This is a genomic window from Algibacter sp. Ld11, from assembly GCF_045066735.1.
Taxonomy (GTDB): Bacteria; Bacteroidota; Bacteroidia; order Flavobacteriales; family Flavobacteriaceae; genus Algibacter.
On the sequence record NZ_JBISHH010000025.1, the window covers coordinates 57,672 to 173,014 of the forward strand.

Consider the following 115,343-nt stretch of genomic DNA (forward strand, 5'->3'; position numbering starts at 1 on the left):
TTAAAGATGGTTGTACTTTTAAATTCTTCGCCTGCTTTAGTTATCGATTTTGGTGAATTTTCAATGTTTGGTCCGTTTTGGTAACGATGTGTTTCACAGCAAAAACCGCGATATTTTCCATATTGTTCGCCATTTTCTCTCTTTATTTCGTCGGATGTATATTTACCTGTGTATAAAAGCATGCAGGGTTCTGTTGATAGAACTGTTAAGGAACGACCAGATTCTTCAGAAGTAATTTTGGCCACTTCTTGTAGTTTAAAATTAGGATTATCAAACACATAAAAATGCTCGAAACCATCATTCATTGCGGTGTGTACATCTCCAATTGTTTTTCCTTTTGATAAATCGTCAACTTCACCTTCAATTGTTGCAATTTCTCCTGTGGCAGCACCAGTTTCATCCATTTTATGCCTTTTTGTTGTGTTTACTCTGGCATTATGGTTTTCAACATTAGAAGAAAAAGCATTTAAATTAAAATAGGTGTGATTTGTTAAAGCGAGTGGTGTATCCTGATCTGGAGTGGCACTGTAATCAATTTTTAATTCGTTATCTGAAGTTAATGTGAATGTCACGGAAACGGCTATATTTCCTGGGAATCCTTCTTCTAAATCTTTACTGTAAAGCGACATTTTAACTGTGTTGTCAACAGTTTCGGCTTTCCAAATTCGTTTATCGAATCCAACCACGCCTCCATGAAGGTTATTTTCTCCACAATTTTTTGATAACTGATATTTTTTACCGTTTAAAGTAAATTTAGCATCTTTTATTTGCGAGCAATATCTGCCAATAGTTCCACCAAAATAAGGAGAGTTTTCTACATATTCTTTTCCGAAATAACCATCTAAAGTATCAAATCCGCAGGCAATATTTTGGATGTTTCCATTACTGTTTGGTACTTTTATTGAAGTAATAGTTGCTCCATAGTTCGTTATTTTTATTTCGATGCCATTTTCATTTTTTAATGAAAACTGTTTAATATCTTCTCCCAGATAATTTCCGAAAATTGAAATTGTTGCACTCATATGGTTGTATTTAGTTTTAGTTTGTGGTTTAGTATCTATTTAGCTTCGTATGGCGCTAATTTTTCCCAATCGAAAATAACGCCAACACCAGGGTAATCTGGAGCTACCGCTCTGTAATTCTCAACAACCAAAGGTCTTGTTGTATATTCATCAATAGGGAAACTATGTACTTCTAACCAACCAGAATTTGGTTGTGCGGATACTAAGCTTACATGTAATTCTTGCATGCCGTGAGAACATGCAGGAATACCATGTTTGTCTGCTAATCTTGCCGCTGCTAGCCAACCTGTAACGCCACCACAATTGGAAGCATCGGGTTGAACAAACGATAGTTTTGCTTGATCGAAGGCGTATTGAAATTCATGAATGGTATGTAAATTTTCTCCCATAGCTAACGGGAAACCTGTTTTATCAACAATCTCTCCAAAACCTTTATAGTTATCTGGAATAATTGGTTCTTCAAACCAAGTAATATTATAGGGTTTAAAGCCTTCAATAGCTTTAATTGCTTTTTCAACAGTCATGGAGTAGTTGGCGTCTACCATAAAAGTCACATCAGGACCAATATATTCTCTAACAGCTTTAATACGATCTAAATCTTCTTGAAGGTTTTCGCGACCTATTTTTATTTTAACAGCATTAAAACCTTTGGCTAAGTAGCCTTCCATATTCTTTAAAAGCTTTTCTATAGGGAACATTAAATCTATACCTCCACAATAAGCTTTACATGTATTACTTGTGCCTCCAGCCATTTTCCATAGCGGTTGTCCTGCTTTTTTACATTTAATATCCCACAAGGCAATATCTACTGTAGAAATAGCAAAGGATGCAATACCACCACGGCCTACATAGTGAACGTGCCACTCTAAAAAATCGTAAATACCATCAATATCGGTACCTTCTTTACCAACTAAAACATTGGCAAAATCGTGCTCAATCATGGCTTTTATAGCATACCCCCCTTTTCCTCCGGTATAGGTGTATCCTGTGCCTTCACTACCATCTTCCAAGGTAATTGTTGTAGTTATCAGTTCAAAATGATAATGGTCGCCATGTTTAGCATCCGACATTACTTCGGGTAATGGTACCGTAAATAGGCGAACATCTACTTTTGATATTTTTGTACTCATACTATAATTTTTATTTTAATTTAATTATGGTTTCAATAGGTTTTGCAGAACCTAATTCAATACTTCTTTTACTCGGCAAGGCGTTTGAAATTATTATTTTATAAGTGCCTTTCATCCAAACTTTTTCACCTTCTAAATTAATTTGGTTTAGTTGTTCTGTATTAAACCTAAAGTCTACTTTTTTTGTTTCTCCGGCTTTCAGGGATATTCTTTCAAATCCTTTTAATGAATACATCGGCAGATAGCCAGGTCCATCTATTGGGACTAAATAGGCTTGTACAACCTCCTCAAAATCCTTTTTTCCGTTGTTTTTTACATCTACTGAAATGTTTAATTCATTACCTTCTTTTACACTTTTAGTGTTTGAAGTGATATTACTAAACTCTGATGACGTGTATGATAGCCCAAAACCAAAAGGATACATGGGCTCTTTTGTCATGTATTTGTATGTTCTGCCTTTCATATTATAATCATCAAAAGCAGGTAGTTGCTCAACATTTTTCGGAAAAGTAATTGGTAAGTGTCCAGAAGGAGCAACGTCACCAAATAGCACATCGGCAACAGCATTACCACCTTGTTCTCCAGGATACCACATGCAAACAACGGCATCAACAAGCGGCTCAACTTCTTCTAAAGAAACAGGGCTTCCAGTGCCTAAAACCAAAATAATAGGCCCTTTTTTGTGCTCACAAAGTTCTTTTATGTAGTCTATTTGGCTTTGTGGAAGTTTTAAATCTTTTCGATCGCCTTTGTGTTCCGATGCTATGGCATCGACCTCTTCTCCTTCAATTTCATTTGAAATACCTACAACCACAATAGTCGCTTCTACTTGCCCAGCTACTTTAGGAGCCCAGTTTAAAGGATTTAAATTTTTGTTAAAAGGCAAAACGCCTTGTCTATAATTTAATGAAGTTCCTAATGAAACTTTATCGGTTACACCTTCTAAAACAGTTACTAAATTGGCAGACATACCGTAGTAATTCGCCATTAAAATATTGCTTGAAGAAGAAAACGGACCTGTGATATATAAAGTTTTTATATTTTTATCTAGAGGTAATATATTGTCTTTGTTTTTTAAAAGCACAATAGATTGTTGGGCCACTTTTCGTGCTAAATCTTTATGCTCATCAGAGTTTATAACTTCTGATGTTACATTGTTAAACGGATTGCTTTCTGCTTTATCAAAGAAGCCTAGTTTAAAACGAATTAAGAAAAGTTGTTTTAAACGCTCATTTACAAGTTCTTCAGTTATTAAATTTTGGTCAATAGCAGATTGAATATTTTGATATACCCAACCGCAATTTAAATTTACGCCCGCATTCATGGCTAAAGCCACAGCTTCTTCAACTGTTTTAGCTTTTTTGTGTCCTTTTAAAATATCACCTAAAGCACCACAATCTGAAACAATATAGCCGTTAAAACCCCATTGTTTTTTTAATAATTCATCTAGTAAAAACTCACTACTACACGATGGATCTCCATAAACAGCGTTGTACGCACCCATTACACCTTGTACATTACCTTCTTTTACTAGGGCTTCAAAAGCGGGCAAGTATGTTTCGTATAAGTCTAATTTTGATGGGGATGCATTAAAAGAATGTCTTAATTCTTCGGGTCCAGAATGTACTGCAAAATGTTTTGCACACGCCGTAGCTTTAAAATATTTTGAATCGTTGCCTTGTAAACCTTTTACATAGGCTACTCCAATTTTAGATGTTAAAAAAGGATCTTCGCCATAAGTTTCTTGGCCACGTCCCCAACGCGGATCTCTAAAGATGTTTACGTTTGGCGACCAAAACGTTAATCCTGCATACAAGCCTTTATTATTCATGGCCTGAGCAATTTTGAATTTAGCTCTTCCTTCGTCTGAAATAGCTGTAGTCATTTCTTGAATTAAATCAGGATTAAAGGTTGCTCCCATGGCAATACCTTGCGGAAAAATAGTTGCTTTTCCGTTACGCGCTATACCATGAAGTGACTCGTTCCACCAGTTGTATTCTGGAACGCCTAGTCTTGGGACGGCCGGTGTTTCATTTAAAAATTGAGCTACTTTTTCTTTTAAAGTCATAGCCTCAATTAACAAATCGGCTCTTTCTTCAAAAGGTAAAGTTTCATCAAACCATTTATAGTTATTCTGAGCATAGCTTTGCAAGGCTATACTAAATATCATAAAAAGATTTAATATGGATATCTTCATGTGTTGTATATTAAAAATAAACATGAGTTGACTTTGGATTGCTTAAAATCAACTCATGTTACTTATTAGGCTTTATGTTTGATATAAAATGTTTTCTTTTCCATGTATTGTTCAAAACCATATTTACCATCTTCACCACCAGAACCAGATAATTTGTAACCGTTATGGAAACCTTGGTGTTGCTCACCATGACCTCTATTTACATAAATTTCACCGTATTCTAACTCATCATTGCATTTCATGATGGTATTCATGTCATTTGTGAAAACCATAGCAGCTAAACCATATTCGCAATCGTTAGCATACCCAATAACTTCTTCAAAAGTTTTGAATTTCAAAACAGGTAATATTGGGCCGAATGACTCTTCGTGAACAATAGTCATATTTTGAGTTACATTTGTTAGTACCGTTGGCTCAAACCAATAGCCTTTTTCAAATCCAGAACCCGTTGGTCTTTTTCCTCCCGTTGCAATAGTTGCACCTTCTTTGACACTTACTTCTACTAAATGTTCCATATGCTTTAACTCTGCAGCATTTACTTTTGGTCCCATATCTGTTTCTTCTAACATTGGGTCGCCAACTTTAATGTTTTTAGTAGCAGCTATAAATTTTTCCATAAAGGTGTCATAGATATCTTCATGCACATACATACGTTCATTACAAGTACAAACTTGTCCGCAATTATCGAAACGAGAATGTAATGCAGATGCTACTGCAGCATCAATATCGGCATCTTCAAATACGATAAAAGGTGCTTTTCCACCTAGCTCTAGTTGCACATGTGTTAAGTTTTGCGCCGCGTTTCTAGCAATTTGTTGTCCAACAGGGGTAGAGCCCGTCATGGTTACCATTTTACAAATAGGACTCTCGACTAAAGCATTACCCATAGCGCGACCCGGACCTGTTAAAATATTTATTACACCTGCAGGAATACCTACTTTTTGTGCTAAATAGCCAAGTTCTAAAGTCGCTAAAGGAGTTTCGGAAGTTGGTTTTATTACAATACTATTTCCTGCTACTAAAGCAGGACCTAATTTACGTCCTGCCAAGGCCAATGGAAAGTTCCATGCTGTAATGGCTACTACAACTCCGCGAGGTACTTTTTGAATCCAAATTTGCTCGTTCGGGTTATCTGAAGGAATAATATCACCCTCAATTCTTCTTGCTCCTTCGCAGGCATATTCGATAAAAGAGGCAGTAACAGCAACTTCAAAACGAGCTACTTTTAATAGTTTACCTTGTTCTTTTACTAATAGTTGAGCTAAATGCTCTGTGTTAGCTTTAATTTCATCAGCTAATTTATATAGCAATTCTGCTCTTGATCGAGCTGGTAATTTTTTCCATTCTTTTTGTGCTTTGTCAGCAGCTTCAAGTGCTTCTAGAGCTTCTGCTGCAGTACCGTTTTGAACACGTGCTACTATTTCTTCCGTAGAAGGGTTTACAATATCAATGGTATCACCAGAAGTTGAAGTTCTCCATTCTCCATTAATAAATAATTGGTATTCTTTAATTTCTGCCATTTTAGTTTGATTTTTATTGTTTTTTAGTTTTAAATCCTCGTGCTATAATTGTATCCGTTTTACTTTGATATTCTTCACCGTTTTCTCCAGTTAGTTTATCAAAAAACTGATTGTAATTTGAATATTTGTACAATGCATTTCTTTTTCTAATTTCATTACCCATAGCTTTAAACTCTTTTGCAGCCTGATTATGATCGCCTATTAAAAGCATATATTTATTAATAGAAATGATTTGTCCTTTTTTATCTTTTAATTCTAAATTTATGTAGAAGTTGTTTTTGACTTTCTTTAAAACATCGGTATTTAAATCGAACCATTTTTTAGAACTGTTTTCTTCTATTTTATCTATTTTAAATGACCCTTTATCTAATACTGCCTCATTATCATTGGTTATGGTGTAATTTGCAGATAGGTTGTCATAGGCTTTGTGAAAATCGTTCACAATCCAAATTTTACCTTTAAACGTCTCGTTGTTTAACCATCTGCGTTTATCAAATTGAAGGTTAATTAAAACGGGTTGATATGCCGTTTTTACATAATTGTATGAACGTTTTGTTTTTTGATAATTATCAACAATACCCCATTTCATGTCGGGCCAATAGGTAATAAAATGACAAAGCGCAATACCACTTGTTTTTGGTTTATTTCTTCTGAAATGCTCTATGGAAAGTTGAAAAATTATCCCTTGTGCGTCTTGTGTTGCATCAACAAATTCTTGAAGTGATTCTGTTTTTTCGCTTCCGAAGGTGTCAAAATTTTGTGCTCTCAATCGATCTAAATCGGCCCAATGATGTCCCCAGCTTGGTCCAGGAGGCCACATTTCATTTTCAGGAATAAATTTCTTTAAGCTTTCTACATTTGGAACCGAGGTAATAGCTAATTCTGGAACTATAGGGAAATCTAATTTTGCATACCAGTCTTCCATAGGCGCATGGCCCATGTTATAAAAATAGGCGAGTGCATGTACGGCTTCTTTAGTTTTATAACCAGCCTCTTGAGAGGCTTCGCATGTTAATGGAGAGTCTGGAACATAAGGTAAATCTACCTGCTCTTGCAATGTACTGCCTAAACGTTCTAGAAATGAACGTGTGAATTTTGGATCTCCAGAGCGCAAAAACATTTCTTCTCCGCCCTCCATCATAATAAGAGACGGATTGTTTCTACGTTCTTTAATAACAGCTACACCTTCTGCAATGGTTGTTTCAATAAAATTTTCGTCATGTGCCAAATTTCCAGTACCTAAAGGAATAATATCATTCCAAACGGTTATACCGGCTTCATTACATAATTCATAAAACAAAGGTATTTCTGAGGGATGCCATCCGAAAATTCGAATATTATTCATGTTTGCTTCTTTAGCTAACTGAATTAATTTTCTGTATTTGGCTTTCGAAGTACGACCCTTAAATATATCTGGTGGGCCACCCCAACAGGCAGAACGGATGAATATTTTTTTGCCATTAATAAGAGTTGTTCTCGGGAAACTTACTTCATCTCTAGTAAAACCTGGGTTCCATTCCATTTTAACTTCACGAATTCCAAAAGTGGTTTCTTTAAAATCATGATTGATTTTATTTTGTGATAACGAGAGTTTTGAGGTGTATAAATTAGGTTTTCCTAAATCCCAAGGCCACCATAATTTCGCGTTTTTAATTAAAATATCTTTTTTTACAGTATGTTTACCAGGTGCTATTTTTTCTGTAAACACTGTAGTAATCTCTTCTGAGTCGAAGTTTTTGCCCTGAATGGAAGACGTAAAAGTTATTTCTTTTGCTACCGTTTCTGTGTTTTCTACTTCTACTTCGAGTGTTACTTTAGCATTGTTATTTGCTCCTATTTTCGGACGTAAATACACATCTTTAATTCTCGCTTTTCCAGTATATACCATTTTTATAGGTCTATAAATTCCAAAAGGAATTAAATCGCGCCAATAATCTCCAAACCAAGGTGTTTTTCTTCCTGCTACTTTTGCGTTTACCTGCGGGGGAGGAGCTAGCCTAATCATTAAAATATTGGAACTGGCTAAGTTTTTTTTGCTACTACGAATAGCATGATTAATATCGAATGAAAAACCAGAAAAGGCACCTTCGTGACTGCCTAAATAATGACCATTTAACCAAATATCACATGCATAATCCACACCATCAAAATCTAATCGAACTAATTGGTCTGTTAAATCTTGAGTTACGTTAAATTGTAATGAATACCACCACTCATAATGCATTACCCATTGTGCTTTTACACTGTTCCGTCCAAAATAAGGGTCTTCAATAGCTCCTATTTTCCACAAATCAGTATAAACATCTCCAGGTACTTGTGCTGCATTCCAAACTAAGGTTTCAATATCTTCGGGAGGAAGCTCATGTAAACCTGCCTTAACACCTTCACCAGGAAGCATCATTTTCATCTTCCATTTAAAGCCACTTAAATCTTGCGATAACTGGCTATTATCTTTATGCGAGATTTCAGACCCGGGTTGAGCCAGGACTGAAATCGACATAAAGCATATTATGATTAAGGTTATAAGTTTCATCTTTGTTATAAAATTAGCGTCCCATCCATCCGCCGTCTACTAGCGTGATTGATCCATGCATATAATCTGATGCTTTAGAGCATAAGAATACTATAGGACCTGCAAAATCTTGAGGTTCTCCCCAACGACCTGCTGGTATACGTGCCAAAATGGAATCTGCACGTTCTGGATTGTTTCGCAAAGCTTCGGTATTATCTGTTGCAATGTAACCTGGCGCAATACCATTAACGTTTACGCCTTTACTTGCCCATTCGTTTGCAAATGCCATAATCATTTGTCCGATAGCGCCTTTACTTGCCGCATAACCTGGTACAGTAATTCCGCCTTGGTATGTTAATAAGGATGCTGTAAATACAATTTTACCAGATCCGCGAGCAATCATATCTTTTCCAAATTCACGCGTTAAAATAAATTGTGAGTTTTGGTTTACTTCAATCACTTTATCCCACATATCATCTGGATGTTCGGCAGCAGGTGTTCTTAAAATGGTTCCTGCGTTATTTACCAAAATGTCTATTTGAGCATGGTTTGCTTTTACATCATTAATAAATGTGTACAATGCCTTTCTATCGCTAAAATCACATTGGTATGCTGTAAATTTTTTACCTAAAGCAGTGACTTCTTTCTCAATAGCGCTACCTTCTAATTCTAACGAAGCCGATACACCAATTATATCTGCACCAGCTTCTGCTAATGCAATAGCCATACCTTTTCCAATGCCTCTTTTACAACCTGTTACTATGGCTGTTTTTCCTTCTAAACTGAAACTATTTAAAATACTCATTATGTATATTATTTATGTGTTTTTATATATTATAAAGAACAATCCATTAAAACTTTCATGCCATCAGGGTTGTTGTCGATATTTTCAAAAACTTGTTGAATATTAGTTAGTGGTTGAACATCTGTTATCATCTCTTCAAAAGGCAACTTGTTTTCTGTAATTAAAGTAATTGCTTTTTCGTAATCTTCTTTTTCGTAAACACGAGCGCCTATTAATGTTAATTCTTTCCAGAAAAATTTAAATAAATCCACTTCTTTTTTAACACCGTGAATGGCAACCATTACAATTCTACCGCGAATTCCTGCTACTTCACACATTATGTCTAATGCAGGTTGCACTCCTGCAACTTCAAAAACAACATCGGCTTTTCTGCCTTCAGTTTTACTACTTACATAATCAACTAAGTCTACATCTATAGGACTCACAGCATCAAAACCAAGGGCTTTAGCTTTTTCAATACGCTTAGGGTTTACTTCCGAAATAATGACTTGAGCACCAACTTCTTTAGCTACCATAGCCACCAATAATCCAATTGGACCACCGCCCAAAACAACGGCAGTTTCACCTTTTACTAAGCCACTTCTTCGAACATCGTGTGTAGCAACCGATAATGGCTCAATTAATGCAGCCAATTTTAAGTCGGTACTTTCTTTAAGTTTATGTAATGTAAAAGCCGGCACATTCCAGTACTGTTGCATGGCTCCAGGACTATCTATTCCAATAAATTTTAACTCTTCACATATGTGATTAAACCCTTTATCAGATGGTTTTACTTTTCTATCATCTAAAGGACGAACTACTACTTTTTCGCCAACAGAAAAATCCATAACACCTTCGCCTACAGCTTCAATAACACCAGACATTTCATGACCGATAGTTACAGGAATACTAACACGTTTATCCATCATGCCATGATAGATATGGACATCTGTTCCGCAAACGCCAACGTAGGCTACTTTAATTTGAACTTCACCCGTTTTAGGTTGTTCTATTTCTTTGTCGATTACTTTGAAGGTTTTGTTGCCTTCGTAGAGTGTTGCTTTCATTTTATGTTTTATTTGTTTCAGTTGAAGATTTTATTCTGCTCAAAATATGCTTGCCAGAACTTACGTTACAATTTTAGTTACTTTATCTTTTATGTTGTAACAGATATGGTTTTAGATATATCTCATATCGGTTTTGAGTAAAAAAAATGTGTTTTTCGATTCAGAATACAGCCATGTGTAGTGAGATTTTAAATGTTTAGTTTACTACATTAAAAAAAATAACACAGGCGTTTTTAATTTCAAAATTTTGGCTTAAATAATAAGGAGAGCATACCTAGTAGTAGCCTGCTCATTAAAAGAACAAAAATCTTTAAACCTGTCTAGTTTATTTAAAGAAGTAGCACTTAATCAATGAGAGCTAAATTACTTGAAAGCACGAGGGATTTGGTCTAAATCAACTTGATTTAAACTTTACACAAACAGTAAATACGCATTTTAGTATGGATAAAAACTATACTATAAAGAATTTATATAGTCTTCGAGGTTAACATTTCTAGAAAGGTTCATTTTTTTTCTTATCCGGTGCCTGGATGTATGCACAGACTCCACAGAGATACCAAGTAATCTTGACATTTCTTTACTAGACATGTTCAGCTTAATTAAGGCACATATTTTTTGATCGCCTTGACTAAGTTTTGGGTATTTTTCAAATATTTTATCGTAAAATTCTTTGTTCACTTCTATAAAACGCATTTTAAATTCATCCCATGAACTCGTGTTGTTTACAGATGCCGATCTTAGAATTTTGTTTAATTCACTTTTTTTAATAGTAGGTTCACCTTCTCTAATTTTGGTTTTAAGGTTTTTCATGAACTCGTCCTTTTCTATTAATTGAAGCGCAGAAGCCGCAAGTTCTTTGTTTTTAAGTTCCAAGAGTTCTTTAGCTTTTTTAATTTCTAGCTCTTTATTTCTGCGAATAAGTTGCTTTTCGGCCTTGTGTTTGTTTCTTAAGTTCTTAATGTAGAAATAGCCTATAATAAGGATAAAAATTACCGATACTAACAATATGAATCTTTGAAGGTTTTTTATCTCATCCTCTTGTTCCAATTGTTTTAAATAATGCGCTTGAATAAGCTTTTTCTGCCGTTCTTTTTCTAGTCTATAATCATCTTTTATTTCTAAAAGAAGTTGGTTGTTAGGGCTACGGCTATCAAAGAATTTGGCATCTAGATTTTTTGCTATTTCTAAGTTTTTAAAAGCGTTCTCGTAGTCGTTCTGTTTTAAATATAACTCGGTAAGTTTTTCGTAAATTAAAGGTGTAAAGTCAATATGACTTTTATATTCTCGAGATATGTTAAGCGCTTTTTTATACAGAGCTTCACTTTTATCAAGTTGCATTAAGTTAAGATAAACATCGCCCCAGAATTTGTAAAACAAAACCAAATAAGAGGGTTGTTTTTCTTGAAACCATGGATGTATTCGTTTAAAAATGTCCAAAGCTTCATCGTTTCTGTTCTGGAGTGCAAAAATGTTGGCTTTCTCAAATTCTAAAAAAGGTTTAGAAAGGGATGTTTTACTTTCGGAGAAGTATAAATAGCTGCTGTCCAAATACGTTTTTGCTAATTCTGTCTTTCCTAATTCTCTATAACTTGTGGTTATAGAATAGTAATAACGTACAAGTTCTGAACTTAAAATTTTCTTTTCTCTTACTAAGTCTTTATTAATTTTTAAAGCCCTTTTTAAGTATTCTAAAGCTTTATCTTCTCGTTTAAAATAATTGTAAATACTACCTAATTGATTGTAAACATTAGATTTGGTTACCTTTAAGTTTGTGCTGTCTATTAGTATTAATGCACTCCATAACACATTGTATGAGTTTGCATATTGCGCTCTATTTGCATAGACTAAAGATTTTTCGGTTAAGCTGCGTACAGCTCTGATTGTGTCTTTTTTTTCTAAGAATAATTCGTGGCTTTTTTGAAATAGGATAAGAGAACTGTCTTGATTTTTAAAACGTAAATCAATAGCCTTATCAAATATTTTTTCTATGTTTTCTTGTGATAAATTTGAATTTTGTGAAAAGATATTGCTAGAGATAAAGAAACTACAAAACAATAAAATTTCAACAAATCTAATTGTATTTTGTGTCTTTAAATTTCCGTTAAGTAGTTTAGTTTTTGCTTCTGACATTAATTGAATGAATAATTTCAGTGGTTATTAAAAATATAAATTTAGTATATCAATTTTAAAATTACTATAAAATAAATCTTGTTTTTAAAGAATCTGTCAATAAAACTATTAAAAACATGTAAAATATTGGTTTTTAGTTTAATGTAAATACTAATATAAAACCTATAATAGTCTATAAGATATCATGTCAAGTTTTTGTCAAGTTTCAAAAAAGAAATAATAAGTGATATTTATTTCTTTTTTGAAATATTATTAGTAATGCTGAAATTTAAAAAAAAATTACAAAAACAAAACAGGTTGTGCTAACATCATCTTTTATAATGATATAAGATTTTTAAAATTTCTATATCAGAAGTTACCATTATTTTATTAGTTGTCTCGAGTATTTTTTTTTTAGTATTAAAAGGCTTTTTTTTATAAAAGCAGAAGGAGAATTATAGCTTAATTATAATTATAGTTTAATTTTTAAGAGTTGTCAAGTTTTTATCAAGTCTTTATTTATGGAGTCCATTTCTTAAAGAGTTAAATTCCTTTTCAATTAAACTAAAACCATAAATTATGAAAAAAATCACCTTTTTACTATTTGCTCTTTTAGGAGTAATCACTTTTACGTTTTCGCAACCTTCTTTAACGTTTAATAAATTGAATAATGAAGATTTTGATACTTACACGACAACAAAGATGGATTGTGCCACAACATTGAAAACTAATGTAGCATGTCATAATTAGTGCGGTAGCTCAATCTTGGAGAGAAAATCAATGTGTTCTTTCTTAGAAATCTAACTGTAACCAATGAGGCTAAAATAGTTATGCGTTTCGACTAGATTCGTGTTTATAAGCCAGAATAATTCACTTATATTGAATAATCAACTCATCAAATTAGTTAAAAAAATAAAGTATGAGTTCATTCTTTAGAAAACTTGCGGGATTAATAATTCTTTAACCCCTAAATAAATATTAAAAAATATGAAAAAAGTAATATTGTTATTAATGTTCTTAATAATAGCGTCTTGTTCAAAAGACGACAAGCCTACTTTGTTTTCTCTTAAAACAGTTGTTTTACCAGAGTTGGCGGGTGTAATATCACCTGCTTCAGGTAACTACGAAGAAGGGGACGTTGTAGAAGTTCAGGCAAATGCAAAAAGTGGTTTTGCGTTTACTGGTTGGTCCGGTAGTGCCAGTGGTGTTATTAACCCATTGAATGTAACCATGAATTCAAACAAAAATATAACGGCAAATTTTGAACTAGTAAAAATTAAGTATACAGTAACGACAGCAATACTTCCAATAGGTTCAGGTAATATTTCGCCCGCTTCTGGTGAATATGAGGAAGGAACAGATTTAATACTTGAGGCACAACCAAGTAGTGGTTTTACATTTATAGGTTGGTCTGGTGATGCTAATAGTAGTGAAAATCCTTTAACGGTATCCGTAAATTCAAATAAAAATATAACAGCTAATTTTGTTGACTCGAGTACTATAAAAGATTGGGATACTTATCTAGTTCCTGCAGATGCGGGAGAAAATAAAATGTGGGAGTTACAATCTGTTTCTGATGATTTTAATTATGTAGCACCTGCAGAAAATAAGGGTACCGATTTTTTTGCTAAATGGACAGACGGGTATCATAATGCATGGACTGGACCAGGATTAACAGTTTGGGACAAAGCTCATTCTTATGTTGAAGATGGAGAGTTGAAGTTAATAGCTTCAAGGCTTAGTCCTAATAAGGTAAGTGCTGGTGCGGTGAGTTCTAAAGTGAGGATTAAATATCCTGTTTTTATAGAAACGCGAGCAAAAATAATGAATTCCGTTTTAGCAAATGGAGCATGGTTGTTAAGTCCAGATGATACACAAGAAATAGACTTTATGGAAGCTTACGGTTCTAGTTATTCTGAAAAAGCGGATAAAGATCAAAGTTGGTATGCCCAACGTATGCATATTAGTCATCATGTTTTTATTCGTAATCCTTTTCAAGATTATCAACCAACCGATGCAGGAAGCTGGTTTACAGACGGAACAACTTTATGGCGCAACGATTACCATCGCTATGGTGTACATTGGATAGATCCTTGGAATTTAAAATATTATATCGACGGAAAGTTGGTTAGAACCGTTTCAGGTAAGGATATTATTGATCCGAACGATTTTACTAACGGAACAGGTTTAAGTAAAGAGATGGATATTCTTTTTACTGTTGAAGATCAAGATTGGCGTTCCAATCAAGATATTACTCCAACAGATAGTGAACTTAGTAGTTTAGAAGATAATACCTTGTCCATTGATTGGGTTAGGGTTTATAAACCTGTATGATATATTACGTTATACTTAAAAAGACCTTGTTTATTTCAAGCTTAATGGAAAACTAAACAGGATAAAAGTACTTTAAATAGAAACCCTTGCATTTTTGAGAGGGTTATTTTTTTCAATTATTTTAAATGTCTTATTCTTAGGTGTTTAGGTTGTTTCTTTCTTTTAATAAAATATATCATTGCTTTAAATAAGCAGACTATAAATTAACATACGGGTGGGGTTTAATTAGTTTTTTTTGTTGTATGTAATTGTTTTACAGGTGATTGTGGAGGGTTGTGTAGTCGGTTGTCAAGTTTTTGTCAAGTAGGTAAATGTTAAATTATTGTTACGTAAAGTTCAAGTCAAGTCAAAATTTCTATGTCACTTTATCAAATTTACAATATTTGGGTATCAATTTTATAAACTAAATAAACTTATGAGTGTAAAACTAACAATTATGAAATATGGGTTAGCGTTTATGCTGTTTTTGAGTTATGGACTCATGCACAGCCAAAACCTAACCATTAAAGGAATGGTTTCCGCCGACGGACAACCTTTACCTGGTGTAAATGTTTTAGTAAAAGGAACAGCACAAGGGACTGTTACAGATTTTGACGGATTATATGAAATTAAAGCTGGTGCCAAGCAGGTATTGGAATTTAGTTTTATTGGGTTTAAAGCAAAAGACATTGCTATTAATGGCAAAACAAGAATTGATGTTGTTTTAGAAGAGAACTTATCAGAACTTGATGAGGTTGTTGTTGTTGGGTACGGAACTCAAAAAAAGAAAGAAGTTACAGGTGCAGTTGTTAATGTAAGTTCTAAGGACATTGTTAGTATAGCAACCTCCGATTTGGGATCTGCTATTCAAGGAAAAGTAGCTGGGGTTAATATTCAAGCTTCTAGTGGACGGCCAGGAGAATCTGCCAACGTACAAATTAGAGGATTGGGTTCAATTAGCTCAGGCGCATTAGGTCCACTTTATGTGGTCGATGGTATTCCTTATGAAGGAAACCCAAACATTGCTCCAGAGCAAATTGAAAATATTGACATCCTTAAGGATGGTGCTGCTGCCTCTGTATACGGTACTAGAGCATCCAATGGTGTTATTTTGATTACAACCAAGAAGGGTAAAGTGGGTAAAATGAAAATTGACATTAATACCTATGCTGGTGTACAAAATATTACATCAGGAACGCCCTTAATGAATACGGTAGAACAACTGTATAACTTAGAGGTAACTACAGAGTTGTTAGGGACAGAGCCCTTAACGTTTTTTTTCAACGCAGATCCTTTAGATTATGATACGGATTTTGTGAGCGATGTTCAAAATAACAATGCCACTATCCAAAACTTAAATTTAAACATTGCTGGAGGAGTTGAAAATTTAACTTTAAATTTTGCGACAAACTATTTTAAACAAGATGGGGTTTTAATAAATTCAGGATTTGATAGAATATCAAATAGGTTAACTGGGCAGTTTACAAAAGGGAAATTTAAAGCTTTTGCTACTGTCGGGTATACGGTAGAGAATCGTACGCAAGAACCGTGGTCTCTTTACGAGTACGGTGTTGGTCAACAACCATGGTCGCGACCATTAGGAGATATTCCTTCCGTTGGAGAGAATAGTGTTGAATTAGATGTGGGTAACGAAATTTTTTATAGCTATTTATCTCGACAATTGGATAACATCGATGAAAGAGAAACAAAATCGAATAACATAGCTCTTAATTTAGAATACGAAGTGGCTAAAGGTTTAAAATATAAAGTAAATCTTGGTCGAAATGAATTTAACTATTATAGAAAGTTTTTTAGACCACAGTATTTAGCCTTTACTCGCACGGGGGACTACAGCGCTACGGCATCTACACCAAACGCTTTGTTAAATGAAGATTATATATTTTCTACAAGAGAGTCGATGGAGAATATTGTGAATTATTCAACTAATTTTGGAAAGCATAACGTGTCTTTGCTAGGTGTGCTTTCTTATGAACGATTTGAAAGAAGAAATTTAGGAGTTGGAGTTATTTACAGCGATGATGCTAGTAATGATTTACAAACATTAGGAAGCGGATCAGAAGGTATTAAACCAACGAGTTATAATGAAACCACAACACTTAGTGGTAAACTAGCTAGAATACAATATAACTTCGACGAAAAATATTTGTTATCTGCAAGTTATAGACGTGATGGTTCTTCTAAATTTTCCGAAGCTAACAGGTACGGGAATTTCTTTGGTTTTTCTGCTGGGTGGAATATTCACGAAGAAAACTGGTTCAATATTGATGCTATAAATAACTTTAAGCTAAGAGGAAGTTGGGCAGAAGTAGGAAACCAAGGTATTGCACCTTATTTATTTTCACCCACAATCGAGTCTGGAATAAACTACCCTTTTGGTCCAAATGAAGAAATTAGTTTTGGAGCCATACAAAGACGTTATGTAGATCCTAATATAAAGTGGGAAACTACTGTGTCTAAAAACATAGGTATAGATTTAGCGATGTTTAAAAATAAATTAACACTTACAGCAGATCTTTATCAAAATGATAAAAAAGATATGTTACTTCAAGAACGTCTTACGGCATCATCGGGTACTTATCAAACAGGAGCTTCTGGAGTTTACGATGTAAAAGTGGTTAATGCAGGTAACATGGTTAATAAAGGGATGGAAATTGCGATTACTTACAAAGATAAAATAGGCAGTGATTTAAATTATAGTGTTTCTGGTACGTTTACTAAAAACATAAACGAAATCACCGATTTAAACGGTATCGATAGAGGTTATGCTAATGGTAGACCAATAACATCAATGGGGGAAAATGTGGAGTATACCACATTTCTAGCCAAAGGTTACGAAGCTGGAGCATTTTTTCTTCTTGAGAATGAAGGCGTTATCAAAACACAAGAACAGTTAGATGAATATAATCAATTAGATTTAAGTAGTTTAAGTACACCTCAATTAGGAGATATCATGTACAGAGATGCCAATGAAGACGGTAAGGTTGATGATAGTGATAGAGTATATTCAGGTTCTGGACAAGCTGATTTTGAAGCAGGTTTAGTGTTAAACTTAGATTACAAAGGGTTTGATTTTAGTGTTCAAAGTTTTTATTCCTCTGGTGCTGAAATTTATAATGGTGCTAAGCTTTATGCTTATAAAAATGGACGCCATAGAGATTTATTATATATGTGGTCTCCACAAAATCCAACTGCAGATGTACCTACATTTAGACAAAATGGGTTTCATAGTAATGTAAAAGCAGGATCAGATTATTTCTTAGAAGATGGAACTTATTTAAGAATTAGATCTTTAACTCTAGGATACACGATACCAGGTATTGAAATTACAGGTATTGAAAAAGCAAGAGTGTATATAACATCAACCAACCCATTTACATTTACCAACTATAGTGGTTACGATCCAGAAGTAGGTGGCGACGGTATTTTTACACGTGGTGTAGATCGTGGTAACTACCCGGTTACTCGTCAGTTCATGTTAGGTTTTCAATTAAGTTTTTAAAAAATATATAAATTAATAACTATGAAATTATTAAAAAACATATCTCTTACATTAATTTTTCTTGTGTCGTTTGCATTCGTTGCTTGTGATGAAGATAGATTTTTGGAAGAAATTAATCCAAACGCGATTACGTCAGATACCTTTTGGGAGTCTGAAAGACAATTCAATAGCGCATTAACTACAGTTTATGGAGCGCTTCAGTTTCAAAGTATTAGTGGCGGTAATCTACAATATGAATTTGTATTGGGAGATATAGCAGGAACAGAATCTTGGTATAGACCACAAGCATTTAGAAACTTAACTTTTAATTCAGGTATTTATCATGTTACAGATAAATGGAATGAATTATATGTTGGTATTTTTAGAGCCAATCAGGTTATTCAGTATATTCAAGAAACAGATGATAGCGTTTTTACAGGCGATTCTAAAGTTCAAATAGAAGCACAAGCACGGTTTTTAAGAGCCTTCTTTTATTTTCAATTGGCACACACCTATGGAGGTGGTGTAATTCATGATAAAGTTGCCCAAACAAAAGAGGAACTTGCTAAGCCATTCTCTACTATTGAAGAGATTAATAATACCATAATTATTCCAGATTTAGAATTTGCTCAAGCAAATTTACCGCAAGTTTGGGAAGGTAATGATAACGGTCGTGCTACTTGGGGAGCAGCAACTACCTTGTTAGGTAAAGTGTATTTGTATAAAAAAGAATGGCCTACTGCAGCTACAATATTTAAAACTATTATTGATTCAGACGTGTATTCATTAACTACAGATATTACTGATAATTTCTGGCATGAAAACGAGTTTAACGACGAGTCTATTTTTGAGGTAAATTATTCTTCAGTTTTATCAGCTGGTGCGCCAGGAGGAAATGTAGATGATACGCCAACTCAAACAGGAGCAGAGTCAACAACCATGTCTACCGCTGTGGGGCAGTTAAACTATGGTGCTTTTAACACGGTATTGCCAACTTATAATTTGCATGAAATGCTGGTTAATGATGAGGTGGATGTTAATAACCCAATTAACGATGGTAATGTTGAATCTAGAAGAATGAATGCCACAATAGCAGTTCAAAACATGGAAGGCCCGTATTATGGTTTTGAATCTTCGGAGGTCAATGGTTTTGGTTTCGGACAAAGCGCTTACGTTAAAAAGCATTCCAATTGGTATCATTTAGATGCAGAACCTGCACTATCAAGATCAGGCATTAATTTCAGACATATGAGATATGCAGATGTTTTATTAATGTATGCAGAAGCCGTACTTATGGCAAACTCAGATTATGAAACAGCAATAGATTATATAGACATGGTTAGAAGTAGAGCTGGCGTTGTTACACTACAACAATATATGGATGATAATGGCGGTATGTTTCCTCAATTGCATGTTAGTAAGCAAGTTCATGGCGAACAACCAATGGTAGCAGCAAATGCTCAAACTGTATTAACACATTTACAACGTGTAGAACGTGTTGTGGAGTTATGTTTTGAAGGTCATAGATGGAAAGATTTAGTGCGTTGGGGTATTGTTCAAGAAGTATTTGATGAACTTAGAGCTGATGAAGTATGGCGAGAAGAGAATAAAAACACGATACTAAATGTAGGTACGGGTGGTGTTCCTCCTTTAAATATAAATGAAAGAATTAGACCAGATTTTGTAAAATGTGCTGCTAATTACAACACGACGCAACACAACTATTTCCCAATACCAAATCAAGAAGTGCAAACGAATGATAATTTATTTAATTAAAAAACGAATTATGAAAAATATAGGAATTTTTAAACTTATTCTCTTCATGGCACTTTTTATGGTGGCTTGTTCCGAAGATGAATCGGTTAATTTAGTCGAGCCAAGCCATAGAGCTATTGTAACCTCAGAGATGGATTTTGATAATACCATTAATATTGGAGGACATATTGATTTTGGTGATATTTCACGCGGTGTAGAATCTAGAATATGGACCTTTCCTGAAAACGTTTCAAGTATATCTGGTACGGATATAAACACCTCTTCCAAAGATGTTGTTAAAGGAATTTTCTATGAACCTGGTACTCATAATGTCACCTTAAGTCAGGTGTTTAAAGGCAATGTGTATCCAAATGAAGATAGCACCATGCCTGATGTTGGTAAAGAGTTAGATACTACAATTGTAGTAACGGTTCTTGGTCCAGTACAAGCATTTGTTAAAGCACATTATATAAACGATGATGGTTCTACTGGCGCAGAATTAAATTTATCAGATAATGCGGAAAACGAAATTACAGCGAGTAAATATGTGAGATTGTCTTACACCGTTGAAGGAGCGCCTGTTAATTTTGTTTGGAATTTACCAGGAGCTAAACCAACACAAGTATTGAATGCTTCCCCAGAAGTAGATATAAGATATAGTAAATTGGGTTCTTGGGATTTGCAATTTATTGCATCAAGAAATAGACCAGGAGGATCAGATACTATAAATTTAAAAAAGTTCATAAAAGTTATACCTTCTACTGACCCTGTAACTCTAGATAGAGTTTTTGAAAAAGAATCTCAAACCAAAATTGGGTTAGAGTTTAGTAGAGAAATGGATCCAGCTACTGTTAATAAAAATGATTTTTCTGTAACAATTGAAACAGCAGGTGGTGCAGTAATTACACCAATTATAAAAAGTGTACTTGTTGACTCTGAAGAAGGAAATATTTTAGTTGTAGAGTTGGATAATGAAATTATGTATAATGATGATATAGTTAAAGTATCTTATATTCCAGGAAGTCTGGGAACACTTGATGCAGTGGCATCGGATGCATTTACAGATCAAATTTTAACAGATTTTATTAAGGTTAACCTTTTTGACGATCCAAATTCAAACGTTGATAATTCATTCGAAACTTCAGATGTTAGTAACTGGCCATACCTTTGGTGGGGAGCACCATGGGATGGGTATAAAATGAGTTTTTCTTTTGACCAAGCACATTCTGGATCAAAAAGTATGTACTTAGAGTTTGAGCCTAATGGAGGAATGATTATCGGAAATACAGATGCGGATGGTAACAACGTAACCTTCCCAACGGAAAAAGGATTTAAATATGAAATGGGAGCATGGATCTATGTTCTAGATGTAGGGGCGCCGGTGGCATCAAATATTAGAATGTATTGGAGACCTTCTACAGATTGGAGTGTCTCAGATAATCCTAATTTTAATGCTACAACCCCAATAGGTGAGTGGTTTTATACCTCCGTAACGGTTTCTTTTTCATCTAGTGGAAACGAGAGTTTTATGATAAGAGGAGAGAATATTAATTCTGAAGCGGTTAAGTTTTATATGGATGATTTATCACTATATAAACTAACAAGTAGACCTTAAAAAAAATAGTTTAGTTTAGTAATGATAAGGAGGTTGTGCAATGTATTGCACAGCCTCTTTATACTTGCTGATTTTTTTTAAGCTTATCAAAAAAACACAAACATTTTATAGTTTTTAGAACTTAATTTATTAATTAAAAAGAAATGAAATTAAAGAGAAATTTTATACATACTAATACGGGTGCAATACTAGTGTTTTGCTTAGCATTATGTGTTGGAAGTTGTAGCGGAAGTACTGACAATAACACAAATGATGTAGAAACAGATTATAAACCAACAGCCAACGACGATACTTTAACAATTCTTGAGAACAGTGAAGCAGGAATTGCAAACCAAGTCAATGCTTCGTCTAACGATAGTATTGGCCAAGATGGAGGTGATAGTGATAATTATAGTTTACTGTCAAATGCAACTAACGGTGTTGTTACAGAAGTTAGTGATGGTGTTTTTCAATATGTACCAAATATAGACTATAACGGTGAAGATAGCTTTACATACACGCTAACGGATAAAGACGGAGATAAAGATACTGCTACCGTAGCTATTAGTATAACGCCTGTTGATGATGGTCCTGCTATAGAAGATTTTAATAATATAGATCCAACGCAACCATCGTTTACATCTATAGAAAACACAACGCCCGATGGAAAAAAATGGGTGAAATTAGAGAGTATGTCCGATGAATTTGAAAGTTGGGATAGCAATAAATGGTTCAAATCAACTTGGCATTACGGCGTTCCTGTTTTTATGACCTCGGCATCGAGCAACTCAGGAGTAACAGATGGTAATTTATGGATAAAAGCCACGTTAAATGAGACTAATCCTGAAGAACGATGGTTTCAAACAGCTAGAATTCATTCTAAAGCAGAAACAAGTTATCCAATGTACACAGAGGCCAGAATTAAAGCAGCTCATATTTCGGCTTATAATACATATTGGTTAAATAATGGTGATATAAACAACAGAGATGAAATTGATATCATCGAAAATAATTCTAAACCATCATGTGGTAGTTGTTCTGAAGCCACAGATTATCCCAACCAAATGAACTCACAATATTTCCATGCAGATTCTAATAAATCACCAGTAACTATTAGAAATAAAGATAATTTCAATCGTTCTGGCTTATCGGATACCAACCCGCTTAAAAATGTAAAATGGAATGAAGATTACCATACGTTTGGTGTGTGGTGGAAAGATTCTACACATATTCAGTTTTACTTAAATGGAGAGCCAGCTGGTAATGTGGTGGTTGGAGAAGATAGATCTGGTACAACATATACAGGCAGAGAGTTTACGAGAGATTTACAAATAATTTTCGATTTATGGACCAATGAAGCAACATGGTTGGGAGGTCTTCCTCCTAAAGTGGATTTAACAAACGATGCTATAAACACTATGAGAATTGATTGGGTTCGAACTTGGAAATTAGAAAATGAGTAGTGGCTTTATTAAATATATCTTCTGTTTTTAGCTTTATACATTTTGTTTCAATAAAATCATTTGTGGTAGTTTATTATACATATGAAAAACAGTCTAGTTAAGATGTATGCTAGGTTTGTATAAAAATAAATGATGCTAAATACAATTAAAGAAAAAGGTTTTTTTACTATGTTGTTGCTATTAATTATTGCTTGTAGTAGCAGTGGTGAAGATGAAAAAGAAGAAGAGCAGCAGCCGGATATAATACATCCAACAATAACCTGTACGGAATCTATCACTGTATTTATTGATGCAGGAAAAAATGGGGCTTCGGTAGCATATTCAACACCTATTGGAACAGATGATTTGCCAGGAGCTGTAACAACTCAAACATCAGGTTTGGCCTCTGAATCATTATTTCCAATAGGAACTACAACAAATACCTTTATTGTAGAAGATAAAGCAGGAAACACGGCTACATGTAGTTTTGATGTTATTGTTTTGGAGCCTTCTAATGATAAACCATATGCTGTTAAAGAAGGAGCAGAAGCTCCGGTAGGTAAAAAATGGGTTAAAGTTGATACTATGTCGGATGAATTTGAAGGTAATACCTTTGATGACACTAAATGGCATAGATATCCTTCATCAGATGGATTTAGTTGGATAGGAAGACCACCTGCATTATTTGAAGCAGATAACGTAACAGTAGCTAATGGTAATTTAAATATTACTGTTGAAAAATTTGATGCTCCAAAACGTGTTAATGGTATAGATTGGACGCATGGAGGAGCAATTGTACGATCTAAAATTACAGCAAAACCGGGGTATTACTACGAGTGTAGAATGCAAGCAAATAAAACCATTATGTCTTCGACCTTTTGGATTGCTTTTAAACAAAACTGCAATACTGGTCCGGTTAGAAAATTAGAATTAGATATACAAGAATGTGTAGGCCGATTAACAAACACAGCAGCTTGGGCAGATAATTTTGATCAAATATATGCTTCTAATACATGGAGGCATGAAAGAGAATGTGATACCGAAGTAACGGGTTCTAAGCAGAGTCCTGCAAAAACGGTTTTATCAGAAAAAAATAACTCGAGATATTTTGTGTACGGTTGTTGGTGGAAATCTCCAACAGAGATCTTGTTTTATTTAGATGGGAAGTTAAGCCACTCAATTACCAACCCTCCAGCAGATTTTGATTTAGAAGGCCATATTACAATGGCTATTGAAACTTATGATTGGAATCCAATAGATGCAAATACTATTTTTGGAACGGGATCTTTTGATGATTTAACCACTAAATACGACTGGGTACGAACCTGGAAGTTAGAAAATGAATAATACATAGTAAAATTTAGAAATGATAGGTTTATAGTCCCTGTTGTTAATATAAATGAGTTTAGTTATAGTTAATTTCCTTTTATTGCAAAAATCGTCTGGTTTATTTCAGGCGATTTTTTTTTGCTTTATTATGAGCTTATCAGTCTAGCCTTTAACACGATATAAATAAACATTCGTTATGTTTTAAAAAACATTTGTACCATTCGAACCTGTTCTAAATCATGATTTTCGGGAATATATTAACTTAAACAATTTTATTATGATTAAAAATTTACTTTTAACTGCTTGTTTAACAATGGGTGGCTTAGTTTACGGACAGTACTCAATGGACTTTGAAGCAGGAACACTTACACCAATCATTAGAGGAGGTGCTGCTGCACAAGCCACAGCTATGAATGCAACTAACCCTGTAACTACTGGTATTAACTCAAGTGCAACAGCATTTGAAATTAATTTAACTGATACTGCTCCTAGTTGGAGATGGTTAGCTATTAGTAATCCTGGTGGAACTTATGATGCTACAAATGGAACTTGGTATAAATTCAAGTTTTTATCAGCTAATGAAACTAGTGTAGATATTCAATTAGAGCCTTGGTTTGGTGGGGTTAGATATGTGACGAATACTGTTTCTTTTTCAGGTTTAACTTTGAATACATGGTATGAAGTCGAATTTAACTTTTCTGAGGCTGTTTTAGAATCGGATGGTGCTACCACTGCAGGTGCAGAACCAGGGTATTTATCTAGATTAGATTTTAAAATTAATGCTACTGGTACCTATGATGGGGACGTATTTTACATTGATGATATTCAGCAAAACAATGCCGTTACTTTAAGTGCTTCAAAAATTAATGCAATAAATGAGCTTGCAGTATACCCTAATCCAACTAGAGGTGAAGTTAATATTGTTAGTCCGGGTGTTACTATTAACAGTGTAGAAATTTATAATGTTGCTGGTTCTTTGGTGAATTCTTCTGCAGATTTAACAAATTTGGTAAATGGTGTTTACTTTATGAAGTTAAATACAGATGCGGGTAGTGTTACAAAACGAATAGTTAAGAATTAAGGACTTATTTGTTTATAAAAAAAAGGCGAAAATCAATTTGATTTTCGCCTTTTTTATGAATTAGTGATTACAATTGTAGTAACTACAAACTTAATTTATACTTATAATGTGAGACACATCATAGTTGTTAGCGTCTATCGATTTTTCTTCTGAAGCTAAATGTAGTTTGAGTTGCTTTTCTAGCCGTAATTATTTCCGAAGTTATTTCTTTTCCATCTTTAAGGCCTTTTGCAACCAAGTTACCATCGGTAAAAGGAACGCCTCATTTATAAATATGGTCTTCAAAATCTGATAATTTCTTTTTACCTAGAGATTTTTCATTTAAAAAAAATTCTATTTCATCACAGTTTGAATAGATCTCTACGGAAATCATGTCGTCAGTTTTATAGTTCCAATGTTCATTTACATCTTGCCATTCCCATAAAGCATGTTTCCATTTTTCAGGTTTTTTGGCTACAATATTTCCATTAGCGTCTATTTTGTTTAAAGATTTTTCAATGTTTTGTGTCGCTATATGAATATGTGGTTCATTATTCCATAGTGTTTTCATCATATGATAAGACCCTTTTTTCGAACCAGCAGTATTTAATATTCCAGACGGTTGCACACGTACAGGCCATGGATCTTCAAACAGCACTTCATAGTTATCAAAACCTTTAGACCATATAGATTATTATCTGGATACCAAGTAGCTTCACTTTTTGGTTGATAATATTGAAAAGGTTCTCGAATAAATACATGATGACTTGAATGTAAACGCTTAGAAAAGTAAGTGCTCGATTTTTCTCTAAAAAAACATATGTGATAGAGAATAATATATTTTATTATCCTTCATTTATGCATGTTTTGGTTAATTGTACTTAATTATAAATTTTTTTAAAACCATATATTATGAAAAAAATTACTTTATTATTATTAGCATGTTTGTCAACAATTTATGGCTTTGCACAATTTACAAATGTAGTATTACCAGCCCAAGTTAAAACAAGCGCAAATGGGGGAGGAGGTGTCAATACTTATACACTTACATTTGATTACACTTTTGCTGATGAGGCTGATTTGAACACAATGCAATATACTGCTGTTAGAATAAGGCCTATTACAGCCCCAGAAGTAAAAGATCCAGCTGTTGCGAATACAGATTTGACTGTGCCTCTACCTGCTTTTAAAGATTATGTTATAGCTAATGGTTTTACTGGAAGCTATTCTGTAGATTTAAATATGCCAGAAGATGCTGCATTACCGACATCAGCGAGTAGAGATGCTGCAAATCCAGGTTCTGGATATGATACTAGGTTTCAATGGGGTTATGGGGCAGCAAATTTACAATCTACATTTGTAGCAATTGAAGTATTAGATTCTTCTGGAACTTTATCTACAAAAGATTTTAGTAAAGCTAAATTAGAAACAACTTTTTATAGTTCAAATAGCGATGCACTTATTGTAAACGATAAAATTTCTGGGGAATTTACAATCTATAATTTAACAGGTCAATCTGTTTTAAAAGGGGAAATCTCAAATAGAATTGGTGTTGAAACTCTAAATTCAGGTTTGTATATATTATCTACTAAAGATGGAGTATTAAAATTTGTTAAATAAAATTACTTTACTTTACTTTATTTGAAAACCGCTTTTAAAGCGGTTTTTTTGTGTGAAATTTGTTCTACTAATTTTGGTTGGTTGTAGAAATTAATTAGAATACAATGCTGTTTTTGGAAGTTCTCTAAAGTTTGATAGATTTCAAAATCTTCTTTTTTTAACTTTAGTACCTCAAGTATGTATCTTCTATAAGTTTTTTACTTCTTTATCTCTAGTATTAGGGGCTTACTTAGATTAAGTTTTTAACTGATTTAAAGTGATAAAATCTTTATTTTTTTGAGTTTTCATCATATGAAAACCAAATCAAGGTATAGTATTCAAAGTAGCAGAAGCTAAACTTGTTTTTTTATAAAATTTCTTTTGATGACATAAATTTTGTTATAAGTTAACAAGTCCATACACATCTGTTAATCTAAAATATTTTCCTTAATGTTTAAAAGTTAAAAAATAAAAACAATAAAATTAATATTAGAAATGCAGTAACACTTAATATTTTTAAGTAGCCGAAATAAGCAAGAACATATAAGAATTTTGGTTAGTTTTGTTTTAGTTAATATTCAATGCAAAAAAAAATCGTCTAATTAATTTCAGACGATTTTTTAGTTCAATGTATAATCACAATTTTGTCCAATAACGCACTAATATTAGCGATAGATTAGGTCAATCATGTTTTTATAGTTCCACAAATTCAAGAATAAGAATATTTAATTTACTACTATTTTAATTGAGCTTGATGGTAGGCCTTCAGAATGTGCGAAAACTTCAACTTCTCCAGCTTTATCCATTGCTTGTATTATTAATAGAGTTTTGCCATTGTGTGTAGTATTCACATTAGTTTGAAATTTTTCAACACTTTTTTTCCAACCATTATCTACGCCTAATAATTTTGCATTGCCTTTTATTTCATAAGTAATTTTGCGGTTGTCCGTTTTAGTTGGGTTTCCGTTATCATCAGTTAATTGTACAATAATGTGAGACACATCATAGTTGTTAGCATCTATCGATTTTTCTTCTGAAGCTAAATGTATTTGAGTTGCTTTTCTAGCCGTAATTATTTCCGAAGTTATTTCTTTTCCATCTTTAAGGCCTTTTGCAACCAAGTTACCATCGGTAAAACGAACGCCCCATTTATAAATATGGTCTTCAAAATCTGATAATTTCTTTTTGCCTAGAGATTTTTCATTTAAAAACAATTCTATTTCATCACAGTTCGAATAGATTTCTACGGAAATCATGTCGTCAGTTTTATAGTTCCAATGTTCATTTACATCTTGCCATTCCCATAAAGCATGTTTCCATTTTTCAGGGTTTTTGGCTACAATATTTCCATTAGCGTCTATTTTGTTTAAAGATTTTTCAATGTTTTGTGTTGCTATATGAATATGTGGTTCATTATTCCATAGTGTTTTCATCATATGATAAGACCCTTTTTTAAAACCAGCAGTATTTAATATTCCAGACGGTTGCACACGTACAGGCCATGGATCTCTAATCTCTCCCATATAATCAATACCCGTCCATAAAAACGTACCGGAGATATGAGGGCGTTCCATAATAGCTTTCCACTCGTGGTATTGCGCTAAATTTTCGGTTCCCATGATGGGTTTGTCTGGGTAGTTTTTATGACCATAATCGTATAAAACACGTCTGTAGCTATAGCCAATAACATCTAAAGCATCGGCATAACCAGATAAATGGCTGGCAGAGGGTAAAATACAGTTGGCTGTTACGGGGCGAGTTGTGTCTAGTGCTTTGGTCCATTTAGATAGTTTTTGAGCTGTTTCTCCAATATCATATTTTCCTCTCGGTAAGGTTTCTAATTGGTGCTTAATCTCTTCTACAGAATAAGGCGATTCATCCCAAAAATAATTTCCATTCCAGTTCATGTTATTGAAAAATCCTGTTGCAGCGGCGTTTCTTGGGTAAGTCCATTCTATTTCGTTACCAATACTCCATTGAAAAATAGAAGGATGATTTCTGTGACTTAACATAACAGCCTCTAAATCTTTATGAGCCCATTCTTGAAAATGCTCGCCGTAACCACGTGTAATATAATCGGTACTTTTCGATTCGTTTTGGTTAAAACGTTTGTCTTTAGGATTATCCCATTCATCAAAAAATTCATCTTGAACTAAAAAGCCCATTTCATCACAAAGTTCTAAAAATTCTGTTGATGCTGGATTGTGAGAAATTCTAATAGCATTGCATCCACCGTCTTTTAAAATTTGTAGTCTACGTTTCCAAACACCTTTTGGAACGGCTGTACCAACTAGACCAGCATCATGGTGTAAGCAAACACCTTTAATTTTCATGTTCTTTCCATTTAAAAAGAAGCCTTTATTTGTGTCGAATTTTATAGTTCTAATACCGAAGTCGGTTTCGTAAGTATTAATATTTTGATCTTCTTTTACAATAGTAGTAATGGCTTTGTAAAGGTTTGGAGTTTCGATATCCCATAAATCAGGATTGGTTATTTCAATACTTTGGGTCACTTCTTTTAAGCTGTTTCCTTTAAGGCTTAAATTACTTGTTGTAGAGGCTACTTCTGTATTGTTTTGATCAATAATACTAGTTTTTACTACGATGCTTTCTTCAGAAGTAAAGTCGTTTTTTACTGAAATTATAATTTGCGCTATTGCTTTTTCAGTTGATACTTCTGGAGTTGTAATAAAGGTGCCCCAAACCGGAACATGTATTTTATTAGCGGTAATAAGTTGTACATTTCTATAGATACCTGCGCCTGTGTACCAGCGACTATCGGCATATCTTGTGTGATCGATTTTTACCGTTAGCACGTTGTCTTTGCCGTTTTTATTTAAATACGAACTTAAATTAAAATAAAAGGGAGAATATCCATAAGGATGAAAGCCTAGTTTTTTTCCGTTAATCCAAACTTCCGAATTATTGTAAACACCATCGAAAAGTACATAGGTTACTTCGTTTTCATTAAAAGCTTTATCAAAAGTTTTTCTGTAATATCCATAACCTTTACTTGCTAAATATCCGGTTGCTTTAGCATCGTAAGTTAGTATAGAATCGAATTCGCTTTCTACAGCCCAATCGTGAGGTAAATTTAAGGTTCTCCAATTTTTATCATCAAATTCTATATTGCTAACCTGAGAAAGACTGTCATTAGCTAGTTTAAACTTCCAATTTAAATTAAAATTGGTATCGCTCACGGTGCTAATTTTAGTGTTGGCTGGCTTGCAATTAAATACAGCTATACTTATTATTAAATATAAAATGCTTTTTAAATTTTTTGTATTCATTGTTTAGTTTTATTTGGATTTAGTGATTTTTATTTGAATTCTAACAAACCAAACATAGTTGGTTGATGGACATCCTTTTCTGCGAAATTTTCAATTTTAAAATTAGTTGAGGTCGTTCTATCTTCGGTGTCGAGTTTGTTTCGGTCTTGACGAACAACTAAATAGGACCAATTTGTTCCTTCGGCAATCGGATGAAATTCATTCATTCTGTTAAAGCTTTTTAATGGAATTGAAAACTCCATAGACCATCCTTTATCGATATCCGAATTATTATTAACCGTTCCGTTAATATCAACTTCAATCTCTATTTCTGGATTGAATGATTTTATGGCAGTATCCTTACCGTTATAAATATTATTCAGAAACACAATATCATTTATCGCTTTATTAGCATTTACTTCAAAGCAAAAATGCATGTTTAAAGGCTCGGGAGCAGGAATCAAGAAGAACTCAACGCAATCATCGAGAAACGGAAGGCCATCTCTTTTTGTCTCTTTAGCATTTATGTATTGGTCTTCACATTGAAAAAACAGGTACAAATTTTTATCATCCCAAAGCATTCTAAACGCCGTTTTTTGTGTCTCACTTGCTTTTTTGTAATTATAGAAATTTGGTAGGCTACAAATAGCGCTTTTTTTCCAAATGGCTTCATTCATTTTGCCATCAATAATTATTTTTTCTGTTGTTTTTAAAACAGAAAAACTTACAGGTTTTGAGGTTTTGGTTGTTGCTTTTTTACAACTAAACAGGAGTAAACCTAATAACACAAATACTAAGCTAGTCTTAAAATTTTTCATGTGTTAAAAGTATAGTTGTTAAATAGATTGATGCGCAATAAATGGGTTGTTTTATAGCACATTTGATTAATAGAATAAAATAGTATAGTTTATATCGTGACTTGTTCTTTTCTAAAAGCTGCAGGTGTTTTTTTTGTGTGTTTTTTAAATGTTCTAGAAAAGTATGCTAAATTTTCAAAACCTACTTTTTGAGCAATTTCTTTAAGGGAGCTAGAGGTTGTTAATAGTAATAATTGAGCACGCTCTATTCTTTTTATCTGTATGTATTTATTTGGCCGAATACCATGTGTTTTGTAGAAAAGTTTAGAAAAGTAATCGTTGCTATAATGGCATTTATTGGCCAGCTCGTCTATAGTTATGGGAGCATGTAGATTTTCGTTAATATAGTTTTGTATATTATGTATGGCTTTATTTGGCGAACCAAGCCCTTTATTTAGTTTGTGGTTTGTTATAAATTTTGATAATAATGTGGTTAATATACCTTGGGTTTCCAGCAGTTCTTTGGTGTTTAAAGTATTATTTTGCTTGATAAAGTCTTGCAGGGTAGGGCGGTTATCGTAAGTTTTAGGATTGCTGTTTTTTATTTTTCTGTTTTTATTTAACTCTAATAGTCTTTCAAAATAATATAAGCAATGTTGATCTGCTTCAATTTCATACACAAAATCTTTGATACTATAAATAGATAGTCCGTTGTTAATATCTTCTAAAAAACTAATATAGTATTGTTCGTGGTAGTCGTCACAGGTATATCGAGCATAGGTGTAGCTTGGTACGATATATATGTGATTTGGTTTTAAGTCGAAAACTTGATTGTTGTGATAAACTTTTGCAGCGCCTTTTGTGATATAATACATTCTAGTAAACGGACTTATTACATTATCAAAATCCCATAAAGCATTTAGTTTGGCGTAACCCGTATTAAGCAGTGTTAATCTTAACGATTGTAAAATTTCTAACATTTAGTATCAATTTAATTACGGATTTTTTAACAAACCACACTTTATCAAAATTACGTCAATTCATTGATAAAACAGCAAGTGGGAACAAGGTTTTACACTTGATAAAAACTCGACATAACGGAAATGTGTATTTTTAAGGCTGATTTATGCAGTTTTATGGCTGTCTAAAAATATATCTTTGAGAAATCAACTAACTATAATTTTATGTTCAGAGGTATGAGTTTTTACACCCTAATTCTAGGGGTGTTGTTTGTGTTTTCATGTGGTGGACCCGATTTGCCAGAAGCTGTTTATGTAGCTTATAAAGAGCTGCCTAAAAATATAGATTTTAATCAACATGTAAAACCAATTTTGTCGGATAAATGTTATTTATGCCATGGACCAGATGCAGGAAATATTAAAGGCGGATTACAATTACATACTGCAGAAGTTGCTTATGCCGATTTACCAGAATCACCAGGTAAAGTTGCTATTAAACCGGGAAACTTAGAAAAAAGTGAATTTTTTCAGCGTATTATTACAGAGGATCCAGATTTAATTATGCCAGAGCCAGGATCTCATCTTACCTTAACAAATTATGAAAAAGCCATCCTTATTAAATGGATTGAAGATGGTGCTGAATATAAAGATCATTGGGCATTTTTAAAACCAGAAAAACCTGAAATTCCACAGGTAAAGCAAACTAGTTTTATCTCAAACACCATAGATAATTTTATTGTTAAGCAATTGGAGAATTTGAATTTATCACCATCTGAAAAAGCTGATAAAGAAATTTTATTACGTCGTGCTTCGTTTGATTTAACAGGTTTACCTCCAACTTTAGCAGAATTAGATGCCTTTGTTAAAGATACGTCGCCAAATGCTTTTGAAAAACAAGTAGACCGTCTTTTAGCATCTCCTCATTATGGAGAGCACATGACTTTGGATTGGATGGATCTTTCTCGTTATGCCGATACGCATGGCTATAGTAATGATAGATATCGCGATACGTCGCCTTGGAGAGATTGGGTTATTGAAGCCTTTAATAAAAACATGCCTTATAATGAGTTTGTAACTTGGCAGCTAGCAGGAGATATGTTCGAAAATGCTACCCGAGAGCAAAAATTGGCAACTACCTTTAATAGGTTACATCCTCAAAATTTAGAAGGTGGTATTATTGATGAAGAGTTTAGGTCGGAATATGTAGCCGATAGAACCGCAACAGTAAGTCAAGGTTTATTAGGCTTATCGTATGCATGTGCAAAATGCCATGACCATAAATACGACCCGATTTCCCAGAAAAACTATTACGAAATGTACAGTTTTTTTAATAATGTAGATGAGACTGGATTAATTCCGTGGGATTTAGCAACACCAGTTCCCGCCATGATGCTTCCCACTAAGGAACAAGAAGAAGTCTTGGCGTATTTAGAAACGTTGGTAAGCGATTCTGAAGAAAAGGTAAAAGCAACAACAAATAACGAAAAGCTTAAGGCAGATAAATGGATTGCTAGTAATCAATTCAAAAAGTTGCATTCACAAGCCAAACCAGATGGATTGGTTGCAGCCTTCAATTTTGAGAATGAAAAGCTAATTAATTTAGCCGGAGGTAATGGGAAAAATAAAATAAGAATGCGTCAACAATTTGTTGATAATGAAAAAGTGATTCTTAAAGAAGGTGCTCATGGAAAAGGCCTTTTTATGAATGGAGATACTTGGTTAGATTTAGATAACATTGGTATTTTCCAAAGAAGTCAACCTTTTAGTATTGGTATACAAGTTTTTATTCCGAAAGATTTAGAAACGGGTGTTATTTTTCATAAAATGAATAGTCCGGAGTTACATAGTTTTAGAGGCTATCATTTAAAAATAAAAGATAATAAAATAGAAGCTTTATTAGCGCATGTATATCCTGATAATGCTATTGTGGTAGAGAGTTTAATTGATGTTCCAAAAGAAAAATGGGTACAACTAACCATGACTTATGATGGGTCTAGTAAAGCAAATGGTGTATCCATATATATGGAAGGCGAAAAAATACAAACTAAAACACATTTTGATAACCTATATAAAGATATTGTTTTTCATGGTTTAAGATTATATGGTAAAAGTAGTCCGCGTCTAGAGCCTGGGTTGAGAATAGGAGCTGTTTGGAGAGGTAAAGGTATTAAAGATGCCACTGTTGATGATTTAATGGTTTTCAATAAAGAACTAACTGAAATTGAAGTGTTGCAAATAGCAAATCCTGATGGTTTAGATAAAATTAAGAAGAAGCAATTTTCCGATTTAGATGAAACGGAAAAAGAAAAATTAGAAAAATATTATTTAGCTACCAATTCAGAAGCTTATAAAACGGCTCTTAAAAAATTAGAAAATAACAGATTAGTTTTAGCGGATAGTATAGATCCCATAAAGCAAATTATGGTGATGAAAGAAAGTAAGCATAATAGGCAAGCTTATATTCTCGATAGAGGAAATTACGATTCTCCTACAGATAGTGTTTTTCCAAATGCACCAGAAGATATTTTTCCAATGACGGAAGATATGCCGAAGAATAGATTGGGGCTTGCTAAATGGATTACCCATAAAGATAACCCGTTAACAGCAAGAGTAACGGTAAACAGATATTGGCAAAATATTTTTGGCAGAGGACTTGTAAAAACATCTGAAGATTTTGGTAATCAAGGCGAGTTGCCTAGCCATCCAGCATTGTTAGATTGGTTAGCAATTCAATTTGTAGAATCTGGTTGGGATGTTAAAGCTTTGCATAAAACCATAATGATGTCTAGCACTTATCAACAAAGCTCTGTTATTAGTGAAGAGCTTTTAGCTCTAGATGGAGAGAATAAATGGTTGGCGCGAGGTCCTTCGACACGATTGTCTGGAGAAATGTTAAGAGATAATGCCTTGTACGCATCTGGGTTGTTAAATACTACAATTGGAGGTGAAAGTGTAAGGCCATATCAGCCAGCGGGCTTATGGAAGGTTAATGGAGATACTTATGTGCAAGATGGGGAAGAGGGTTTATACCGCAGAAGTATGTACACCATATGGAAACGTACAGTTCCAAACCCAACAATATCAATTTTTGATGCACCTACAAGAGATTTGTGCTCAACACGCAGGCAAAAAACAAATACACCGCTTCAAGCTTTGGTTATTTTAAACGATCCCACATATATTGAAGCTTCTAGAGTTTTAGGAAAACAAATTACAGAGGCGGAAGATTTAAAAGTAGGAATATCTAATACTTTTAAGAAACTAACAGGGCGTAAAATTACTATTGAAGAATTAGACTTATTGGCTAATTTACAGAAAGAAGAATTTAAAAAATTTGATAGAAATCTAGAAAAAGCCAAAGGATGGCTTCAAACAGGTGCTTTTAAAATTTCTGAAACAGACAACAAAGCACTTATTGCTGCAAATGCGGTTGTAGCAAGTACCATTATGAATGCTGATGCTAGTATAACTAAACGATAAACTGCCAAACTCTAAATAAAGAAAAGACATTATGTGTAACGATCACCACAATAAACTAACATCTAACAATAGAGATTTACAAAAAATTGAACGGCAAATAGACCGAAGACATTTTTTAAAGAAAACCTCTTTGGGGTTAGGGGCTTTAGCTCTTAGTAGCTTACTTGGTGCCGAAAAAATGTTCGGTGCTACGGGAAACAAAACAACCGAAGATATTATTCTCGATAATTATAATAAAAATAGACTTGGGTTACCGCACCACTTACCAAAAGCAAAGCGCATTATTTACTTATTCCAAAGTGGCGGGCCATCTCAAATGGACTTATTCGATTACAAGCCAAAACTGGTAGATATGTTTGGTAAAGAATTGCCCGATTCTATTATTGGTGGACAACGATTAACTGGTATGAGTGGGAGTCAAAGCACCTTACCAATTGCGCCGTCTACTTTCAATTTTAAACAATATGGAGAATCTAAAGCGTGGGTGAGTGATGCCATGCCTTATTTATCTGAAGTTGTAGACGATTTATGTTTTATGAAGGGTATGCAAACCGATCAAATTAATCATACCCCAGCCATAACTTTTATGCAAACCGGAAATCAATTACCTGGTAGACCTTCTATAGGTTCTTGGTTAAGCTATGGTTTAGGTTCCGATAATGAAAACCTTCCAACGTTTATAACACTTGTCTCTAAAAATGGAAAAGGACAACCGCTTAAGGCAAGTTTATGGGGCAATGGTTTTTTACCAACAGAGCATCAAGGTGTTCAGTTTAGATCGGGTAAAGATCCTGTATTGTATTTAAGTGATCCTGAAAATTATGATGGTAACGATAGAAGGCATATGTTGGATTATTTAGGAGGTTTAAATGATATTCAAAATGATGCTTATGGCGATCCTGAAATTCAAGCCAGAATGTCTCAGTACGAAATGGCTTTTAAAATGCAAACCTCGGTACCGGAAGTTGCAGATTTGTCTGATGAGCCAGATCATATTTTTGAAATGTATGGTAAAGATAGTCGAGATCCAGGAACCTATGCCGCTAATTGTTTAATGGCTAGAAAATTACTTGAAAAAGGAGTGAAATTTGTTCAACTATATCATCAAGGATGGGATCAACATAACAATTGTCCCGGAGGATTAAAAAATCAATGTAAAAAAACAGATCAAGGTACAGCAGCTTTAATAAAAGATTTAAAACAACGCGGTATGCTAGATGATACGCTTGTTATTTGGGGAGGGGAATTTGGTAGAACGGTTTACTCACAAGGTCAATTAACAAAGAAAAACCACGGAAGAGATCATCACCCAAAAGCATTTACCATGTGGATGGCTGGTGCTGGTGTGAAACCTGGTTTTACTTATGGCGAAACAGATGATTTTAGTTACAATGTAATAAAAGATCCTTTACATGTGCACGATTTTCATGCCACATTAATGCATTTAGTTGGTGTAGATCATGAGCGTTTAACATTTAAACATCAAGGACGTCGATATCGATTAACAGATGTTCATGGTCATGTTGTAAAAGATTTATTAACCTAATCCTAAAAGTTATGTCATCAAGAAGAAATTTTATAAAAAAAACAGGATTAGCTGGAGCAGCTTTAACGGCTATGCCTTCATTTGGATTTCATATTATGAGAAAACCAAAAGGTAAAGAAGTTATTTTAGGTCATGGCGATTATCAATATAAATTAATAAAAGATTGGGCTAAAATGAGTTCGATTGAAACGCCTTTGCTTAACTGTCATGAAATGCAAATGGATAGTAAAGGGCGATTGGTAATGATTGGCGATCATCCTAAAAATAATGTTATCATTTTCGATAAATCCGGGAATGTTATCGATTCATGGGGAACGGCTTATCCGGGCGGACACGGTTTAACTATTTCAGATGAAGGCGGAGAAGAGTTTTTGTTTCTCGCCGATTCAGGATGGTTTCTAAACAAACAAGGCGGCTGGACAAAACACAACGGTCGTATTACAAAAACGACTATGGATGGACGTGTTGTTTTCGATATTGGACACCCAATTACTATAGGTATTTATAAGCCAGGTGAGTCTTTTTGTCCTACAGAAACAGCTATTGGACCTAATGGCGATATTTATGTAGCCGATGGTTATGGTATGAGTAGAATTATTCAATACGATTATAATGGTCGTTATATAAGGCATTGGGGCGGAAGTGATAATCCTGATAAAAATTATCAGATAATGAGCGCTCATGGCGTTGCAATAGATTACAGAGAAAAGGGAAACCCTATGGTGGTGGTAACTTCTAGAAATCAGGCTAGCTTTAAATGGTTTACGCTAGATGGTAAATACATTAAAACATTGCACCTGCCAAACATGCAAGTATGCAGACCGGTGTTTGATGATACTAATTTATACGCTGGTGTTTGTTGGTCTCAGCCAGAAGTAGGAAAAACAGACTGGACACAACCCACAGGGTTTGTTACTATTTTAGAAGGTGATAAGGTGGTGTCAAATCCAGGGGCAACAGCACCGATTTATGTAAACGGTGAACTTCAAAAATCGTATCAATTAACCGATAGACCTATTTCTCATGGTCATGATGTTTGTGTTGATAATGATAAAAATTTATATATCTGTCAGTGGAGAGCAGATAAAACACCTCCTTTAAAATTAGAACGCATTTAGAAAATATAAAGAAAAAAATATATGGATAATAGTGTTCCAGATTTTGTGTTGTTTTTAGGTAGATTTCATCCGCTTGTAGTGCATTTGCCCATCGGTTTTTTATTTTTTGCCTTTGTACTGGAAGTTTTCAGCCGATGGAAAAAAAATCCAGTATTAACTTCAGGTATTCCATTAGCATTGCTTTTAGGTGGAATAAGTGGTGCAGTCGCTTGTGTTTTGGGTTATATGCTATCTTTAAGTGGTGATTATGAAGCAGACGCTTTAGATACGCACTTTTGGTTTGGTATAGCAACTACAGCTATTGCTTTTTTAGCATGGTTAATTCGAATAGAAAAAATAAAAATAGCCCCAATAAATAGATTGCAACCTAATATTTCGGCGCTTACTTTATTAGTTATTTTATTGAGTGTTACGGGACATTATGGTGGTAACCTCACACATGGTAGTGATTATTTAGTAAAATATTTACCTTTTGGAAAAGACGATAAAACAGAACTTGTAGCCGTAACAAAAATAGAAGAAGCTCAGGTTTTTAGTCATTTAGTAGACCCCATTTTGGATAACAAATGTGCTAGCTGTCATAATGAAAGTAAGAAAAAAGGAAGTTTATCTTTTCACGATTCTACAGCGATTTTAAAAGGTGGAAAAAATGGAAAAATACTAGTTTCTGGTAATGCTTTGGAATCGGAAATGATTAAGCGCGTGCTTTTAGAACCACATCATGATGATTTTATGCCTCCTGAAGGCAAAACGCCTTTAACGGAAGAGGAGATTGCCATATTAACCTATTGGATTGATAATGCTAAAGGGAATTTTGAAACTAAAGTTGCTAATGTAGAAACACCTGAAGATATTTCGAATATTGCAAGCGGTATGTTAGGGCTTTCTGGTTCAGAGGCTAAAGCTTCCAGTATAGCGTTGCCAACCGTAACCAAATTAACAAATGAACAAATTATAGAAATAGAAAAAGAAGGTTTTACTTTAAAAGAACTTGTTTTCGATTCCGGCTTGTATGAAGTTGTGTTGCCGCCTAATACTATCTCTAAAAGTAATGAAAAAGCTATTTTAAGTAAACTTGAAAAGCTGCTAATTATAAAAGAAAATATTATTTGGTTATCTTTAGAAGCAAATCAATTAACAGATGAAAGTTTGAACTTAGTTGGTCAGTTCTCCAATATTCAAAAACTAAAATTAAATAATAATCCGTTGTCAGATACTGCTATGGCTTCATTAGTTAATTTAAAAAGCATGACGAGTCTTAATTTGTATGGTACTAAAATTACCTCTAAAAGTTTAGAGATTTTATCTCCATTGGATAATTTAAAGCATCTATATGTTTGGCAAACAAAAATTAATCAAGAGGATATAGATAATTATACATCAAACGATTATACCGAAGTTATTTTAGGATTATAATAAGTAAAAGCAACATATATGTTTAAAAATATTTTAATAAAAGCGACTGTTTTTTTATTGATACTATCATGTTCTTCTAATAAAAAATCAAAAGAAATAAATGTAGAAACTTCAAAATATACGGCAGATTGGGAGTCGTTGCAACAATATGAGGTTCCTGAATGGTACAAAGATTTAAAATTTGGTATTTATTTCCATTGGGGCCCATATTCTGTACCTGCATATAAAAATGAGTGGTATTCTATGTGGATGTACAAAGAAGGGCACGATATAAATAAGCATCATAAGGAAACCTATGGGAACTTGGATACTTTTGGATACAAGGATTTTATACCTATGTTTAAAGCTGAAAAATTTGATGCTAATGTTTGGGCCGATTTATTTGTAAAAGCGGGAGCGCAATTTGCAGGGCCAATAGCAGAACATGCCGATGGTTTTGCCATGTGGGATAGTGATTTGACGCAATGGAATGCTAAAGAAATGGGGCCAAAAATTGATGTTGTTGGCGAAATGGAAAAAGCAATAAAGGCTAGAGGTTTAAAATTTATAACCACTTACCATCGCCATTGGTTATATTCATGGTATCCTACTTGGGATGAAAATACGGATGCATCTAATCCGCTTTACGAAGGACTTTATGGACCAAAAGTTCCGGAGGGCACTTTTGTTATGGCAAACAAACCAACAAATCCTTTACCGGATGATAAATTTAATCAAGAATGGTTGGATAGATTAACAGAATTAACAATTAAATATGATCCGGATATTGTTTGGTTTGATAATAAAATGGATATTATAGGTGAAGACTATAGAAAACAGTTTCTAGCTAATTTTTATAACCAAGGTCTTGCGAAAGGTAAAGATGTTGTGGTTACTTATAAGTTTACAGATTTAGCAGTGGGATCTGCTGTTTTAGATTTAGAACGCTCTAGAATGAGTGAAAAGAAAGACTTCACTTGGTTAACAGATGATTCTATAGATTGGAATGCTTGGTGTAATATTCAAAATCCTGCATATAAATCGACCAATAGGCTTATCGATTTTTTAGTAGATGTTGTTAGTAAAAACGGAGCAGTTCTATTAAATATCACACCTACAGCAGAAGGTGTGATTCCTGAAGAAGTGGAAAAGCGATTGCTACAAATGGGTGAATGGCTAAACGTTAATGGCGAGGCTATCTACGGAACTCGACCATGGAAAATATATGGTGAAGGACCTGCGGAAGTAATTGAAGGTCATTTAAGCGAGCATAAAAATAAAGACAATACAGCAAAAGATATTCGGTTTACAACAAAAGAACAAACTTTATATGCAACTGTTTTAGACTGGTCTACGGAACCTATTCACATTAAATCATTATCTAATAAAGATCAAACTATTAAGAGTATTGAACTTTTAGGTAGTGATGAAACCATCAATTGGGAACAAACTAATACAGAATTGATCATCCAGCCATCAAAAGTTAGAAATGGTGATTATGCTTTTGTATACAAAATAGAATTCTAAATCTATTTATTGATTAACAAAAACTCTTAGTTTTTCGTTGTTAATAGCACTCAGAATACCTGTTTTATTGCCTAATTTTATTTTCTGAATATCTTTTACATTTGAAGGAAGGAAAAAGCCGCTTTTTAAATAGTTAACTGCTTTAAAATCTCCTTTGTCATTTCCTAAAAACAATTGTCCAATTGATGCATCTGCTCTTGTTGTTTCTACTTCAACTTCAAACTTATTTCCTGCAATTAAAATATCAAGAATATTATCATCATTAAAATCATCAACGACAATGCCGTTTATAACCGAAAATTGAGCTTCTACCGGCAGTCTTTTAATATTTAATGTACCATTGTTGTTTTCAAGAATAATACTCTCAAAAAGTTGCACTTCGTGTTTTAAAGCCTCATTAACATTAGGTAAAATATCTTGTATATCTGCTTTTGCAAATTCTTGATAGGTTTTAAATTTTTTACTTATTTGTGGTAATTGTTGAGACGAACATTGTTTACCACGAACAGGTACTTGTCTGTTTTTATAATGTTGTGTTAGAAAAATATCATTGGTGCCGTTACTGTCAAAATCATTGGCATATACAATAAAGGGTTTTTCGGCACTTGCCTTAAATTTATAGTTTAAACCTAGGTTACCTAATATAAAATCTGTGTCTCCATCTTTATCAATATCGGTAGCAACAATTTTGTTCCACCAACCATTGGTGTCATTTAATTTAAAAGATTCTGTTGCGTTTATAAACTGTTGGCCTTTCTTTTTTAAAATAGTAATTGGCATCCATTCGCCAACAAGTATTAGTTCTTTAGTGGAGTCTCCATCAATATCATTCCAAGTGGCCGAAGTTACCATGCCGATATTTGATAGGGTAGGAGCTATTTTTTGAGTAACATCTTCAAACGTTCCATTATTGTTTTCTAATAAAAAGCTCTTAGGAGCACTTGGGTATTTATTAGGAATTAATCTTCCGCCAATAAACAAATCAAAATCGCCATCTTCATCAAAATCTATAGGTAATACACAAGAGCCACTTTCAGTTAGGTCGGGTAATTTATTTGAGTTTTTAAAATTCCCTTTACCATCATTTAAGTATAACCTATCTTGGTAATTGGAGGAGTTATAATTAAATTCATTACCTCCACTTACTACGTACAAATCTAAGTTAGAATCTCCGTCGGAATCAAAAAATAAAGCGCCAACATCTTCATGTTTAGCATCTGATAAAAAGGAAGTTTGGTTTTTTTGATAAAATTTACCGTTAGCATTCTGAATATATATTTGGCCTGCTTGATTTCCAGCACCACCTACGAAAAAATCTTCTAAGCCATCATTATTTATATCTGAAACAGCAATGCAAGGACCATTTTGTGATAGTTTATGTGGTAATAATATTTGGTTTTCAAAATCGTCATAACTATTTTCCTTGTGCTTAAATGGTGTTTTAAATTTTGTACTGGTTACATCTTCAAAAATGGTTTTAATAGGTGTTTTAATAGCGCTATTTTTTTGAGCGTTTTTATAATTAATTTGTAATAACTGATTAGTTTTTACATTTTGTAAAATTGTCTCTTTGCCATCTGGCCAAGCAATTTTTATTTCATCTATAGTGGCTGTTTTACCTAACCCAAAATGATTTATTGGTTCTACGGATGAAAGATAGCCTCTAACAGTTTTAAAGTCATGATATTGAATTTTATCATCATATTTTAATGTGATTTTCGCTCCTAGCCCAGTTGGATTCTTAGCTGGTCCAATCAATTTAATTTTTAAATAATTATTATCTTTTTTTTCTGAAGTGTTTTTGTAAATAAAAGCAGTTCCATCGATATTATTTACAATAATATCCAAATCGCCATCATTATCTAAATCTCCAACAGCGGCACCATTAGAAAAACTATCTTGTTCTAAACCCCAAGCTTTGGTTTTTTTAGTAAAGGTTAAGTCGCCATTGTTTTTATAGATATAATTTGGTCTTTTGTTTTCTTGAAACATGTTTACAATATATGCGGCATTTTCTTGGTTGGATTTTTTACGTGCCTCCATACTTTGCATATATGTACTGATTTTCTTGTTGGTGTCTTTATCCCAAATGTCTCTTTTAAAACCATTGGTAATGAAAAGGTCGTTATAGCCATCGTTATCAAAATCGCTTCCAAGGCATGACCAGCTCCAATCTGTTTTGTCAACCCCAGCGTAAGCACTAATATCGCTAAACATACCATTTCCTCTATTTAAATGAAGCATATTATGCATGTATTGATAATGAAAACCATTTGAAGTCATGTCTGAAAACAACTTGGTATTCATGGATGCCATTGTGGTTTTGGAGCGTTCGTAATCTTCAGGTAGCATTTCTAATTGCATTATATCTTCAAAGCCATCGTTGTTAAAATCTACAACATCAACTCCCATAGCATAGAAAGCTATGTGATTAAATCTATTGGTTAAATCATCTTTAAACGTGTTATTACCTTGATTGATGTATGCATAATCTCGTTCTACATAATCATTGGAAACGTAAATGTCTGTTTTTCCATCATTATTTAAGTCTGTTGTTGCTAAACCTAAGCCATAACCAAAATTATTTTTTATTCCTGCCTTAATCCCTATTTCTTCATATTTACCATTTGTATTGATATAAAGTTTGTCTCTAAATAAATCATTTTTTTTCTTTTTACCTTTTAAAACCTGCTCGTAATTTAAGAAAAACCGATCTGGCCTATTGGTAAGGTACATGTCTAAATCGTTATCGTTGTCTGCATCAAAAAAAGATGCCATTAAAGAGTAACCTTCATCATTTAACCCATAAGCTTCGGCTTCTTCTTTAAACGTTAAATCGCCTTTATTTATATAAAGTAAATTACTTCTATCTTCGTTTTTATCACGAAAACCACCTCGGCAAACATAAATATCTTGTAACCCATCACCATTTACATCGACCATAACCACACCATTATGCCAACCTTTATCTTTACCAACATTTGCATTTTCTGTAATATCCTCAAACTGGAAATTACCCTTGTTTAAATACAATTTGTTTTCTACTTCGTTACCAACAAAATAAATATCAGATAATCCATCATTATTAATATCGCCAACGGCAACACCGGCTCCGTTGTATACATAATTGAAAAACTCATAAAAATGCTCGAAATTCTCTTCAATGTCATTACTAAAAGTTATTCCGCTATTTTGTGCAGCTACTAACTCAAACAATGTTGAGTCATTTTCTTCTTTTAGTACATCTTCTTTGGTAACATCTTTTTTACATGTAAAGAATGATAGACAACCAAATATTAAAGTTACAAACTTGTATTTCATAATTTAAATGGTGTTTAATTTAGATGAAAGATAAATAAAAAAAACTGCCTGAAAAATTACTTTTTCAGACAGTTTTTTATCTATGCTTATATGAAAATTTTATTAAGGTCGTGCTTCATCAGACTCAATTACTATATCGTCAACATAGAAATCTGCATAGGCAGCCCAAGCTGATGCTATGTTAAATTTCCCAGCGTGTGCTGCTAGTGCTGTAAATTTAAGTTCTGATTCAATCCATCTGTCCACACTATTTGGGTCTGCTGACATAGAATTAAAGGCAAGTTGATTTGCTCCTCCTTGGTTATTAAAACGGAATAAAATATTAGGAGTACCTGCTGTCATATAACGTTTAAATTTTATAACATAATTTCTGCCTGCTACTAAATTAACTTCAGTAGCTGCCGTTTCGGCAATAGCATTACCTTGTGTGGTACCTCCATTTCTATTTAAAGCTAAGTTGATTACTTTACCTGAAGGAACTACACCAGTTGGTGTACCTGTTGGAGGGTCTGCTATAAGAACCTCTGAAATCCCATCTATAGTGGCGTTTTGAAGTAATTTAATCCAATCAGTATCTAATGCTTCATCAAATCCCCCTTCAGAAAGTAAATATTGTTCTACAAACGGTTCTACAGCTAAGTCTGTAAAAGTTTCTGGAGATCTCGTATCTATCGCTACAATGTTACTTCCTGGTAATAAGGATACAGTAATAACATCGTCTTGATAAATTGGATCTTGCAACTTAATGTTTAACTTACTTGTAACATTTGCATCAACAGATAAGCTTTCAACAGCAAAATCAACACCATTTACTTTAACCTCAACGAAAGCTTCTTGACCTATTACCGGTTCAAAATCTCCATTAAAGGAGATACTTATTGTTTCGTCTTCTAATTCTACAGCAGAACTCGGTACAAAAGGAACAGGCTCTACTACGGTAATATATCCTTCAACGGTTTTCGTAGATTCACTTAACGGCGATTGTCTGTGTGCAGATAAAGTTACTTTGTAAGTTCCTAGTGTATTGTATGTTACCGTAGGGTTTTCGGCTGTTGATGTTGCTGGAGTACCTCCTTCAAATGTCCATTCGATAACATCTTGATCTCTTGCATCTTCCCAAGCCGATTTTAAATCTTTTACTCCACTTGCAAATGTAGCTCTTCCACCAACTACAATTTCTTGGTTGTTAACAGTGAAGTCAGCACTAACTTCCTTGTAAACACCTACTAGAAACTTGCCTCTTTCAACGGTTCCATCATCATGTGTAACTTCCAATGTGGTAAGGTATGATGGCAATTGGTTTTCAGCATTTAATGACTGTCCGCTTCCTATTGGATAAGTCACATCCACAGTTTCTAAATCTGAAGTAGCAATACTACCTTCTTCAAAAGTCCATAATCTGCTCATTACATTTAGAGATGAATCAACATATGTAATGGCATCTCCTTCAGTAATAGTTCTTGTTACTGCAGTTGCTTTAAAAGAAACAGGTCTAATACCATCTCTGACGTCTCCATCTTCTTCACAGCTTGTAAAAAATCCGCAAATGGATATAAAAAATATCCAAAATGTATAATATATTTTATTTTTCATATTTAATAGAATTATTAGTTAGTAACCTGGATTCTGTTCTAATTCAGGATTTAATTGAATTTGCGCCTCTGGTATTGGCCATCTAATTTCAAAATCTTCATATTGTGTACCTGGATCTCCAGCGTTTGGGCCGTCTTGAGTAATTCCAGAAATAGCTTCTTTGTATACCCCAAAACGAATTAAATCGTTACGTCTCCAACCTTCAAAACACAATTCTTTTCTTCTTTCGCTTAATAATTCAGTAGCATTATCTTCTTTAGAACCTAGTACCATCATATCATCAGCTGGAAGTTCAGCTCTACCTCTTAATCTATTTACAGTATTATCAATAACTGTTTGTGTAAGTTTATTTTGGCCATTTAAGGCTTCAGCATACATTAACAAAACATCTGCATATCTTATGTATGGATAATCAAATGGCGTATCATTGGCGTAAGCATTTGGTTTTTCTGCATGCCATTTCCAACCTCTCCAAGAATTTTTACCTACTGTCCATGCATCTGGGTCTGAATAACCTTCTTCTGGAGTTGAGTTGTTTGCATTATGTCTTGCAATATTATTTATCATGCGCACATCATTATCAATATCATAACTATCTGCAAAACCAAAGTTTATATGGCAAGTTCCCCAGCCTCCGCCATTTTGAACGCTTCCTTGTGGGCCAAAAAATGTACTTAATAGACCGCCTTCATTTAATGCAGGCCCGTCAATACCTACAGCAAAAACCATTTCTTGGCTTTGTTCATTATCTAAGGTGAAAACATCTCGATATACTGGTAAAAGATCATAAACACCACTATCCATTACATTTTTTAAAGCAGCTTCTGCCAATACAAACTTATCTGTTTGATTTAAAGGGAAACCAGTCATTTGAAGGTAAATTTTACCTAGTAAAGCATTCACAGCACCTGCAGTTACACGTCCTCCTCCTTGTTCATTAGGTAAGTAAGGTAATGCCGATTTTAAATCTTCTACCATATAGTTATAAACCTCTTCTGGCGTGGCTTGTGTTACATTAATATTATCAAGAGAAGTAACCTCATTTTTAATTAGAGGTACATTTTCCCAAGAGCTTACTAATGCAAAGTTAATAGTAGATCTAAGAAATTTAGCTTCTGCAACAAATTGGTTTTTTACATCTGTATCAATTTGTTCTTCAGTCATGGCACCAACTCTGTCAACTACACTATTAATCCTATTTAAGGATTGGTATAATTTAACCCACAGGTTGTTTATTGCCGGTGTTGTTGGCGTAACTTGGTGTAAGTAAATTAATTTACGTTCACCGCCCCAGTTAGGGAAAACTACTTCATCAGCACCAGTTGTACCCCAAAATATTGACCAAGGTGCAGGGTTACCACCACCAGTAGGTGCAACAGATTTTTGTACGGCATCATATGCACCGGTAAGATACGTTTGCGCTCCAGCTTCATTAACTAAAAGTAATGGAGGCGATACAAAAGTATCTGGGGTCTCTGCTAAAAAACTTTCGCTACAAGATGTTATTGAAACAACAGCTCCAAATAGCATAAATAATTTTAGGTAATCTTTAATAATTTTTTTCATAATTTTTTTTTTAAAATCCAACATTAAGTCCAATTCTGAAAGTTCTAGCTCTTGGGTAAGAATCTGAATCTAAACCAGGAGTTAATTGGTTGTTTCCAACACTTACTTCTGGATCGTAGCCAGAGTAATCGGACCATAACCATACATTATCTGCAGCTGCGTAAAGTCTAAAAGATTTTACACCCAAAGTTTTAACTAATTTTTGAGGTAATTTATATCCTAAAGTAATATTACTTAATCTTATAAAAGAACCATCTTCTACAAAAATTGAGTATGCATTACCACTTACTCCTGCATCTCCAAAACCATTAATTGCTGAAACAGTAGAATTAGGGTTTTCAGGAGTCCATCTATCTCTAACAATTCCATATTTATTAAAGAATGGAATGTTTTGCCCCGTTCCTCTAACTAAGTTTTTATTATAAACATCGTTACCATAAGACCATGAGGTTAATACAGATAAATCAAAGTTTTTATATGTAAAGTTATTAGTAAATCCACCAAAGTGTTTTGGTACCGTGCGACCTATAATATTTCTATCGTCAGAATTCACAATGCCATCTCCACTATCAGGAATACCATCACCATCAGTATCTACAGTTAGTTGATCTTTTAATTTAGGAAGACCTGGTCTATAAGAAGCAGTATCAGTTCTACCAGCAGAAACCACTACACCATCTTTTAACTGATAAGTTAGAAGTTGAATTGGTAAACCTTGGTCTACGGCATCTTGATTAATTTTCGCATAAGCTTCTGCATCAGATAAGCCATCAAAATCGACAAAATCCGAATAAGTGTATACTCCATCTACTTGAAGTCCATAGATATTACCAACAGGCTCGCCAACTCGTGTTACATAATCTAGACCTATTTGGTTATCACCTATTGCTCTTGTAAAAAACTCTTTTGCTCCCCCTAAATCGGTAACTTCGTTGTCATTAAAACTTATGTTAAAGCTAGAAGTCCATGTAAAGTTGTCATTTTTAACGTTTGTGGTATTAAGCACAAACTCAAGACCTTCATTAACAAGGGTTCCAACGTTTGTGAATACGGTATCAAAACCAGTGGTAGCGGGTACTGGTTGATCTAATAATAAATTTGTAGTTTTCTTTTTGTAGTAATCTGCTTCAATAGAAATTCTATCTTGAAATAAGCCTAAGGAAATCCCTGTATCAAATTGAGAAGTTGTTTCCCAAGTTAATCCATCAACAACAAGATTTTGAACAGCTACACCAATACCTAAATCGTTTCCATTTAGAATATAAGAAGCTGTTTCTGTTTGTGGTAGTGAACGGTAAGAACCTATAGCAGTGTTACCAGTTTCACCATAACTCGCTTTTAATCTTAAGTCACTGATAGTATTACTGCTTTTTAGGAAGTCTTCGTTAGTTACTTTCCAGGCTAAACCTGCAGATGGGAAGAATCCCCATTTATAACCTTCAGCAAATCTCGAAGAACCATCATAACGGGCACTCAAATTTAACACAAAACGATCATCAAAATCATATTGAACACGCGCTAATGCAGATCTTAATGCATTATCTGTTAAACCAGAACTTGTAGGTAGCGTTTCTTGTGCTGAACCTAAATTGTTTAAATTTACTCCAGGTAAATCAAAACCTATAGCTGCAGAGCTTGTAAACTCAAAAGAAGATTGCTGTTGCTCGTATACGGCTGTTATGTTTAATCTGTGTTTGCCGAAAGTATTTCTATATGTTAAGTTTTGTTCAGTTGTTAGTCCTATACTATTATTATTGTTTGTATAAGCTCGACCTCCAGTTGATTGTCCCCATCCAAATTTTTCTGAAAAATAACGTTGACCTTTATTTGCCCCAAAATTACCCCTTATTGATGATTTGAATGTTAAACCTTCAGCAATTTTGTATTGAAGATATATATTACCAAAAGAGTTAAACCTAATAGATCGACTTATGTCTTCTTCTAATATTCTATTAGGGTTTACAACATCCCCATCCCTTAGTGATATAATTCTACCATCTTCATCATATTCGGCATCGTTATATTGAGTTATACCTTGAACAGGGCTAAAAAGCACTGCATTTGTTACAATACCAGATTGTCCATTAGCATTTGAACTTGCTGCAGTCACCACTCCAGATGATTGTGTATATCCAATATTCATGTTCATACCAGCTGTAAGCCTTTTAGAAAGGTTTTGATTTAGCCTTAAACTAGTGTTGTATCTTTCAAAATCACTAGTTTTAAGAATACCCTCACTTTTTAAGTAAGAGAAAGAAGCGGAGTAATTACTATTATCTGAACCACCAGACATAGACAAATTATAATTATTTGTTATGGCAGTTCTAGAAATTTCATCTTGCCAATCTGTAAGGATAATGCGTGGGTCGTTTAAATCTATGTTGTTACCAAATTCATCTCTAAAAGCGGTCATTATAAAATCGCTAGTATTAGCTGGATCCCATGGAGAATATTCATTTCTCCAATCAACAAATTCTTGGGCTTTTAATAAATCTATTTTTCTGGCTAAAGTTCCAACAGACGTATAAGTTTCAAAATTTAAACTAGTTCTACCTTTTTTTCCGCCTTTTGTAGTAATAATAATAACACCATTGGCTCCTCTAGAACCATAAATTGCAGTTGCTGAGGCATCTTTTAATACTTCAATAGATTCTATCGTGCTTGGGTCGATAGCAGATAATGGACTCGTTGTTGAATTTCCTAATCCTACACCAGTACTTACGTTATTACCTTGAAGAGCAAAACCATCAATTACATATAATGGATCACTACTCGCATTAATTGATGTTCCACCACGAACTCTTACTTTAAATCCGGCTTCCGGGCCACCCTCCGAAGCAACAACTTGCACACCGGCGGCTTTAGCGGCTAAACCACCTTCAAATGAAATAGGCTTAACTTTGTTTAGCTCCTCTGCTTTTATGGATACGATAGAACCTGTAAGATCTTTTCTTTTTACAGAACCATAACCTACAACAACTACTTCATCCAATTTAGATGTGCTCTCAAATAAATTTACATTAATTGTTGTTTTGTCTCCTACTGTTATTTCCTTTTGTTCATAACCAATATACCTAAAGATTAATACATCTGCAGGATTAGCGTTAATTTGGTACTTACCATCAAAGTCGGTAACGGCGCCTTTAGAGGTTCCTTTAATAAGGATGCTTGCCCCTGGCAAAGGCAGATCATCCGATGATACAACACCGGATATGGTGCTGGATTGAGCGTGGTAAACATTAAAACTGAGTAAACACGCGAAGGTAAATATCCAAGTTTTTAGTTTCCAGTTAATTTTACGTTTTAGTTTGAAATTCATATAATCTGAAATTGTTTAGTTAGACTGCTACAAAATTATTTTTTTTACCTCTTGCTGTTAGCTACATATGTTTTTTAAGCTGAAACATATGATTAAAACCCTTTTAAATTAATTAATTATGAAATTTAGATTAAGTTATTTAGTTATCTTTTTATTTAGTTATCTTTTTTAAGCTCAGGAAATTGTTGTACTTACTGATGACAATAAACTTTTACAGGTGCGAGAAGTAAAATTTCACTTTGCTATCTAATCAAATTTATGAAAATATATTTTTTATATCTCGATTATGTTTTGTTAAGGTGTAAAACGAGTTGGTGAGAATTATAGTGAAGTTTTGCCCAATATAAATACGCTGATAGTTTCAGGTAAATTATATTTAAAACCATATTTTGTTCTAAATTAATCATATGTGGCAGTTATATTATGGTAATGTTGTGATATTTACACTTTATAAAATAACCTAAAAAATGAATAAAATTCTAGCGCTTTGTGTCATTGTATTCACTTTAACTTCGTGTAATAACAAGGTTGAAAATAAAACTAACACTAAACCAAATATCATCTACATCATGTCAGATGATCATACCACACAAGCTTTTGGTATTTATGGCAGCAGGTTAGCGAGCTTAAACCCAACACCAACATTAGACAAAATAGCAAGCGAAGGTATTATTTTCGATAATTGTTTTGTAAATAATTCAATTTGTACACCAAGTAGAGCAGCTATTTTATCTGGTCAACACAGTCAAGCCAATGGTGTTTTAGATCTAGAAGGCGCATTGCCTATGGAAAAGCAATATTTACCTATTGAAATGAAAAAATTAGGGTACCAAACAGCTATGATTGGTAAATGGCATTTAAAAGAACAACCTAATTTCGATTATTTTAATGTGTTCACAAAACACGGCCAACAGGGGTCTTATTTTGATCCTTACCTAACCGAAACTGGAATGCATTTTACAGAAGAGCATGATCCTGCTTACGAGGGCAAACAATACAAAGGTCACAGTACAGATATTGTTACAGATATTTCTTTAGACTGGTTAAAAAATAAAAGAGATAAATCAAAGCCATTTATTTTGTTTCATCAATATAAAGCACCACATGATGATTTTGAATTTGCACCTCGCTATTTAGATTACTTAAAAGATACAGAAATTCCAGAACCAGAAAGTTTATATGATAATGCGAATAATGGTTCCATAGGTACACGCGGAGAAAATGACTCTTTAATTCATGTTATCGGATCTTCAGTTTCTAAAAGAAATACCATAAGAAATATGGGTATGCGTTTATGGAGCAAGCAGTACACTAAAAATAATAATCCAGATTTTGATTCTACAGAAATAGATGGCTTAAATGATAAGGATTATACACACGCTACCTATCAAGAATATTTAAAGAGATATTTACGTTGTGTAAAAGGTGTGGATGACAATGTAGCGCGATTAATTAAATATTTAAAAGCTGAAGGTTTATATGAAAACACAATTATTGTTTACACAGGCGATCAAGGGTTTATGCTTGGTGAACATGATTATATTGATAAAAGATGGATGTATGAAGAGTCTTTAAGAATGCCGTTTTTTGTTCGCTATCCAGAAAAAATTAAACCAGGTACAAGAACCGATGCGATAATAAATAATACAGATTTTGCACCTACACTTATTGAGATGGCTGGGGGAACACCACCAGAGCAAATGCAGGGACACAGTTTTAAATCCATTTTAAAAACAGGTAAAGAGCCAGAAGATTGGCAACAATCTAGTTACTACAGATATTGGATGCATATGGCACATGCGCATGCTAATCCTGCACATTTTGGTATTAGAACAAAACAGTACAAACTAATTTTCTTTTACGGAAAATATTGGGTAGATACTAAAGATCCTAACGCAACATGGAATAAAAAGAGTTGGGGAAATCGATTTGATTTGGATACACCTGCTGCTTGGGAGTTTTATGATTTATCGGTAGATCCGAAGGAAATGAACAATGCTTATAGTGATCCTAAATATAAAGATATCATTGCCGATTTAAAGAAGCAAATGATTGCAAAACGTAAGGAACTTAACGAGGACGATGGTGAAAAATACCCTCATATTCAAAAAGTAATTGATGAGCATTGGAACGATTAAATAATAAAGAGTATAAAAGTCTTTAAAATATTTAAAACTTTTTAGTTGCCAAAAGAGAGAAATTGATATCTCTCGAGCCAAGAGAAGCAGGTTTTATCTAGTTTTTAAGGTTTAAGTATTGACTAGTTAGTGTTTTAAACATTTGCTCTAGTTTTAAAGACATACGTTTTATTGCTTTTAATTTGATAATGAGAACTTCGTTAAAAATAATTTTCAGTAAACTGACAACCATTTAATAATATAGTAAATATGAATTTTAGAATGTATAAGTTGATCTTCTGTTTGTTATGCTCGGTAGTTATTCTATCGTGTAACGACAAAAAAAATAACAAAGAAGTTGTTCAACTACAAAAGCCAGTATACGAGGCTAATTGGGAATCTATAAAAGCCAATTATAAAGACCCGGAATGGTTTAATCAAAAAAAGTTCGGAATTTTTATTCACTGGGGTGCGTATAGCGTACCAGCATACGGTTCAGAATGGTATCCAAGACAAATGTATATGGATACGGCTAACTTTAATGCTCAATTAAATACGGGTAAAAAGGGGCCTTCTAGAGAGTATTTGCATCATAAAAAAGAATGGGGAGATCAAAAAGAATTTGGGTACAAAGATTTTATTCCTATGTTCAAAGGTGAAAAATTTGACGCTAACCAATGGATAGATTTATTTAAAGAAGCAGGAGCAAAATATGTAATTCCTGTGGCCGATCATCACGATGGTTTTGCTATGTATAAATCGAATACTACACGATGGAATGCCTACGATATGGGACCTAAAAGAGATGTTTTAGGAGAACTTTTTAAGGCCGGACGAAGTAAAGGAATGATTATGGGAGCTTCTTCACATTTTGCCTTTAATTGGTCTTTCTATAACAAAAAAGATCATTTTGATACTACAGATCCTGAATATGCAGATTTATATTCTTCAAAAGGAAAAGATTTAAAAGAGCCTGTTTCAGAAGAGTTTAAAGCGCGTTGGTGGGATAGAACTAAAGATTTAATTGATAATTATCAACCAGATATTTTATGGTTCGATTTTTACTTAGATATTCCAGATTACGCAGATCAACGACCAAAGTTAGCAGCTTACTATTATAACAAAGGTATTGAGTGGGGAAAAGAAGTGGTTTTACAAGATAAAAACTTCTCTCACGAAGCTTTTCCAGAAGGTACTGTAGTGTATGATTTAGAACGTGGAAAATTACCAGGAATTAGAAAGTTGCCTTGGCAAACAGATACCTCAATAGGTAAAAACTCTTGGAGTTATGTAACTAATTGGCAATCTAAAACTGCAAATGAAATAGTAGACGATTTAGTAGATATTGTTAGTAAAAACGGAAATCTATTGTTGAATGTTGGTCCAAAGTCCGACGGAACAATTCCAGAAGATCAAAAAGAGATTTTACTTCAAATTGGAGGTTGGTTAAAAACTAATGGAGAAGCTATATATGATACTAAATATTGGGAAACGTTTGGAGAAGGTCCTACAGAAGTAAAAAAAGGTCACCACTCTGAAGGGAATAACGCAGGCCTATCTTCTAAAGATATTAGGTTTACAACAAAAGGAAATAAATTATACGCCATTGTTTTAGATTGGCCAGAAGATGGTAAAGTAAATATTACAACATTAGCTAAAAATACAGAATATGCTAAGGGTTTAAATATTTCTGAAGTTAAAGTATTAGGAAGTGCTGATAAAGTTGAATGGTCACAAACAGATGATGGTTTATTGGTTGATATGCCAAAAGAAAAACCATGTGATTTTGCATATGTTATTGAGCTTACTCTATAAAAATTGTTTGTTTTAGTATTTTAAAAGTGCATTTACTTGTTTAAATGCGCTTTTTTTTTGGTTGTTAGAATATATTAATTCATTCGTTATGCTTTCTGAAACATACGTTGTCGGCTTAAGCTTTATGAGTTATTATATTTGAAAGAATAAGTATTAACAAGAAAATTAATAAAATAGATTTTAATGTTTTTTAAGAAACAAAGCCGAAAATTTATAAAATTTATTTGTGTTGCAATAGTGCATTTAAATTTTAATGCCATGCAATCTCAAGAAAACAAACCTTTTATAACTGATGCATTAAGTACCAAAGTGGATGCCTTAATGGCAACCATGTCTATGGACGAAAAATTGGCTCAAATAACGGGTACGCGCTTAAGAGAAATTATGGTTGATGGAAAAATTTCTATCGAAAAATGTAGAGAGCATATTCCTCATGGTATTGGCCACTTTTGTCAGTTTTCTTCAGGTTTAACCTTATCTCCAGAAGAATTAAGAGATTTAGTAAGAGAAGTACAACATTATTTAATAACGGAAACTAAAACCAAAATTCCGGCCATTTTTCATGAGGAAGCCATTACAGGTTTTGCCACTCAAGGCGCCACAACTTTTCCTCAGCAAATAGGTGTTGGCTGTTCATGGAATCCCGAGATTGTTAAAAACAATGCAAATTCTACAGCACGAAGTATGCGGGCCGCTGGGGCAACATTTGCATTGTCGCCAATGTTAGATTTAAGTCGTACTGCGCATTGGAATAGACTAGAGGAAAGTTATGGAGAAGATGCTTATTTAACATCTAGAATGGGCGTTGCATTTATAAGAGGTCTTCAAGGAGATAATTTTAAAACAGGTGTAGCCGCAACAGCAAAGCACTTTGCTGGTTATGGAACAGCCAATAATGACCCAAAAGAATTATATGAGGAGTATTTAATGCCGCATGAAGCTGCTTTTAAAATTGCCGGAGCAAAAAGCGTTATGCCTTCTTATGGAAAATATAAAGCTTTAGCAGTAACAGCAAATCCAATTATGTTAAACCAAATGTTACGTAAAGAAATTGGGTTCGATGGTTTAGTTGTGAGCGATTATGGGGCTGTAAACTTAATTTACAAGGGACACAAACAAGCTAAAGATCCGGCAATGGCAGGAGCAATGGCCATAAATGCAGGAGTAGATATAGAACTTTCTAAACCAATTGCCTTTCCTTTATTACCAAAAGCTATAAAAGAAGGATTGGTTACAGAAGAAACCATTAATGAAGCCGTTAAGCGTTCATTAGTAATGAAAGCTAAATTAGGCTTGTTGGATGAGAATCTCGTAATAGGAAAAGATGGACCATTGGACTTCGATTCACCTGCTAACCGAAAATTGGCTTACGAAACCGCATCACAATCCATTGTTCTATTAAAAAACAACGGTATTTTACCTTTAAAAAAAGAAGTAAAAAAAATTGCTTTAGTTGGTCCAAATGGAGCCACAGTGCATTGTTTATTGGGAGATTATACATATCAATCCATGATTTCTTTTTGGCACAGTACAGAGTTTGATCCAGAAAACCCTAAACTTATTACCTTGAAACAAGGTCTTGAAAATAAATTAGCCAAAGATGTAAAAGTTACAGTAGAGCGAGGCTGCGATTGGAGTGCGCCTTTAGAATCTAAAATTGATGCGAGCGGTTTAGGAGATGATAGGTTGAGCAAATTAAAATTGTTAACTATCAAAGGTTTGCCTCAACCAGATTTGCAAAATGCTTTAAAAATTTCTAAAGAAAGTGATGTTATTATCGCTGCCGTAGGTGAGAATTTATATCTATGTGGAGAAGGTAGAGAACGAAAGGGCATTCGATTACCAGGAGAGCAAGAAGCTTTTGTTGAAAAATTAATTGCTACAGGAAAACCGGTGATCCTAGTTATGTTTGGTGGGCGCCAACAATTAGTTAGCAAATTTGAAGATAAATGTGCCGCAATTGTTCAAGCTTGGTTTCCTGGTGAAGAAGGCGGAAATGCTATTGCTGATGTTTTGGTTGGAAATGTAAACCCGTCCGCAAAATTATGTGTTACTTATCCTAAAACAGAATCGCGTGCAGAAATTAATTATAAAAATGGATATGCAGATGATGATTTGGTTCAATATCCGTTTGGTTTTGGTTTGTCTTATACAAATTATCAATATTCAAACTTCAAGCTTAAATCAAAAGTAAATATCGATACTGAGCGTTTTACGGTATCATTAAAAGTGAAAAATACCGGAGAAATGGACGGTACAGAAATTGTTCAACTTTATATGTCTCCAATTGATAAAGCATCTACTCAAAAACCTATTCAGCTAAAAGGATTTGAAAGAGTAGAGTTAAAAGTAGGAGAAGAGAAAATACTAAACTTTAATGTTTCTCCAGAGCAATTTGTACAGTATAAAAACAATAAATGGATTGTAGAATCGGGTAAATATCAACTTAAAGTCGGAGCATCTTCCACAGATATTCGGTTAAAAGGTTTAATTGAACTTAAAGGAAAGAATGTGATTCTAGAAAATGGTAGAAACGTTTTTTTTACAATGAATAAAACAAAATAAAATGAAACAATTCAAGACTTTAAATTTAGTATTAGGTGCTTTTTTAATAAGCTGTACAATATTAAATGTATCTGCACAGAAAAAAAATATTATTTTTCTTTTTGCAGATGATGCAGGGTATCATGATTTTGGTTTCCAAGGAAGTAAAACCTTTCCAACGCCAAACCTAGATAACTTAGCCTCTGAAGGTATGGTTTTTAATGAAGCCTATACTACAGATTCGGTTTGCGGACCATCGAGAGCCGGTTTGTTAACCGGAATGTACCAACAGCGTTATGGTATTGAAGAAAATAATGTACCTGGATACATGAGTGACTCTTCTAAATTATTAGGTGACGATATGGGCTTGCCTTTGGGGATAAATACAGTTGCAGATTATTTGAATCCATTAGGTTACAAGTCGATTGTTTTAGGGAAATGGCATTTAGGTAATGCCGATAGATATCACCCATTAAATAGAGGTTTCGATGAGTTTTATGGTTTTAGAGGAGGAGCTAGAAGTTTTTGGCCATTGAGCTTAGAAAGAGCATTAGATCGCCCTGAAGATAGAATGGAAAAAGGATTTGGTTTGTTTGAAGAACCTAAAAAATATTTAACTGATGCCATTGCCGATGAGGCTTGCGATTTTATGGAGCGCCATAAAGAAGAACCATTTTTTATGTATGTTTCTTTTAATGCGGTTCATTCTCCGTTAGAAGCTATGGACGAAGATTTGGATAAAATAAAAGGCTTAACAGGAAAGCGTAAAAAACTTGCAGCAATGACCTTGGCACTAGATCGTGCTTGTGGTACCATTCTTAAAAAATTGAAAGCACTTGGTTTGGAAGAAAATACACTTATTGTTTTTTCTAATGATAATGGTGGCCCAGACGGAACAGAAACATCTAATTATCCGTTAAGTGGTTGTAAATCTAATTTCTTAGAAGGCGGAATACGCGTGCCTTTTATTATGAAATTACCAGGAGTAATCAAACCAAGAACAGAGTACAAAAAAGCGATTAGCATGTTAGATATGGTGCCGACATTCGTAAATATTGCAGGTGGTAATGCATCAGAATTAAAAGGATTAGATGGTGTAGATTTAATGCCTTTTATCACCAAGAAAAATAATAACGCACCGCACGAAAGGTTATTTTGGAAAATTGAAAATAGAGGCGTAGTACGCGAAGGTGATTGGAAATTATTGCGTTATCCAGATCGTCCGGCAGAGCTATATAACATCGCCGAAGATATTACTGAAAATAATGATTTAGCTTTAAAATACCCGGAAAAGGTGCGTGAAATGTATAAAACATTGTTTAATTGGGAGGCTGAATTAGAACGTCCTTTATGGCAATTAAAACGCATTTACGAGGTTAATGCCGTAAAACGTATTGACGAAAAAAGAAACCCGGTATTAGATAAATAAAACTAGATTTATAATAGAAAAATTCAATTTAATTATGAAAAAGAACGCGCTATTTGTTTATTGTTATATCGTTTTTACAACGCTTGTCTTTGCTCAAGAAAAACCTAATGTTATTGTTGTTTTAGCTGATGATATCGGGCTTGGAGATATTTCATATTATCGAGAAAAACATTCAAACAATATTATCCTGGAAACACCAGCTATAGATAAACTTGCAAAAGAAGGCATGGCTTTTACAGATGCGCATACACCTGCTGCATTATGTGCTCCAACGCGTTACGCACTTATGACGGGAAATCATTGTTATAGAAGTTATGCGCCGTGGGGCGTTTGGGGTTCATATCAACCGTCTCCAATACAACCTAATCAGTTAACATTGGGTTCATTAATGAAAAATGCTGGGTATCAAACAGGGTTCTTTGGTAAATGGGGATTCGGTATGGATTTTGCGAGAAAAGATGATGCAAATACCGTTTATAGATCGGCACGAAAGGAGCATGAAACAGATGTGGATATTTCAAAAGTTATAGATAAAGGTCCTTTGCAAAATGGATTTGATTATAGTTTTATGTATCCTGCAGGAATACAAGCAGAGCCTTATGCTGTGTACGAAAATGGCATAATGATGCCTTTAAATAAAGACTCCGAAATCGTATTAATTACCCAAGAAAAAATGAGTAAGCTCAATGTTAAACTTGATAAAAAAGAAGGCTTAGGAGATAGCTATTGGAATCCTTATAATTCAGGAAAACTATTGATAGATAAGGCGGTAGATTTTATTGAAAATACTTCAGATGAAGATCCTTTCTTTATGTATTATTGCTCACAGGCTGTACATTTACCGCATACACCTTCAGAGAAAATGAATGGCACAAAAATAGCAGGCACAACACCTTCTAGTCATTTAGATATGATGAAAGAGTTAGATGTACAAATGGAAATGCTAGTTGATGCCTTGAAAGAGAAAGGTGTTTATGATAATACATTAATCATTTTTACATCGGATAATGGTGGTTTATTGAAGCCTAAAACTATTAAATCAGGACATCAATCTAGTGATATCTACCGTGGAGGAAAAAATCAAATGTATGAAGGAGGTCATCGTGTGCCTTTTATTGCTTGGTGGCCGGGGCATATTAAGGCAAAATCAGTTTCAAATACGCCAATTCTTGGTATAGATATTATGGCAACTTTAGCCGATATCACAAATCAAAAAATAGAAAAAAATAACGCTATGGATTCTTCAAGTTTGTTACCGCTTTTAAAAGGTGAGAACAAACAAGTTCATCCGTTTCTTATGACGCAATCGGGTACCGGTAAACAAACCATTATTATAAAGGATGGTTGGAAATTAATTATTCAGCTTGATAAAAAGGACAAAACCGATCGTAATAGAATACCATTAGCGTTGTTTAATTTAGATGAAAATCCTACTGAAAACGAAAAGGATAATTTGATAAGTAAACCAAAATATAAAAATAAAGTAGATGAATTGTTTCGTTTGTATAATGAAACTAGAGATAGCGGTATAGCGACGAGAAGTTAACTTAAATCATTATTAGTTCTAAGATGTATAGCGGTGGTAGTTTTTATTACGAAACACTGCCGTTACAAAAGCAGATAGCATAGTTTTACTCTGTTTGGATACACTTCTTTAAAAGAAGTTATACATTAATAGATATAGTTTCGAGTGGCTTATTTTAAACAGTAGTCTATAAAGTTATAAAACTTTTAGAATTATTACTTTTTAGCTTTAATACTTTATAGATATATGAAAATTCAATTATTAAATAGGGCTACTTTAATAGTAGCCCTATTTTTATAAATTAGTTTTTTATAAACTTTGAACTATAAGAAGCCCCATCACTAGACATCACTCTAATAAGATATGTTCCTGTAATTAAATTAGTAACAGGCAAAACTAATATTGAATTATTAAGGTTTCCGTTTATAGACGTTTTATTTATCAAAGTTCCAAGAAGAGAATAAACTTCTACGGAACCTGTGTTGAAGCTATGTGGTAATGCTATATTTAAGTTGTTGCCCACAGGATTAGGATATAGCACAAGCTTTATTGATGACTCTTCATCAATACTTAAAGATTCTCCGGTGTCTTCTATGGCATTTACGCCGGCTGTCCATTGGGTTCCTAGACTTTCATAGGCTCCAATATCTGGAGCACTTCCTTTATAACTACTAGTGAAATTAGATATGAATCGCCCCATGTCTACTACTGCGCTTCCAGAAGCTGGCATAAAATTTTGATTATTAGCATCTTCAAAAGGAGAAGTATTGCTTATTAAATTATCTTGTATATCAAAATCTGTTGCGGTTTCAGAAAACCAATCGCCAACATTTGAAAAATTATTATAAATTTTATTATTTTCTTGGGTATAACCATTTACCCATGCGTCCATAGCACGTTCTGCATTCCAAATGGTATTATGATAAAAATCTAAGTTCGTATTATTCCAATTTACTTGATAACCACTCCAAGATACATTCCAGATTACGTTGTGATGAACCGTATAACCTTTACTATTATTATCTAAATATATTCCTGCCGCTTTACCTGGATCGTTTGGATTATGAGAATATGAAGGCGCAGTAGCATCATGAAACCAATTATGATGGATTTCATTATTCTTTAAAGATGCATTTCCAACGGTATAAAACACACCAGAATCACTGTTTATTTTTTGTGAAGCAGAAACGTCGTTATAGGCAATCTCACAATTAGAACCAGCTACATACATACCATCTCTACCTGCGTTTGTAATGGTGTTTTTTAGTATTTTCATATCATTACCACTACTTCTTAGGGGTGAAGCGTGAATGCCAATGTAGTCTATATTACTAATGTAGTTGCCTTCAACAGTACAATTTGATGCCGCCCATCCAGATATAACAATACCACTTACAGAACTATGGTCTATAGTACATCCTTTTATTATGGTGTTATCTCCTAGAACTTCTAGAGCAGCTTCACCAACTTGCGCCGATGTATTTGTTAAATTATCATGACCTTCACTTCCATGGATTATGGTGCAATTAAGTATTTGGTTATTATCGGCATTATTATGAATTTTTACACTCCCTCCAAAAAAGTTTAAACCTTCTAGCTTAATGTAATCGCCTTTTATTTCTGCGGCAAATTTAGATGCAGCATATTCAACGCTACCAGTGGTAGGCATAGTTCCATCTGCTGTTTGAAGATAAAGTGTATTAGTTGTCTGGTCATAAAACCATTCATTAGCATAATCTAAGGCTTCCAATTTATTAAATAAGTATAATTGTCCTCTATTGTTATTAGGATTATTTCTCCAAACGGTTGGATTATGTGGTGTAAAAGGCCATTTTGTAATATCAACCTCAGTATAGTCTATTCTACTGGTTGTGCTAGCAGTTATTGTTCGTGTCCAACTTGCTCCAGAATGTGCGCCTAGGTAATAAACCATGCCACCAGTCCAATCTATATTTGGTAAGTTGTTTGCCGTAAAATGAGAGCCGTCACCGCCTGTTACAGGTGTGCAATCTATAGTCCAGCGGTTATTATCTTTGTTATTTGGCCATCTTGCCAAATCCATATATTCATTGTTGTGATATACGGCTCTAAAGCGGCTTTCAATGGCCATATTTACTGTGGCTTTGTAAATGTTTCCGCTATGTGCTTGCCAACCATTTACTATATTGGTGGCTCTAATTTCAACATCTTCACCATCGGCAGCTTTAAAGGTTAAATAATTGCCAGAAGTCCCATTTTTAGTAACATTAAGAGCTTCTTCATAAATACCACCTCTAATAATGCAAACATCGCCTGCCGACATTATAGATATGGCTTTGGTAAACGTTTTGTAAGGATTAGCCATAGTCCCGTTACCACTAGTGTCATTTCCATTTGTAGCAACATAAATATCGGTGGCAAAACTAATAGAGCTAGCTAATAGAAAAAAAAGATAAAAATAAATTTGAGTAATTTTAAGCATAATTATTAATTTTTATCCAAATCTAGATAAGAGTAGAATAGAGTAGTACGCTCTACATCTTTTTTTATGTAACAAATGGTTAATTTTTTATATCGTATAATATTTATTTAAAATATTGTATTTCGTTTTTTTTATAAAGAATCGAAAGTATTATTTATTGACTAATTCAAACTGTTTTTCTAAGGAAACACCATAGTTGCCCTCCAATTCACTTTTAATTTTTTTATAAAATTTAGTGTCTGGTGGCATACTCAAATTGCTCCAAAATGCAGGGTGGTAAGGCAGGTCAAGAGATCCCATATCTGTTTCATCACCAAAGGACCGAACTCTAATTTTTTTCTTGTCCGTTTCAATATTGTATACAAAAGCCTCTAGGCGATAACTCATTTTTTCGGCCTCGGTATTCCAATATTTCTCAGGGATTTGGTTTCTGTTAAAACCCCATTCGTTGGCAAAATAACTTAAATATAATTTACCGTTTTGGTGTTTCTGATAAATGTAGAGTGCCTTTTGTTTTTCTATTCTATAAACACTGTAAGTATCTATGCCAATGTATAGTTTTATTTTATTCCATTTCTTTTTGCCTGTACCTTCGAGAATAAGTACATCTTCACCTTCATAAGAGGAATCGCCTATTTTCTTCCAAGTAAATTTCTTGAGGTTAGGCTTTTTTTCTGAAGGTCTAAAAGGATTTCCACTTGCCATATAGTTAATAGAGTGTGTCCATTGCACACGTTTCCAAATTCTATAATCTGCAGATTTTCGAGCTTCAGCCACTTCAACGACTCCTAAAGGATATGCTGGTCCTCGGTCTCTAATTTTTATATAGTTTTCAACAAAAAATTTAGACCTACCGCCTTCGGTTGCTGCTCTTCTGTAAAGCATCTCTATTTGATGTGGTGTGCTAATGGTATTTTCTTTTAAGTTTTTTTGTGCGTTTAGAACATATTCTAACGGGTTTAGAAGCTTAATCTCATCCATTTCGAAAACACTTTCAACTAAAACAATTTTCTTTTCTTCTTGGTCTAGATAATCTTCAACCTTAATTTTAATAGTGTTGTAACCTAAACAGGAAATGGAAAGGCTATCTTGTAGTTCACTTTTAGTGACCAACATAGAAAACTCGCCATCTTCTGTACTAGAAGTTCCTAAGTATTTTTCAACTATTCCAACAGCGGCATAGGGCACAGGGAAGTTTGTTTCATCTAAAATAATACCATCAATTTCAACTTTGCCTCCTTGAGATTGACTAATAGTTGGAGTTAGAAAAAAGAGTGTTATTATAAAAAGGGGAAAAAAGTTCTTTAAAACTGTATTAAAAATGTTATCATTTTGAGAGTTTGTAATGTATACCATAGTTTATATTTTATCAGAAATAAGTTGTTCTGTAAAAATATAAATGAGGTTCGCTTTGCCGCATAACAAATGTCTATTAGTTTACCACATATAGTTTCTGGTGATTCTTAATAAAAATCCCAAAAATCGTACTTTTCACCTTTAACGTTCTCTTTTTTATCGCCAATTTCAATAGCCTTTGCTTTCATTTCAGAGCGCATTTTGGCAATAATATCTTTGTTTTCTGGGAAAAAAGATAAGTCTTGAGTTTCCCAAGGATCTTTTTTAATATTGAATAATTGTGTTACTCTAGAACCTGAAATAGACTCGCCTTCTTTTTTAGAAAAGTCTTGAGCTCTTACGTATTCAATTAATTTGTAATCTCCTTTTCTATATGCTCTTTGGAACTGTCTGTAAGCATGATAAGTTGAGTTTCTAACTTGGTTTACTTTACTGTTTATTATTGGGCTTAAACTTTTTCCTGAAACTGAAGCCGGTATTGGAACCTGAACAAAATCACAAATTGTTGGGTAAATATCATGTATATAAGAGAAAGCATCAAAGCGTGTTCCTTTGTTTTTTATTAAGTTTCCAGAAAAAATTAAAGGTACATGAATACCATCTTCATCATAAATATTTTGTTTTCCCATTAAGCCATGGTTTCCAACGGCTAAACCACTATCACCAGAAAATACAATTAGCGTGTTTTCGTATTGTCCACTTTCTTTTAAAGCCGAAATAACTTTGCCTATTTGTTCATCTAAATGTGTTATTATGGCGTAGTAATCTGATAATTGTTGCTTTGCTACATCTGGAGTTCGTGGCCATGGGGCTAATTCTTCATCACGTAAAAACATATGTCCATTATCAAATGGATGTTGTGCCATATAAGAGGGCGGTAATGTTATGTCTTCGGAAGGATACATGTCTTTATATTTCTGTGGCGCTTGGCGCGGGTCGTGAGGCGCATGGAATGCCAAATACATCATAAAAGGTTTATTGCTTTTATAATTTTTGAAATATTTGGAAGCTTCATTTGCAAAAACTTCAGAGGTATGAGGACCGTTTTCTTCAGTTCCTGTTGGACCTCTTTTAGCTTCTTTGGGAACGGGTTGGCGAATAATGTTTCCATGGTCGTCATAAACCAAAAGGTAAGCATCATCTTTTTTAAACTCACCCGCTTTATCCCAATCAAAAAAAGGCATTCTAAAATGATCAACAAGATAGAGGCCTTTCCCCATTATTTTATCGCCTGACGTAAAACTTCGTTTTAAGGATTCGCCATCCTGATGCCATTTACCAATAATATGTGTGTTATAACCTGCATTTTGAAAGGTTTCACCAATGGTTTTACTTGTGTTTAAAATTTTATGTCCTGCGCCACCTAACTGAAATACATTGGTTCCTGTTAGCAACATGGCTCTGCTTGCAACACATGTGGCCCCTGTAAAAGCTCCCATTAAATAAGTGTTTGTAAAAGCAACGCCATCTTTAGCCAAAGCATCTATTTGCGGTGTTTTTAGATCCATGCCACCTAAAGCATGCACACCAGAGTAACGATGGTCGTCCGTGAAAATGACTAATACATTTGGTTTTTTAACGATTTTTTGACTAAATGAAAGTACCGTATATAGTACGCAAATTATAAAAAAGAATTGTTTTTGAGTATTAATATGCTTAGTCATTTATTTGTGTTTTTTGTTATTCTAAATTAAATTTAAAAACAGTTGCTAATTCGTTCATTTCTACATTAGGCATGGTTAGATAAAAACTTTCCGAAGTAAGCTCCCATTCAACTTTAGCATTACTGCCTAAGAGTTTAATGTTTTTGATGGACGAAGGAGGAATGTTTCTATGATAGCCACCTATAGCGCGCATTTGAATTCTTTTGCCTGCTTCCGGTTTCCCTAGAAAAAATACGTACATGGCCTTTTTATCTTTAGAAATGGTAAACCGAACATCATCTGCGGTATAATTAATTTTTGATGATTGCCCGCCATGAGACCCATCTTCTGCTTTTGCTGGTCCATAACCAAAAATAGTATGAGTGCGAGTTCCGTAAACGGCTTCGCTATGTATTTTTAACCAATCTCCAATTTGTTTAAGAATATCGCGTTGTTCTTGGTTAATAACACCATCTGCTCTGGGAGAAACATTAAGTAAAACAATACCATTTTTACTCCAAACATCAACCATATTTCTAATAACCAAATCGGCCGTCTTATATTTATGTCCTTCAACATACATCCATCTACTTTCTCCTAATGTAATATCTGTAAGCCATGGCATCGGGTGTATATCTCTTCTACCGCCTTGTTCAAAATCTAATACACTATAGTCTAATGGTAAATCATCTTGTTTATGTGCTGTAACAACCTCTTTGTTGTGTTTTAGTCCATTATTAAAATGATGCGCGGCCATTTCCATTCTCTTATTTTCTGGAATTAGATTTAGCCAAGAGTCGTACCATAAAATATCTGGACTGTATTTGTCAACCACTTCATTCACTTGGTTTAACCAATATTCATTAAATTCATTTATAGTTTCAAAATTTCCAAATAGCTTTCGCAATTTGGGATCTGTTGTAGCTGTTGGTAAATCCGGATGATACACATAATGACTATCATATGCTGTTTTCCAATTTTCAGGCTTATTGGCATTACGTTGCCCATTTCTAGCATGATGAAACGTAGCGATAGTTTTCAAGTTTCTTTTCTTTAAAGATTTGAACAATTCTCCAAGAACATCTCTTTTTGGCCCCATATCTACTGCATTCCAAGGGTTTACTTCACTATCCCACATGGCAAATCCATCGTGATGTTGTGCTACAGGACCAGCAAATTTTGCACCCGCCATTTGAAATAAATCCGCCCAATTTTCAGGGTCAAATCGTTCTGCTTTAAACATGGGAATAAAGTCCTCATAGCCAAACTCGAAAATGCTACCATATGTTTTTTCGTGGTGTTTTCTAATATTTCCTTGGTCTTTATACATGTTGTGTGGGTACCAAGCACTGCCGTAAGCAGGCACGCTATATGGTCCCCAATGAAAATAGATTCCTAATTTGGCATCTTGAAACCATTCTGGTGCGGCGGCGTGTTTTTTTAAAGATTTGAATGTTGGTTCAAATTCTTTAACTTTTTTATCTACGTCATCATTGTTTTTACAACCAATAAGCGTAAAAAGTATTATTACTATTAAAAATTTTATAAGATGCATTTTTGGTTTTTAAAATTCAAAAGTTAAATCTATTAGTATAGGGTTATCATCATTTCCAAAGTAGTTCTCAGAGTTTCCTTGAGGTCCCATTTTATCACCTGTTTGAAATTTTGTTCCTATTGCTGGAATATTTTTCACAAATGAAATGTCTCCTTCTGGAAAATCTACAGATACTCTATGGTTAGGGTCTTCTTTAGGTTGTTGCGGTGTTAGCATTCTTAAAAAAATGTTTTCGGAATTACAATACACTGTAAAACCGTTATTATTTTTTCCTTTTACTTTAGCCCAATATAAACTTGAAAAGAAACCTTTGAATTCGGGATAAACAAAACCCGATTCTCCAGTTACTGTATTATTATAATCGTTTTCCCAAACTTTAAGTTGAGTACCCTTCATACGATTTCTCCAAACACGGTAAGGGCCATCTCCCAACCATTTCATACCACTAACTTCAGACTCTGGAAAAGAAAAAGTAATACCTTTAAAACCTTTTACTAGTTTCTTTCCTTTTATTTCTACATATAAATCTAAAAGGCCATTGGGGTAAATGGTCCATTTAATAATATCTGAACTATATTCTTTATGGCTTGCCCAACCAGGAGATTTATCACTCTTTTCAAAAACAGTAATAATTTCAACTTTATCTTTAAGCTGGTTTACTTTTACAGACTGTATTTTATCTTTATGATCGAAAATTATAGGTCCATTATTAAATGGAATAACCATGTTTCCTTTTTTTACTTTTTGTAATAAACCGGTTTTTTCTGAAAAGGTATAGCTTATACCACTAGTATTTATATTAATTAATCCATTTTCAACGTTGGCATTCAGGTTACCATTTGCATCTTTTGTAATATGATTAGCATTTAATATTTTAGGAATTTTTACAGGGTAACTCCATGTGAAAATTTCCTTGCCGTTAGGGGCTATAGCTGTTAAATTTAAAGCATCAGCAGATTGCCAATTACGGGGCTTTTCAACTTCAATTTTTCCTTTAGATGAAGGCTCTAAACTTGGAAGCTTCACTTCTGATTCGGAGAGTGTTTTAATTTTATCTATTCCATTAGGTCCGCTAAACTGAACCCATTTCGCAATCATTTTGCACTCATTAATATTAGTGAAATGATATCTGTTTTCAATTCTAAAAACACCGTTAAAATTTGGTTTTATGTAACGGTCTTCAATATAAATAGGCGACCAAACCTCTTTAATTGTAAAGTAACTAGCTTCTTTTTCGCCATAAGGCCCAACAATACCATCGGCGGCGTGATTGCCATCGGTATCGAGCGTATTATTTTTATCGGTTCGTACTACAGCTTCGTCGGCAAAATCCCAGAGAAATCCTCCGGCAGAAAGTGGCATGTTCCACATTTGTTTCCAATAATCGTCTAGACCAGCCCCGTGACCACCATCGTACAAGCCGTGTAAGAATTCTGTAGGGAAATAGATTTTGTCTTTTGCATAAGTATCATAAGCAAAAATATGATAGCTAGGGTAGTGCATCGTATTAGTTTTATTGAAAATATTCCATGGATGTAAGACATCTCTTTTTTGAATATCCCAAATGGCATAGTCATCATCCAGTTCTGTGTTCCATCCGGTTTCATTCCCGTTGGCCCATAATAGAATAGAAGGATGATTTACATCTCGAACTACAGTTTCCTTCACTATTTTTTCTCCAACCTCTGTATCTAAATGTGGTGAGTGCCATGTACAAACTTCATCAATAACAAATAAGCCTAAAGAATCGCAAGCATTTAAAAAGTGTTTGTCTGGTGGATAGTGCGACATTCTTACGGCATTCATGTTCATGTCTTTGATCATGTTAACATGTTCAATACTTAAAGCTTTAGACGTCGTTCTTCCTGATGATGGGTAAAAAGAATGCCTATTTACACCTTTAAATTTAATGCGTTGTCCGTTTACATAAATACCATCTGCCTCAACAACTTCAACGGTTCTAAAACCAATACGTTCACTTACAGCATGAAGTACTTTATTGTTTTTGTCTAAAATTTCGATGTTTAATACATACAGATTTGGTTTTTCTGGATTCCAGGTTTTAATATCTTTTGCTTTGGTAGAAAGGTGCCATTTTCCATTTTTATTTTGACTCGTGAAAGAGTTTAGATCTTGAATTTTATTTCCTTTTAAATCTGATAGAAATAAGTTAATAGATTTTCCTTTTTTGGATGAGGAAAAAACGTCTAAGTTGATAGTACCATCAGCTTTTGCATCAATAGCAATACGTTCTATATTTTCTGTAGGTGAAATTTCTAAATATACAGGCCTATAGATACCTCCAAAAATCCAAAAATCTGCGTTGCGTTCCGCGAAATTTATCGAAGCATTGGCAGAAACTTTATTCACTTTTACTTCTAACACATTTTGTTGGCCATACTTTAAAAGTTTAGAAATGTTATATTTAAATTCGTAAAACGATCCTTGGTGAATTTCGCCTGCAAGCTTTCCGTTTATTTTTACTTCGGCATCCGTCATTACACCTTCAAAAACAATTTTTACATCCTTAGATTTCCATGCATTGGGAACTAAAAATTCGTGCTTATATAACCCATGCTCATCATGGATTTTTTTATCTGTTTTATTATCATGGCCGTAATTATAATTTCCAAAACCTTGTAATTCCCAATTGGAAGGAACACCAATTTTGGTCCATTTTTTACTATTCATACCGTAAGAACAATAAAAATCCCATTCTACCATATGGTCTTTATCAGTCCCAGAAAGATATTCGATTTCTGTAGTAAAATTGTGAGTTGCTTCTTGCGCAGATATTGGAAATAAAAAGGCCATTAAAAGTATGCCAACAAATAAATGCTTTAGTTTATAAAGAGATGTAATCATTAGTTTTTGTTGGTAATTAATTTTTTGTTTTCCTCTTCAATTCTAGCTTTTTGATTAGAATTTAAACCTTGCTTAAAAAATACTTCTGGCCTATGGTAAACGTGATGTTTTTTCATAGCCGGATCATTAATATCTAAACTTAAATCACAATCAAAACGCGCTAAAATGGCATGATTTGTAGCCCAACCATTATAACTTGTAAAATGAGAAATCCCCCAAGTAATACCACGACCATCTTTAGTATTTGTGAAAGCGTCTGGAATATATGGGCCAGCCGCAGCAGGCATTAATTCTACTAAAGATGCAATTTCAAAATTAACACCATCTTCAGAAAATTGAACCGTATTATGTTCATTTCCATCTCTAATAGTTAATGCTGCAATACCTTGCTTAAATGGGAAAAGTGTGGTTTCGTGCCCTGAAGTTAACACTGGATTTAATGCGTTTTTTGTAAAAGGACCAAACGGACTTTCGGCTGTTGCTAAACCTTGCATTCTCACTAGGTTTGGTTTTCCGTTCATATCAGATTTATAATACAAGTATATTTTGCCTTTATAGACTAATGGGTAAGGATCGTGGATTGAATATTGATCCCAGGTATCTTTTGGACCATTTGGAATTACAATTTTGTTAGTCGCTTTCCAAGGGCCATCTGGTGAATCTGAATACGACATTAGAACAGGACAATCGTCTCCGCGTAATCCGCTAGCTTCACTAAAACCTTGATAATACATGTAATATTTTCCTTTCCATTTTAAAATATCTGCAGTAGATACAGATCGATGTCCTAATTCTGGTTTTGGAGGACGCGGTATGGCAACGCCTTGTTCTTCCCATGTAAAACCATCGGAGCTCGTGGCATACCAAATTTCAGATAAATCCCAATCTGCAGACGGAATAGTTTCGGTGCTTAATTTTGCCCCTTTTGGAGGTGTTTTTGTTTGTCTATGCGTATACCAAACGTAGTATTTGCCATTTTCAAAAATTACTTTAGAAGGATCTCGTCTGCTTATAGTGCCATCATGATTGCTATAATCTAAACCTTTAATTTCGGTATACTTAAATTGGGTGTAAAGTTCGTTGTCTTCTGGTTTTGGAGCCATATAGTTGTCGTAATTACGTTCCATAGCCCTACTTAGTGGTTGGTTGGGTTTTTCTTTTGGTAATTTAAAAGGAAAGCTTTGCGAGGTGACTTGGCAAGAATTTAAAAGGGAACCTGCAGTCATTATAGTTATTAAAAGTGTTTGATATGTTTTCATAATTTATATTATTCTATTACTACCGATTCTGTTCTTTGATCTGGTGAATTAATTTTAAAACTGATATTAGAAGTGTTTAAATCTGTTATATGTCTCGCATATAACCCGTAGGCAGGTAATACTTTGAAAAAACTGAATTCAGGATATCGCTTTTCATCTTCTGGAACGTCCGTGATATCTTCTTTTTTTCCACCACCTGGTAGTGTAATAGTTATATTCTCTAATTTTATATTGCCAATTTTATGGTTTGGAGTTCCTGTTATTAAAATTCCTGAAGGTGGAGAAACTCTTGAGTTTTCTATACTTCTAGTGGTTGCAGTAATGTTTTTTATAACCACATTATCTATGGAACCAACAGCTTGTTTTTCTGCGATTCTGTAGGTGTTTAATCGTTCTCCTAAGCGCACAAAAATTGGCATATCTACATTGTCCATTTCAATATTTTGTATGGTAATGTCGTGAATATTGGCACCGTCGACACTTAGTATTTTAATGCCACCACCCTTATTGTCGTAAATTTTACAATCGCGAATATCGATGTTATAAAAATCTCCCATGGATTCTGTTCCAAATTTTATGGCTCCCCAATCGCTTTTTAAAGTACAATTTGATACCTGAACATCGTGGGTAGCTAGTGGACTAGTAGATTTTATACAGATAGCATCATCTCCAGAATTGATATTACAGTTTTTGATAACCACATCGTGACTCGAATCTAAATCTATACCATCATTGTTTTTATTAGCATGATTGTAAATAGACATATTATCCACTAATATATTATGAGATTGAAAAAAATGACATGCCCAAGCTGCAGCTTCACGAATGTGAATATCTTTTAAAGTAATTTTATTAGATTTAACAAAACGTAATAAAAAGGGGCGGTTTTTTCCAAAATTATCGTCTGTAACACCTAAGGCTTTTTTAGTTTTTGAAAGATTTTTAGCTAGAAAAGCCGCTCCGTTTCCATCTATGGTTCCTTCACCAGAAATACCAATATTAGTTGCGTTTAGAGATCCTATTAAACAAGTGCCTCGTTCTTGGCCAACTGCATCGACAAATGTGTCAATACTTTTATAATCTAGTGGATTGGAGCTTCCAACCAATTTGGCATTTTTTTCAACTTGAAGTGTAACATTATTTTTTAAAATTACTGTGCCGCTAATAAATATACCATTTTTAAGCATAACAACACCGCCACCGTTTTTCGCGCAGTTATCAATGGCCTTTTGTATGGGTTTTGTATTAATGGTTAAGCTATCGCCCTTAGCTCCATAATCTTCTATATTGTAGATGTTAGTTTTGGAACCACATGATAATATACATGCAACGAAGCTTAATATGAATATGGTTTTTAAAGTGTTATACATTTATTTTTCATTTAATGTCCAAGACCTTACCCAATTGTATGTAGTTGTTCTATCTTCTTTTGAAGCCGTCATGCCACCACCTTCAGGAACAGGATTCCAATTGTAAGTTTCTACAACCATTCTTAAATACATTTCAATATCATAATCTGCAGGAGGTGTTACTTTTCCCTGTAATTTACCATCTAAATAAAATAACACTTCATCTTTAGACTTCCACCATACACCGTAAACATGAAAATCATCATAAACTTTTCCGCCAATTAATGCTCCAGATTTGTTTGATCCTTTTTCATAATCACAACCTTCAGGAATATTTCTACTGTGTGTGTTTGAGTTCATACCTTGGTCAAAATTTTTCATCCATTCTGCTGGGTTGGTAATTTCACCAACACATTCTTGAATATCTAATTCTGTAGTTCGTTTATCGCAGCCGGTAATGCCTTTTCCTTCATTTATTAACCAAAACGTGGAAGACATAAAGGTTTTATTGGCTTTCATTTCGCATTCGTAATAACCGTAGGTCATTCCATTTCTAGAACCAACGTAACCGCCACCATGTGTAAATACTTTATTTTGTTTCGTGATAGGTTGAGGTAATAACCGGGTTGTTATTTTTAAACTGCCATCTTCAACTTTTATATTCTCTGCTTGAAATAAACCAGGAGCTCTGCCAATCCAGCCTTGACCAGAGATTTGCCATTTATTCTCATTTACTTTTTTACCATTAAATTCGTCGGACATGTTTTTGGTTAATTTCCATTTTGCGTTTTTTGGTTTTGGGTCTTCACCATCTTTAAAAAAAGGTCCTTTTTGAGCAAGAAGAGTATGGCTTACTAAGAGTAAAATTAATATTGAAACTTGTTTAGATGTTTTTAGTAATGCTTTCATGAGTTTATTTTAGTTGGTTTCTTGTTTTACTTATTTAGAATTTAAATACTTAATTCTTTGTGAGATGAGTTTGTTTTCGCTAACCTTTTTGTTTATTTTACTTAAATCTATTTGGAAATTGTATTCTTGATAAAAATCTTTTTGTAAAGCCATCGCATTTAAAATTAACAAAGCTTCGGTTTCACTTTTAGACTGATTTAAAATAGCAATCATATCTTTAGATGTATCTCTTATGCCGTTAATCCCTATATATTCTGCAGCTCTCATTTTATTAAGTAATTGTGCATCGGTAGCCATTATTTTTTCTATGTGAGGTAAAAAACCTTTGGCTTTTTCTCCAAAACTAGTACAAACAATTAATGCCCAATAACGTTCCCAAGGATCATTGGATGTTAAATTTTTTGAAATTTTAGATGAAGCTTTATCATAATCTAACAAGGCTAAATTTGATATGTTTAAATAGTTTTTAATATCTTTTTTGTGAACATTACCGAACTCAACTGGATTTTGAATAGCATTTTCAAGCAAATAAAACTCAGGGTAAAATGATAAATCAGGTTGGCATTCCATCCATGAAATTAGATTTTTACGCATGGTTTTTAATTCAGTTTGATACTCATCTTTATCAGCTAAATTGTTAGTTTCAAAAGGATCTTTTTGAATATCGTACAATGCTTCGGTAGCCTTAGGTTCAAAAAATTGAGATTGAATATTATTTAATTTTCCTTGTTTGTAAAGTTCAAACCATTCATTATACGCCATTTGTTTGTATCGGTAGGCATTCATTAAGCCATCTATATTAAAAGGTTGAAAATTTCGAATGTATTTTAGATTGCCTTTTCTGTAACTTCTAACCATATCGTACTTTTCATCAAACCTATCAGCATAGCCAAAGGTTTTATCTCTATTTTCAATAGCATTTTTTTTGATGTTTTTACCCAAGAAAGGCTTGCCATCCATGGATTTAGGAACGTCTATACCTGCGATATTTAAAACCGTAGCTCCAAAATCAACAAAGCTTACAAAAGCGTCTGTTTTGCTGCCTGCGTCAAAAATACTTAGGTCTTTATAGGTTTCCGGAACATAAATAACTAAAGGCACTTGTAGGCCAGTTTCGGTTAAATAGCCTTTGCTGTATGGTAAAACACCACCGTGATCTCCAAAATAAAATATAATGGTGTTCTCTAAAAGACCATCATCTTTCAGTTTATTTACCACAGCTCCAACTTCGGTATCCATAGCTTGTATTTTATCGCGATAATAGGCGTTTGTATATTTAAATAGCTCGGTTTTTGGGTGATTTGGTTGAACAAATACCGAATTTACATCCGTTTTTGTTTTGGAGTTATTCATTGTTTCTTCAGTAAAATGCAAAGTGCCCTCGTGTGTTGTACCTATGTTATAAACATAGAAAAAGGGTTGGCCAACTTTTCTATTTTTCCATGTTGCTTTTTTCGATGAATCATCCCAAACATCATCTGCTTTATAAATATTATAATCTTCTTTGGCGTTATTGGCGGTATAGTATCCGGCTTTTTTTAAATATGCTGGAAACATATATTGGTTGTCTGGCAGGGTTACTTTTCCTTCGGCTCTATGATAATGTGTTGCTAATCGCGGACCATAACTAGAAGTTATTAATGTTGATCTAGCAGCACTACAAACGGCTGCATTAGAAAAAGCATTGTTAAAAAGAATACCATCTTTTGCTAAAGTTTCAATGTTTGGTGTTTCAATACCATGTTCGTCAAACAGTTTCATGTAATGCTTAGAATTATCTTCGGAGGTAATCCAAACAATATTTGGTTGTTGTGCTTTTAAAATTGAAGTAAAACAGAATAACAGTAAAATAGATAATAACTTTAATTTCATTTAATTTGATTTTAGCTCGGTTGAATTAGTTGGTTTTCTGTTCAAAAAAATATTTTGTACACTGGAGTTTAAAACATCCGAAAAAACGATGGGTTGTCTTCGGTCTTTGTTTTGCGTTTGTAAGTTGAAATTATTAATGCTTAGCCCATTTACATGTCTCGCATAAATTCCGGAAGCAGGAAGTGTTCCTACTTTACTGAATTCGGGCCACCAATAACCTAAAGTTTCTAGCGTGTATTCTTTTAAATTTGTTTTATTAGCATCTTCTTTAGTGCCTCCACCAGAGACCTTAAATTGAATATTATTTAATTGAATATCTGTGATATAATGCTTGGGCAGACCTGTAATAAAAATGGCTGAATTTTTATCTAATGCACTATTATCTGCAATAATATTACTAAAAATAAAACCGTGCATGGCTTTCATGGGTAGCATGTCTTGTGGCGCATCAACGCCTGCTCGTTGTTGGCAAAAGGTCATAAATATAGGGCGTGGTACGTTTTTCATAATTAAATTATTGAAAACCATATTTTCCATTTCACCGCCTTCATTCATTTGAATTTTTAAACCCGAATCTTGTATATCGTGAAATGTGCAATTACTTACTGTAACAGATTCAAAATCGCCTCTAGAAGCTAATCCAATGCGCATTCCTGCCCATTTACTTGTAAAAACACAATTAGTTATTACAATATCTTTACAAGGTTTGTCTACTCGTGATGTTTGTAAGCAAATAGAATCGTCACTGGTGTCGAACGATGAGTTTGATACGCGCACATTAGTGCAGCCATCAAAATCTAAACCATCACCGTTATTATTTACACGACTTATAATTTTAATACCATCGACCACTATCTCGTTGCAATATAGCCAAGCGGAAGTCCAAGCCGCGGGATTTATTAGGTTGATATTTTTTAAGTGGATATCGTTACAATTTAGAAAGCGTATGAGCATGGGCCGCCCATTACCTTCTTTTTTGTTAAAATTTTTAGTGTAACCATTTCCATCAATGCTCCCGTAACCATCAATAGCAAATGATTTTGCTTCATGAGCAAAAATTAAACAACGATCCATGTGGGTTTCGTTCTTATAAGTATTTTTATGAGTATCTGTGGCGTAATCTTCATAATTGGGACTTCCTAACAAGGTTGCACCATTTTCAATAAAAAGTGTAACATAGTCTTTTAAATAAATAGTGCCAATAACAACCGTTTTGCCAGAAGGAATAATAACTTTTCCACCACCTTCTTTTGTACATAAATCTATCGCCTTCTGGACGGCTTTTGTATCTTTTGTTATTCCATCACCTTTTGCGCCATACTCCAATACATTATAGTCTTTGGCCTCGATGTGTATTGATATACTCAAGCATATTAGTAGAACAATGTGCTTCATGCTTTTAAATGTATTTATTGTAAGTGGCTGTTAAATCGGTTTTATCTGCTGTTTTTAGTTGCCACGTTTTTAGATCTTTTAAAAGTTTGGAAATGGTTGGTCTCAAGCTCTTTTTATTAATGAGGTTTTTGGTTTCCCAAGGATCATTTTTTAAATCGTATAATTCTAAATCTCCTGTTTTTGGGTAAACAATAAGCTTTTTGTCTTCGGAAATAACACCTCTTTGGTCATCAAACATGGCTAAATAAATTGAAGATCTGGCATGGCCTTTTTTAGAAAGTAATGGTTCTAAACTTTGAAAATCGGTAGGTTCATTTGTTTCTAACTTTAACAAATCGAATAGGGTAGGAGCAATATCCTGTAAATATACTCGTTCGCTTATTTTACTATTTGGAACTGCTGCCGGAGCTTTTATAATTAACGGAGCAGTAACACTTGGTTCGTATAGACACACTTTGCCTGCAACTCCATTTTCTCCAAAATTTATCCCGTGGTCGGAGGTGAAAACAATAATAGTATTATCATACAATCCTTTGTTCTTTAATGTTTGGATAATGTCCCCAATGCGCGCATCCATATGGGTTACCATAGCATTATTTTGTTGCACGCGTTGCTGCATGGTTTTACTTCTCAACGGATCTGGTGCGTATTGATATTTTACATTTTTATTCAACGGCGTATTATCTACAACACTGGGAGGCAGTATCATATCTTTAGCAGGATATAGATCGTAGTAATTTTGCGAAGTTTGTCTCGGTACATGCGGTGCGTTAAAGGCGACGTAAGCAAAAAATGGCTTACTGTTATTATAGTTTTTTAAAAAATTAACAGCCTCTTTCCCGGTAATATCGGTAATGTGTCCTGCTGGAGAATTGTATGTTTTTAATTGTCCTGGCTGTATGCTTCCTGTTTCATCAAAAATAGTTTTGACTGATTTGCCCATAGCATGCCATTTCCCTGTAATAAAGGTGTAATAGCCATTATCGTGTAGTTTTTCTGGTAAAGACTTTGGCGCATTTTTTTTATTGATTTGTTGCGATTGCCACAAGTACTTTCCATACATCAACATAGTTCTACTCGGTATGCATACTGCAGGTGACCAACATCCCATATTGTAGGCAGCAGTAAATGATGCGCCTTCATGGGCTAGTTTGTCAATATTAGGAGTAACCATGGCACTGTTTCCATAGGCCCCAACAACTTGATTACTTTGGTCGTCAGACTCAATAAACAAGATATTCATTTGAGCAAATGCACTAATAATGCATCCAAAATATAACGCTAGAACTAATATGTTCTTTTTCATATATAAATATTTTCAAGACAAATTTCACTTAAATCAAAAAGCTAGTTGAAGCTTGGTTTTACTGAAAAATAAAATTATCAATTCATTGCATTATAGTGTGCAAGAGATATTTATAATACTATCATATATGGTTTATTTTAAAAATAAAAAAAAAGTAAAGTGATGTTATGGTTTTGATTTATAGGTTTTTGGTTTTAGTTGGAAGAAATCTAATTAACATTGATTGAAGATTCTCTAATATTTAAGCGTCCGTTTAAAACTATGGTTTGTGGTACGAACAAACCATCATTTTCAATTTGTTCTAGCAATAGTTTTGCAGCGGTTTGCCCAATATCATTTGTTGGTTGTTTAACAGATGTGATTGACGGTGAAGTATGTTCGGCAAGCCTAGATTCTGTAAATCCTGCTATGGCTATATCTTCAGGGATTTTAAATCCATGTTTTTTTAAGGTCTGCATAGCTCCTATAGCCAGGGCATCGTTTGCCGCGAAAATCGCTCTGGGAAGTTTGTCTTGTTTTATTAGCTCTAAAGTTGCTTTTTCTCCATCTTCAATAGTAAATCCACAGTGTACAATCGACCCCATTGGTAATCTATATTTTTTATGTGCGGCTTCAAAACCTTTTATGCGATTTTTTGTGAGTGACAAACTTTTATTTCCTGTTAAATGCAAAATATCTTTATACTCTTGAACAATTAAATGCTCTGTAGCAAATAAGGCCCACTTGTAATCGTCAAACAATACTTTGGAAACAGGTAGCTCGTCTACTATGCGGTTAAAAAAGACCATTGGCATTTTTGTACTTATCAGTTTTTTGTAATAATCTAAGTTTTCAGATTCTGATGTTAATGAAATAATCAAACCATCAACCATATTGTCTACTAAGGTTTCCACATTTTTGAGTTCTGTTTTCCATGAATTATTCGATTGCATGATGAGTACTTGGTAGCCTTTTTCCAATAGAATATCCTGTGCACCAATAATAACCTCAGGAAAAAAACTATTAACAAATTCAGGGACCACAATACCGATATTAAACGACCGCTTTTGAAGTAGTTTTTTAGCAATCGGATTAGGTCGATAGCCCATATCTTGAGCTGTTTTGAGTATTAAATCTCTAGTTTCCTTTTTAATATCATACTTATCGTTAAAGGCTCTTGAGACTGTAGAGACCGACACGTTTAATTTTTGAGCAATGTCTTTAATAGTTAAGTGTTCCATTATGAAGAAGTTTCAGCAAAATTAATCATTTTTCGGAAACGTTTCCGAAAATAAAAAGGTTTCCGGAAACGTTTCCGAAGCCGTTTTGAATTATTTTTCTTTTTTTAATTAGTTTTTAAATTAGTTTAGTCTAAAATCTTTAGTTAGTTAATAAGCACATTATATTTTATGATACCTGAAATGATTAATCTCTGTCGATTAAAAATAAGCCGTTTGTTAATGTTTTTTTTATTCATTACGGCATCATCTTATGCTCAATTACCAAAAGAAATAAGAAAAATTTATAAAGATAAAATAGATGTAAGAGTTTCTGATGAGTTTGATGGAAATGGCAAAGTAGATTTAAGTAAATGGAATTACCGACAAACCAAACCTAACGGAATTGCTACAGGAGAAAATTTCGTAAGGAAAGTGAATGGAAATTTAGTATGTTATGGTTGGAAAAAAGAAAAAAAAGCTGGTGGCATAGTTGCAAAGATGCAAACGCATTTCGGCTTTATTGACACCAAGTTTAAGGTGTCTGGCATTGTTAATTCCCAACAAACAGTTTGGCATCCGAGTATTTGGAGTGGGCAATGTAATGGACAAACAGATGCAACTAAAGAATGTTTAAAGACTGGTGGAAATTGGTTAGAAATTGATATGATGGAATTTGAAAATACGCCTACAGTGCGATGGAGTTCTGATGCTCCTGCTAGATTAAAAGTTTCTGAATTAAAAAAATCCGTAAAAGTAAATGACGTTAATGGTAGAAAATTAGGATATGAAAAAGCTGTTATGATTAAAAAAGTAACGGAAGGTTTTCATGAATGGAAGCGGCTAGGTCTAGAGTATCATCCGGAATACTTGCAATTATGGGAAGTTATAGATCATGAATGGTTAAAATTAGGTAGACGTATTATTTTTGATAATAAAAAACCAACTATTGGCTCTATTCCTAAAGCCTGCGCTACCCCGATGTTTTGGTATATTGGTAATTTATTTAATCCCTACAAAAATCAAAAATTTGTAGAAGAAGAGGTTACAAATTCTACTCTCGAAGTAGACTATTTTAGATTTTACCCTATAAAAAATGAATAAAAAACAACTAATTATAATCAATAGCCAATGGGGTCAATAGACATAGCGGTAATTCTTGTATTCACACTTCTCGTTTTTATTTGCGGGATGAGTTTCTCTAAGGCAGGAAAAAATATGAAATCTTATTTTGCAGCTGGTGGCGCTCTTCCTTGGTGGATGAGCGGCTTATCACTTTTTATGAGTTTTTTCTCTGCAGGTACATTTGTTGTTTGGGGTTCTATAGCCTATTCAAGCGGTTGGGTGGCAGTAACCATTCAATGGACTATGTGTATTGCAGGAGTTATTATCGGTTTTTTTATTGCGCCTAAATGGCAAAAAACAAAGGCGCTAACTGCTGCGGAATTTATTACAGACAGATTGGGTAAATCTACCCAAAAAGCATATACCTATATTTTTCTTGTAATTTCCATATTTACTACAGGAGCATTTTTATATCCTGTTGCTAAAATTGTTGAAGTTTCTACAGGTATTCCAATAACCACAAGTATTATTGTTTTAGGGGTTTTAATCTTAGTTTATACTGCTGTTGGCGGTTTGTGGGCTGTTATTGTTACAGATGTATTACAATTTATAGTTTTAACGGCTGCAGTGCTTATTGTTGTGCCTTTATCTTTTGATAAAATTGGAGGTGTAGATAATTTTATTTCACAAGCGCCAGAACAATTTTTTGAGTTTACAAATTCTGAATATTCTTGGGTATTCATGATCGCATTCGGATTATATAATTTATTTTTTATTGCCGGAAACTGGGCTTATGTGCAGCGTTACACGAGTGTTGCAACACCTAAGGATGCAAAAAAAGTAGGTTGGTTATTTGGTGCTTTGTACACGATAAGCCCATTAATTTGGATGTTACCACCAATGATTTATCGGGTTTTAAATCCTGAATTGGGTGAACTAGCCGATGAAGGTGCATACTTATTAATGTGTAAAGAAGTGCTTCCAGTTGGTATGTTAGGCTTAATGCTCGGTGGTATGGTGTTTGCAACTTCTAGCTCTGTTAATACCACACTAAATATTTCTGCGGGTGTATTAATCAATGATATTTATAAAGGTTTGTTTCCTGAAACTAGCGATGAAAAATTAGTAAAAACAGCAAGAATAGCAACTATTCTATTAGGAGTTTTAACTATTATTATAGCTTTATTGGTACCACTTTTAGGCGGTATTGTAGAAGTTGTTATGAGTTTAGCTGCTTTAACAGGTGGTGCTATGTTTTTACCGCCTTTATGGGCACTTTTCTCCAAGCTTCAAACAGGAAAAACAGTTTTAAGTGTTACCGTAATTTCTCTTGGTATTAATGCGTTTTTTAAGTTTTTTGTACCAGATTTAATAGGCCTAACCTTGGGTAGAGCGATGGAAATGGGAGTCGGTATGGGTATTCCTATTGTGTTGCTGTTAGGTATTGAATTGTACTTGAAATATTCAAATAGTAGTACTTCAGCTTATGATGTATACGAGGATAAAAGATTATTAAAAGTGGCAGAACCTCAAGAAGCCGAAGATGGTAGCAATAATAAAGGAACAAGAGTTATTGGTATTGGTGTAGCGTTAACGGGCTTATTAATTTTAATACTATCCTTTATAGGTGAGTCGGCTCAACTTTTAGTTGGAGGCATGGGTGTTTTGGTGCTTGTTTTAGGATTATACATTATCAGGAAAACAAAAAAATAGATTTAAAAAGTACATAACAGATGATTTTAGAAACATTCAATAAAAATGTTAGAGGTTGTAAATCAGTAACTATTGATACAGATTTTGTAATTGTTGGCGGCGGAACCGCAGGTGTTTGTGCGGCTATAACAGCAGCAAGAAAAGGCACCAAAACTATTTTAGTGCAAGATCGTCCGGTTTTAGGTGGTAATGCATCATCAGAAGTACGCTTATGGATTTTAGGCGCAACGTCTCACATGGGAAACAATAATCGTTGGGCACGTGAGGGTGGTGTAATGGATGAAATTCTAGTAGAAAATTTATATAGAAACCGTGAAGGGAATGCTGTTATTTTTGATACCGTTTTGTTAGAAAAAGTACTTGCAGAGCCTAATATTACGTTGCTTTTAAATACTTCGGTTTACGATGTTGCTAAATCTGGAGACCATAAAATAGAATCTGTAAAAGCGTTCAACTCTCAAAATTCAACGGAATATATTATTAATGCACCTTTGTTTTGCGATGCTTCCGGAGATGGAATCGTAGCTTTTAAAGCAGGTGCTGCTTTTAGAATGGGAGCAGAAACTAAAGAGGAATTTGGAGAGGCCTTTGCACCCGAGAAATCTTATGGGGAGTTACTTGGTCACTCTATGTATTTTTACAGTAAAGAGACCGAAAAGCCTGTAAAATATATTCCGCCTGCATATGCTTTAAAAGATATTACAACGATCCCGCGATATAAAGCCATTGGTAAAGATGATAAAGGTTGTCGTTTTTGGTGGTTTGAATATGGTGGCAGACATGATACCATTCATGAAACCGAAGAAATTAAATACGAACTTTGGAAAGTGATTTACGGCGTTTGGGATTATATTAAAAACTCCGGAACATTTGAAGGTGTTGAAAATATGACTTTGGAATGGGTAGCAACTGTTCCTGGAAAAAGAGAAAGTCGTCGTTTTGAAGGCTTGTATATGATGACGCAGCAAGATGTTATAGAGCAACGCAAATTTGATGATGCTATTGCATTTGGAGGTTGGGCAATTGATTTACATCCAGCAGATGGCGTTTATAGCGAACTTTCGGGTTGCACACAATGGCACTCTAAAGGTATTTACGATATTCCTTATCGTTCTTTCGTGAGCAAAGACATTGATAATTTATTTTTAGCTGGCCGTATTATAAGCGCAACGCATGTTGCATTCGGTTCTACTCGAGTTATGGCAACTACTGGGTTTTGCGCCCAAGCCGTAGGTATGGCAGCGTCTATGTGTATCTCTAAAAACTTAAAACCAGCAGAGGTTTTAGAGAATGGCGAAATTAAAATTCTTCAGAATGAATTGAATAAAATAGGGCAAAGCATACCAAATGTTCCTATTCAATCTGCTAGTAATTTAGTAAATCAAGCAAAACTAACAAGTTCTTCAACATTAAGTATTTCAGAAATACCTTTTAATGGAAATTGGTTTAATTTATCAATTTCAGCAGCACAAATGTTGCCGTTAAAAGCCAATAAAAATTATAAAGTTCGAGTTTTAGTTAAGGCTGAAGAAAAAACAGAATTAAAAGTAGAATTGAGAACTTCTATTAAATCTGAAAACTATACACCAGAAGTTATTTTAGAATCTCAATTATTCAATTTAGAACAAGGAGAACAATATATAGATGTTGAATTTTCTAATACCTTAGAGAATAATCAATACGTATTTATCACATTTTTGTCTAATGATAAAATCAGTATTAAAACGAGTGATAATAGATTTACAGGAGTACTTTCTGTGTTTAATGGCGTTAATAAAGCTGTTTCAAATAACGGAAAACAAACACCGCCTGATAATATTGGAGTAGATACCTTCGAATTTTGGACACCACACAGAAGGCCAGAAGGGAAAAATATTGCAATGGAAATTTCACCTGCTATTGAAGCTTTTGAAGTTGAAAATTTATGCAACGGATTTGTGCGACCAGGAAAGGCAGTAAATGCATGGATTGCAGATATAAATGATGAAAAGCCAACTTTAAAAATTGAATGGGATTCTGAACAAGAACTGTCTGAAATTAAGTTGTTTTTGGATTCAGATTACGATCACCCAATGGAATCTACACTTATGGGACACCCAGAAGATATCGTTCCTTTTTGCTTAGGTAATTATAAAATTAAAGATTTAAATGGCACTGTTCTTTTTGAGAAAGAAGATAATCATCAAACTATAAATACTTGGGGATTCAAAGAAAAATACAAAACAAAAGGGATTGTTATTGAAACCGAAAAATCACTAGCACATGTGCCTGTATCGATTTTTGAAATTTTAATTTCCTAATAAGGAAACACATCATTAAGTATGAAAAATTATTATATAAAATATCATTTCTCGTTTGTTTTAACAACATTAATTTTGATTGGTTGCGGAAATTCCGTTGTTAAAACGGATGATTTAGTTGAAGTAAATAAGATAACTTTAAATGGCGATTGGAAATTCCATACCATTTATGGCGAAGGTTCTAATTATTTAAATATTGTAGAAACTGAAAATGATATCATTATTGATAATACCGATGCTAATGTGGAAGCACATGGTAAATGGGAAACTAAAAAGACTGCAGCTAGAAATTCAGGATTTTATAAAACCGATTATGCGCAGCACAATTATTCAATAACCAATTTAAAAGGAGGACAGAAAGACGATGATTCTTATTTTAGGTTTTATCCAAATTTAGAAGCTTCAGGATATTATGAGGCATTTACTAAGTTTCCGTTCGCGTCGCATTTAACGGCGCAGTACAATATTAAACATGCTCAAGGCACAACCACAAAATACATTAGCCAAAGAACATTTTGTAACGAATGGATTAGTTTAGGGATTTTTGATTTTTATCGTACAGATAAAAATTATGTAGAGTTAACAGCTATTGTTAGTGGAAGTGTTGCCGCCGATGCTGTTATGTTTAGGCCTGTAGCTAAAGAGAAATACTTAAAAGCTAAAGAAGAACCAAACCAAGTTTTTTTATCAGATTTTGATGATTCCGATTGGGACGATTTATCGGTTCCGGGGCATTGGGGAATGAACAATGCGTATTCAAACTATACGGGAAAAGGCTGGTATCGTAAAAGTATTACCCTTCCTAAATCTTGGGCAAAAGCTTCAGATGATAGATATTATTTAAAATTTGATGGCGTGTATCATCTATCAAAAGTATATCTCAATGGGCAGTTTATTGGTAAAAATAGAGGTGGTTTTACACCTTTCGAATTTGATGTAACTAATGCGCTAAACTTCAAAGGAGAAAATGTAATTGCAGTTCAGGCCGATAATAGTTCTATAGTTGGCGCAACCTGGAATTGGGGTGGTATTATTAGAGATGTTACGCTTTCACAAAATAAAGATGTTCGTATAGATTATCAATATATTCATGCCGATCCCGACTTAAAAATGGGAACCGCGCAAATAAAATTAAAAGTAAAAATTAAAAATAATTCTTCGGAAAAAAGAAAGATTACAGTCCGTTCTAAAATAATTAATAAGGTTACAATTGAGACTTTACAAGGTGCTATAGAAATTGAAGCAAACAGTACAGCAGATTTATTTTTAGAAACTAATTTAAAAGCTGAAGATGTAGAATTATGGCATTTCGATAACCCGAAGTTATATCAAATATTGACTAGCATTTCTGAAAATAATGTTATTCTGAATGAAAGAAAAGATAATTTCGGAATTAGAAAAGTAGAGCTTACCGATTCTAAAATGTTATTAAATGGTGAAGCTGTGCGATTGGCAGGATTCAATAGAGTGAGCGAACATCGTTTTTGGGGATCGTCTGAGCCTTTAGAGGTTTTAGAAAAAGATGTAGATTTAATGAAGGAAGCAGGTGCCAATTTTATGCGAATTATGCATGGTACTCAAAATGAAAAACTCATTGAATTGTGCGATACAAAGGGCATTTTATTATTTGAAGAAATTAATGTTCGAGATTTAGATAATGATGAATTTAGAGCAAATTATTATCCGGTTTCTAAACTTAAAAACAAAAAACCAATCAATATTAATAGTGAAGATGAAGAAGTTTTAATGTTAGACGAACCTTATGTAAAGCTTACAGATAAACACAATATTGACATTTCTGAAAAAAATTATGCGCTTTCTAAATATTGGTTAAAGGGTATGATTGAACGTGATATTAATCACCCAAGTATTATAGGTTGGAGTGTTGGTAATGAATTAAATAATCACAAAGCATATGTTATTGAAGCCATGGATTATATCAAAACAGAATTGGATCCTTATAGGTTAATAACATGTGTCAGTAATTCTGGACAAAAGGAAGAATACACACCTGAAACCGACCCGAATACCTATGTCGATATCATTATGCACAATATGTATCGTTGGCAAGGGGAACCACAAGATATTTTGAATAGCCTAAGAACAAAATGGCCAGATAAACCCATATTTATTTCAGAATTTGGGTTTGATCCTTTTCCGTCAACAGCGCTAGATGGTGATAAAGAAATATTCTCAGAATGGACCAATCATTTCAGACATAAAAATGAATTTGTTGTAGGGACTTCCATGTGGACCTTTAACGATTATCGCAGTGGTTATGCAGCAACAACGGCAGAAGAAAACAGAGTTTGGGGTATTATTAGTTCTTGGCGCCAAAAAAGACGTTTGTTTAATCGTATAAAAAAAGAGCATGCGACTGTTTTAGATATTCAAGTTTCAAACATCGATTTTGGGACAAATACGGCTAATATAGTGATGCCTATTAAAGATGCAGGAGATTATCCTAGTCATAGTATGCGCAATTATAAATTGGAATATCAATTTAAAAATTCAAAAGGAGAAACTGTTTTAAAGCAATCGCACGATTTACCTAATTTAACTCCAGAAGATGGTGCATGGAAAAGTGCTATTTCTTGGGGAGAATTACCTGAAGATATTTTAGACTTCACCATAAGTTTAATAACTCCAACGGGGTATTCAAGGTTTGATAAAACCATTTCTTTTCAAAAGGCAATTACACCCGAAATATCTCAAATAATATCAGGTAACAATGCAGTAAGAATTCTTTTTGATGCTGTTCCAAATGCTACTGAATATTTTGTAACGTATACCAATGCAGCAGGGAAACAGCTAAGTTCATACAGAACCATTACGAACCTTATAGAAATAGATAGTTTAATCAATAAAAAAGTATATAGTTTCAAACTTTATGCGGTTAATGATAAAGGGATCAGTAAGCCTTCAAAAACAGTAGAAATAAAACCTAACGGAAACGAATTACCGCCAATTATTTGGGATGCTTTTATTGCTGATAGAAAATTAGTGATTGGTTATTCTAGCGATTTTAACGATGGTGATTACACGGTTCAATATGGAGCTTCAAGTGATAATTTAGATAAAGAATTTGTAACAAACGTGCGAGGCATGCTGTCCATCGATTTAAATGGAGAAAAGGAAATATTTTTTAAAATAAAAAGAAATTCTGATAGAAAAGAAAGTAACTGGTCTCAAATAGTAAAAGCAACAACAAACCAAATTAAATAATATGAAACATCAAATTTCAATAGTGTTTTTAATTTTAACCTTAATAGGTTGTACAGATAAAAAAAGTAAAAAAGCACTACACCAACCGTCAAGTGTTAAAATTGAGAACTACAAAATAGAGTTAGGGAAAGCATCCCCTAAATCTGTTTTTGTTAACGATACGATGAGTATTTGGGGAGGTTCTTTGGTTAAGGGTGAAGACGGCTTATACCATATGTTTTATTCACAATGGCCAAAAAATATTGGTTGGGAATGGGTAAATTATTCTATTATCTCTCATGCGGTTTCAAAATCGCCATTTGGCCCTTTTATGCATAAAGATGATGCCTTGCCAGACCGTGGTGCTCAATTTTGGGATGGTTCCACAACACACAATCCAACCGTACATAAATTTAACGGAAAGTACTATCTGTATTATATGGGAAATACGGGCGATAAAGAAATTGTAAGTGTACCAGGTAAAGCAAGAATTAATTGGGTACATAGAAATAATCAGCGCATTGGTGTAGCCGTTGCAGATACACCAAACGGGCCTTGGAAACGATTTGATAAACCGGTTTTAGATATTTCAGAAGACCAAAATGCTCACGATGCGTTAATGACTTCAAATCCATCGGTTTGCCAAATGGCAGATGGTAAAATATTGATGGTTTATAAAGCGGTTGGAAAAAAGCGTAAGCTGCCTAATGGCGGTCCTGTAGTACATATGGTGGCCATTGCAGATTCGCCTGTTGGTCCATTTAAAAAATACCCAGACCCGATTTTTACGTTTGAAGGTGAAACATTTCCTGCGGAAGATCCTTATATCTGGTATCAAGACGGGAAATATAGAGCTGTTGTAAAGCGAATTAAACATGAAGGAAAAAAACGTCTTTTCTCATTAGTACATTATGATTCTGAAGATGGCATTAAGTGGGATCAAGGAAAGTATTTTGAAATCTCAGACAGAACAGTGGTTTGGGAAGATGGTAAAACAACCAAATTTGAACACTTAGAGCGTCCGCAAGTATTTATGGAAAACGGTGAGCCGATAGCCTTGTTATGCGCTGCGGATTCTATTGATGTTAATAATGTTAGATATTCATTTAATATTCAAATTCCATTAAAAATCACGAAAGAATAAGAAACCATGATGCCAAAATCCATTCTTTTTGTTTTTACTTTCAGTTTACTAATGTTTTCCTGCAAGGATAACGATAGTGTTGAATATGGCGATTATAAAAAAGTAATTTCATTAAATGGTACTTGGCAGTTTTTGGCTTCTAATAACATACAAACTAAAAATCTTATTGAAGCATCGTATTTCGAATGGGATACCTTACAAGTTCCCGGAAATTGGGATACCCGAGAACGCTATTCAGAATATGTAGGTAAAGGCTATTATCAAAGAACATTTAATGTGCCTGAAAATTGGGATGGTAAACAAATACGTATAAAATTTGATGCCGTTTACGAGCGCTCTAAAGTCTGGCTAAATGGTACTTTACTCGGCGAGCATGTTGGTGGGTATACGCCGTTTGAGTTTAATATAAGCGACTTTATAAATGTAGAAGAATCTAATACTTTACTTGTAGAAGCGGATAATACATATAAACGTGGCGCTTGGTGGGCTTGGGGTGGTATTAGTAGAAGTGTTTCGGTAGAAGCTCATGAAGATGTTCGATTAGTATATCAGCACATAACCTCTACGCCAAATTTTGAAACTAATGAAGTACAATTTACTGTTAAATATAAAATAGAAAATAATAGTAATAAGGCGATAACAACTGAAGTACAATCTAATATTGTTAGAATAGCAAAGCCGGAAGCAATTTCTGTTAATATAAATGCAGGAGAAACTAAAGTGACTGTTTTAAAATTTACAGAAGAATTATCTAAGGTTAAACTTTGGCATTTTAATACGCCAAATCTCTATGAGTTTAATAGCACGTTAGCAATTGACGGCAAGGTTATAGATGAAAAAACGAATAAAATTGGAATCAGAAAGTTTGAAGTAAAAGGAGAGCAATTTTATTTAAATAATGAAGCCGTTCGAATGAATGGTGTAAACCGCGTACACGATCATCCAGATTTTGGTAATACAGAGCCTTACCATTTAGTAAAACAAGATATGCTCGATCTTAAATCTTTAGGATGCAATTTTTCAAGATTAATGCATGCGCCATTATCCGAAAATTTATTAAGAATCTGTGATAGTATTGGTTTTTTGGTTGTTGAAGAAATTCCTGTTTGGGGAGATGATGATGAACAAGCGTTTCCCAACAATCCGCTAACAAAAAAATGGATGAAAGAAATGATTGAAAGAGATTTTAATAATCCATCTGTTGTGGCCTGGAGTGTAGGAAATGAGTTGAGAAACCAAGGGGATGATTGGAGTGATAAAGCATTAACCAAAGCGCAATATGCCTATGTAGATTCTATGCTAGATTACGTTGCTATCTTAGACAGTACACGTTTAAAAACCTATGTAAGTATTACCTCTTACAGAAAAGGCGAAATAGGCACGGAGCCTTATGATAAAGTTGATTTTATATCAATGAATAGTTACGGTAATGCACCTGTTTTAGTTAAAAAAACACATGAGAAATTCGCTGGAAAACCCATTTTTGTTTCAGAAATAGGCATAGGTCAAATAGGAGCCGCACCGCATGGTAGATTAAGCGATGAGTTGGTTGGCTATTTAAAAGAATTGAAGACATATCCATACGTAACAGGAGTTTCACTATGGAGTTATAATGATTATAGAAGTAATTATAAGGGGACACCGCCTTCAGGTTTTAGAGAGTGGGGCATTGTAGATGCACGCAGAAAGAAAAAGGAAGCATACAAGCAGTTAAAAGAAATTTATAAATATTGGCAAGAATAGATTAAGATGAAAGGAGTATTGCTATGTAGGCAGTTTGTTTTTTACCTATGGAAAAATGCCTATTAGAGAAGATCAAATTACAAATTCTAGTTTCCAGGTAGATTGGTTTCGTTACCATCCCATAAAAAGATAAGTTCAAAATAAACAGTATAAAATCAAGGATAATGCTACTAAATAAAATTAAAAAAATCACCTTATTGTTTTTGGGGCTATCAGCCATTTCGTGTTCACAAAAAGAATCTAAAGTTGAAACGCCAGCTAAGGTTGAAACTTCAAAAGTTTTTCCTTTTAAAATGCCTACAGAAAAACCAAACATAGCCTTAAGTGCTTCTTCTGAACGTATGTTTAATTATCCAACGCCGCGAGTACAAGACAACGAACTTTTTTCACAATTTAAGTATACCCGTTTAAAAGGATTTGATTACAACAATGGAGATGGAACAGTGTCTCGTAGAGATCCGTCTAGACCTATTTTTGTAGATGGTAAATACTATGTTTATTATACCAAACGACATACCAGTGTTTCTCCAATAGGATGGAATCGTGCAGCTGAAGCAACAGATGAAATTCCTTCTACCGATTGGGATTTATGCGATATCTGGTATGCCACAAGTGAAGATGGTATTACTTGGAAAGAGGAAGGTGCAGCGGTTACAAGACCAGAAAAACCAAAATCAGGATGGCGTTCTGTGGCAACTCCAGATATTTTAGTTTGGAAAGGTAAATATTATCTATACTACCAAGCCTTTGATGAACCTAGTGGGCTAAGAGGAGATTTATGTCCAGTTTCAATTTCTTATGCAGATTCCCCTGATGGCCCATGGACGCATGGCGGTGATAAAGTGATACCATTTGGTAAAGAAGGTGAGTGGGATCATAAAGCAACGCATGATCCGCATCCTATTGTACACGACGGAAAAATTTATATCTATTATAAAGCAGCATATAACAAATGGCCCGATAATAGGAAAAATTATGCGGTTGGTCATGGTTTAGCAATAGCTGAAGCCCCTTTAGGTCCATACAAAAAACATCCATTAAACCCTGTGATGCAATCTGGCCATGAAACAACCTATTGGCCTTATAAAGGTGGTATAGCAACGTTGGCTATTAAGGATGGTAATGAACGAGAAACAATACAATATGCAGAAGATGGAGTGAATTTTAAAATAGCATCAAGCGTATCTTTAACTCCTACGGCAGCGGCACCATTTACCGCAGATGCCTTTACAGATACTAAAGATGGACGAGGTTTTACTTGGGGTTTATCTCATTTTGTAAATGCTGGAAAAGGTGATAAAAGGCATTCTATTATTGCACGTTTTGATTGTGATTTAAGTTTAGATTATAATGAACCGGCGTTTAAAAGTACGGGAGTATGGCATAGCCCAGAAGTCTATTTTGCTCAAGGAATGGGGAGTATTGGCAAGCATCCTGAAGGACGTTAATAAATAATAAATTCTTTAAAAATGAAGTTCTCAATTCGTAGTTTTATTAAAACAGCAATGATTTCTTTTTTGCTGACATTCACATTACTGTTGTGTGCCCAAGAGCGTCCCAATATTTTATGGATTAATTGTGATGATTTAGGTAGAGAATTGGGAGCTTACGGTAACCAAGATTTGCATACACCAAATATAGATAGACTTGCATCTCAAGGTGTTAAATATGTAAATGCTTATGCCAATGCACCAGTTTGTTCTGCAAGCAGATCTTCACAAATAACGGGTATGTATCCAAGTGCCATAAATGTTCTTAATCATAGAACAATAGATAAACAGAAACTGCCTGAGGGCATTTCTAGCATTATGGAAATTTTTAAGAATGCTGGTTATTTCTGTAGCAATGGTTGGGGTCATGATATGGCCAGACCAGGAAAAGAAGATTATAATTTTGTAGGAGACAATTTGTTTGATGGTACCGATTGGAATCAACGCCAAAAGGATCAACCATTTTTTGCTCAAGTTCAAATTCATGAACCGCATCGGGTATTTGTTAGGGACAAGGAACGACCTATTAGTCCAGACCATGTAACACTTCCTGAATGTTATCCTGATTATCCTTTAATAAGGGCAGATTGGGCGTTGTATCTAGAAAGTATTCAAATAGCAGATAAGCGTGTTGGACTAATACTTGACCGGTTAGAGAAAGAAGGTCTTTCCGAAAATACAGTAGTCATTTTATTTGGAGATCATGGCCGTCCACATTTACGCGATAAACAATGGTTGTATGAAGGCGGTTTGGCTATCCCATTAATTATTCGATATCCTAAGAAATTTGAACCAAGAACTGTAAAAAGAGATTTGATTAGCTTGGTAGATGTCACTGCAAGTTCCTTAAAATTGGCTGGTATTAAAATTCCTAAATACATGCATGGTAAAAATGTGCTAAACGGTGAAAATAGAAAATATATTTATGGATTTCGCCAACGTTGTGGTGATGCTGTAGATGATATTCGTTCTATAACTGATGGTCGATATAAATTAATTTGGAATCGAATGCCAGAGATGCCCTATATGCAATTAACTTCTTATAAAAAGTTGCAATACCCTGCCTTTACATTGTATCAAGATTTACATAAAAAAGGAGAGTTAAAAGCGCCCTACAATCAATTTATGGCCGAAAACCGTCCTGTATATGAGCTTTATGATTTAAAAAGTGATCCTAGCGAGTTTAACAACCTAGCTTCAAACAATAAATTTAAAAAAGTACAAAGAAAACTGTTTAGAAGATTAAATACCACTTTAAATAAGGTTGAAAAGCATATGATTCCCGAATCTCCAGAATCTATTGCCAAAGCGAAGGCGAGCTCTGAAGCTTTTTTTAGAAAAGGAATTGTTAAAAAAAATCTATCTGTTAATGCTACCAATGAGGAGATTTTAAAAGCTTGGGAATTGGAATTATTAAAATAAATTGGAAGTTCATCATGACATGTTATTATCTCTAAAGGCATACTAACTGTTTCTAGTATGGTTTGTTCTTTCTTATTCTCAAAAATTAAGTAGGACTGAGCTATCTAAGATAAGACTAACTTGAATTCAGTAATTTTTGATATCAAAGAAGTTTTAGAAATTTAAATTTTTATCCTAACTCGGAAAGTATTGAAGAATGACTTAGTTGAAATCGTGTTTAATTAGAAGGTTAGGAAGATTTTAAAATAAGATATAAAAAGAATTAATAATTAGTTAAAAGCCATTTATAGTGACGGGTAAGTTAAAACTCTAGTGAAATAACGCATATGTCATATTAGTAAAAACATATGAATACGAATTGTGATAATATCTTGCATAAATTTGTTAAAAACTCAATTTTTAATAAATGAAAAGAATTTTATCAGTTATAATCTTCGCTATTTTAGTAAATAGTTATGCATTCTCACAGCAAATGTCTACTTCAGCGAGTAAATCATTTTTCAAAAATCTAAAGACTAAAAAAATCATTTCGGACCCATCTGTGGTTTGGAAAAACTTCGGGCCAGGGATGTCTGGTTATAATGAAGAGTTTTGGTGTCACCCAACAGATCCTAATGTGATGTTCATGGGGCCAGATATGCATGTAAGCTATGGGTCTTGGGATAACGGAAAATCTTGGCAAACTATTAAAGATTCTGATGGTGATGGAAGAGATATGGAACGAGTTTTGGATATTGATTTTTCTACGCAAAATCCCGATTTTGGAGTCGCTATAGAACGTGCAGGAGGCGTTTATACTTCTAAAGATAGAGGTAGAACTTGGCAATTAATTTATGAAATTCCAAGAGCCAAAGGGAAGCACGTGAGTAATGCACACACGCAAGTGACTCTCCATCCTAAAGATGATAACACTTGGTTTATTGGCGCTGGAGATTTTTGGAATGTAAAAAACAATCATAGAAGTTTAGCCAAGCCACACGGCATTATTCATCCAAGAGCAAGCTATGGATATATTTTAAAAACTACAAACGCTGGTAAATCTTGGTCTAAAATAGCAACCAACATTGCAGATAATTTAGATGTTGGCAGAATCATCATTCATCCAAATAATCCTGAGCATATGGTAATAGCAACTAGCCATGGTTTGTTTGTAAGCGAGAATGGAGGCGATGATTGGGAAAAAGGAAATAAAGGGTTGCCAAATAATTTACCACGCGATTTATCATCATACTACAACAAACAAACGGGTGCCTTTATATTGTATTTGGTAGAGCAAACCGTGTACGAGAAAAAAGGTAAAACAACCACCGCCAAAGGTGGTGTGTATCGAAGTACCGATGGTGGGAAATCTTGGAGTGATATTACCGGGAATTTATACATCGATTTAAATAAAATTAATTTTCCATCCGAAATTGAAAGATACTATAACACTGTTGGTTATTGGTTTGGAGAACCTAAGAAAACAATTAAGACCACTTTAAAAGATTTGCCATCAGAAACCTTACCGGTATTTAATCGCTTAATGGTAAATCCTATTGATAAAGATGAAATTTATGTGGTTTTTAATAAAAAACATGATAAGTCCTTTGGAGCAGGAGAGGCATGGAAAACGAGTGATGGTGGGAGAACATGGATAGCTTGTGTTAGAGATGGTGTTTACTGGAAAGGCGGAAAAGACAAAACCTATTGGGCAAGTAGAAATAATCCCGTAGGAACCAATGTAGATTTTTCACATTTACAAGTTAATATGGATAATTCTCAGGCACGTTCAGGAAATCGTATGTTGGCTATTAATGTTAGAGGTGAAGTATTTATGGGAGTAGACCAGCAAACTATTAAGAGTAGCGACCATGGAAATACTTGGCAGCAAGTAGATGATTTTGAAACATCACCGGGAAGTAACAAGTGGATTGGTAGAGGAGATAGTGATTTACCTGGTAGATATATGTTACATGAAACAGGAATTAAAGGAAGACGCTTATTAGCAAGTGGAGAGCACGGTTTATGGCAAACTACAGATTTAGATGGATGGCCAAACAAACAAGCCGTAGCTGTTGAGCAAATAGACGGGCAAGTGCACGATCATGACGGTATGCATGGGCAACATTCCACCTCTACTATGGCAGTGCATCCAAACGATCCAAATACTATTTATTCTTTGGCTTGGAGACAAGAACATAGAGGGAAATTACGAAGAACCCAAGATGGAGGGAAAACATGGGAAAATATTGCAACTATTTTTGAAGGAAATAATCCTTCTTATCGTGGTTTAGTGACACAGTATGCTTTAACGATTGATCCTAAGGAACCAAATAGTATGTATTTCTGTACGGTTCGTAAACCAATATCAGAAGTTGGCGATGGATCTGCAAAATTAACAAAAGGTGGTTATGGTTTTTACCGTTCGTTTGATGGAGGATATACTTGGGAATTAAGTAATAATGGATTTGATAATAATGCAAGTGTACGTAGAATAAAGTTAGATCCTAAAAATCCGAGTACAATTTATGCAGCTTTAAATGATAATAATGGCGAGTTGTACAAATCAACAGATAAAGGAAGTAATTGGGAGAAAATAAAAATTCCATCAGTAATAAAAGCGGTAAATAATGTGTTTATTGATAGAAATAATCACAATTTATATATTGCTACCGGTAGAAGAAATGGTACTTATGAAGAAGGTGGTGTCTGGAGAAGCGCAAACAATGGAAAGTCATGGGAACATATATTTAAAGCACCTTTTGTTTGGCAAGTAGAAACCTCGCCGATAGATGAAGATTTAATAGTAATAAGTGTTGCAGGGCATTATCCAACAAAATTTAAAAACCCAGGAATTTATCTTTCTAAAGATGGGGCGAAAAGCTGGACCAAAATTAATAAAGGATTAGGGCAGCCTAATAAAATGGTAGATGTAAAACCAGATCCGTATAATAAGAACGTGTTGTGGAGTGCTGGTTGGGGATCAGGTTGGTTTATTACATATTTGAATAATACGAATGAAGGTTGGTTACAAAACTAATCAAATAGAACTTTATAAAGCAAGCGGTTTACGTTATATAATCACTAAATGAGTGAATTAGGTTATGTTAAGTCGCCTCATGTAGAGCTCCAAATAGAGATTGTGTTGTAGGTAAAAGTCATGCTATAACTTATATAGTTTTGGGAGATAAAAGAACGGAGACTAATTGGAGTACAAGAACTAATGCAACACGAACAAAAGTTCATGAAAGTAACTTTTAAGAAGGAGCACATAATTTAAATTGAAAATTAAATAGTATGAATATATCTAAAATTATCACTTTGATTGCCATGGGGTTTTTAAGTTTTAATAGCTGCGCACAACTTGATAAAGAATATTTTAAAAAGCTTCAAAATAAAGAAGTTACTTCGTCAGATATTGTAGAATGGCAACAAGTAGGACCAGGAATGTCTGGTTATTGTGAGGAGTTTTGGTGTCATCCTACAGATAAAAATGTAATGATGATGTCTCCAGATATGTTTAATACATATGGTACTTGGGATGGTGGGAAAACTTGGGAAACCATAAAAAATGCTGACGGAGATGGGAGAGACTTAGCTAGAGTGCGAAAGTTTATGTTTTCGCATCAATCATCAAATTTTGGTTTTGCAATCACTGGAGGTGGGCAATTATTTAAAACAGAGGATACAGGAAGAAGTTGGGAGTTTGTACGAAAATTTAAAGGTCGTTTAGCAGATATTGCAGTAGATCCTTCTAATGATGATAATTGGTACATTGGTCCAGGTGATTTTTGGAATGTAAAGGCCAATTGGAGACATCAAAACGGACATGTTAGAAAATACAAAAATGATGGTATTTACAGCAGTACCAATAAAGGTAAAACATGGACAAAATCTAAGATTGGCGCATTTGAAAATTTAGATGTTGGGCGTATAGTTGTTGACCCAAATAACTCTAAAATTATAATTTCAGCAACGAGTGAAGGTGTTTTTAGAAGTGACAATCAAGGGAAAACTTGGAAAACGAGCGCAAAAGGATTAACAGTTAATCGTCCACGTGATTTAGATGCTTATTTTGATCAAAAAACAAAAGAATTTGTACTTTATTTAGTTGATCAAACAGCTTTTGAAACAAAAGGAAAAACAGTTTCTTCAAAAGGTGGGGTTTATAAAAGTAATGATGGTGGTAAAACCTGGCAAAATATTACAGGAAATTTGGCTGTAGATTTAAATCAAATTAATAGTAAGTCATTATTAAACAGGTATTGGAAATCCTTAGCTTATTGGTTTCAAACAAGTGTAAAAACAATAAGGACAAAGCATCCTAAATTACCAACCGATGTTTTAGATATTTGGCATAGAATTCAAGTAAACCCAACAAATAAAAATGAAATTTATCTTTCTCATAACACAAAACACGATAAAGCTTTTTTAACAGGTGATGTTTGGAAATCTAACGATGGTGGTAAAACTTGGAAAGCAGCTGCTAGAACTGGAAAATATTGGATTGAACAAAAAGATAAGGCGTATTGGGAATCTAGAAATAACCCGACAAATACAAACACAACCTTTGCTCATTTACAACCAGAAATGGATAGAAGAGAAGATTCTTGGGGAAACCGATTTTTAGAATTAAGTGTTGATGGTACAGCATATATATGTTTAGATCAACAAGTTTTAGAGTCAAAAAATGGAGGTGAAACTTGGCAACAAATTGATGATAATGAAACCGCTCCCGGTAGCAAAAAATGGGTTGGAAGAGGAGACAGTAATTTACCAGGTCGTTTTATATTACTAGAAACAGGAATTAAAGACAGATATTTATTAACAAGCGGAGAACACGGTTTATGGCAAACGGCTCCGTTAGGAGAGTATCCTGATAAAATGGCTGTTGCTGTAGAACAATTAGAAGGACAAGTTCATCACGGAGGAGCGCATTCTGCAGGAACAGTAGCAGTGCATCCAAATAATCCTGATATTATTTATTTTTTATCTTATAGACAAAGTCATAGAGGAAAATTACGCAAATCAATAGATGGTGGAAAAACTTGGGATAATATTGCAACAATATTTGCTGCAGATACACCAGCTCATGAGCGCTTGGTTTTTCTAAACTCTTTAATTATTGATCCTAAGAACCCAAATAATATGTATTTCTGTGCTACTAAAAAACCTATTTCTCAAGTTTCAGGTCCTTATGCAAAAAGCTTAACTAAAGGTGATTATGGTTTCTATAAATCTTCTGACGGAGGATATACTTGGGTGATAAGTATGAATGGGTTCCATAAAGAAGCTAGTATTAGAAGAGTTATTATGGATCCAAAAAACACTGAAACCTTATATGTAGCAGTCAATGATGACAATGGTGGTTTATATAAATCCACAGATAAAGGTGATCATTGGAAAGAAGTTGAAATTCCTTCAGAAATACAAAATGTAAACAATATTTTTATAGATAGAAATACTGAAGATATGTATTTGTCTTGTGGAAACGAAAATGCAACGGATGTTGGTAGTGGTGTTTGGCGAAGTAAAAATAAAGGGAAGTCTTGGAATAAAATTTTTGAATTACCTTATATCTGGCAATGTGAAACTTCGCCGATCAACCCAAATATTATTATAGTAAGTGCTCCATTACCATATAGAGCAAAAGCTGAACTTGTAAATGCAAAACTCAACCCTGGCGTTTATGTTTCAATGAATGCAGGTAAAACTTGGAATAAAATTAATTCAGGATTAGGTCAACATGACAGAGTTGTTGACGTAAAACCAGACCCATTTAGAGAAGATATCTTTTGGGCTTCACAAAAAGGAAGTGGTTGGGCAATAGGATATCTAAAAGGAACCAAAAAAGGATGGTCTAAAAAATAAGAATTAAGTTAAAATGAAATATTTAAAGTTATTTCTACTATTTCTTTTGGGAACGGTACTTCAAAATTGTAGAGATGAAGATGCAGTTAAATGGAATGGAAAAAAATGTGCTGTTGTTTTAACTTATGATGATGCTTTAGATGAACACTTAGATTACGTAGTTCCAAGTTTAGATAAACTTAATTTGAAAGGTACTTTTTATGTTATTGGGAGTTCGGATTGTTTGAGTGGTAGGAGAGTAGAGTGGCAAGCGGCCGCCGCCAGCGGACACGAATTAGGTAATCACACCTTAATGCATCCTTGTAAAAATAAGCCCAAAAGAAAAAAACAGCTTCCTCCAGAAAAAGATTTAAATAATTATACGCTTAAAAAAGTTATTGATGAGATAGAATATACCAATGCCATACTTAATAAGATGGATGGGAAATCTGAGCGTACTTTTGCGTTCCCTTGTGGTCAAAAAAAGGTTAATGATACCCTTTTCTATAATTATGTTAAGGATGATTTTGAAGGTGCTCGTGGTGTAAAACGAGATATGAAATCTATTACTGAAATAAATCTAGATGATATTAATGCCTATGGAATGAAAGGGCATTCGGGAACAGAAATGAAAAAACTTGTTGATGAAGCTATAGAAAATAAAGAGCTTCTTGTTTTTCTTTTTCATGGTGTTGGAGGTGGTAGTCCGTTAAATGTAGAGATTACAGCGCATCAGGAATTATTAGATTACTTGTCTTTTAAGGAAGAGGATATTTGGGTAGCACCTATGGTAGATGTCGCTAAATATGTAAAAGAACAGTTGTAATAAACAGAAATTTAATTATAACACAATCAAATGAATTTTAAAAAAATCTTGTTAATAGTTGTACTGTTATTTTCAAAAAGCAGTTTTACTCAAATTAAAGTTTGTAAGGCAGCAAAGTCAAGTCAGACCATAAAATCCATTCAATGGGAAGTAAACGACTTAGTTTATAGAACTAAAAAAAGTGTTGTAAAACCATTTTCTAAAACGATATATGCTATCGTTAAAGAGAAAGGTGGCGAAAAGAAAGTTCCATTGTTTTATAATGGTGATAATGAATGGGTATTCCGTTATTCGAGTTCAACTGTTGGAAGTCAATCTTTTATTATTAATTCAGAAATAAAAGAATTAAATGGAAAAAAAGGAAGGTTCATTATATCTAAGAATGAGAAAAAAGAACGACATGGAGGTGTAGTGCTTAACGAAAAAGACCCTAGACATTTTTACTATGAAGATGGCTCGCATTATTTTAACTTAGCTTTTGAGTGTGATTGGTTGTTTGCCTTAGATTATGGTGAGGAAAATATTTCTAAAACAGAGCATTTACTGGGGTTAATTAACGAAAACGGGTTTAATCAAGTAGTCATGAATGTGTATGCATACGACCCAGATTTGGATTGGGTAAAGGATGAGTCGTTAAAACAAAACCCACAACATGATTATGGAGCAAGAGAAGATATTTTTCCTTTTTTAGGATCGAATTCAAAACCAGATTATAGTGACTTAAATTATACTTTCTTCAAACACTTTGATAAGGTGATTGCAGCAATGCATGATAAAGAAATTGTGAGTCATTTAATGATTTATGTTTGGAATAAGCGCGTCGCATGGCCAAAGGCTGGATCGGATGCCGATAATATGTATTATGATTATATCATTAAAAGATATCAAGCATTTCCAAACATAATTTGGGATGTCTCTAAGGAGGCTGCAAACAAAATTGCAATTCAGCAAAATGAAAACATTGTTGAGCATATTGAAGAACGTATTGTAAGAACGAGGAATTTAGATGCGTTTAATCGTTTAGTGTCTGTTCACGATTTTGGTTTTTGCAAGAATCATAAAGATGATGTAGATTTTATTTCTACCCAAGATTGGAAATTTTTATTATATGAAAGTATGATAAATGTTTACAACCTTTTTCCGAATAAACCTGTATTCAATATAGAACACGGAGGGTATGAGGCATCTCCATATAATGTTTTTCCTGGAGGTTACTCCAATGCAGAAATATGTTTAAGAAGAAATTATTTATGCGTGTTTGCAGGAGTTTATACAACGTATTACTGGCAGGCAGCGGCTTGGAATGCTGTAATTCATAATCCTTTTGAACAACCAGAAGGCATTGTGAAACCTAGATTTGATTATTTCAAATACATGAGTAAACTTTTTGATAAAGTAAATTTTGAAAATTTTAAACCAGTAACAAAGTATAATACAAGATCGTATGTATTATCAAATTCAAAAGAAGGTGTTGTTATGCAGTATTTTCCAAAAGAAGTACATTCAGATGATATCAAACGTATGTTGGAAAATCAATTTAATTATGCAAATGCAACGTCGCAATGGTTTAATACCATCACCGGAGAATTTACAAAAGAGCAAAAGCTAGAGTTTAAGTATAAATATGGTTTTTGGGATTGGCGCCCGTATAGAAATGAAGCCGATGCCATTTTAATAATTCGGAATTTAGAACAGAAGAAAAACTAAAAAACTCTAGTTAAAAATTGAAAATGGGCTGTTAAATCTGGAAAAAATATTCAAAATAACCATTTGTTACCATCTTTAACACAACTGAATCAAGAAAAAAACAAGTATCGACGATATTTGCCTTTGTCAATTTTAAACAAAAAAAATGAGACTTATTAAGTTACCGTCGGTTTTCCTTTTCATAATTATGGCGTGTATTTCTACAAATGTAAATGCACAGAAAAAAGAGAAATTTAAAAAGAATTGGAAATCAATTGAAAAAATAAATCAAGCACCAGATTGGTTTAAAGATGCGAAATTTGGAATTTATGCACATTGGGGACCCGTATCATCTGCTTTTGAAGGTGCCAATCCCAAACAGAGGTTAGCAGGATGGCATGGCATGAAAATGTATGTCGATGGTAAAGTGGTACCACAGGCCAATGGGAAGCCAAGCAATAACTTTTTACATCATTCCAAGAAATACGGGCACCCAAAGGAGTTTGGATATAAGCATATAGTAGAACAATTTAAAACTACAGGTTTTGATGCCAAAAAATGGGCCGATTTATTTGAAAAATCTGGCGCTAAATTTGCTGGTCCGGTAGCTATGCACCATGATAACTTTGCTATGTGGGATAGTAAGGTAACACGCTGGAATTCTATGAACTATGGAGGTATTGATCCATCGGCTGCGCTTAAAAAAGAAATTGAAGCTAAAGGTTTGAAGTATATGGGGTCTTTTCATCATGCTTTTACTTGGAAATACTTTGCGCCTGCACATGCACATGGCGGTATTAATCCTAAAGATTACGATCTATACACCAACCCGCATAGTTTAGATTCTGATACGCCCGATGAACAATTTTATGAAGATTGGTGGGCAAAGTTAAAAGAGTTTATTGATGTTTATCAGCCAGATTTAATTTGGTTCGATTGGTGGTTAGAAAACATGACTGAAGAATCTCGCTTAAAATTCTTGGCTTATTATTATAATAAAGGTCTAGAGTGGAATAAAGAAGTTGCTGTTTGTTACAAAGAGTCTACGTTTAATGAAGACACAGCCATAAAAGATTATGAGCGCGGTCGTCCAAACCAGCCAAAAGATAATCCGTGGTTAACCGATACGTCTCCAGGCGCATGGTTCTATCGTCCTGAAGCTCAGTTTAAAACACCAAATGAATTAGTCGACATCTTGGTAGATATTGTTTCCAAAAACGGATTAATGTTATTAAATGTACCACCAAATCCGGACGGCTCTATTCCACAAGTGATGGAAAATTTATTAATCGATATGGGAGCGTGGTTAAATGTAAATGGTGATGCCATTTATGGTACAAGACCTTGGACTATTTTTGGAGAAGGCCCTACACGTTTACCAGAAGGTGGGCATAAAGTCGAAGAAAAAGTAAAAATAGCTTATAAGAACACGGATATTCGATTTACTAAAAAAACGGATAAAGAATTCTTTGCTATTGTTATGGATAAACCAGAAAATGAGATTGTAATCAAATCTTTAAGCACGCAGTTAGGAGTCTTAAATTCTAAAATTTTAAAAATAGAATTATTAGGAAGTAAAGAAGATCTTAAATGGGAGAGAAATGAAAAAGGACTTGTTATTACAACGCCTAAAACGTTTCCAACCGACTATGCTCATGCTTTTAGAATCGTTCTAGAAGGATATACTGAAAATAATATTGGTGGTGGCGTTGATGCTCACGTAGATTAAATAGATAAAACACATCTAAGTTTTGAAATCCTAATTTAAATTTAAAAAAAAATGAAAAAAATAATGTTTTTAATGATTACGCTTTTTTTGGCGTATTCAGTCAATAGTCAAAATAGTGATAAAAAAACTTTTGAAGCTTCAATGGAGTTTGCGAAGTTATCAAAAACGGAAATTGCTAAAATTACGCCACTTAATAAAGAAAAAGTGGAATCTATTCAAGCTATTCGAAAGCAAAAATTGTCCAAAGACGATCAAAAAGTAAAAATAAAAGAGATTAAGAAAGCTACTGGAAAAAAAATAATAGAACTCATTGGCAAGAAGAAGTACAGCCAAATGATGAAATATTGGAAAGAAGGTTAACTTACAATTAAATAGCATAGAAAAGAGAAGCTTCATTATGAGGTTTCTCTTTTTTTTATCAATACTGAATTATAAAACAACATACCTTCTGTTTTTCAAATCATATGTAACCTAATTAATCAATGATTTAAAATATTTTTGATAAACACCATATTCCGATGATTTTTAAAAGAAGAAACATATTAATATTTAAATCAATTTTTATATTAATTACGTGCATGCAATTAGCAATAGGACACGCGTTTCAAAAAAAAGCACAAAATCCTCCAAATGTTATTTTAATTCTCACAGACGATCAGGGTATTGGTGATTTAGGTTGCCACGGAAATCCTTGGCTTAAAACACCAAACTTAGATATGTTTTATGAGCAATCTGTACGTTTAACAGATTTTCATGTAAGCCCGTATTGCACACCAACACGTGCAGCGATAATGACAGGTAGGTACCCAATCAATAACGGTGCTTGGGCCACTTACAAGGGGCGCGATGCTTTAGCAAAAAGCACTTCAACTATGGCAAATGTATTCAAACAAAATGGTTACAATACTGCCTTATTTGGGAAGTGGCATTTAGGTGATAATTACCCTACGCGACCAACCGACCTCGGTTTTGAAACAGCGATACATCACAAAGCTGGTGGTGTTGGCGAATTGTCCGATTATTGGGGGAATAGTTATTTTGATGATGTTTATTACGTTAATAACGAACCCAAGCAATTTGAAGGGTATTGCACTGATATTTGGTTTGATGAAACCATTAAATATATCGATAGTAAAAATCAAGAGTCAAAACCGTTTTTTGTTTACTTAGCAACAAATGCACCACATTCACCTTGGATTGTGGATGAAAAATATGCGAAACCCTACCAAGCACTTGAGGGCACTAAGATTAATAATGCAAATTTCTATGGAATGCTTGCTAATATTGATGAGAACTTCGGAAAATTGGACGCTTATTTAAAGAAACAAAATTTATTAGATAACACAATTGTAATTTACATGACAGATAATGGTACCAGTGGGGGTATGAGTCGTGATGGTAAAAATATTGGTTATAATAAAGGGCTTCGTGGTATAAAAGGAGCCAAAACAGAAGGTGGTCATCGTGTGCCGTTTTTTATTCGTTGGCCAAATGGAAGTTTAGAAGGAGGTCGAGATATTAACAACCTCACATCGCATGTTGATATACTACCTACGCTGGCAAATTTATGTCATCTAAAAATTCCTTCAACCATGAAGCTGGATGGTGAAGATTTATCAGAACTTTTATTAGCGGAAAAAAATAACACGAACCGCTCAGTTTTTATTCATAATAGGCAAGATTGGCGTCAACCTAAAGATGTTATGGAGACTTGTATAATTGTAGGTAAATGGCGATTAATTAATGGCAATGAGTTGTATAATGTAGTTAAAGACCCTTATCAAAAAAATAATGTTGCTGCCATGCATCCTGAAATAGTTAAGCAGTTATTATTTCAAAATAAAGCCTTTTTAAAACGAACGAAAGAAAACCCAGAGTATAACGAACTTCCTGTTAGTGTTATTGGTAATAAAAACCAAAAAGAAATTAAACTAACCATACAGCATGCTATTGGCGAAGATGGCGGTATTTGGAAACCCGAACAAGTCGCTTCCGGAATGAAAAACAAAAATAATACACATGCTATAGAAGTTGAAAAAGATGGTGAATATTTAATTTCATGCAGAAGATGGCCAAAAGAATGTCCCGGTCCTGTTTGGGGAACCCCTTCTGTAAATCCTAAAAACTTGTACCAATACGAGACTATTGAGCCAACTAAAGTCCGAATAAAAATAGCAAATCAAATCTTAGAACAGGAGATAGATGGCGAGCAAGAAACCATAGAGTTTAAAGTGCATTTATCTAAAGGAAAGACCTTGTTGGTTAATGATTTTATTGAAGGCACAGAGGAATATGGAGTTTATTATACATATATAAGTGAGTTTAATAATAAATAATAAAGTATAAAAATGAAATCAAGAAAGACAAATAATCTCCTATGGATCTTTTTTTTGCTGTTAGTTAAATTTGCTTTTACACAACAGCAGCAACAAAAACCAAACGTACTTTGGGTACTCACAGACGATCAGCGTTATGATGCCATTCGGGCATTCAATAAAATTTTGGATAACCGAGAAATGAGTGAGTTAGGTTATGTAGAATCTCCCAACGTAGACAAATTAACCCAAATGGGCACAACGTTTATCAATACTTATTGTCAGGCTACGGGCTGTGCACCTTCGCGAGCATCTATGATGACAGGAAGGTACCCTTTTCGCTCGGGAGTATATGAATTTGAATACCATAATAATCAAGCAGAACATTCTAAGCCTAGTTTACCTGAGCAAATGGTAGATTTAGGTTACGAAACTTTGCATATAGGAAAACTTGGTTTTCGTTTAAGAACTACTAAAAACGGGAAATTTCAAAGTGCCGAAGTATTTCAGAAAAATATTGATTTTAAACAATTACGCAAAGACGGTTTAACAGATTGGGGAAAAGATTGGTTTCATGAGTTAGATGGTAAGAAGTTAGATCAACCTATGAAAAATTTGGAGTTTTTTGTAAACCCTGAAGGTGAATTTGAATATATATTATCAGAAGAAGCTGAGAAAGAGTTTCCAAAATATAATGGGACCGCTCTTACAACTGCTAAGAAGTATGATTTGTTTCGAAAGTATAGCAAAAAAAATCCAAAATCCAATTATGAAGGGATGATTCTTGCAGGTGTTAGTAGCCGAAAAGCAGGCAAAACGAGAGATGGTTACTATGCTTCAATTTTTGACGATTACCTAAAAAATGAAAATGCAGAATTTACTGTGGGTTCTAGATCTTTTAAAGGTGTGAATACAGAGAAACCGTTGTTTTGCCATATAGGATTCGATTTTCCACACACGCCTGTATTGCCTCCAGCAAGCTTTAGAGACCGCTTTCAAAAATATACATATAAGGTTCCCGTTTTTAATAAAGAGGAACTAGAGAAGATGCCAGCACAATTAAAAAAACAGATAAATAATGCTTATGCTGATGATTTTACAGATGAAGAAAAGCATAAAATGATTCAAGATTATTACGCGTTTTGTGCCTATGGCGATGCATTGGTTGGCGAAACTACAGATGCTTTTATAAAATATAGTGAAGAGAAGAAACAACCTTGGATGATTGTTTATGTATGTGGCGACCATGGTTGGAAATTGAACGACCACGGTTCTATTTCTAAATTCTCGTCTTGGGAAATTGATAGTCATAATCCAATTGTGGTGGTATCCTCAGATAAAAAAGCATTTCCTGCAGGAAAAGTAGTTAGAGATTTTACTGAGTTTGTAGATATTGCTCCAACAATTTTAGCAGCTTCAGGTGCAGATCTAGATAATCAAAAATTTAATTATTTAGATGGTTTAGATATGGCAAAAGTAGCTTCGGAAGATATTTCTGCAAGAGATTATATTGTTGGTGAAAGTCATGCTGTTACAGGTCCAAGAGCATTTATTAGAACCAAAGATTACGTGTTTTCTATGCAGACGCGTCCTAATAAAAAGCGTGGCGAAAATATGGATTGGGCATTACATTCTAGTTATAGTGACTTAGATCCTGCTTTGTATGATATGAAAAATGATCCAAAAGAAGTGAATAATTTAGCTTTTGATAAAGGGTATTCTAAAATCGCTCAAACCATGAAAGAAAAGCTAATTAATATAGTTTTAGGAGATAATAGAGTTGAGGTGAAATGGGGAAAACGTGGTGACGGAACCGAAGTATTCCGCAGCAATTTTGCTCCTGGAGCTCACGATTATAAGTTGAAATTATAAAGAAACAATAAATGAAAAAAAACATTTTGTATTGTGTTTGCTTGTTTATGGTGTTTGCTATAGCCCAGGGACAAAACTCTGGAGAAAATTCAAAAGCAAATAAAAAAAATCAAATCTGTTTTGCGTTATACACAGTGCACAAACAAACACTAAAACTTACCGCCCAGTTCTACCCAATAAAAGACTACAATCCGTTTATAGCAGAATTACAAATAAAAATTGATGAAAAATGGGAAACAGTGCAAGAGTCTCGTATTCAGTATCCCGGATATACTGCACATTTTAGAATAGAAAACTGGGACGACACCCAGGAGAAAGCATATCGCGTTGCTTATAAAAATGAGTTTTTTTATGATGGTATAGTTCGTAAAAACCCAAAAGAAAAAGATGAAATTATCATGGCTGCATTTTCATGTTGGTCTATTTATAAAAGACATGGCGGCGAGGGACCTGCAGACGATATTATAAATAACTTAAATAGATTGAAGCCTGATGTTTTATTCTTTGCCGGAGATCAATCCTACGATCATAGCGACCATTATGGGTATTGGTTAAAGTTTGGAGAAGTATTTGGAGATATTATTAGAAATACGCCAACCATTGTTATACCTGACGACCATGATATTGGACAAGGGAATTTATGGGGTGATGGAGGAAGAAAATCACAAAGTAGAGATGGGAATTACGGCGGTTATTATATGCCCGTAGACTATATTAAAGAAGTAGAACGTGCGCAAACTAGTCATTTACCAGATCCTTATGATCCAACTCCTATAGAGCAAGGTATTGGTGTTTATTATACAGATTATACATGGGGAGGCGTGAGCTTTGCTATTTTAGAAGATCGTAAATTTAAATCGGGACCTAAACGCGTTTTGGGTAAGGGGAGTTTTCAAGATACTCGAGAAATGGATGTTGAAGGCGCAACTTTATTGGGTGATAGACAATTAGATTTTTTAGAAGCTTGGACTACAGATTGGAAAGATGCGGACATGAAAGCGGTTTTATCTCAAACCATTTTTGCAAACGTCACCACACATTCACCTACATTACAAAAAAAACAACGCTATAGTGTAGATTCTAACGGTTGGCCACAAGCGGGACGAAACAAAGCTTTGTCGGTTATTAGAAAAAGTTTTTCGTGTATGATTGGTGGTGATCAGCATTTAGGATCAGTATTACATCATGGTATTGAAGATTGGAATAATGCGGGATATTCTTTTGCGGTACCAGCAGCTTCAAATTTTTGGATGCGTTGGTTTAAGCCAGATGCCCCAGGTAAAAACCATGTAAAAGGCATGCCGGATTATACCGGTGAGTATTTAGATGCATTTCATAATAAAATGACTGTGTTGGCTATTGCAAACCCAACTCATAAAGACAATACATCTAAAGAAAATTTATTAAACGGTCGAGCTTCAGGATACGGTGTTATTCGTTTTAATAAAACCTCTCGCCAAACTACATACGAGTGTTGGGCAAGAAATGTAGATATGTTTGCTCCAAATGCTAAGCCATATAATGGGTGGCCAGTAACTTTTAATCAAACTGATAATTTTCTAATAAAAAATGGTTTTGAATTACCCGAGTTGAAACTGAATAAAGCAAATCAAGTCATTACGGTTAAAAATCAATATACAAAAGAAGTGATTTCGTCCATAAGAATTAAAGGGAATACATATAAGCCCAAAGTATTACAATCTAATATGTACACTATTGAAGTTGGAGAAGGCCATAATAAAAAACATCTTTTTGATTTAGAAGCCATAAAAAATAATAAGAAAACCATAAAAGTAGATTTATAAAACCATAATAGGAATGAAAAAGATAGTAAGCTTTTTGATTGTTTGCATTTGCTTGTTGAATGTATATGCTCAATCCGGGCCGCCAGAACCACCAATAGGAAAGCGTTGGGTAATAAACCCTGAATTTTCTGATGAATTTAATGGATCAACTTTAGATTCTAATAAATGGTACAATTATCATCCGTCTTGGAAAGGTAGAGAGCCAGGGATTTTTTTGCCTTCACAAGTGTCTGTAAAAGATGGATATCTCCAAATAAAAGGGGAGAAGTTAAAGAAAGATACTATTGTAAATTCCTATGGTAGAGATATGACCTTTAATATTGCTGGCGGTGCTGTAGTTTCAAAAAAGGCAGCGCTTTTGGGGTATTATGAGTGTCGAGCAAAGGCTGCGGCAACTACTATGTCTACAACATTTTGGTTTTCTACAACAGGTTCAGAAGTGGGACCAAATGGTTGTGATAAATATGGTCAAGAATGGGATATACAAGAATGTATTGGTAGAAGCGGCGATTTTGCAGGAACATTCTTTTCTAATGGCATGAATTCCAATGGGCATTTTTGGTACAACGACTGCGATAAAGAGAGACATGATTTAAGAGCTCCAGCGGTAAAATTTGTTAATCAAGAATTAGCGTCAAAAGATTTTCATGTTTACGGCGGTTGGTGGAGAGATGAAAAAACAGCATCACTTTACTATGATGATAGAGCTCCAAAACACATGAAATTTTATGATGAGATAGTGGATAAACCTTTTAACAGACCTATGTATATGCGTTTAGTGTCTGAAACCTACCCGTTTCCTTGGATAGAATTACCAACCGATGCAGAACTAGCAGACCCTACTAAAAATACGGTCTATTATGATTGGGTAAGAGGTTACGATTTGATTGATGTAAATCATGAAGGTATTGATCAATCTTATGAAATGGGTTTAAATTTATATAATGAAAGTATCATTTTTTCCGATTTACAAACCAAAATGGAAGCGGGCGAAGTATTAAAAATACCTTTAAGTTATAAAGCTAATCAGCATAGAAAAATCTATTTAAAAATTTCTGAAACTACAGATAAACTCAAAGAAAAGTGGCATAAAAAAGTACTAGAGAAAGCAATAGATGTGTATCCAGGTTATGGAAATATGGAAGTTGTTTTTAAGGTTGACAAAAAATTATCCAAGTCGGCAACATATATCGTAGAAGCATTAATAAGAGATGTTAGCGGTGAAAATAAATCTAAAGAAGCATTAGATACTAGTACTATGTTTTTTACAGTTAATTAATTTATTGAAATCTGAAAACTTGTTAAAAGAAAATAAACAATGAAAAAAATAAGATTAATAGTCGCGTTGTTCGCTTGTTGTAATATGTTTTATGCACAAGAACGAACACTAGATTTTAATTTCGATTGGAAATTCACATTAGTTAAAGAGACAGGAATTCCTGCCACTTTACCTTTAGATGATGCGTCATGGAAAGATATTCGTTTACCACACGATTGGAGTGTAGAGGCTTCGTTTAGTGAAGATTTCGATGGTGCTACAGGATATTTACCAGGGGGAGTTGGAATTTATCAAAAACATTTTGATACGCCGGCTAACAGCGATTCAAAAAATGTATTCGTCCTGTTTGATGGTGTTTATAATAATGCCACCTTTTGGTTAAATGGAAAGCTATTGGGCGAGAATCCATATGGCTATTCGCCAACTTATTTTAATCTCACCAAAGCTTTAAAAACAGATGGGTCAAAAAACATACTAACTGTTCATGTAGATCATTCGCGCTATGTGGATAGTCGCTGGTATACCGGTAGTGGTATTTATAGAAATGTAAAGTTAATAACAGTCGATAAACTTCACATTCCTATTTGGGGAACTTTTGTGACAACTCCGGAAATTAATAATGATGCCGCAACAGTTCAAATAAATACTAAAATTAAAAATGACTATAGTAAAAATCACAATATCAAGGTCGTTACAAAAATAATTGATAATCAAGGTGTAACGGTAGCGCTTCAGGAAAAAGAGACTAAAATAAGTTCTGGAAAAGAAATAGAGCTTTCACAAAGTTTAGAAGTGGCAAACCCAAAATTATGGGATATCGAGCATCCCAACATGTATAAAGTTATTACAGATATTTTAGTAAAAGGTAAAATTACAGACAGCTATACCACGCCATTCGGTATTAGAAGTTTGTTGTTTGATAAGGATAATGGATTCTTTTTAAATGGTAAATCAACTTATGTAAAAGGTATTTGTATACATCACGATGGTGGTTTGGTTGGAGTAGCAGTTCCAAAAGGTGTTTGGAGAAGAAGGTTACAAATTTTAAAAGACGGTGGTGTCAATGCCATTCGAACTTCGCATAATCCTTTTTCACAAGAGTTTTTAGATCTGTGCGACGAGATGGGGATTCTGGTTCAAAATGAAATTTTTGATGAAATGGATAACCCGAAAGATAAGCAACTCAACAAGAATGAACAAAGCGAGCAATACATCACTAAAGGCTATACAGAGCATTTTCAAAAATGGGGTGAAAGTGATTTAAAAAGAACCATGCTAAGAGATAGAAACCACCCATCGGTATTTCAATGGAGTATTGGTAATGAAATTGAATGGACCTACGAAGGTTACAAGCATGTAAGTGGTTTATGGGAACCCGGAGTTGGAGGGTATTGGAATAAAATACCGCAGTTAACAAAGGAAGAAATGATAGCGCGCTACAAGGCATTGCCCGAGCGAAAATTTATGTTAGCCGAAACTGCAAAAAGATTGTCGAAATGGGTTAAGGAATTAGACCAAACGCGCCCAGTAACTTCTAATTTAATTATTCCAGTAGCGAGCTTAGCTTCGGGTTATGCAGATGCTTTGGATATTGTTGGGTTTAGTTACCAAACCAATCAATACGCTTGGAGTAAAAAAAATTATCCGGATAAATTATTAACAGGTTCTGAAAATTCAGGAAGTTGGCAAGATTGGAATTCTATAATAGAAAACCCAATGGTGTTTAGTATGTATATGTGGACAGGTATTGATTACATGGGTGAGTCTCACAAAAAATGGCCACAAAAAGGCTGGGATGGCGATTTGTTAGATTTTGCAGGGTTTAAAAAACAAGGGTGGTATTATTTTAAAAGTATTTGGGTTAACAAACCTCATGTTTCTATAGGAACAATGCCTTTAACAAATTCTGGATTTGAAAGAGATTCTTTAAGTGGAAAAGCTGTAGCAACATCTGCAAAAGTTTTAAATTGGAATAACAGTAAAGCCAATATGCATTGGAATTATAAACCGGGAGAATTAGTAGTTGTAGAGGTGCCAACAAACAATCATGTTGTTGAATTGTTTTTAAATAATCGTTCTTTAGGAAGTAGAAGTTTAAGCGATAATCCGGATAGAATTTTACGTTGGATTGTGCCTTTTGAAGCTGGAACACTAACTGCAAAAGCTGGTTTTAAAGGGCAAGAAGTAGAATCTATCTTAAAAACTACTTCTGCCGCGGTAGCCATTAAATTATCAACAGATAAAACAGTTTTAAATTCAGATGGTTATGATGTGGCTCATGTTGTGGCTCAATTAATAGATAAAGATGGCCTAGAAGTGAAAACTGAAGAGGCATCACTAAAGTTTGATGTTGATGGAAAAGTAAAGGTTTTAGGTGTAGATAATGGCTCAAACAAGAGCATTCAAGATTATCAATCTAATAAGATAACAACTTACAAAGGTAGAGCTTTACTATTAGTACAGTCCTTAAAAGAAAAAACAGGATATATAAAAATTAAAGCAACAGCACCAAGACTTAAAAGTAATTTGGTCACTCTTCAAACTAAATAATACCATAAGAAAGGAAACAATGAAAAAATCATTTTTATTACTGAGTAAACTATTCGGTTTAATTTTAATTATATGCAGTTGCAATATATTGCAAGGTCAAGATAAACCTAATTTTATAGTTATTGTAGCTGATGATTTGGGGTATGCCGATTTAGGATTCACTGGATCAAAGGAAATTCAAACACCCAATATTGATAAATTAGCTAACAATGGTGTAACGTTTACAAATGGTTATGTAACGCATCCTTATTGTGGGCCTTCTAGAGCAGGTTTAATTACAGGGCGCTATCAGGCTCGATTTGGATTAGAAATTAACTTAACTAATTCTCATTTCGATGCTTACAATGGCCTTCCTGTTTCAGAAAAAACATTTGCATCACGGTTAAAAAGTAGCGGTTATAAAACAGGTATGATTGGTAAATGGCATTTGGGCGCATCTTATCCTTTTCATCCTAATAATAGAGGTTTTGATTATTTTTATGGTTTTTTATCCGGTGGACATTCTTATTTTCCTAAAAATGTATCTACCACGTTTCCATTATTCACTAAAGAAGGAAAACCGCATTACAGCGCAAACGAAGGCAGTTATTGGCCTTTAATGCGGAACAATAATTCGGCAGAATTTACCGAATACTTAACAACCGCTTTAAGTAGAGACGCGGCAAAATTTGTAAAGGAAAGTAGAGATCCATTCTGTTTATATTTAGCCTATAATGCACCTCACGCACCATTAGAAGCACCAAAGGAATTGATTGAGAAGTATGCACATATTAAGGATAAAGAAAGGCGGATTTATGCAGCCATGATTGATGCTATGGATCAAGGTATTGGTATGGTAGTGAAATCTTTAGAGGCATCAGGTAAATTAGATAATACAGTTATATTTTTTATCTCAGATAATGGAGGTATTGTCGATAAATCTAGACCTGAATCAGAACCTAGACGGTCTCATCATGATTGGGGGGATAATACACCTTTTAGAGGCGGAAAAGGGAGTATGTTAGAAGGTGGTAACCATGTTCCATTTTTGGTGCATTGGCCAAAAGGTTTAAAACCAAAACAAACGTATAAAATGCCTGTTTCATCTTTAGATATTGCGGCAACTATGGTAACATTGGCAAATGGAGATACTTCTGGAGAGGCTTTGGAAGGTGTTAATTTAATTCCATTTGTTAGGGGAGAAAAAAAAGGTGTACCTCATGAGGCGCTTTATTGGCGTATGGAAGATGGTAAAAATTGGGCTGTAAGAACACCAGAAGCGAAGTATCTTCTTATGAGAGGTGAAACTGGAGGAGGAAAAATGCTAGTCGATATGATTAAAGATCCATATGAAAGTAAAAATATAATTGAAGATAATCCGGAGCTCAGAGAGAAATTAGCAAAGTTGTGGAATGATTGGAATGCAAAAAATGAACCTAGTAAATATTTACAAGCAGGGAGCTATCAAAAAGCGCGATTAAAATTTTATGAAGATATGAGAAAGCAACTCGATGAAAAAACTAAAAATAAACAACCCTTAATTATTGAATAAGATGAAATATATTGATAATAAAATATACCTTTTTATAAGTATCATTTTCCTGTCTCTTGGTATTAACGCACAAGATAAGCCTAATATCATATTGTTATATGCGGATGATATTAGCGCGAGAGAACTCCCTATCTATGGATCTACAGTTTGGAGTGATTTAAAAGGGAAAGACACATCAGACCCGAAATATAGAGCGCAAACCCCTGTTTTAAATACATTAGCAAATGAAGGTGTATATGTAAAAACAGCTTGGGCAGCTACTATTTGCTCTCCAAGTAGAGCCATGATGATGACCGGACGATATGCTCATCTCCATAAATGGTGGCACAATAGCGATAAAGGAAAAAGCCCTAACGGGAAAGGCAGTTGGAATTTGTTTGACAGCTCTCCATATACCATTGATGATGTTGCTAAAAAAGGAG

At 34.0% G+C, this 115,343-nt stretch carries 68 protein-coding genes (2 of these 68 cut by a window edge); 40 read left to right on the top strand and 28 right to left on the bottom strand.

What is annotated here, in order from left to right; translation table 11 throughout:
* The 8 genes from ACJJV4_RS14045 to ACJJV4_RS14080 form a co-directional block, all read right to left on the bottom strand.
* A protein-coding gene (locus tag ACJJV4_RS14045) for an aldose epimerase family protein (protein ID WP_405295512.1) crosses the window boundary here: on the bottom strand, positions 1-1,022 show its 5' portion. It extends 13 nt beyond the left edge of the window; 1,022 of the gene's 1,035 nt are visible here — the first part of the coding sequence; the start codon lies at positions 1,020-1,022; its stop codon lies off the left edge, out of view.
* A gap of 35 nt (positions 1,023-1,057) precedes the next feature.
* Complete coding sequence (locus tag ACJJV4_RS14050) at positions 1,058-2,152, bottom strand: mandelate racemase/muconate lactonizing enzyme family protein (RefSeq protein ID WP_405295514.1); 1,095 nt, start codon at positions 2,150-2,152, stop codon at positions 1,058-1,060.
* Positions 2,153-2,162: 10 nt separating this feature from the next.
* Complete coding sequence (locus ACJJV4_RS14055) at positions 2,163-4,349, bottom strand: glycoside hydrolase family 3 C-terminal domain-containing protein (protein ID WP_405295516.1); 2,187 nt, start codon at positions 4,347-4,349, stop codon at positions 2,163-2,165.
* 65 nt (positions 4,350-4,414) lie between these two features.
* On the bottom strand, positions 4,415-5,869 hold the full coding sequence (gene aldA / locus ACJJV4_RS14060) for an aldehyde dehydrogenase (RefSeq protein ID WP_405295518.1): 1,455 nt from the start codon (positions 5,867-5,869) through the stop codon (positions 4,415-4,417).
* Between the two features lie 13 nt (positions 5,870-5,882).
* Positions 5,883-8,369: a glycoside hydrolase family 2 protein gene (locus ACJJV4_RS14065; protein ID WP_405295520.1), complete on the bottom strand. Its 2,487-nt coding sequence runs from the start codon at positions 8,367-8,369 to the stop codon at positions 5,883-5,885.
* A 46-nt stretch (positions 8,370-8,415) separates the two neighbouring features.
* Positions 8,416-9,180 carry an SDR family oxidoreductase gene (locus ACJJV4_RS14070; protein WP_405296546.1) on the bottom strand — a complete coding sequence of 255 codons (765 nt, stop codon included), beginning with the start codon at positions 9,178-9,180 and terminating at the stop codon, positions 8,416-8,418.
* Positions 9,181-9,215: 35 nt separating this feature from the next.
* Positions 9,216-10,232 (bottom strand): zinc-binding dehydrogenase, encoded by a 1,017-nt coding sequence (locus tag ACJJV4_RS14075; protein WP_405295522.1) that lies wholly within the window; start codon positions 10,230-10,232, stop codon positions 9,216-9,218.
* A gap of 456 nt (positions 10,233-10,688) precedes the next feature.
* On the bottom strand, positions 10,689-12,362 hold the full coding sequence (locus tag ACJJV4_RS14080; protein WP_405295524.1) for a hypothetical protein: 1,674 nt from the start codon (positions 12,360-12,362) through the stop codon (positions 10,689-10,691).
* A gap of 558 nt (positions 12,363-12,920) precedes the next feature.
* On the opposite strand from ACJJV4_RS14080, the gene ACJJV4_RS14085 reads away from it, so the two are divergent.
* From ACJJV4_RS14085 to ACJJV4_RS14120, 8 genes are all read left to right on the top strand, one after another.
* Positions 12,921-13,091 carry a hypothetical protein gene (locus ACJJV4_RS14085; RefSeq protein WP_405295526.1) on the top strand — a complete coding sequence of 57 codons (171 nt, stop codon included), beginning with the start codon at positions 12,921-12,923 and terminating at the stop codon, positions 13,089-13,091.
* 237 nt (positions 13,092-13,328) lie between these two features.
* Positions 13,329-14,675, top strand: a complete 1,347-nt coding sequence (locus tag ACJJV4_RS14090; protein ID WP_405295528.1) for a hypothetical protein — start codon at positions 13,329-13,331, stop codon at positions 14,673-14,675.
* Between the two features lie 415 nt (positions 14,676-15,090).
* Positions 15,091-18,174 carry a SusC/RagA family TonB-linked outer membrane protein gene (locus ACJJV4_RS14095; RefSeq protein WP_405295530.1) on the top strand — a complete coding sequence of 1,028 codons (3,084 nt, stop codon included), beginning with the start codon at positions 15,091-15,093 and terminating at the stop codon, positions 18,172-18,174.
* 21 nt (positions 18,175-18,195) lie between these two features.
* Positions 18,196-19,929, top strand: a complete 1,734-nt coding sequence (locus tag ACJJV4_RS14100; RefSeq protein ID WP_405295532.1) for a RagB/SusD family nutrient uptake outer membrane protein — start codon at positions 18,196-18,198, stop codon at positions 19,927-19,929.
* A 10-nt stretch (positions 19,930-19,939) separates the two neighbouring features.
* Positions 19,940-21,523: a hypothetical protein gene (locus tag ACJJV4_RS14105; protein ID WP_405295534.1), complete on the top strand. Its 1,584-nt coding sequence runs from the start codon at positions 19,940-19,942 to the stop codon at positions 21,521-21,523.
* Between the two features lie 143 nt (positions 21,524-21,666).
* Complete coding sequence (locus ACJJV4_RS14110) at positions 21,667-22,965, top strand: Ig-like domain-containing protein (RefSeq protein ID WP_405295536.1); 1,299 nt, start codon at positions 21,667-21,669, stop codon at positions 22,963-22,965.
* Between the two features lie 129 nt (positions 22,966-23,094).
* Entirely contained in the window at positions 23,095-24,291 is a 1,197-nt protein-coding gene (locus ACJJV4_RS14115; RefSeq protein ID WP_405295538.1) for an HYR domain-containing protein, read from the top strand.
* Positions 24,292-24,550: 259 nt separating this feature from the next.
* On the top strand, positions 24,551-25,354 hold the full coding sequence (locus ACJJV4_RS14120; RefSeq protein ID WP_405295540.1) for a T9SS type A sorting domain-containing protein: 804 nt from the start codon (positions 24,551-24,553) through the stop codon (positions 25,352-25,354).
* Positions 25,355-25,616: 262 nt separating this feature from the next.
* Here ACJJV4_RS14120 and ACJJV4_RS14125 read toward each other — a convergent pair whose 3' ends face one another.
* On the bottom strand, positions 25,617-25,991 hold the full coding sequence (locus tag ACJJV4_RS14125; protein WP_405295542.1) for a DUF4982 domain-containing protein: 375 nt from the start codon (positions 25,989-25,991) through the stop codon (positions 25,617-25,619).
* Between the two features lie 254 nt (positions 25,992-26,245).
* Here ACJJV4_RS14125 and ACJJV4_RS14130 point away from each other — a divergent pair, with 254 nt between their 5' ends.
* Positions 26,246-26,953, top strand: a complete 708-nt coding sequence (locus ACJJV4_RS14130) for a T9SS type A sorting domain-containing protein (protein ID WP_405295544.1) — start codon at positions 26,246-26,248, stop codon at positions 26,951-26,953.
* A 704-nt stretch (positions 26,954-27,657) separates the two neighbouring features.
* Here ACJJV4_RS14130 and ACJJV4_RS14135 read toward each other — a convergent pair.
* The 3 genes from ACJJV4_RS14135 to ACJJV4_RS14145 form a co-directional block, all read right to left on the bottom strand.
* Positions 27,658-30,222, bottom strand: a complete 2,565-nt coding sequence (locus ACJJV4_RS14135) for a glycoside hydrolase family 2 TIM barrel-domain containing protein (protein WP_405295546.1) — start codon at positions 30,220-30,222, stop codon at positions 27,658-27,660.
* A gap of 29 nt (positions 30,223-30,251) precedes the next feature.
* Positions 30,252-31,019 carry a carbohydrate-binding family 9-like protein gene (locus tag ACJJV4_RS14140; protein ID WP_405295549.1) on the bottom strand — a complete coding sequence of 256 codons (768 nt, stop codon included), beginning with the start codon at positions 31,017-31,019 and terminating at the stop codon, positions 30,252-30,254.
* An 89-nt stretch (positions 31,020-31,108) separates the two neighbouring features.
* Positions 31,109-31,978: a helix-turn-helix domain-containing protein gene (locus tag ACJJV4_RS14145; protein WP_405295551.1), complete on the bottom strand. Its 870-nt coding sequence runs from the start codon at positions 31,976-31,978 to the stop codon at positions 31,109-31,111.
* A 204-nt stretch (positions 31,979-32,182) separates the two neighbouring features.
* Between ACJJV4_RS14145 and ACJJV4_RS14150 the strand changes: the two genes are divergently transcribed.
* From ACJJV4_RS14150 to ACJJV4_RS14170, 5 genes are read left to right on the top strand one after another with little or no spacing between them, the layout of a single operon-like run.
* Positions 32,183-35,437, top strand: coding sequence for a DUF1553 domain-containing protein (locus ACJJV4_RS14150; RefSeq protein WP_405295553.1), 3,255 nt, complete (start codon positions 32,183-32,185; stop codon positions 35,435-35,437).
* Positions 35,438-35,468: 31 nt separating this feature from the next.
* Entirely contained in the window at positions 35,469-36,983 is a 1,515-nt protein-coding gene (locus ACJJV4_RS14155) for a DUF1501 domain-containing protein (protein ID WP_405295555.1), read from the top strand.
* Between the two features lie 11 nt (positions 36,984-36,994).
* A complete protein-coding gene (locus ACJJV4_RS14160; RefSeq protein ID WP_405295557.1) occupies positions 36,995-38,101 on the top strand; it encodes a twin-arginine translocation signal domain-containing protein in 1,107 nt (368 codons plus the stop codon).
* A 21-nt stretch (positions 38,102-38,122) separates the two neighbouring features.
* Positions 38,123-39,517 carry a DUF2231 domain-containing protein gene (locus tag ACJJV4_RS14165; RefSeq protein WP_405295559.1) on the top strand — a complete coding sequence of 465 codons (1,395 nt, stop codon included), beginning with the start codon at positions 38,123-38,125 and terminating at the stop codon, positions 39,515-39,517.
* A gap of 18 nt (positions 39,518-39,535) precedes the next feature.
* Complete coding sequence (locus tag ACJJV4_RS14170; protein WP_405295561.1) at positions 39,536-41,023, top strand: alpha-L-fucosidase; 1,488 nt, start codon at positions 39,536-39,538, stop codon at positions 41,021-41,023.
* Positions 41,024-41,029: 6 nt separating this feature from the next.
* On the opposite strand, the gene ACJJV4_RS14175 is transcribed toward ACJJV4_RS14170, so the two are convergent.
* From ACJJV4_RS14175 to ACJJV4_RS14190, 4 genes are all read right to left on the bottom strand, one after another.
* Entirely contained in the window at positions 41,030-44,344 is a 3,315-nt protein-coding gene (locus ACJJV4_RS14175) for a VCBS repeat-containing protein (RefSeq protein ID WP_405295564.1), read from the bottom strand.
* A 102-nt stretch (positions 44,345-44,446) separates the two neighbouring features.
* The gene (locus ACJJV4_RS14180) at positions 44,447-45,937 is read right to left on the bottom strand and encodes a PKD domain-containing protein (protein ID WP_405295566.1); all 1,491 of its coding nucleotides are present in this window, start codon (positions 45,935-45,937) and stop codon (positions 44,447-44,449) included.
* An 18-nt stretch (positions 45,938-45,955) separates the two neighbouring features.
* The gene (locus ACJJV4_RS14185) at positions 45,956-47,503 is read right to left on the bottom strand and encodes a RagB/SusD family nutrient uptake outer membrane protein (protein ID WP_405295568.1); all 1,548 of its coding nucleotides are present in this window, start codon (positions 47,501-47,503) and stop codon (positions 45,956-45,958) included.
* A gap of 10 nt (positions 47,504-47,513) precedes the next feature.
* Positions 47,514-50,822 (bottom strand): SusC/RagA family TonB-linked outer membrane protein, encoded by a 3,309-nt coding sequence (locus ACJJV4_RS14190; protein ID WP_405295571.1) that lies wholly within the window; start codon positions 50,820-50,822, stop codon positions 47,514-47,516.
* 467 nt (positions 50,823-51,289) lie between these two features.
* Here ACJJV4_RS14190 and ACJJV4_RS14195 point away from each other — a divergent pair, with 467 nt between their 5' ends.
* The 5 genes from ACJJV4_RS14195 to ACJJV4_RS14215 all read left to right on the top strand — a co-directional run bounded on the left by ACJJV4_RS14195 (position 51,290) and on the right by ACJJV4_RS14215 (position 60,273).
* Positions 51,290-52,960, top strand: a complete 1,671-nt coding sequence (locus ACJJV4_RS14195; protein WP_405295573.1) for a sulfatase — start codon at positions 51,290-51,292, stop codon at positions 52,958-52,960.
* Between the two features lie 249 nt (positions 52,961-53,209).
* Positions 53,210-54,754, top strand: coding sequence for an alpha-L-fucosidase (locus ACJJV4_RS14200; protein WP_405295575.1), 1,545 nt, complete (start codon positions 53,210-53,212; stop codon positions 54,752-54,754).
* Positions 54,755-55,012: 258 nt separating this feature from the next.
* Positions 55,013-57,319, top strand: a complete 2,307-nt coding sequence (locus ACJJV4_RS14205; RefSeq protein ID WP_405295577.1) for a glycoside hydrolase family 3 N-terminal domain-containing protein — start codon at positions 55,013-55,015, stop codon at positions 57,317-57,319.
* Position 57,320: 1 nt separating this feature from the next.
* Positions 57,321-58,727, top strand: a complete 1,407-nt coding sequence (locus ACJJV4_RS14210) for a sulfatase-like hydrolase/transferase (protein WP_405295579.1) — start codon at positions 57,321-57,323, stop codon at positions 58,725-58,727.
* Positions 58,728-58,761: 34 nt separating this feature from the next.
* Entirely contained in the window at positions 58,762-60,273 is a 1,512-nt protein-coding gene (locus tag ACJJV4_RS14215) for an arylsulfatase (RefSeq protein WP_405295581.1), read from the top strand.
* 280 nt (positions 60,274-60,553) lie between these two features.
* Here the strand turns inward: ACJJV4_RS14215 and ACJJV4_RS14220 are convergent, their stop codons facing one another.
* From ACJJV4_RS14220 to ACJJV4_RS14275, 12 genes are all read right to left on the bottom strand, one after another.
* Positions 60,554-62,713 (bottom strand): T9SS type A sorting domain-containing protein, encoded by a 2,160-nt coding sequence (locus ACJJV4_RS14220; RefSeq protein ID WP_405295583.1) that lies wholly within the window; start codon positions 62,711-62,713, stop codon positions 60,554-60,556.
* A gap of 150 nt (positions 62,714-62,863) precedes the next feature.
* Positions 62,864-64,069 carry a carboxypeptidase-like regulatory domain-containing protein gene (locus ACJJV4_RS14225; protein ID WP_405295585.1) on the bottom strand — a complete coding sequence of 402 codons (1,206 nt, stop codon included), beginning with the start codon at positions 64,067-64,069 and terminating at the stop codon, positions 62,864-62,866.
* A gap of 107 nt (positions 64,070-64,176) precedes the next feature.
* A complete protein-coding gene (locus tag ACJJV4_RS14230) occupies positions 64,177-65,733 on the bottom strand; it encodes a sulfatase-like hydrolase/transferase (protein ID WP_405295587.1) in 1,557 nt (518 codons plus the stop codon).
* 16 nt (positions 65,734-65,749) lie between these two features.
* On the bottom strand, positions 65,750-67,267 hold the full coding sequence (locus ACJJV4_RS14235) for an alpha-L-fucosidase (RefSeq protein ID WP_405295589.1): 1,518 nt from the start codon (positions 67,265-67,267) through the stop codon (positions 65,750-65,752).
* A 9-nt stretch (positions 67,268-67,276) separates the two neighbouring features.
* Complete coding sequence (locus tag ACJJV4_RS14240) at positions 67,277-70,132, bottom strand: glycoside hydrolase family 2 TIM barrel-domain containing protein (RefSeq protein WP_405295591.1); 2,856 nt, start codon at positions 70,130-70,132, stop codon at positions 67,277-67,279.
* On the bottom strand, positions 70,132-71,358 hold the full coding sequence (locus ACJJV4_RS14245) for a glycoside hydrolase family 117 protein (RefSeq protein WP_405296547.1): 1,227 nt from the start codon (positions 71,356-71,358) through the stop codon (positions 70,132-70,134). Before ACJJV4_RS14245 ends, ACJJV4_RS14240 begins: the two co-directional genes overlap by 1 nt.
* A 41-nt stretch (positions 71,359-71,399) precedes the next feature.
* Entirely contained in the window at positions 71,400-72,761 is a 1,362-nt protein-coding gene (locus ACJJV4_RS14250; RefSeq protein ID WP_405295593.1) for a glycoside hydrolase family 28 protein, read from the bottom strand.
* A complete protein-coding gene (locus ACJJV4_RS14255) occupies positions 72,762-73,649 on the bottom strand; it encodes a family 16 glycosylhydrolase (RefSeq protein ID WP_405295595.1) in 888 nt (295 codons plus the stop codon).
* A 30-nt stretch (positions 73,650-73,679) separates the two neighbouring features.
* Positions 73,680-75,521 carry a sulfatase gene (locus tag ACJJV4_RS14260; protein ID WP_405295597.1) on the bottom strand — a complete coding sequence of 614 codons (1,842 nt, stop codon included), beginning with the start codon at positions 75,519-75,521 and terminating at the stop codon, positions 73,680-73,682.
* Positions 75,522-76,916, bottom strand: coding sequence for a glycoside hydrolase family 28 protein (locus ACJJV4_RS14265; RefSeq protein ID WP_405295599.1), 1,395 nt, complete (start codon positions 76,914-76,916; stop codon positions 75,522-75,524). It abuts the gene before it with no gap.
* A gap of 4 nt (positions 76,917-76,920) precedes the next feature.
* The gene (locus ACJJV4_RS14270) at positions 76,921-78,222 is read right to left on the bottom strand and encodes a sulfatase-like hydrolase/transferase (RefSeq protein WP_405295601.1); all 1,302 of its coding nucleotides are present in this window, start codon (positions 78,220-78,222) and stop codon (positions 76,921-76,923) included.
* A 209-nt stretch (positions 78,223-78,431) separates the two neighbouring features.
* On the bottom strand, positions 78,432-79,442 hold the full coding sequence (locus tag ACJJV4_RS14275; protein ID WP_405295603.1) for a LacI family DNA-binding transcriptional regulator: 1,011 nt from the start codon (positions 79,440-79,442) through the stop codon (positions 78,432-78,434).
* A 219-nt stretch (positions 79,443-79,661) separates the two neighbouring features.
* Between ACJJV4_RS14275 and ACJJV4_RS14280 the strand changes: the two genes are divergently transcribed.
* The 21 genes from ACJJV4_RS14280 to ACJJV4_RS14380 form a co-directional block, all read left to right on the top strand.
* On the top strand, positions 79,662-80,522 hold the full coding sequence (locus tag ACJJV4_RS14280; RefSeq protein WP_405295605.1) for a hypothetical protein: 861 nt from the start codon (positions 79,662-79,664) through the stop codon (positions 80,520-80,522).
* Between the two features lie 27 nt (positions 80,523-80,549).
* On the top strand, positions 80,550-82,196 hold the full coding sequence (locus ACJJV4_RS14285) for a sodium:solute symporter family protein (protein ID WP_405295607.1): 1,647 nt from the start codon (positions 80,550-80,552) through the stop codon (positions 82,194-82,196).
* A 20-nt stretch (positions 82,197-82,216) separates the two neighbouring features.
* Positions 82,217-84,496 carry an FAD-dependent oxidoreductase gene (locus tag ACJJV4_RS14290; RefSeq protein ID WP_405295609.1) on the top strand — a complete coding sequence of 760 codons (2,280 nt, stop codon included), beginning with the start codon at positions 82,217-82,219 and terminating at the stop codon, positions 84,494-84,496.
* 21 nt (positions 84,497-84,517) lie between these two features.
* Complete coding sequence (locus ACJJV4_RS14295) at positions 84,518-87,721, top strand: glycoside hydrolase family 2 TIM barrel-domain containing protein (RefSeq protein WP_405295611.1); 3,204 nt, start codon at positions 84,518-84,520, stop codon at positions 87,719-87,721.
* A 1-nt stretch (position 87,722) separates the two neighbouring features.
* Entirely contained in the window at positions 87,723-88,844 is a 1,122-nt protein-coding gene (locus ACJJV4_RS14300; RefSeq protein ID WP_405295613.1) for a glycoside hydrolase family protein, read from the top strand.
* Positions 88,845-88,850: 6 nt separating this feature from the next.
* Complete coding sequence (locus ACJJV4_RS14305) at positions 88,851-90,587, top strand: glycoside hydrolase family 2 protein (protein ID WP_405295615.1); 1,737 nt, start codon at positions 88,851-88,853, stop codon at positions 90,585-90,587.
* A 164-nt stretch (positions 90,588-90,751) separates the two neighbouring features.
* Positions 90,752-92,035, top strand: a complete 1,284-nt coding sequence (locus tag ACJJV4_RS14310; protein WP_405295617.1) for a glycoside hydrolase family 117 protein — start codon at positions 90,752-90,754, stop codon at positions 92,033-92,035.
* 21 nt (positions 92,036-92,056) lie between these two features.
* Complete coding sequence (locus ACJJV4_RS14315; protein WP_405295619.1) at positions 92,057-93,499, top strand: sulfatase; 1,443 nt, start codon at positions 92,057-92,059, stop codon at positions 93,497-93,499.
* Between the two features lie 406 nt (positions 93,500-93,905).
* Positions 93,906-96,518, top strand: a complete 2,613-nt coding sequence (locus tag ACJJV4_RS14320; RefSeq protein ID WP_405295621.1) for a hypothetical protein — start codon at positions 93,906-93,908, stop codon at positions 96,516-96,518.
* A gap of 257 nt (positions 96,519-96,775) precedes the next feature.
* On the top strand, positions 96,776-99,349 hold the full coding sequence (locus tag ACJJV4_RS14325) for a hypothetical protein (protein ID WP_405295623.1): 2,574 nt from the start codon (positions 96,776-96,778) through the stop codon (positions 99,347-99,349).
* A 13-nt stretch (positions 99,350-99,362) separates the two neighbouring features.
* The gene (locus ACJJV4_RS14330) at positions 99,363-100,154 is read left to right on the top strand and encodes a polysaccharide deacetylase family protein (RefSeq protein ID WP_405295625.1); all 792 of its coding nucleotides are present in this window, start codon (positions 99,363-99,365) and stop codon (positions 100,152-100,154) included.
* Between the two features lie 30 nt (positions 100,155-100,184).
* Positions 100,185-101,861: a DUF4038 domain-containing protein gene (locus tag ACJJV4_RS14335; protein WP_405295627.1), complete on the top strand. Its 1,677-nt coding sequence runs from the start codon at positions 100,185-100,187 to the stop codon at positions 101,859-101,861.
* A gap of 145 nt (positions 101,862-102,006) precedes the next feature.
* On the top strand, positions 102,007-103,569 hold the full coding sequence (locus tag ACJJV4_RS14340; RefSeq protein WP_405295629.1) for an alpha-L-fucosidase: 1,563 nt from the start codon (positions 102,007-102,009) through the stop codon (positions 103,567-103,569).
* A gap of 51 nt (positions 103,570-103,620) precedes the next feature.
* Positions 103,621-103,929, top strand: coding sequence for a hypothetical protein (locus tag ACJJV4_RS14345; RefSeq protein WP_405295631.1), 309 nt, complete (start codon positions 103,621-103,623; stop codon positions 103,927-103,929).
* A gap of 218 nt (positions 103,930-104,147) precedes the next feature.
* Positions 104,148-105,905 (top strand): arylsulfatase, encoded by a 1,758-nt coding sequence (locus ACJJV4_RS14350; RefSeq protein WP_405295633.1) that lies wholly within the window; start codon positions 104,148-104,150, stop codon positions 105,903-105,905.
* A gap of 12 nt (positions 105,906-105,917) precedes the next feature.
* Positions 105,918-107,756, top strand: a complete 1,839-nt coding sequence (locus ACJJV4_RS14355) for a sulfatase-like hydrolase/transferase (RefSeq protein ID WP_405295635.1) — start codon at positions 105,918-105,920, stop codon at positions 107,754-107,756.
* An 11-nt stretch (positions 107,757-107,767) separates the two neighbouring features.
* Positions 107,768-109,561 (top strand): hypothetical protein, encoded by a 1,794-nt coding sequence (locus tag ACJJV4_RS14360; protein ID WP_405295637.1) that lies wholly within the window; start codon positions 107,768-107,770, stop codon positions 109,559-109,561.
* 13 nt (positions 109,562-109,574) lie between these two features.
* On the top strand, positions 109,575-110,840 hold the full coding sequence (locus tag ACJJV4_RS14365; protein ID WP_405295639.1) for a family 16 glycosylhydrolase: 1,266 nt from the start codon (positions 109,575-109,577) through the stop codon (positions 110,838-110,840).
* Between the two features lie 39 nt (positions 110,841-110,879).
* On the top strand, positions 110,880-113,390 hold the full coding sequence (locus ACJJV4_RS14370; protein ID WP_405295641.1) for a glycoside hydrolase family 2 TIM barrel-domain containing protein: 2,511 nt from the start codon (positions 110,880-110,882) through the stop codon (positions 113,388-113,390).
* Between the two features lie 19 nt (positions 113,391-113,409).
* Positions 113,410-114,921 (top strand): sulfatase, encoded by a 1,512-nt coding sequence (locus ACJJV4_RS14375; protein WP_405295643.1) that lies wholly within the window; start codon positions 113,410-113,412, stop codon positions 114,919-114,921.
* 1 nt (position 114,922) lies between these two features.
* Positions 114,923-115,343, top strand: partial view of a sulfatase-like hydrolase/transferase gene (locus ACJJV4_RS14380; RefSeq protein ID WP_405295645.1) — the 5' end (the start) only. Its footprint extends 1,196 nt past the window's final position; only the first 421 of its 1,617 coding nucleotides appear in the window; the start codon lies at positions 114,923-114,925; the stop codon falls past the right edge of the window.

Excerpts from the sequence above, each read along its gene's own strand:
- ACJJV4_RS14330 (WP_405295625.1), top strand. The coding sequence starts at position 99,363 with ATGAAATATTTAAAGTTATTTCTACTATTTCTTTTGGGAACGGTACTT.
- ACJJV4_RS14320 (WP_405295621.1), top strand. The coding sequence starts at position 93,906 with ATGAAAAGAATTTTATCAGTTATAATCTTCGCTATTTTAGTAAATAGT.
- ACJJV4_RS14190 (WP_405295571.1), bottom strand. The coding sequence starts at position 50,822 with ATGAATTTCAAACTAAAACGTAAAATTAACTGGAAACTAAAAACTTGG.
- ACJJV4_RS14225 (WP_405295585.1), bottom strand. The coding sequence starts at position 64,069 with ATGGTATACATTACAAACTCTCAAAATGATAACATTTTTAATACAGTT.
- ACJJV4_RS14075 (WP_405295522.1), bottom strand. The coding sequence starts at position 10,232 with ATGAAAGCAACACTCTACGAAGGCAACAAAACCTTCAAAGTAATCGAC.
- ACJJV4_RS14170 (WP_405295561.1), top strand. The coding sequence starts at position 39,536 with ATGTTTAAAAATATTTTAATAAAAGCGACTGTTTTTTTATTGATACTA.
- ACJJV4_RS14160 (WP_405295557.1), top strand. The coding sequence starts at position 36,995 with ATGTCATCAAGAAGAAATTTTATAAAAAAAACAGGATTAGCTGGAGCA.
- ACJJV4_RS14365 (WP_405295639.1), top strand. The coding sequence starts at position 109,575 with ATGAAAAAGATAGTAAGCTTTTTGATTGTTTGCATTTGCTTGTTGAAT.
- ACJJV4_RS14310 (WP_405295617.1), top strand. The coding sequence starts at position 90,752 with ATGCTACTAAATAAAATTAAAAAAATCACCTTATTGTTTTTGGGGCTA.
- ACJJV4_RS14150 (WP_405295553.1), top strand. The coding sequence starts at position 32,183 with ATGTTCAGAGGTATGAGTTTTTACACCCTAATTCTAGGGGTGTTGTTT.
- ACJJV4_RS14080 (WP_405295524.1), bottom strand. The coding sequence starts at position 12,362 with ATGTCAGAAGCAAAAACTAAACTACTTAACGGAAATTTAAAGACACAA.
- ACJJV4_RS14115 (WP_405295538.1), top strand. The coding sequence starts at position 23,095 with ATGATGCTAAATACAATTAAAGAAAAAGGTTTTTTTACTATGTTGTTG.
- ACJJV4_RS14335 (WP_405295627.1), top strand. The coding sequence starts at position 100,185 with ATGAATTTTAAAAAAATCTTGTTAATAGTTGTACTGTTATTTTCAAAA.
- ACJJV4_RS14305 (WP_405295615.1), top strand. The coding sequence starts at position 88,851 with ATGATGCCAAAATCCATTCTTTTTGTTTTTACTTTCAGTTTACTAATG.
- ACJJV4_RS14085 (WP_405295526.1), top strand. The coding sequence starts at position 12,921 with ATGAAAAAAATCACCTTTTTACTATTTGCTCTTTTAGGAGTAATCACT.
- ACJJV4_RS14370 (WP_405295641.1), top strand. The coding sequence starts at position 110,880 with ATGAAAAAAATAAGATTAATAGTCGCGTTGTTCGCTTGTTGTAATATG.
- aldA (WP_405295518.1), bottom strand. The coding sequence starts at position 5,869 with ATGGCAGAAATTAAAGAATACCAATTATTTATTAATGGAGAATGGAGA.
- ACJJV4_RS14245 (WP_405296547.1), bottom strand. The coding sequence starts at position 71,358 with ATGACTGCAGGTTCCCTTTTAAATTCTTGCCAAGTCACCTCGCAAAGC.
- ACJJV4_RS14250 (WP_405295593.1), bottom strand. The coding sequence starts at position 72,761 with ATGTATAACACTTTAAAAACCATATTCATATTAAGCTTCGTTGCATGT.
- ACJJV4_RS14345 (WP_405295631.1), top strand. The coding sequence starts at position 103,621 with ATGAAAAAAATAATGTTTTTAATGATTACGCTTTTTTTGGCGTATTCA.
- ACJJV4_RS14165 (WP_405295559.1), top strand. The coding sequence starts at position 38,123 with ATGGATAATAGTGTTCCAGATTTTGTGTTGTTTTTAGGTAGATTTCAT.
- ACJJV4_RS14265 (WP_405295599.1), bottom strand. The coding sequence starts at position 76,916 with ATGAAGCACATTGTTCTACTAATATGCTTGAGTATATCAATACACATC.
- ACJJV4_RS14140 (WP_405295549.1), bottom strand. The coding sequence starts at position 31,019 with ATGAAAAATTTTAAGACTAGCTTAGTATTTGTGTTATTAGGTTTACTC.
- ACJJV4_RS14230 (WP_405295587.1), bottom strand. The coding sequence starts at position 65,733 with ATGACTAAGCATATTAATACTCAAAAACAATTCTTTTTTATAATTTGC.
- ACJJV4_RS14065 (WP_405295520.1), bottom strand. The coding sequence starts at position 8,369 with ATGTCGATTTCAGTCCTGGCTCAACCCGGGTCTGAAATCTCGCATAAA.
- ACJJV4_RS14240 (WP_405295591.1), bottom strand. The coding sequence starts at position 70,132 with ATGATTACATCTCTTTATAAACTAAAGCATTTATTTGTTGGCATACTT.
- ACJJV4_RS14375 (WP_405295643.1), top strand. The coding sequence starts at position 113,410 with ATGAAAAAATCATTTTTATTACTGAGTAAACTATTCGGTTTAATTTTA.
- ACJJV4_RS14110 (WP_405295536.1), top strand. The coding sequence starts at position 21,667 with ATGAAATTAAAGAGAAATTTTATACATACTAATACGGGTGCAATACTA.
- ACJJV4_RS14300 (WP_405295613.1), top strand. The coding sequence starts at position 87,723 with ATGAAACATCAAATTTCAATAGTGTTTTTAATTTTAACCTTAATAGGT.
- ACJJV4_RS14355 (WP_405295635.1), top strand. The coding sequence starts at position 105,918 with ATGAAATCAAGAAAGACAAATAATCTCCTATGGATCTTTTTTTTGCTG.
- ACJJV4_RS14255 (WP_405295595.1), bottom strand. The coding sequence starts at position 73,649 with ATGAAAGCATTACTAAAAACATCTAAACAAGTTTCAATATTAATTTTA.
- ACJJV4_RS14275 (WP_405295603.1), bottom strand. The coding sequence starts at position 79,442 with ATGGAACACTTAACTATTAAAGACATTGCTCAAAAATTAAACGTGTCG.
- ACJJV4_RS14205 (WP_405295577.1), top strand. The coding sequence starts at position 55,013 with ATGCAATCTCAAGAAAACAAACCTTTTATAACTGATGCATTAAGTACC.
- ACJJV4_RS14200 (WP_405295575.1), top strand. The coding sequence starts at position 53,210 with ATGAATTTTAGAATGTATAAGTTGATCTTCTGTTTGTTATGCTCGGTA.
- ACJJV4_RS14130 (WP_405295544.1), top strand. The coding sequence starts at position 26,246 with ATGAAAAAAATTACTTTATTATTATTAGCATGTTTGTCAACAATTTAT.
- ACJJV4_RS14050 (WP_405295514.1), bottom strand. The coding sequence starts at position 2,152 with ATGAGTACAAAAATATCAAAAGTAGATGTTCGCCTATTTACGGTACCA.
- ACJJV4_RS14285 (WP_405295607.1), top strand. The coding sequence starts at position 80,550 with ATGGGGTCAATAGACATAGCGGTAATTCTTGTATTCACACTTCTCGTT.
- ACJJV4_RS14270 (WP_405295601.1), bottom strand. The coding sequence starts at position 78,222 with ATGAAAAAGAACATATTAGTTCTAGCGTTATATTTTGGATGCATTATT.
- ACJJV4_RS14215 (WP_405295581.1), top strand. The coding sequence starts at position 58,762 with ATGAAAAAGAACGCGCTATTTGTTTATTGTTATATCGTTTTTACAACG.
- ACJJV4_RS14120 (WP_405295540.1), top strand. The coding sequence starts at position 24,551 with ATGATTAAAAATTTACTTTTAACTGCTTGTTTAACAATGGGTGGCTTA.
- ACJJV4_RS14055 (WP_405295516.1), bottom strand. The coding sequence starts at position 4,349 with ATGAAGATATCCATATTAAATCTTTTTATGATATTTAGTATAGCCTTG.
- ACJJV4_RS14220 (WP_405295583.1), bottom strand. The coding sequence starts at position 62,713 with ATGCTTAAAATTACTCAAATTTATTTTTATCTTTTTTTTCTATTAGCT.
- ACJJV4_RS14095 (WP_405295530.1), top strand. The coding sequence starts at position 15,091 with ATGAGTGTAAAACTAACAATTATGAAATATGGGTTAGCGTTTATGCTG.
- ACJJV4_RS14105 (WP_405295534.1), top strand. The coding sequence starts at position 19,940 with ATGAAAAATATAGGAATTTTTAAACTTATTCTCTTCATGGCACTTTTT.
- ACJJV4_RS14325 (WP_405295623.1), top strand. The coding sequence starts at position 96,776 with ATGAATATATCTAAAATTATCACTTTGATTGCCATGGGGTTTTTAAGT.
- ACJJV4_RS14090 (WP_405295528.1), top strand. The coding sequence starts at position 13,329 with ATGAAAAAAGTAATATTGTTATTAATGTTCTTAATAATAGCGTCTTGT.
- ACJJV4_RS14145 (WP_405295551.1), bottom strand. The coding sequence starts at position 31,978 with ATGTTAGAAATTTTACAATCGTTAAGATTAACACTGCTTAATACGGGT.
- ACJJV4_RS14135 (WP_405295546.1), bottom strand. The coding sequence starts at position 30,222 with ATGAATACAAAAAATTTAAAAAGCATTTTATATTTAATAATAAGTATA.
- ACJJV4_RS14290 (WP_405295609.1), top strand. The coding sequence starts at position 82,217 with ATGATTTTAGAAACATTCAATAAAAATGTTAGAGGTTGTAAATCAGTA.
- ACJJV4_RS14155 (WP_405295555.1), top strand. The coding sequence starts at position 35,469 with ATGTGTAACGATCACCACAATAAACTAACATCTAACAATAGAGATTTA.
- ACJJV4_RS14195 (WP_405295573.1), top strand. The coding sequence starts at position 51,290 with ATGAATAAAATTCTAGCGCTTTGTGTCATTGTATTCACTTTAACTTCG.
- ACJJV4_RS14260 (WP_405295597.1), bottom strand. The coding sequence starts at position 75,521 with ATGAAATTAAAGTTATTATCTATTTTACTGTTATTCTGTTTTACTTCA.
- ACJJV4_RS14185 (WP_405295568.1), bottom strand. The coding sequence starts at position 47,503 with ATGAAAAAAATTATTAAAGATTACCTAAAATTATTTATGCTATTTGGA.
- ACJJV4_RS14360 (WP_405295637.1), top strand. The coding sequence starts at position 107,768 with ATGAAAAAAAACATTTTGTATTGTGTTTGCTTGTTTATGGTGTTTGCT.
- ACJJV4_RS14235 (WP_405295589.1), bottom strand. The coding sequence starts at position 67,267 with ATGCATCTTATAAAATTTTTAATAGTAATAATACTTTTTACGCTTATT.
- ACJJV4_RS14175 (WP_405295564.1), bottom strand. The coding sequence starts at position 44,344 with ATGAAATACAAGTTTGTAACTTTAATATTTGGTTGTCTATCATTCTTT.
- ACJJV4_RS14280 (WP_405295605.1), top strand. The coding sequence starts at position 79,662 with ATGTTTTTTTTATTCATTACGGCATCATCTTATGCTCAATTACCAAAA.
- ACJJV4_RS14340 (WP_405295629.1), top strand. The coding sequence starts at position 102,007 with ATGAGACTTATTAAGTTACCGTCGGTTTTCCTTTTCATAATTATGGCG.
- ACJJV4_RS14210 (WP_405295579.1), top strand. The coding sequence starts at position 57,321 with ATGAAACAATTCAAGACTTTAAATTTAGTATTAGGTGCTTTTTTAATA.
- ACJJV4_RS14315 (WP_405295619.1), top strand. The coding sequence starts at position 92,057 with ATGAAGTTCTCAATTCGTAGTTTTATTAAAACAGCAATGATTTCTTTT.
- ACJJV4_RS14350 (WP_405295633.1), top strand. The coding sequence starts at position 104,148 with ATGCAATTAGCAATAGGACACGCGTTTCAAAAAAAAGCACAAAATCCT.
- ACJJV4_RS14180 (WP_405295566.1), bottom strand. The coding sequence starts at position 45,937 with ATGAAAAATAAAATATATTATACATTTTGGATATTTTTTATATCCATT.
- ACJJV4_RS14295 (WP_405295611.1), top strand. The coding sequence starts at position 84,518 with ATGAAAAATTATTATATAAAATATCATTTCTCGTTTGTTTTAACAACA.
- ACJJV4_RS14100 (WP_405295532.1), top strand. The coding sequence starts at position 18,196 with ATGAAATTATTAAAAAACATATCTCTTACATTAATTTTTCTTGTGTCG.